Origin of the sequence: Pseudidiomarina indica, assembly GCF_900104245.1 — a bacterium.
In the GTDB taxonomy this organism is placed as follows: Bacteria; Pseudomonadota; Gammaproteobacteria; order Enterobacterales; family Alteromonadaceae; genus Pseudidiomarina; species Pseudidiomarina indica.
The window spans coordinates 1-81,402 of sequence record NZ_FMXN01000011.1 but is presented as its reverse complement, the minus strand read 5'-3'; the positions used below and the strand labels follow the sequence as shown (position 1 = coordinate 81,402).

The following is an 81,402-nucleotide window of genomic DNA, read 5'->3' as shown; positions in this document are numbered from 1 at the left end:
GCCAACAGCGGCTTGAGGTCTTTTTTGGCCTTCAATTTCAGGCCGTGACGCTTGTACTGGCTGCTAATGATGTGCAAAGCCTTGTTGTACGCAAAGCGCACAGCACCGAACTGGCGGTTTAAAAATTCCGCCTGCTCAGGTGTGGGATAAATGCGTACTTTCGTGGCCTTTAACATTTCAGCGCTCATTGATATAATTCATTCATTATAGGCTATTAAGGTCATGTTTCAAGTGAGTGTGCATCATAAAGAATTGCTATCAGATTACCTTAGAAAACGTCACAGCGTCACCAAGCTGGTTGTTCATCTGGTCTTTACCACCAAGTACCGACGAAAACTGTTCGATGGCTTTATGATTGAGCAGCTGCGTGAAGCATTTGAGTCTGCTTGCGAGAAACTGGAATGTAACCTGCTGGAAATGGACGGTGAAGAAGATCATGTTCATCTGTTGATGGCCTACCCACCGAAACTGGCGATCAGCGTTATGGTGAACAACCTGAAATCGGTTTCATCTCGCCGGATACGCAGACTCAATACCCACATACCCCGGCAAAGCAAGAGCGCAGCGCTCTGGTCGCGCTCCTATTTTGCCTGTAGCGCAGGTGGTGCAACGATTGAAACGCTGAAAGAATATGTACAAAGTCAGGCCACACCTGACTAGAAACGCTTCGCGTTCCCCGCTTATATCCCCGCCCGATTGGGCGAGGGTTTACGCGGGTTTTGCTAAATGCCTCTTTAGTGATAACAACGGACGCTTCGGCGTCCGTTGTCGTTGTTGGAATTAACGCTGGAATGGATACACGGAACCTAGTTTCAAGATCTGCGTTAATTCATCGAGAGCAGTCCGTGATTCTGATAACAACTGTGGGTCCTGCAAGTCTGCGATACTGAGCTCATCACGATAGTGTTTATCCACCCACTGGTTGAGTCGTGCAAATAGCTCATCGCTCATCATTACCGCCGGATTGACAGCTGCCAATTCGGTGTCATTCAAGGCAACTCGCAGCCGTAAACATGCGGGACCACCCCCATTGCGCATGCTTTGTTTTACATCGAAATAGTGGACCTGCCGAATGGGAGTATCGCGTGTGACTAACTCGGCCAAATAGGCTGAAACGCGAGGATGCTCCTGACACTCGGTGGGTGCAATGATGGCCATGGTGCCATCCTGTAAGGTAATTAGTTGGGTGTTAAAGAGGTAAGTTTGTACCGCCTCTTCCACAGTGACTTCTGAGCTACTGACTTCAATGAAATGGATTGGATCGTCGCCAAACTTCCGCTGAATTTCCGCGAACTTGCTTTCTTTATCTAAAAACGCATCCTCGTGATAGAAGAACACATTTTGGTTCCCTACCGCAATCACATCATTATGGAATACCCCTTGGTCAATGACTGCCGGGTTTTGCTGAATGAAGACCGTGTTTTCATCACTGAGCCCATGCAACCGCGCGATTGCTTGGGAGGCTTCTAGGGTCTGCCGCGCTGGATAACGTTGCGGTGCAGGGATGTTAGGGTTAAAAGCAGACCGACCATAAGTGAAAATTTCGACCCCAGCATGACCGTAATTCCGGCATAGACGGGTATGGTTAGCTGCGCCTTCATCACCAAAGTGTTCATTATCAGGCAGATGCAGGTGATGCTCGAAATAACGAGAATTATTAAACATGGCCTGTAGAATGCGTCCACTGGTTTGTGGTTCAAGCGAACGATGAAACTTATTGGTGAGGTTCGCGGGGGTAAAGTGAACTTTCCCATCGACGGTATCGGCTCCGGGCGAAACCGTGGCTGCATTGGCGGTCCACATACTGGAAGCCGAACAGACCGCATGATAGATTGCGGGCGCTTGTTGAGCTGCTTGGGTGAGCACTTCTGCGTCAGAACCACTGAAGCCTAAGCGTCGTAACGTGGTGACATCGGGGCGTTCTTGCGGGGCCAATACTCCTTGCACCATGCCCATATCGTGCAACGCTTTCATCTTAGCAAGCCCTTGTTTCGCCGCCGCTTTTGGGTTGGACGTAGATTTGGCATTGCTTAGGGACGCGACATTACCATAGGATAATCCGGCGTAGTTATGAGTGGGCCCAACCAGGCCATCGAAATTCACTTCGTAGTGATGCATGCTCAAATAAACCTCCATTGCAGTTGCAAGCGCTGAATTGTCGGCTATTATACCCGCAACTTGGTTCTGGTGTAAGGGTACAATGCCTTGATTTTATTGGGCTACCGCCATTCCACCCGTAATTTGCATAGAAATGAGCTGAAAATGTATTTTTATGAATTTGGCTTGGGGTGGTTGTGCTCACACGTCAGAACAGATATATCTAAAAAAGAAACCCACTAAATATGGTGTAAAAGAGAATCGCATGGCTAAAGCGCTCGTCATTGTCGAGTCACCGGCAAAAGCAAAGACAATCAATAAATATTTAGGAAACGATTTCATTGTGAAGTCGAGTGTGGGGCACGTGCGTGATTTGCCCACCCGAACCACTGAAGCTGTTAAAGCAAAACCGCCAGCAGAAGTGCGGAAAATGACGCCGGAGCAAAAAGAAGCCTATCGGCAAGAGCGCGAGTATAAAAAACTTATCGCGCGGATGGGAATCGATCCTGAGCATGGGTGGGAAGCTCATTACGAGATTTTGCCAGGCAAAGAGAAAGTGGTGGCCGAATTAAAAAAACTGGCGGCCAAAGCAGATGCTATTTACCTCGCAACGGACTTGGACCGCGAAGGGGAGGCCATTGCGTGGCACTTACGTGAAATCATTGGCGGTGATGACAGTCGCTTCCAACGCGTTGTGTTCAACGAAATTACCGAAAAAGCCATTCAAGAGGCGTTTGCCAATCCTGCTGCCTTGAATATTGACCGCGTGAACGCGCAGCAAACACGCCGCTTCCTTGACCGCGTGGTCGGCTTTATGGTGTCGCCCCTGTTGTGGAAAAAAATCGCCCGTGGGCTGTCTGCAGGCCGCGTGCAATCGGTTGCGGTACGATTGGTGGTCGAGCGGGAACGGGAAATTAAAGCCTTTGTGCCCGAAGAATATTGGGAAATTTTTACGGAACTCCTGATTGGCGATAAAGATTCATTGCGGATGCAAGTACAAAAGTACTTAGGCAACACTTTCAAAGCGCCGGATCAGCAAGCTGCGGAGCGTGCTGTGGCTGCGTTGCAAGCCGCTCAGTATCAGGTGGTGGAGCGTGAAGATAAGCCAACCAGCAGCCGTCCTTCCGCCCCTTTTATTACCTCAACGCTCCAGCAAGCGGCGAGTACGCGATTGGGCTTTGGGGTGAAAAAGACCATGATGCTCGCGCAACGTTTGTATGAAGCGGGGTATATCACTTATATGCGTACTGACTCCACTAACTTGAGTCAGGAAGCGGTGGCAAGCTGCCGCCAGTATATCCAGCAGCACTATGGCAATGATTACTTGCCGGCGAAGCCCAATGTGTATGGGGCTAAGCAAAATGCTCAAGAGGCGCACGAAGCCATTCGTCCGTCCAACGTTGCGGTGAAATCTGAAAGCTTGCGGGATATGGAGCGCGATGCGCAGCGTTTATATGAGTTGATTTGGCGACAGTTCGTTGCCTGTCAAATGACGCCTGCCCAGTATGATGCGACCACGATTACGGTGCAGGCAGGTGACTATGAACTGAAAGCGCGCGGGCGGGTATTACGTTTCGCGGGCTGGACCAAAGTGCAGCCACCAGCAGGCTCGAAAAATAATGATGATACGGTGTTACCGGATGTGAAGCGTGGCGAAATCCTGACGCTGCAGCAGGTTGAGCCGCAACAAAACTTCACCAAGCCGCCGGCACGTTACAGTGAGGCGTCGTTGGTTAAAGAATTAGAAAAACGAGGGATTGGTCGACCGTCTACGTACGCGTCAATTATTTCCACGATTCAAGAACGAGGCTATGTCCGAGTCGAAAACCGTCGTTTTTATGCAGAGAAAATGGGCGAGATTGTGAATGACCGCTTGGTCGATAACTTCCCGCGCTTGTTGAACTACAACTTCACTGCCGAGATGGAACAAGCGCTTGACGATATCGCCGAAGGCAATCGTGATTGGAAAGCCATGCTGGACCGCTTCTATGAAGAGTTTATTGCCAAACTGAAGCAAGCGGAGCAAGCGCCTGAAGCGGGTGGAATGCGGCCGAACCAGATGGTACTGACCGATATTGCTTGCCCTACATGTTCACGTCCGATGGGAATTCGGACAGCATCAACCGGCGTGTTTTTAGGTTGCTCAGGGTACGAGTTGCCCGCCAAAGAACGCTGCACCCAAACCATGAATTTGCTACCTGGTGAAGAAGCAGTGCGCGTGGATAACGATGAAGATGCTGAAATTATGGCGTTGCGGGCTAAAAAACGATGCGACAAATGTGGCACCGCCATGGATAGCTATCTGCTCGATCAAGAGCGGAAACTCCATGTGTGTGGGAATAACCCAAGCTGCGATGGCTACTTGATTGAGCTGGGTGAGTTCCGGATTAAAGGCTACGACGGTCCGGTGCTGGATTGTGACCGTTGCGGCCACGACATGCAGCTTAAAACTGGGCGCTTTGGGAAGTACTTTGACTGTACCAATGCGGAGTGTAAAAACACGCGCAAGTTGTTGAAGAATGGTCAACCAGCGCCACCCAAAGAAGACCCCGTCCATTTACCAGAGTTACCATGCGAGGATTCGGATGCCTATTTTGTGCTTCGTGATGGAGCATCGGGAATTTTCTTATCAGCGAACACCTTCCCGCGCTCACGCGAAACACGAGCCGTGAAAGTGGTGGAGCTACAACGCTTTAAAGATCGCTTACCCGCGAAGTTCCATTATCTTGCGGAAGCGCCAAGCCATGATGCGCAAGGCAATGAAGCGGTGGTTCGTTACAGCCGTAAAAACAAAGAGCAATACGTGATGACGGAAGTTAACGGTAAGGCGACCGGCTGGCAAGCACTGTACAAAAATGGTCAATGGGAAGAGCACGAAACTAAAAAGCGTTAGCAATTTGCTGAGCGGAATATCCGTCTAAACGTTCTTGTTTGCATCCAGTTGTTCAACTAGATTGAATAGGCTCCACAAAGGATTGTGGCAGCATGTAAACAAGGAGGTTACATGGTTTATAAATCAACATGGAATGGATTCCAGCAGTACGTCGTCACAGGCAGCTTAGCGCTGAGCTGCTTGTGGTCGCCGTCAACCTTTGCGGTCTCGGTTTGTCCAGTCTATCAATTCAGTAACCCCAACCATTCAACCGCTCCGCGCATGGCGAGCGTGACCCTTAAACTGCGTGATGATCTCTTGCAACCGCAGTTAGAGCAATTTCTGCAGAAACATTTCTCAGTCACCCGTATTGATTGGCGGGTTTCTTCTCATTTTAAGTGGCCGACGGACTATACCCTCACGGCTCCCAATGCAACGGATGTGTTGGAACAAATTTTAGCTCCTTATTCGTTGGCGGTGACCTTCTTTCCTAATCATGTTGCGGTTGTGAGCTATCGCCAAACTCGACAGGTGCAGTCATGAAACATTGGATGTTAGGAATGGTGAGTGTGGTGTTACTGCATGGTTGCAGTACTTCAGACACCGCCTTGCAACAGGATTTTCAGCAAGCTCAGCAGCGCCTCGCGTTATTGCAAACGCCGCATACTGAAACGGGCGCTGTGCGCTATGACACCGAGTTATATGTGCCACCACTGGCGCCCGCAGTGGCTGACTTACCGAGTTGGAGTGCACAATCGGTACAAGTGACAGCACAAGGGCTGCGGGCGGATAGCTTGCTGCAACAAGTGTTAGCACCGCATGGTGTGCGGGCTAGTTTCTTGCAGCCCGCGTTAGCAGAACAAGCAATCCATCTGAGTTTTACGGGCTCATTGGCGGAGTTATTACAGCAAATTGCGCAACGACAGCGCTGGCACTTGGAGTGGCACAATGATCGGCTATTGGTGTACGAATTTGAAATGGCTGAATTTGATGTTGCTTTTATTGCAGGCAATACGCGTTATTTGATGGGCAGCAGAGAACAAGAACAACAGCAAGCTGGAATGTTTAACGAGCAATTAATGGCGGGGGCCGGAACGCCACAGCGCAGTGATCAATACCTCAGTTTTAGCCATGACCATTTGTCGGTTTGGGACGATTTAGAGCACGCGTTGCAATTGTTACTATCACCGGCGGGACGCTTAACGGTGAATCAAAGCTCGGCATCGGTGTTGGTGCGAGATTATCCTGATCATGTGGCGCAGGTGCGACGCTATTTAGCCCAGCAAAATGAACGCTTAACCCGCCAGGTGGCCATTGATGTTCAAATCTTGGAAGTCACCTTTAATGATAGCCAGCAGTTTGCCATTGATTGGGATGCCGTATTACGGACCGCTGGAGGTGAAGGCATTCTTGGGATTCATTCGGCTCAGTTCACTACTGGAGGTGGCAGCCAACTCATTTGGCAACAGCAGCAAGGTCGCGCACAAGGTTCGCAAGTGTTGCTGGATGCGCTGGCAGAGCAGGGGCTTGTCGAAGTCAGCAATCAACCACGTATTGTCAGTTTAAATAACCAAATTGCGCGGATTGTTTTGGAAGATAACGCGACCTATTTGGCAGCTGCTGGCTCTGCTGCAACTGCCAACGTCGGGCGCGCTGATATGTTGCAGCCGGGCGTGGTAACAACCGGGTTTGAATTATATGTGTTGCCGAGTATTCAAGGCGATGAGGTGATTTTGCAGTTGTCGACTGAGTTGTCCGACTTGGAACGAATTGATGAAGTTCGCTCGGGAACGCAAATGATTCAAACACCTCATACCAACCGTAAAAAGTTTTTTATGAAGGCCCTCGTTGAGCATCAACAAACCCTCTTGCTCAGTGGTTTAAAAAATGAACGTCGGGCACAGTCGCGGCAAACCAGTTGGCTCAGCCTGATGTTAGGTGGGCGCGAGCATACGCAGCAACGTCATAGCGAAACCATCGTGCTATTAACGCCATATATTATTCGGCGAGGAGGCGCTGTATGAGTCACGTCAATATCCATGGCTGGCGATATCACTCCACGCGCCGTCGAGATATTCAGCAGCAGTTGAAAACGGCGCGACAACACGGCTTCCAGCATTATCGAGTGCAGCGTTACGGGCAAAGTTATTGGTTGTATTGTACGGCGGAAGCAAGTGTTGATGTGGTGGCCGAAGCCCGTAGCCAAGTGGATTTACCGGCAGCATTGGTCGTGCATTGGCTGCCACCCTGGCTATACGCTGTGGCTTGGCGTGATGAACAATTATTGGGAGTGCTGCGATTACCCGCGGATCAAGGGGGTGAAGCAAGCTTATGGCAAGTTAGCCAACGTTGGCTCGCCCCCACAGCGAACGCTTGCCAGTTGGTGCTGGTGGGCTCTGACACCGTCACCGCTTTAACGCTACCTGAAACCACTGCACCACCCATTTCTCATCCAGCCATTGATTGGCAAACGCCCACCCGCACCAATCAGACCGTGTCGATTCGGCGCAGTCTTCCTTGGCTACGGCGGTGGCAAGTGAGTGCGGTGAGTATCGCGGGGGTAGTGTTACTCGTGGCTCTGCTGAGTGGAACTCTCTTGAAACAGCCAGTGCCAGAGCCGATTCTTGCGCCCCCACCGCCTCTGACAACGGCCCCCGATGAGATCCTGCCGCAACTTGCTCCAGCGGAAGTGGCACAGCGCGCCGGTTTGTTGCAACAGGTGAGCTACCTTGCCGGTTGGCGAGTACAACGCTGGCAACTCACGCCAACCGTGGAACGGTTATGGGTCATGCCAAGTTATGGGACGCCAGCAGAATTGCTGTTGCAGCTGCCTGACGCGGCGCACTGGCATTGGGAAGAACAAGAACGCATCTTGAGCCGCTCCTTACCTAGGTTGGACGCGGTTGCTGTTGAGACAATATTGGAAGAGCAGAGTTCGTTAGATGAGGCTGGGTTTAAGGTGACGACAACGGCGACTGGGATGGTGCTTGCCAAATCAGAGTTTCAGCCAGGCCAAAACCAGCTGTTACCCGTATTCGCTTGGTTACAGACGCAGCCTCACTTACGCGTGACCCAAGTGACAGCGGAACAACAAGGCTTACATTGGCATCTGAAGGTCGAATTAACTGCCTAATTAAAATGCACAACGGAGGTGCATCCATGATGACAATCATGACGACGTGCTTAGTGATGAGCATGGGGAGTGTGCAGGCAACGGAAGCAACGCTTGCACAACTGCGAACCAGTGAATTGCAAGAACGTTTAGCCCAAACGGAGGCGAAACGCTTGCAGTTGGAATTGCAGATGGCACAAGCACGCCATGCCATGCAACAACTGCGGCCAACGCCTACCTTAACTCAAATTGAGCAAGAGTTGGCGGCAACCGAACTGGTGAGTGTGGTGACGGATGCGACGGGGAGCGTGGTGGTGCTGCGGTATCGGGATGAACTGATTCGCCTCCGTGCCGAGCAGTTGGGTGCCTATGATTTATTCGCTGAGGTGCATCCAGACAAGGTGCGACTGAAGCGGTTAGGGTATTTTCGCGATCTACCGATGACGGAGCTGTGGTAATGATTACTGAATTAAACGATGAGCAGCTCTTAGCGTACCGACTTCATCCGGACATGTTAGCAGCCTGCATTGAGGTTACTGAGCAACTTAACCAAACCGATGGCGCCGTTTTTATCAGTGATGATGGGCGACTCGTGGCAAGTTTGAATGCTTGGCAACAACATTTAATTGAGGTGCAGAATCTAGCGGCGTTAGCGCAACTGCAGGGGGTGCGAATCCAACAATGGTGTAGTGCGAGCGCACGTACCATTCGCAGCCGTTTGCACGACGCCAATGCGCCGAGCTCCACAGGGTATGAATTTGATCCTTATCAACTGGACCATACACAAGCTCAACAAGCCCTGGAAGATTTAGTGCAGCAAGCGTTGCTGTTGCAGGCTTCGGACATTCATCTATTGTTTCAACCACACCATGCTGAGCTGGCATTTCGGGTGCATGGACAGCTAATTGGGCGCTCTAATCGTAATCGAGAAACCATGGCTGGTGCTATTGCCGCGGCCCTTAACACTCGCTCCGATGATTTTCGAGAACTCTTCGATGAGCAACGCTTGTCCAGTGCCAGTATTGCTTTGGCTGTGCCTCATAACGGACGCTTGCAGCGCTTACGGTTGCGAGTACAAAAGTCACCTACGCGCAGTGGGTTTGCGGTGACGATACGGCTGCAATTGGAACAAGAACCGCCGCAGCTAGCCGCATTGGGGTTTCCTCAAGAGGTGTTGGAACAGCTGCAACGGTTATTGGTGAAGCTCAGTGGTTTATTTATTGTTGTGGGGGCGACAGGACAAGGGAAAACAACCACCTTGGCAGCATTGAACAGTCAAATTCCAGCAACGGCCAAAGTGATTTCATTGGAAGATCCGATCGAGATTATTCAGCCAAGAATTGAGCAAAAGCCAGTGATCGCCGACCATCCAGAATTGAATTTTGCCAATATGGTCAAAGTGGCGTTACGCGAAGACCCTGATGTGTTATCGATTAGTGAAATTCGCGATCAGGCGACAGCGCAAGCAGCCTATACCGCGGCGTTAACCGGTCATTTTGTCACCGCCACTGTGCATGCGCATGACACCTTTGGTGCTCTCTATCGGCTGCTTGATCTTGGTCTGACTTCGGGGGCCTTAGCGCAAACCGGAGTGGTTGTAGGAATTTTGGCACAACGGTTAGTTGCTCAAGCGTGCCGGCAGTGCCCCGCTGATGCCTCGCAGTGCACTCATTGCCATGGCAGTGGAGTGAGTGGTCGTCAGTTGGCGGTCGAGCTATTGATGATCGATGAAGAGCTCCGCTGTGCGCTACGTGCTGGAGAGCTCGATAGTTATCGTCAGCGACTCGCCGAACAAGGAAAGTTATCGTTTCACACGGAAACTGTGGAGTTTGCACGATGACCATGACCCGTGCACGACAGCTGGCTTTCTTAGAGGATTTTGCGCTAGGGCTCAGTGACGGATTGAGCCCGCTCCAATGTTGCCATGAGCTTTATGTCAATGCGCAACAGTTGGGGTTAAAACAGGAAATGCAGGTGGCCCAACATTTAATCCAGCAATTAAATCATGGCCGTGCTTTAGGGCCCTCATTACGACCTTGGTTTGCTGCCGATCTGGTCATGCTGATTGCGGTGGGGGAGCATAGTGGCATTTTAGAACAGCTGTTGCAGCGTCATCGACAATTTGAAATAGAACGGCAAGCGGCTTGGCGAGCCTTTTGGAAACCGCTGATTTATCCGTTGGTGATGGTGGCGCTGGCGTTTCTCGCAAGCCTCGCGATTGGTCGTACCGTGATTCCTAAACTGGCACAAGCGTTGCCACCCAGTGATTGGCCAAGTTTAAGTTACTGGCTATGGGTGTTGACGCATAGCTTATGGTTGCCGGTGCTGTTTTTATCCGTCGCAGGGATGTTGGTCTGGGTGTGGGGGCCGCCGGGATTAATTCGGTTAAATTGGGCGTGGTGTGACTGGCTGCTTAAACGTGGAGCCTTTATGGTGCAGCGTAACTTTCATGCGGTGGTCCTGTTACAAACTGTCACGGTGCTATTAGCGGCGGGAACCAACTTAGATCGTGCACTGGCTGCGATTCAACGTGATGGCAGTCGTGAACTTCATGTTCATTTGGCGTTAATGCGGCGGCGGTTAGCCGAAGGAGAGCGGCGTCTTGAGCGGGTTTTTGCGAGTGGATTATTAGCCCCACGGATGTTGTTTCGGCTAGGGAATGGTCGTCGCAATGCAACAGAGCATGGCACCTTACAGCGGGTGGCTGGTTATGCTGCGCAGGATGCGTTGCAAGCATTACTGCGGGTTCGGACAAGCTTACAGGCATTCTGCTATAGCCTGGTGTTTGGACTATTGATGTTAGTGTTCGGTGGAATGGGCAGTATGTTAATGGCAGTCACACAGCAGAGCACAGGTTTCGCATAAACCTGAACTACTGAGCCGTGTGATTCACAATTTAATGATTCAAGGAGATAGAATCATGCAACAAAGCAAAGGATTTACCTTTATTGAAGTTTTAACGGTGTTATCAATCATCGCGTTAGCCACGATTGGCACTCTCGCGTTGCGTGATTGGGCGGTGGGAAACTCGCGCGTGAGTGAAGCGAAGTCGCAGATTGTTACGATTCAGTCGGGTGCGCAAATTTGGCGTCCTCGAACCGGTGATTTAACTGGGATCAGTATGGCGGCCATGTCCAGCATTGCAGCAATTCCTGAAAATTGGGGAGCGGGTACCAAAATTAACCCTTGGGGCGGTGATATGACGATTGCAGTGGATGGCAGCGATCAGTCGGTCTATGTGATTACTGTCACTGGAATTGAGCAAGCCGCTGAGGGGGCTCGTTTGGCACGGGATTTCACCGAGTACGCCTTGAGCTCGAGCTTCTCTGGTCGGACGCTGACGTTGCGATTCCAGGGGTAAACCATGCCCTATCGTCAACGAGGAAGTCTCATTATTGAACTAGTGTTAGGAGTTTTCGTGATTGGCGTGGGGGTGTTAGCACTGTTGGGAGCTTCGCAACGCTGGCTACAATTCAGTGTTGCAGCATCCCCCTCGGAGGTTGAACAGCGCGCTGCAATTGAACGGCAGCGATTGCAGTTACAACTGGTGCGTTATGGCCAGTTTACACGGCAACAGTGAGGATTGGATGCGACAACACGGAATGATTTTAGTGGATGTCATCACCGCTACGGTATTACTTGGTGCGCTGCTGTTGGTGTTGCAGCAAGTACAAACGGTTCAGCAGCAGCAACAAACTCGTCAACAATGGGTGATGGATGCGGAATGGTTACGACACGCAGCTACTCTCTATTGGGCGGAATACGGTGAAGCGCCAACGAGTATGACTACTTTAATGGGGGATGCAGCGACCAATTTGACCCGTCCATGGCAACAGGAATGGCAGTTGCAGCTGGCAGAGCATTGGTTGGAATTGCAAGTGTCACCGCCCACGATTGCTCAAGCACAGTGGTTGGCGAGCCAACTTGCCGGCGCGTTAGTCCGCGATCATACCGTGGTGATTCCTATTTGGAAGCCATTGCTCGCTGAGCTCGATGAGCGTTATTTGCATCGTATAGAGCAGCCTGATTCCCCTTATCTAAACCAAATGGCCACTGATTTGGATATGCAGGAACAACAAGTGAATGATGTGGGGGAACTCAGTGCAGAGACGTTAGAAGCACAGCACTTTAAAGGGAAGACCCTGACCAGTGAGCAGTTGCAAACTTTGGTTTTGACCACAAATGTGCTTTATGCCACCGATGTTGTGACGCCCTATTACAGTTTATCTGAGCTTAAACGAGAGATGGATGAATATCGTCAGTTGTGGCGCCAGTGCGAATTACAGGGTAGATGCTAATCGCTCGTCCGAACGTGGCGCAGTGCTTCTCGAAGCACTATTCATTTTGCCTTTAGTTGTTTGGCTGGCGCTGGCGGCGCTGCAAATTGTATGGTTATTTTGGGCCCAGCAAATGCTTGCTAATACCAGCCATTATGTTCTGCGGGCAGGCCAGCTTCATCATGGCGATGTGAAAGTGATGCAACGGGTGCTTGCGACCGGCATGGCGGGCACTCAATTACAGACGACTGGAAGGGCTGAGGTTTCGCCGGATACGATGCGTCAAGATGTCTGGCAAGCCACCGCGCAGGCATTGCTGCATGGTCAGTTAGCGGCCCGAGTGCAAGTGTTGACACCAACCGCACAACAAGTGCAGCAGTATCGCGAACGGCGCTATGATTTGCGGAGCCAACAATGGGTGACAGAAATTCCTGTCGATCACACTCGGGTGCGGTTGGCTGAAGTGCGCGATTCAGAGGCTTGGTTGGCGGCACGCCAACTGCAGTTAGAAATTTGGTGGTGCTTGCCATTGGAGGTGCCTTGGGTGGGCCGTGTATTGCAGCAAGCTCAGCGCTGGAATGGGCAAGCAGCCCACCAGTTTTGTCAATTACGTGAGGGGCTGATCGGCAAGCCCTTGTGGCCACTACGGGTGCAGCGACAAGGGCCAATGCTGTCAGGTTATCGAGCTAATCATTAGACTGTCTTCAGAGGTGCATGCCAGGTATTACACGCTTGGAGCGTGTTTTGCATGAGCGTTGCTACCGTCATAGGGCCGACACCGCCGGGCACTGGCGTGATATAGGACGCACGCTCAACGGCTACGTCAAATTCAACGTCACCGACTAATTTGCCAGAGGGGAGGCGATTAATTCCAACATCGATCACCACGGCTCCTGGTCGAATCCATTCTCCCGGGATGAAATGTGGACGACCGACCGCCACCACTAATATCTCGGCCCGTTCGACATGGGTGCGCAAGTCGTGAGTGAAACGGTGACAGACCGTGGTGGTTGCACCAGCAAGGAGTAATTCTAGACTCATCGGGCGACCGACAATGTTCGATGCGCCAACCACCACCGCATTCATACCATGCAAATCTAAACCAATGCTTTCGAGTAAGGTAATCACCCCTCGTGGCGTGCAGGGACGTAGGGCAGGGTTACGTTGCGCAAGACGGCCCATGTTGAATGGGTGGAAACCATCCACGTCTTTAAATGGATTAATGCGTTCTAAAATTGTTTGTGCATCAAGGCCTGCGGGCAATGGCAGTTGCACTAAAATTCCATCGACGTCTGGAGCCTTGTTGAGCTCATCAATTAATGCTTCTAGTTCAGCTTGGGTCGTGGTTTCTGGCAAATCATAGGCCATGGAAACAATGCCCACTTCATTACAAGCATTCCGCTTACTGCCAACATACACTGCTGACGCGGGATCGGTCCCCACCATGATGACTGCTAAGCCGGGTGCCCGAGCACCAGCAGCGAGGCGTAGCGCCACACCTTCTTTTACTTCATCACGAACTTGTTGAGCGACTTGTTTGCCATTTATATATTGCGCAGTCATTGCCAGGAGCACCTTTATCCGGTTGGTTAGGGTAAGAACAGGTTAAGGGCTCCTATTTTCGCACGTTTTTTGCTAAGGTTGTAGAGCCTAACTGAAAAGGTTATCTTCTTGTTTTTTAAAATAAGCGAATAAATAACCGTCACTCTGTTGGTATTTTCATCACTCGGGCGTTTTCAACAAAAAAGTGTTTGACGCCTAGCGGTCCAGCAGGTAATATTCGCCCCCGTTGTCAGGCTGCGTCCTGAACGGGATTAAAGAATGTTTTTAGAAGTACGGCGGCGAGTAGCGCAGCTTGGTAGCGCACTTGTTTTGGGTACAAGGGGTCGCTGGTTCGAATCCAGTCTCGCCGACCATTTCTAACATGCGAATTGCGCCCGTAGCTCAGCTGGATAGAGCAACGGCCTTCTAAGCCGTCGGTCGCAGGTTCGAATCCTGCCGGGTGCGCCAGTTCGCCCTGGTAACAACAATGAATTTTTAGTGGTGGCTGTAGCTCAGTTGGTAGAGCCCCGGATTGTGATTCCGGTTGTCGTGGGTTCGAGTCCCATCAGCCACCCCATTTCATGAACACTTCGGTTTATTTCCAAAAAATTGATGTCGGCGAGTAGCGCAGCTTGGTAGCGCACTTGTTTTGGGTACAAGGGGTCGCTGGTTCGAATCCAGTCTCGCCGACCATTCCTCTCTTCACCGCTCGTTGCTTCACATTGATAAGGTTTAGGCTATAATTTAATCACGGTAGCGTAAAACAAATCAAAAGAGCACGCGAAGAATGCCAGGTATGCCATGGGAGCCTTCCCTTCCAACAAGCAAATTAGGCGATGACGCCGATTTTGGCCTGCTGATTTCTGCGATCAGCACGAAGCTTATTAATTCTCCGCTCGCACAATCTCACCACCATATCGAAGAAGCCTTAGCCTTATTAGGGCGCGGTGACCGTAAAGATCGTTGTTATGTATTCCGCTTTAGTGATGATTACCACACCATGAGTAATACCTATGAATGGACCAATGAGGGCATTCAAGGGCATCAGCATGAATTACAAAATATCCCGACCCGACGAATGGCTTATTTTTATGAAACCATTCGCGATCAAGGCTTGTTTGTGGTGAACAACGTGCATGAGCTTGGCAGTGAGGCGGGTGAGTTTCGGTCCGAGTTGGTGCGTGAACAGATCGGTTCCATGATGGCGGTAGGAATGTATTTAGAACAACGCCTCGTCGGTTTTGTCGGCTGTGATTTGGTCAATCGGTATACGGAATGGACGGATTGGGATATCCGTCAGTTGCGATTGGTGGCTGATATGATCGTCAATACCATTGCACGACATGAAGCAGAACAACGCTTGCGTTTGACCGAACAAAAATTGCTGGAAGCGAACGCAAAGTTGGCCCAGCTGGCGCGTGAAGATGGGCTGACTGGGTTGGTTAATCGTCGCGGTCTTGATGAAGCACTCGACTTTGAATTGCGGCGCGCCATTCGCGGTCAACAACAGTTAGCCCTGCTGATGGTGGATGTGGATTTCTTTAAAGGCATCAATGATCACTATGGGCATGTGTATGGCGATGAGGTACTCACGGCTGTCGCTGCCATTTTACAGACTCACTTTAAACGTTCCGGTGAGGTGGTCGCCCGCTTTGGTGGGGATGAGTTTTTGGTTGTGTGCCCGCAAGCAATTCCCTCCGAGTTGGTTGAGCAAGCAGAAAAAGTCAGACTTCAGGTGCAGCAGCTAAAACTGCATGACACCTTATCTGTCAGTGTGAGTATGGGGTTGTATGTCACCATCCCAGCCCCCGGCACTACTCGGGATAGCTTGTTGCGGCAAGTCGACGCAGCTGCTTATCAAGCCAAACAGAATGGACGAAACCGACTGGAAATTGCGCCCCTACATATCAAATAAATGCTGGCTGCTAGCAAGCCCTAACTCAAGCCGCCTCAAAAATACACAATGTTACTCGACGTGGGCAATTGCCTTCGTTATAATGCGTCGTCATTTTTTGAAGGGTCCCGTAACACAGTGGGCTCAGGCCAATAGTGAAGCCGAGGTAACAAAGCAATGCAGGTTTCTGTCGAGACAACCCAAGGATTAGAGCGTCGCGCCACCATCGTCGTGCCAGCGGACGTTATTGATAATGAAGTAAAACGTCTACTCAAAGACGAGTATCGCAACCGTCGAATTAACGGTTTCCGTAAAGGCAAAGTGCCACCGAATGTTTTACAGAAGTTGTTTGGTAAAGAGGCACGTGCACGTGCAGCATCGAACCTGATGCAAAGCAAATACTTCGAAGCCATGATGCAGGAAAAAATCAATCCAGTAGGAATGCCTGCGATTGAGCCAAAAGTGAATGAAGAAGGGAAAGACTTCGAATTCGTTGCGACCTTTGAAGTTTATCCAGAAGTGACGGTGACTGCGTTAGATAAAATCAACGTGGAAAAGCCGGACGTTGCAGTGACAGACAAAGATGTTGATAACATGCTGGTAACACTGCAAAAACAACATTCAACCTGGAAAGAAATTAAGCGTAAATCGAAAAAAGGTGAGCGCATCACAATCGACTTTACCGGTTCAATTGACGGTGAAGAGTTTGATGGCGGAAAAGCCACAGACTTTGCCCTTGAATTAGGCGAAGGCCGAATGATCCCAGGGTTTGAAGACCAAATTATTGGAATGAAAACTGGCGAAGAAAAGACGATTACGGTCACCTTCCCAGAAGATTACCACGCTGAAAATTTGAAAGGTAAAGAAGCGCAGTTTGCGATTGTTGCCAAGAAAGTTGAAGAGCGCGAATTGCCTGAGTTGAACGATGAGTTCGTTGCTTTATTTGGAATCAAAGAAGGCGGCGTTGAGGCATTAAAAGCTGAAGTTCGTAAGAATATGGAACGTGAGCTGAAGAATGCGGTTCAAGGCAAAGTAAAAGAGCAAGTATTGAAAGGCTTAGTGGAAACCAACGAAGTTGAGTTGCCAAAAGCGATGATTGACCAAGAAATCGATGTGTTACGTCGTCAAGCGATGCAACGTTTCGGTGGTAATCAAGGTCAGTTCCCACAATTGCCAGCAGAGTTGTTTGAAGAACAAGCGAAAGAGCGGGTAAAAGTGGGCTTATTGCTAGGCGAAGTCATTCGTGCCAATGAGTTGGTCGTGGATGAGAAAAAAGTTGACGAGATTATTGAAACCACTGCATCAGCGTATGAAGATCCAGCTGAAGTGATCGCTTATTACAAAGGTAATGAGGACATGATGCAGCAAATTCGTAATGTCGCGCTGGAAGAGCAAGCAATTGAGTTCATTCTTAGCCAAGCAAACGTTAAAGCGAAGAAGAGCAGCTTTGACGAGTTGATGAACCCAAAACAGTAAGCCGTAGCATTTCCTGTCAACGGATCGTTGACGGAAGGAGCGACAACTTGGTTTAATGGCTCGTATAGGGTTTATACGAGCCATTTTTATTTTCAGGAGTTGTGACTATGTCGGATAAGGCGCTAGAAACTATGGCCCATTTGGTGCCCATGGTAGTGGAACAAACAGCAAAGGGAGAGCGCTCGTACGATATCTACTCGCGCTTGCTTAAAGAGCGCGTTATTTTCTGCTGCGGACAAGTAGAAGATCATATGGCCAACTTAATTGTGGCCCAATTGCTATTTCTTGAGTCAGAGAACCCAGACAAAGACATTTATCTTTATATCAACTCGCCAGGCGGCTCGGTGACAGCGGGAATGGCGATTTATGATACCATGCGCTTTGTGAAGCCTGACGTCAGTACTGTCTGTATGGGGCAAGCAGCAAGTATGGGAGCTTTTTTACTTGCTGGTGGCGCACAAGGGAAGCGGTTCTGTTTACCCAACGCTCGCGTGATGATTCACCAACCGCTCGGTGGCTTCCAAGGGCAAGCGTCTGATTTCGAGATCCACGCACGCCAAATTTTAGATATCAAAGATAAATTAAACCGTATTTTGGCGGAGAATACGGGCAAAGATTTAAAACAAGTCGCTGCCGACACTGACCGTGACTATTTTATGTCTGCTGAAGAAGCAGTGAGCTACGGCATTGTTGACAGTGTATTGACCCAACGGGGCGGAGAATAGAATGACGGATAAAACTGAAGGTCAGGGAACCAATCCATTATTCTGCACCTTCTGCGGTAAAAGTCAGCATGAAGTTCGCAAGTTAATTGCCGGACCCTCGGTATTTATTTGTGACGAATGCGTCGAGCTGTGTAACGATATTCTGGAAGAAGAAGTTCAAGCAGTCGATACCCAAGTTGAAGCAAAACCTTTGCCAACGCCTCACGAGATTCGCAATCACCTGGATGAATATGTGATTGGGCAAGAGTTCGCTAAAAAAGTGTTAGCAGTGGCGGTTTATAACCACTACAAACGCTTAGCGAACAATGAGCAGAAGCATCCTGATGGCGAAGCAGTGGAACTGGGTAAAAGTAATATTTTGCTGATTGGCCCGACAGGAAGCGGAAAAACTTACTTAGCGGAAACCCTTGCACGATTTCTTGATGTGCCGTTTACCATGGCGGATGCAACCACGTTAACCGAAGCGGGTTATGTGGGGGAAGATGTTGAAAATATCATCCAAAAGCTCTTGCAGAAGTGTGACTACGATGTGGAAAAGGCAGAACGGGGCATTGTCTATATTGATGAAATAGACAAAATCTCACGTAAGTCGGATAACCCATCCATCACCCGTGATGTATCCGGTGAAGGGGTGCAACAGGCATTACTTAAGCTGATTGAAGGAACCATTGCCGCAGTACCACCGCAAGGTGGCCGTAAGCATCCGCAGCAAGAGTTTTTGCAGGTTGATACGTCAAAGATCTTGTTTATTGCCGGCGGCGCGTTTGCAGGCCTCGACAAGGTCATTGAACAACGTATCAGCGTTGGCAGCGGAATTGGCTTTGGTGCCGAGGTGAAAAGCAAAAAGCCACAAGCTGAAGGTGAATTATTGGCAAAAGTTGAGCCAGAAGACTTAGTAAAGTTTGGCTTGATTCCAGAATTCATTGGTCGCTTACCGGTGGTTGCGACATTGACCGAGCTGGACGAAGATGCTTTGGTTCAGATTCTGCGTGAACCTAAAAACGCATTGACCAAGCAGTATGGTGCTTTGTTCAACATGGAAGGCGTGGAGCTGGAGTTCCGGGAAGATGCCTTGCGTGCAATTGCGCGTAAAGCCATGAAGCGGAAAACTGGGGCGCGGGGATTACGTTCAATTGTTGAGAACGTGCTACTCGACACCATGTACGATTTACCCAGCGCGACTAACGTCAGCAAAGTGGTGATTGATGAATCAGTGATTCGTGGCGAATCAGCGCCCATCATGATTTATGCAAATCAGGGCAATGAGAAGCACGCAGCCGGTGAATAAACGCCCCATTTAGGTGTAAAAATATGCAAAAAGGGCCAATTAGGCCCTTTTTTTGTGCAAACCATTGAAGTTTTGCTGGAGCGCCACATATTAAGAGTTAAGATAGACCGACAATGGTCCGAACCGGGTACTTGGAGAAGTTTATGAGTGAAGAGCGAATTGAGCGGTTGAGCATTCCAGTATTGCCATTACGCGATGTGGTCGTGTATCCGCACATGGTCATTCCATTATTTGTTGGGCGCGAGAAATCGATTCGCTGCCTAGAAGCTGCCATGGCACAAGACAAACAGATCTTTTTGACAGCGCAGCAAGACGCATCCATTGATGAACCGAGCCAGGAAGATATTCATACCATTGGCACGGTGGCGAGCATTTTGCAGTTGCTGAAACTACCAGACGGTACGGTTAAAGTCTTGGTTGAAGGCATGCAACGCGCCGAAATTGAGAAGTTCGAAGAGGAAGATGAGTTTTATCGTGCTCAGGTTCATTACCTTGAATCTGAGCGGATGGATGAGAAAGAAGAAGAAGTCATGATTCGCTCTGCCATCAATCAGTTTGAAGGGTACGTCAAACTGAACAAAAAGATTCCTCCAGAAGTACTCACCAGTCTTTCGGGAATTGAAGAGGCGGACCGTTTAGCCGACACCATGGCTGCTCATATGCCGCTCAAGGTGCGTGACAAACAGCGGGTGCTTGAAGTCACCGATGTGCGCGAGCGTCTTGAATTCATCATGGCATTGATGGAAGGCGAAATTGACCTGTTGCAAGTGGAGAAGCGAATTCGCTCACGGGTCAAAAAACAAATGGAAAAGAGCCAGCGTGAGTACTATTTGAATGAGCAAATGAAAGCCATTCAGAAAGAACTGGGCGAAATGGAAGATGGACCGGATGAGTTTGAAGCGCTGCAGCAAAAAATTGTTGATGCGCAAATGCCTGCTGAGGCGGAAAAGAAAACCCGTGCTGAGCTACAAAAATTAAAAATGATGTCACCGATGTCTGCTGAAGCGACGGTGGTACGTGGCTATATTGATTGGATGGTCTCGGTGCCGTGGAAAAAACGCTCCCGCATCAAAAAGGATCTGGCGAATGCTGAGAAAATTCTAGATGCCGACCATTACGGTTTAGAAAAGGTGAAAGAGCGGATCCTTGAGTATTTAGCGGTGCAACAGCGTACCAATAAAGTCCGCGGAGCTATTTTATGTTTAGTGGGTCCGCCCGGTGTGGGGAAAACCTCATTGGGGCAATCCATTGCCAAAGCGACCGGACGTAAATACGTGCGGATGGCATTGGGTGGGGTTCGTGATGAAGCAGAAATTCGCGGACACCGTCGTACCTATATTGGCTCCATGCCTGGCAAGCTGATTCAAAAAATGGCCAAAACAGGAGTTCGTAACCCATTATTCTTGCTAGATGAAATTGATAAAATGGCATCCGATATGCGCGGTGATCCCGCTGCGGCGTTGTTGGAAGTATTGGATCCAGAGCAAAACGTGGCCTTTAACGACCATTATTTAGAAGTCGATTATGACTTATCTGATGTGATGTTCGTGGCAACCTCAAATAGCATGAATATTCCCGGTCCCTTATTGGATCGGATGGAAGTGATTCGCTTGTCTGGGTACACCGAAGACGAGAAGCTAAATATCGCCAAGCGACACCTGCTACCTAAGCAAATTGAACGGAATGGTTTGAATAATAAAGAAATCACTGTGACTGATGATGCGATTATTGGCATTATTCGCTTCTACACACGAGAAGCTGGAGTGCGTAACTTAGAGCGTGAAATTTCGCGTTTGTGTCGCAAAGCAGTCAAACAGATCGTGCTGGATAAGAGCATTAAACACGTTGAAATTAATGGTGATAACTTGGCAGATTTCTTGGGCGTCCAGCGGTTTGACTTTGGTCGCGCAGAAGAAAATAACCAAGTGGGCCAAGTGACGGGCCTCGCATGGACTGAGGTTGGTGGAGACTTGCTTACCATCGAAGCCACAAATGTGGCAGGTAAAGGGAAAATCACTTCAACGGGTTCGTTGGGTGACGTGATGCAAGAATCGATTCAAACGGCACTCACCGTGGTTCGTAGTCGTGCTCAAAAGTTGGGAATTGCAGAAGATTTCCACGAGAAACGCGATTTACATATTCACGTACCTGAAGGCGCGACCCCGAAAGATGGCCCCAGTGCAGGGATCGCGATGGTCACTGCAATGGTCAGTTCGTTAACAGGGGTTCCAGTGCGCGCCGATGTAGCCATGACCGGTGAAATCACTCTTCGGGGTGAAGTGCTTGCGATTGGTGGGTTGAAAGAAAAACTCTTGGCAGCCCATCGTGGCGGCATCAAGAAGGTGTTGATTCCAACCGAGAATGAGCGTGATTTAAAAGAAATCAGTGCGAATGTGATCGGCGATTTGGAAATTATTCCAGTGCAGTGGATTGATGACGTGCTAGCGGTGGCGTTAGAGAAAAACCTGACGGCTGGTTAAAAAAAGAGCTGCTGAATGAAGGAATGCGGGTTTGCAAGGTAAAAAATGCCTGCAACCCGCATTCTTTCGTTAAAAAAATTGCTAAAAAGGGTTCTCAATCCGAAATCTTGTGGTAGCCTAGGGGACAAAGTGATTGTCCAGACTCAAACACATAGTGACTCTGGTTTGCCACTTTAGCGATGGATTATTAAGGAAGTTGTCTGCTAATCTGTCGCTACGGCTTGAACACTTGGTTTAAGCTTGTTATAACCTTCGCTGGCCCATTGATATAAGCAGAATGCAATGGAACCATGCAAATCTGATAATAACAATCTAAGGGGATGATACTGTGAATAAGTCTCAGTTAGTTGATAAAATTGCAGACGGAGCAGAAATTTCAAAAGCTGCGGCTGGACGTGCTCTAGACTCTTTCATCGAAGCAGTGACCGAAGCTCTAAAGAAAGGTGACCAAGTGGCATTGGTTGGTTTTGGAACTTTCAGTGTTCGCGAGCGTGCTGCGCGTACTGGCCGCAACCCACAAACCGGTCAAACCATTCAAATCGCTGCAGCGAAAGTTCCTTCTTTCAAAGCAGGCAAAGCGCTTAAAGACGCGGTAAATTAATGACAGCGGAGCGGTAGTTCAGTTGGTTAGAATACCGGCCTGTCACGCCGGGGGTCGCGGGTTCGAGCCCCGTCCGCTCCGCCAACTCATGTTTAAAAATAACCCGAAGCGAGTCTTCGGGTTATTTTTTTCCTGCAATTGCGGATATAATACCCAACCAACCGTGGGCACAATTGAGGTTTATTGAAATATGTTGGAAAAGATTCGAGAAGGAGCGAATAGCAAGGTTTTTAAAGGAGTGCTGATATTTATCGCCTTATCGTTTGCGCTAACCGGCGTGGGCGGTTATATCACCAGTCAACCTGAACCTGCTATTGCTGAGGTCAATGGCCAAGATATCACTCGCATCGAGTTTGATCGAGCGGTGGATAGTGAGCGCGCTCGCCAACAGCAACAACTCGGTGACTTTTATGCATCGCTAGCCACAGACCCTGCGTTCAATCAACAGTTACGCCAGCGTGTCTTGGATGATTTGATCAACGCAAAACTGATCGAAATGTATGCGAATGATTTGGGGTTACGAGTATCTGACGCACAAGTGATTGATGCAATTCGAAATATCAGTGCTTTCCAAGTCGCGGGGCAATTTGATAATACCACCTACCAGATGACACTTCGTGGGCTCGGTTACACGCCGGATAGTTTTGCTGAAACGATGCGCAGTGATTTAGCTCGTTCGCAGTTGATCCAGTCGTTGATTCGCTCGGAGTTTGCACTGCCCAATGAAGCGGCAGCAATGCAACGATTATTGAATCAAAAACGTTCGGGTGCCTATCGTATTATTGAACTCGATGATTATTTGGCGGCGGTGGAAGTCACCGACGAACAGATCCAACAATGGTATCAACTGAATCAGCAGCGGTTTAACGTTGCCGAGCAAGTGAAGGTTGAGTTTGTCGCCCTCGATGCAGATGCACTAGCCGATAGTATCGAAATTGATGAAACGGCCGTTCAGGAATGGTTCGAACAAAACAAAGAACGTTATGAAACGTCCGATCAATATCGTTTTGCCCACATTCTTATCGATGCTGAGCGTGAAGATGCTGAAGCCCGTGCTCAGGAAGTATTGGCACAATTAACTGATGGTGCTGATTTTGCCGCAGTTGCAGCCGAGTACTCGGATGATATTTTCACATCCGATAATGGCGGTGATCTTGACTTCATCGAGCCAGGCATCATGGACCCAGCATTTGATGACGCTGCCTTTGCGTTGCAAGAAGTAGGGGATATGACTGGCGTGGTTGCCACATCTTTTGGTTACCACATCATTCAATTGACGGATATCGAGCGTGGCCAAGCAGCCAATTACGACGAAGTTCGTGAGGAAATTGTCGCGCAGATGCGTCAAGACCGCCTGCGTCAGGCTTATTATGAGTTACAGCAAAAAGTGTCGACGCTTGCCTTTGATGTGCCAGACACCCTACAACCAGTGGCTGATGAAACCGATGTCTTGGTTCGCACCAGCGATTGGTTTAGCCGCGATAATGCACCGACGGCATTAAATCATCCGGCCGTGTTTGAGCAGTTGTTTAATCGTGACTTTATTGATGAAGGATTAAACAGTGATTTAATCGAAGTCAATGATAAGCAAGCTGTGGTGGTCCGTGTGGTAGACTATCAGCCAGCATATGTTCGTCCATTGGAAGAAGTGCGCGCTGAGGTGTTAAATGAAGTACGGACTGAGCAAGCACAGTTGGCGGCACGAATTGATGCAGAAGCTATTGCTGAACAATTGCGTCAGGGCGAGGCTACAACTCAGGAAATGTTGACGATTGAGAGCATTGAGCGTCGCGATATGACCTTACCTCCTGCCGTGGTGCAAAGCTTGTTTGCACAAGCGGTTCCAGCCGAAAATAGCGTCCAAGTGGCGGTGACTGAATTGGCGCAAGGGGCGATTGCGGTGGTGCAATTAACAGCCGTTGAGCCGGGTGAAGTGGATGAAAGTATTCAAAGTCAGTTGGTTGATCAGCTGTTGATTAGCTATACCAACCAAGGTTACGGTACTTTCTTGCAGGCACTGCGTGACCAAGCGGATATTAAAATTCGCATTAACACCCGCAGTGGTGCGGTCGAAGAATAACGGAAAGCGTATCGTAAAAAGCCGAGTCAATGACTCGGCTTTTTTTATGGGCATCCCTTTTTTATGGGGTTCCTCCACATCCGTTATTGGGGGTAAAGCGGTTGTAAGCTTTGCTGGGTAGCGCGTGACCGGGGTTGCTGTCGTAACGCTGCGGTCAATGCTCGTAAGAGTGCTTTGCCTTCTAACCAAGGGCCAGCTGATTCTCCGTAACGGCATTGTTGAAGGTGTTCTAGCTGACTGGTGAGTGGCTCATACTGGAAATAATCTGCCAGTTCTAACAAGTCATCCATCCGCAACGTTAATGTGTTGCGACCCCATTGGCGCAAGGCATCTTCGCAAGATTTTGCATTGTTGGCCTTGGCTGCTTGTTGAATTTCTTGCAGCGAGGTCCCGCCCAGTAGATTGGGTTCCTGGGTTACGCTGAGCGGCGTTTGTCGCGTCCGGCGCCACAGCCAAACCAAAGCAATAAGTGTGAGCACCCACAACCCGCCAAACAGGAACATCAGCCAAGTGGCAAGGACTGATGTCGGCGTGGCTGACACTCCTTTCGCTCCCACGCCAACATCAAGCTCGTGGGGCAAGCTGTCGGCTGCGGTGTCGATACTCGGCTGAAGGTTTGGTGCAAGGTTAGGTAACGGCATACTGCCAGGCCCCACGTCGATAGTGATGGCATCTGTTTGTGCCAATTGCATTTTCCCTAAGCGCGTATTAAACCAAGGCACCGTGGCGCCTGGCAGAGTTAAGGTACCTTCAGTACGAGGAATCACGGCTAAGGTCTGACTGCGTTGGGCAATGACCTTACCATTGCGCACCGTACTCCCCAGCTCAGGTGCTTCGGGGTAAACCGATACTTGCTCCAAATCATCGAAAAAATTGAACTGGGGTAACTGTTCTGGACGAACCCCTAGAGCAGTTAACCGATAGGTGAGGGTAATGGGTTGGCCGACACTAATGGGAGCTTCCGGCTCTACCTGCTCCACGGTTAAAGTGACCAATTCAGCGGGTAACCAATGCCCCTGCCAATTTGACGGACGTGGTAACACCTCAATTTGCGTAGGGGGAGCTTTGGCGCTGACCGGCTGTGTATTCGCGATGGCAGAAAATAAGGAACGGGCCGCATCACGAGCAATTTGGCCATTAAATACAGGGCCTTCGATGGTGACAGTACCGGACCGTTGTGGGGTAATTAAATAGGTCCGCTGAAACACATGGTAACGTTTTCCATTGATGATTTCATAAGACTCTTCATCGGCTCCAAATTGCACCACATCGGCGTCCGCGGTGGTTGGGGCGGTTAAATTCCCACTATGAAGATTGGCGCTTAAATACAAACGAGAAATTAACTTAAACTGTTGTTGCACATACACTTGTTCGGTGTCGAGAATGGTGCGAATGAATGCTGGCCGTTGTTCAAGTGTGGCCTCGGCAGTTTGCGCATCAATGACTTCGAGTTCAATCGCGTTACTGGCGCTATCGTGAATCTTGATGGCTGGAATGCGGAAGGTTCCTACCGTTTCAGGAGCTTGCAGGTGAACCATAAACGAGGTCGAGCGGGTGGTCACCCCGTTAATGACACTCGTGCGTTTAGACGATGAGGTGCTCAGCACGAGGAAATCTTGTAACTGCTCGTGGATGTTGAGTGTGGCCTCGCTCACATCGTCGTCAACGGTGATCGTGAGAATAAAGGGTTCACCCTGAATGACTGGGTTTTTATCGACGCTGGCAATCACTTCAGGTGACTGTGCGGATATTGCTAGGCTGAACAACGCAATTCCGATCGTTGCGATGAATTTAATCAGTTTCATTACCACGATTTCTCAACTCCTGGCGGTAACGCGCTACGGCGTCTTTGCTGGGCCTCATAACGCATTTTGTTACGTAATAAAATTGCTGGGTCATCGTCAATACGATTTAACCATTGCTGCATTTGTTGCTGTAGCTCCTCACTGGCAGGATCACCGGCCTCATCAAGAGCGGTTTCCATGGGCTGTTCAGCTGTTTGGTGGACATCCTGTTCAGCATCAGCAGCTTCTTGTTCGTTGGCTTCTGCCGGTTCCTCATCTTCTGGAGCGGACGAAGAATCCGAGTTTTCTGTGTCATCACCAGGTTGCTGCTCTGCAGTGTCATCCCCCGATTCCCCTTCACCTGATTGATTCGGGTTGGCTGAATCTGACGGGGCCTGTTGCTCACCGCTTTGTTGCTGTTGCTCTTGCTCTTGTTGCTGCTGTTCAGCGAGTTCCTTCGCTAAGGCTAAATTCTCTTCTGCTTCAAGCCAATGGGGGCGACGGTTCAGAGCAGCTTGATAGGCTAAGACCGCATCGGCATAGCGTTCCAATTGCATCAGACTGTTGCCTTGATTATAGAAACCTTCGGCATTATCAACTTGGCTAAAATCGACAAAGGCTTGTTCGTAGCGGCCTGCTCGATAGTTGGCAGTACCACGCTGCCAGGCATCTTGTGCGATCGCAGCTGCGTGGTCATAAGCCCCCTCCGCAAGGGCTTGATCCGTTTGCTGGTATGGTGTTTGCCATAACTTCTGGTACCAACGTAAGGGTTGTGGCTGCTCCGCCTCTTGCGCATGCACGGCAAGAGGTTGAAGCAAAAAACCGACTGCTATGAGTGGCGCAAGACTAAATAAAACGCCCCGACGAGCAAGCGGAAGTAGCAATAGCAGCGCAATGGGAATCAGCCACGGCCCACGATCTAGCCATTGGTCGCCGCCTTGTAAGTGGGTCTCTGTGCCTTCCTCAACCAGTTGTCGAGCCGCAGCTAAATACTGGAGATCTTGTTGATCAGGGCGAATCAAGCTGTAATGGCCGCCACTGTGTTTGGCGAGTCTGGAAAGGCCATCAGGCTGCAAGGCAGGGATCACGATTTGCCCTGCTTGGTCACGCAGTAATCGACCATCCGGTAATTGAATGGGAGCCCCAGCAGGGGTTCCGACGGCGAGAATATTTAAGCGGTGCCGGGTGTTGTTGATAAACTGACTGATATCAAGTTGATCTCGCCCATCAATACCATCTGTAAACCAATAAATGTCACCTTGCGGGTAGCCCGTATCGGCCAGTAATTTGGCCGCCATTTCCAGCGCTCGCAGCGGATAACTGCCTGGCGTTGGCATAATATCAGGACTCAACGCACGGATGAGGTTGGTCAAATTCTGCCCATCAGGCGTGAGCGGGCTAATGACAAACGCATCACCGGCGTAGGCGATAAGGCCGATATCACCGTCTAAATATTGGGTCGCGAGGTCGGCTGCTTTAAAACGCATTTGGCCGAGCCGATTGGGACTTAAGTCAGTGCTATACATAGACATGGATAAATCCATGACAATCACGGAGCCGGTACGAGCTTGGAACACCGGTTGTGGCAATCGCTCCCACGCGGGGCCGGCTAACGCGATGGCGCTAACTGTTAATGCTAACCCCAGAAAAATGCTCGTTAGCCCATGGGTCGATGGTCGCTGTTCGGTGGTCAACAATACGGGTCGTAAGTGACGCGGAAGAACAGTTTCCCAACTATGTTGGCGTTGACGCGCGCGCCACAGCCACCAAGTGAGTAGCAAAATTGGTAGAATGGTTAGCAACCACCACGGGCGGATAAAATGAAACTCAGCCATGTTGCCTCCAGCTTTTCCAGGCTTGGATAAGGCCTGCAATCAGCATTAAACCCCATGCGATACCGAGGGGCCAAAAGAATAAAGCGGTTTGTGGACGCCGTAACTGGGCATCTCCCTGAACCGGTTCATAGGCATCAAGTTCGACGTAAATCTGTTCTAACTCTTCGGTGCTCCGTGCTCGGAAATAGGCGCCACCGGTTTCATCGGCTAATCGCCGTAAGAGGTTTTCATCAAGATCACGACTTGGATTCACCCGACGTTGGCCAAAAAAACCATCAATAATGACTTCTTCCGCGCCCACGCCAATCGTATAGATTTTAACATCATAATATTTCGCTAATTCAAGCGCTTGGAGAGGGTCGACGTTGCCTGCTGTATTTTGTCCGTCGGTGACTAGAACCAAAATTTTATTGGTTTGCGGACGATCCGCAAAACGCTTCACGGCTAAAGCAATGGCGTCCCCAATTGCGGTACGCTCACCAATTAAGCGTAATACCGTGTCATCCAGCATTTTTTGCACGGTCGAACGGTCAAAGGTCATGGGTGCTTGCACATAGGCGGTATCGGCGAACAGAATTAAGCCGATACGGTCGCCGTCACGCCGCTCAATAAAATCATGCATCACATGCTTCAGCATGGTGAGGCGATCGACCTGTTGCCCGGCAATCGCCATATCTGCAATCTCCATACTGCCTGAAAGGTCAACGGCAATCATCATCTCACGTGCTTCGTGATGAGCAACAATCGGTTCTCCTAACCACTGTGGGCGCATCAAGGCAAGCACCAACAAGCTCCAGATCGTGATGGCGAGTAAGGTCCAGCCCCAACTGCGCGACCCGACGACTGGTGTGTCGTTAAGAACTGCGGGTAACCGCGTGATGGTTAACGGGGTGTGCTGTTGTTGATAATGCCGACGGCGCCACCGATAAAGGAACGGAATGGGCCATAGTAATAAAGGCCACCACCAAGCAAACTCAATCATGGCCAGGCTCCGTCATATTAGGGTGACGCGGTGGCAGAGCCTGTTGTAGCCAGACTAAGGCAAACTCGCGATAAGGCTCGACCCAAGTTTGTTGCTGCGACTGCGGTTGATAGCTGATGGTGGCTAAGTTTTGTAGCAATGGCTGATAGGTTTGCCGTAGGGAGGGTGGCAATTGCTTGGCTAAAAACTCCCACCACACGCCCATGGCAGCGTGCGAGTGATACGCCAAGGCGGCTTGTTTGAGCAACAGGGTAATCTCGGTGACGCGCGTCGGGGCCTGTTGCTGGAGCTGTTGGATGGCAAGACGTCGAGGACGCAAGCGCAGGTAGCGACGAGCCCAGCCGATCATGGCGATCAGGCCTACGGTGATGGCGACCAGACCTAACAGGTACCAACCCGGGGCCAAGGGCCACCAATGTGCCGCTGGCGCCACCACGATATCATGAATGGGAGCTTGCAGGGTCATCGTAATATCTCTCCGGGCCATTGTAATTCAAGGGGCTGCGCGGCACTGAAGTGGCGCAAGTTCCCTCCCAGATTACGCCATTGCTGAATACGTGAATGTAACCACTCACTTTGTGCCGCGGCATAGTGCTCACGCTGTTGGACGTTCGCTGGGTTCATGGTGAGTTGTTGCTCACCATCGGTTAATTTGAGTTGCCCTGTGCCAGTGATGTGGGGCAGTTCTTGTTCCAGCGGATCACTAACAAAAAACGGAACCAATTGGCAATGGCGCTGCAGAGCCAACAAACTGCGCCACAACGCAGGGTCATCGGATTGCCAATCGCTGATCAGATAAATAATACTGCCGGGACGTGCAATGTGCTGCACCCGTGCAAGGGTATCGGCAAAGACATTTTGATGGTGACGCTGGTGTAGCCAATGGTTCACGGCTGCCTGTTGCTGTTCCACTAAATGGTGAATCACTTGCTGTGCGCCGTGCTCACGGTCCTGTGGTTTCACTTCAACATGACTGGCTTGGCTGCCAATCACAGCGCCGATACGATCCCCGCGAGCAACCGCCAACCAAGCAACCACCGCCGCAAGATGGCAGGCCTGCACCGATTTGAAGAGCAATTGGCTGCCAAACTGCATGCTATGACTTAAATCAACCGCGACAAAGACAGGGCGCTCTCGCTCCTCACGAAATAGTTTGGTGTGTGGCGTTCCGGTACGTGCGGTGACGCGCCAGTCGATGGTGCGAACATCATCCCCTGCTTGATAGTGACGGTACTCATCAAACTCCATTCCGCGCCCTTTAAAGCGACTGAGTAGGGCGCCACCCCGACCGGGTGGTGGGTGTAACCGGCGGAATCGTTGAAATGCTGCGACTTTACTACGGTAGTACATGAGCTCATGGCTTTGTACGTGGATACCGTTACTGCGCCAGGTATTCAACCATTGTTCAACTTCAGTGGCCGTTAACATGGAAGCGTCTATTTTCATTTACGGTGAGGGAACCAGTTGGAGCAATTGCGCCAGCACCTGATCGGTGTTGATGCCATCAGCCTCTGCTTGATAACTCAAAATAACGCGATGTCGTAAGACGTTGGCGTACACCGCATGGATGTCATCAGGGGTCACAAAATCACGCTGTTGCAACCATGCGCGTGCTCGAGCACAACGGTCAAGAGCGATGGTGGCACGAGGACTAGCACCGTAGCTCAGCCAGCGGGCCACGTCGGCGCTATAGAACTCCGGCTGACGGGTGGCCACGACCAATTGCACCAAGTAATTTTCCACCGCTTCGTCCATATAAATACTAAGTACTTCGCGGCGGGCTTGGAAAATGTCAGCTTGCCGCAATGGTTGGGGCATTTTTGCTTGTCCCGCCAGTTCTTCACCCCGAGTTAAGCGGAGAATATCGCGCTCAATTTCAGCATTCGGATAATCCAGATTTAAATGCATTAAGAAACGGTCGAGCTGAGCTTCAGGCAGCGGGTAAGTTCCTTCTTGCTCCAGCGGGTTTTGCGTGGCAAGTACCATGAATAACTCAGGCAACGGATAGGTTTTTTGTCCAACCGTAATTTGTCGCTCAGCCATGGCTTCGAGTAGAGCCGATTGCACTTTCGCCGGGGCGCGGTTGATTTCGTCCGCTAAAATAATGTGGTGGAAGAGTGGACCGGGTTGAAAGACAAACTCGCCAGTCTCTGGACGATAGATGTCTGTTCCGGTTAAGTCTGCCGGCAACAAGTCCGGCGTGAATTGGACGCGGTGAAATTCACCTTCAACTCCTTTAGCAAGCGCGTTAACGGCGCGGGTTTTTGCCAACCCTGGGGGGCCTTCTACTAATAAATGGCCATCGGCTAATAGGGCAATAAGGAGGCTTTCAGTGAAAGCAGGTTGCCCTAATACTTGACTATCGAGATACTCGCGTAGTGCTTGAAACTGTTCAGCTGCCATTAGATTCCTCTGCATCATCGTTAAACTTCTTTGATACGTGCGCGCTATGCTGTTCGCACTTTACCGAAAACAACGGTTTAATTCTTGCCCAAGACCCGCTAAAATTTGTAACTAATCATGAGGTCAGACCAGAGTAAGGAATGACCATAACAAAACAACAGAGGATAAATCTATGGCCGCACGTCAGAATTTGACTACTGCTGCAGGCGACCGGATTGCGATTGTGGCTGGTTTGCGCACACCTTTTGCCAAACAGGCGACGTATTTTCATGGTGTCCCTGCCTTGGATATGGGCAAGATGGTGGTGCAAGAGCTCATTAACCGCTATAGCCTAGACCCACGCGAAGTGGAGTTGTTAGTGTATGGCCAAGTGGTCCAAATGCCGAAAGCCCCGAACATTGCTCGGGAAATTGTCTTAGGCACAAACTTACCTGTTTCGACAGACGCATACAGTGTATCACGAGCCTGTGCAACGAGCTTCCAAACTACGGTGAACGTGGTGGAAAGCATGATGGCTGGCAATATCAGTGTCGGTATTGCCGGCGGCGCGGACTCGTCCTCAGTATTACCTATCGGGGTATCGCGACAGCTGGCCCATGCCTTGGTTGATCTTAATCGAGCGAAAACATTAGGCCAACGGTTAGCAATTTTCAAGCGCCTTCGATTAAAAGATCTGTTACCCGTGCCCCCAGCGATTGCTGAATACAGTACCGGTTTAACCATGGGGGATACGGCAGAGCAAATGGCGAAAACTCATGGGATTAGTCGCGCTGACCAAGATGCGCTGGCGCATCGTTCCCATACCCTAGCGCATGCTGCGTGGGAAGCTGGCCATTTAGACGCGGAAGTAATGACTGCCTATGCTGAGCCTTACCGAGATTTTCTCAAGCGCGATAATACGGTTCGTAGCAACTCCGATTTAGCCAGTTATAGCAAACTGCGACCGGTTTTTGATCGCAAGCATGGTACCGTGACAGCGGCCAATAGCACCGCGTTAACGGACGGCGCCAGTGCCATTTTATTAATGACAGAAAGCAAAGCCAAAGCTATGGGATATGACATCTTAGGTTATATCCGTAGTTACGCCTTTGCAGCCATCGATGTGTGGGAAGACATGTTGATGGGGCCTTCATATGCTACGCCACTGGCGCTCGATCGTGCCGGTTTAACGTTGAACGATTTAACTTTAATTGAAATGCATGAAGCCTTTGCGGCGCAAACTTTAGCCAACATGAAAATGTTTGCCAGCAAAAAGTTTGCGCAAGAGAAGCTCGGACGCAGTGAAGCGATTGGTGAAATTGATATGGATAAATTCAACGTCATGGGGGGCTCGCTGGCCTATGGTCATCCGTTTGCAGCGACGGGAACGCGGTTATTGACGCAAACGTTGAATGAATTAAAACGTCGTGGTGGCGGCATTGGCTTGACCACCGCGTGTGCCGCCGGTGGTTTAGGTGCAGCAATGATTGTGGAGACTGAATAATGACCGAACAACACGCTTTTACGCTCGAGTTACGAGATGATCAGATAGCGGTCATCCACATCAATGTCCCAGGTGAATCAATGAACACCTTGAAAGCGACCTTTGCTCATGAAGTGGCGCAGGTATTGCAGCAAATTGAGCAACAACGCGACTTAAAAGGGGTGGTCATCATCAGTGATAAGCCTGGTTCATTCGTGGCTGGTGCAGATATTGGCATGATTGCCGCATGTGAAAACGCCGCAGATGCAGAAAGTTTAGCACGTCAAGGTCAGGCCATGTTTGACCGCATCGAAGCTCTGAAAATCCCAGTGGTTGCGGCCATTGATGGCGCCTGTTTAGGCGGTGGATTGGAATTGGCGTTGGCCTGTCATTACCGGGTGGCGACTGATAATTCGCGCACCGTCATTGGGCTGCCTGAAGTGCAATTAGGGCTGTTGCCTGGCTCAGGGGGAACCCAACGTTTGCCGCGTTTGATTGGCATTCAAAAGGCGTTGCCATTGATTCTGACCGGGAAGCAGTTACGTGCGAAACAAGCCAAAAAATTAGGCATTGTTGATGATGTTGTGCCAGCGACTATTTTGCTGGAAGCAGCGGTGAAACTGGCCCTCACAGGAAAAGCCAAAGTTCGTAAAGCGAAACTGCCGTGGTTCCATCGCTTGTTAGAAGGAACCGCCGTTGGGCGCGGCATTATTTTCTCCAAAGCGCGTGAGCAAGCACAGGCGAAAGCGCTCAATAACTATCCAGCGTTGGATCATATTATTGATACTGTTTCCCATGGCGCTGACAAAGGCTTCCAAGCTGGCTGTGAACGTGAAGCACGGTCGTTTGGTGAATTAGCCATGACACCAGAGTCGAAGCAATTGCGGAATATTTTCTTTGCTACCACCGAAATGAAGAAAGAAACCGGGGCCGGCGAGACAAAACCGCGCACAGTGAAGCAAGTGGGGATTCTTGGCGGTGGGTTAATGGGGGGCGGCATTGCCTATGTCACCGCTAGCAAAGCAGGAATTCCGGCACGAATTAAAGATATTCGTGAAGAGGGCATTGTGCATGCGTTGCGCTATAGCTACGACCTGTTGAATAAAAAGGTTAAGCGGAAGCATATGGCGCGTGCAGAATTGGAAGCCACCATGCTGCATTTGAGTGGCACCCTGGATTACAGTGGTTTCGCAGGAACCGATGTGGTCATTGAAGCTGTCTTTGAAGATTTGGCGTTGAAACAGCAAATGGTTGCCGAAATCGAAGCTGTTACGGGGCCGAATACGATTTTCGCAAGTAATACGTCAAGCTTACCCATCACTCAAATTGCCGCACAGGCGCAGCGACCTGAAAATGTCATTGGCTTACATTACTTTTCGCCGGTCGACAAAATGCCTTTGGCTGAAATCATTACTCATCCCGGCACTACAGATGAAACCATTGCCACCACCGTGGCTTTGGCAAAACGGCAAGGGAAGACCCCGATTGTAGTCAAAGACGGTGCTGGGTTTTATGTGAACCGGATTTTAGCTCCTTACATGAACGAGGCGGCACGGTTGGTGTTAGCGGGGGAGCCGATTGATCGCATTGATCAGGCGCTGGTGCAATTTGGGTTCCCCGTGGGGCCGATCAAGTTAATGGACGAAGTTGGCATCGATGTGGCTGCGAAAGTCGCCCCTATTTTAGCTGCCGAACTTGGTGACCGTTTCCAAGCTCCAGCTGCCTTCGAAAAGCTGATGAAGGACGATCGGCGCGGTAAGAAAAATAAGAAAGGTTTTTATACTTACCAAGGTAAAAAAGCAGGCAAGGCGGTGGATGAAAGTATCTATTCACTCCTCGGGCTGACACCATCCGCGCAGCTGGCAGACAATGAACTGGTGCAGCGGACGGTGCTGCTTATGTTGAACGAAGCCGCCTATTGCCTTGATGAAGGGGTGATTCGCAATGCTCGCGATGGCGACATCGGCGCGATTTTTGGCATTGGTTTCCCGCCCTTCCTTGGGGGCCCATTCCGTTATATGGATGCGTTAGGCCTCGGCACTGTGGTCGAACGTTTACAGCAATACCAAAATTCTTTGGGTGAACGATACACGCCAGCACCATTATTGGTTAAAATGGCAACAAATAACGAGCGCTTTTATTAAGCGCTCGTGATGTTTCAGTGAATCGTTAAACTGGGGGCTTTATGTGGATTGCGCTGTGTTATGTGGTAACTGCGCTGGTGTTATATTGTTCGGCACTTTCCCATGCCATGGGGGCGAAGCGGTGGGGTGTTTTAGGGTTGTGCTTCGGCCCCTTCATTGTACCGCTCTTTTTTATCCATAAGCGGTTACAATGGCTCAAAGCTCAAGGGACCACTAATGTATCAGTGCTGGTGCGTTAAGCTGTTCTAATAAAGCATCACTGCTCAGCGGTTTGGCAAATAAATATCCCTGCGCATATTCACAGTTCAAGCGGCTCAACGTGGCCGCTTGGTCGTGATTCACCACCCCCTCAGCCACTACATTTAAGCCAAGGTTGTGAGCCATGGCAACAATGGACGCAACCATATTCCGATCGCGTTCCGCAGCATTGATATCATCAACAAAGGTTTTATCAATTTTGAGGGTCTGAATCGGGAAGCGTTTCAAGTAGGCTAGGGACGAGTAGCCGGTGCCGAAGTCATCCAATGCTAATTGAATACCATGTTGATTTAACTCGGTCATAATCGTGATGGCGTGCTCTGGATCATCCATCACGACACCTTCGGTAATTTCTAGCTCAAGTGCGTGAGGAGATACTTGCTCTTCCGCTAGAATAGTGAGAATGCGCTGCGTTAAATCAGGTTGTAAAAACTGTTTCGCCGATAAATTTACGGCCACCCGACCTAACTCGTGCCCTTGCTCTAGCCAATGGCGCATATCACGACAGGTTTGGCGCAGTACTTGCTCTCCCATTTCAATAATGAGTCCAGTTTCTTCTGCCAATGGAATAAATTCGATGGGGCTCATCATGCCAACCCCAGGGATTTGTAATCGAGCAAGGGCTTCAACCCCAACATAGTTAAAGTTCGTTAACGAGACTTTGGGTTGATAAACCACGCGCAAATGATTATTCCGCAGGGCCTGGCGGAGTTGATTCTCAACTTGCAACCGACGGACCGCATTGCGGTTCATGGATTCATTAAAAAATTGATAATTGTGACCGCCTTTACTTTTAGCGTGATACATGGCGATGTCAGCGTTTTGCAGCAATTCCTGTGAAGACTGACCATCGTTGGGGTAAACCACCACGCCCATGGAGGCGCCCATGACAATATCATGCTGAAGAATATGGAAAGATTGACTTAGGTGGTCTAACAGCTTGGCCGCTATTTCTGTGATGACATTCACATCGCTGGTATTCTCCAATAGCAGCACGAATTCATCGCCTCCCACCCGGTATAGGGTGTCGTGAATGCGGCCTAATTCCAAAATACGCTCGGCCACTTGGGTGAGTAATTGATCACCAACATCATGCCCTAAGGAGTCATTAATCTTTTTGAAATCATCCAAGTCGAGCAATAGCAGTGCATGTTGCACGCGCTTGCGGACTAAGTTGGCGTGACTCACCTGAAAATACGAGCGGTTCGGTAAGCCGGTGAGCGTATCGGTATTGGCGAGTCGACGTAACTCTCGTTCACTTTGTTTGCGTTCGGTGATATCTGAAAATGTGGCAACGTAGTGAGAGATATGGCCCACATCATCGCGAATCGCGTCAACGGTCAATTCAATTTGATAAAAACTGCCGTCTTTCCGCACATCTTCCACTTCGCCATGCCAAACCCCATATTGCCCCAGCTGACGTTTTATTTGTTCAAGGAACTCGGGGCTATAAACCTCTAATTGCATGGGGCGCCCAATCACATCGCTCCGCGCAAACCCAGTGATGCGGCTGTACGATGCGTTGGTTTCAATGACGTTGAACTCCGCGTCATAAATACAGACACCGTCCGAGATATTGGTGATGGATGCCGCTAACATTTTGAGGCGTTCTTCTGCTTCAACCAAGGGGGTAATATCTTTCAGGGTTCCGGTCATGCGTAATGGACGCTGTTGTGCATCCCGCTCCACCACCTTGCCGCGGTCTAAGATAGAAAGCCAACCGTGCTCCGTTTTCACGCGGTAGGTAACTTCAAAAAACTGGCTATGACCATCCAAATGTTCACGGAGTTTTTGCTGGACAACGGGCAAATCCATCGGATGAATATTGCTGCTATCTGCTGCGGCTTTGACCCGAATACAATCGATAGGAAATGCTTCTAGTTCATGCCAACTATTATGACGATGGATGGTTTCCTGTGGGATATCCCAGTCCCAAAGCTGATCGCCACTGCCCCATAAACTGAGTTTTAAGCGCTCCTCACTTTCACGGAGTTGCTGAATGGCACGGTGACGGGTTCGCAACACAAAGCCACCCGCGGCTAACAATGCAAGCAGCGGCACTGCATAGAAAGCTTTGGCCCATGGGGAGAGCCAGAAAGGCGTTGCGACCTCAACGGCTAGCTGCCGGTGACCTTGCCACGTTTGACCATCGTAGGAGGCCTGTACATTGAATTGATAACGACCATGGTCAAGATTGGTGTAGGTGGCGCGGCGATATTGGCTGTCGGTATATACCCAATTTTGGTCAAAGCCATCCAAGCGATAGCGATATTGCAAGGTCAACGCACGCGGTGCGTAGGGAGCACCAAACTCGATGCTGAGCGGATGATGGGCTCGCTTCAAGTAAAGCGTCTCTGTATTGTATAGCTGTGGGCGGTTACGAGGGTCGAGTTGTTGTGCATCGACCCGTTCGTTGGCGACACGCAAGCTTATCAGCTCGACTTGCCAGTCGTCTTGAGCGATAGCCTGATATGAAAAACAGGAAATGATAACCAATAATAGAAAGCGTTTTGTTGTCAATAACAACAACTTTAGACGTCCCACGCTCATCCCCAAATTGTGACCGTTTGATGTACGGTTCTTGTTATGAATAAGTTGTGTAGCACGTTAAACAATTTATGGCGGAGTGTCAAAGCGAGTTGGCTTGGCACAGAGCACGATGCGATTTTCTTTGGTTTCGATGAGTTGCTGGGTGTGCTGCTTAAACACGTCAAGTGACATTTGCTCAAGCGCCTCAGCGATACGATTTAACCGCGAAAAATCATGATCTTGTTGCGTGATGGCGCTCCATAAGCGCTGGCTGCGTGAGCGTAAACTGGTGTCATTATCGGTTAGTTGACGGATAAGAGATTTTCGAACTTGCTCAAACTCCGTTGGCTGAATATCGTCCAGCACGTCAGCAATATCGAGGAAAAAATCATCGATTGCTTGATGTAAATGATGATGATCGACCCGAGAGGATTGCACATAAAAAAGCAAATGGGGAATTTGCTGCATCGGTAAATAGGTGGTGCCAACTAAATAGCCTAATTGCTGTTCGGTACGCAGTTGAGCGAAAAAACGAGGCTGAATCAGTTGGTTGATTAACATAAACAGCCCTTGTTGGCTGACCTCGGTCTGCCAGGCTTGTAGCACCACAATCACGGCGTGATCCGGATGTTGGGTGGCCACCAATGATTCATGATCTAAATCAGTGAGTAATGACGGCATTAAATCAATGTCAGGAAGCGAACGGTTTAGCTCGAGCCATTGGTCAAGTTGCTGAAAAATAGGGGAGAGTTGATCCAACTGAATATCCCCATGAGCAAACAGTTGTACCTGCGCTGGCTCAAACAAAGCGGTGCTATCTTCGCAAAACTGACGGTAGCTTATTTTCTCTAATTCTGCGGCGAGCTGGATGACCGAATAAGTATGGGGTTGTAACTGAACGTTCAACTGTGAAAATAGAAAGTTCAATGGTTTATGCAGGAGTGCTTGCCGCCAACTGGTGATGAGTCGTTGTTTTAAGTCGTGCCAACGCTGTGAAGAATAGGTCGGTTGCTGCAACACCGTTAAAATCGTTTGTGCCAGCTGTGGCACCGCGTAGGCTGGCCCAGTGATATGTAAGGTCATGCCCTGCTGTTGCGGGTAGAGGTTGAAGTTCAAACCAGCAATTTCAGCGTCATAGCATTCCTCATTGAGTCTATCCAACATTAATTCACACCAGAGCCGGGCCAACGCAAAACTGGTGGAATTGGCGATTACTTGCGGCAACTGCAGGCCAATGTAGAGATGCGCTTTGGGCTGCTTGAATTCAATATCATATAGGTGCCAACAGGTGAGTGCCGGCAGTATTTGATGCCGCACGGGTTGTGCTGCGGGGCAATCAGGGTAGGGCTGAAACTCTAGCGGATGCTGCAAGTACGGATTTGGCAGTGGCAATTTGGCTGAACTGGGTGGTGGCGCTAGGAAACGTTTGAGCTGATCGGGATGCAATGGATGAATCGCATAATCACTGCCATAAATGGGCTCTCGCAGCTCGGTTGGAACATTTTTATGAATGAGCGTGACTCGCATGTTTTCTGGATGCATGCAGTCAAGAAACTGTTCCACTTTGGGGCAATATAAACCGTCCATGCGGTAATCGCCGAAAATGACGTCTTCTGCCAAGTAATGTTGTAGATTGACTGCCAGTTGTGGGGCTAAATCGCTTGCCCGAGGAGGCTCTTGGAAGTTAAACGCATTGATGATGCTAATGCGTCGTTCATGGTAACGCCACTCATCAATTCCTTGTTCGCGGATCAGTTGAATAAAACTAAACACCTCGGTGATGATGTCGTCACAATACTGCATGCCCTGTTCGGTCAACTGCATATTAATATTAAAGTCTTTAAAGTTGCTGCCACTAATGCCGCCCCCAGCAGACAATGAATTAATCCAGTGTTTATCACGTAATACACTGAAGAGGCTATGGGGTCCTTCATAACCGATCAGATGGGCGAGGTAACTGGTGGTCTTGTTGGCATAATCGTCATTAATCCCGGGCAACGCAAACGTCACGATCAGGCGCCGTGCGTCTTTTAACGGTTTCATGTAAATCTGCACCCCGAGCTGCTCGGGCAAGTAAAGCGGTTCATCAACATGCCAAATATCCGCACAGCCACTGCGGATGGGCGAAGCATGGTGTCTGGCCAATGCGGCTAACTCATCTAAAGATTGTGGCCCGAGCAAGACACAGGTCATCCGTCGAGCACAGTACCAGCGTTCAAAAAACTGTCGTAGCTGTTGTCGCAATGTGGCCTCAGGCCGATCGATCAAGGTGGTGAGGTTGCCCACCGAGAAATTGCTAAATGGATGCTTCGGGTTCGCCGTTGCTTTATGCACCTGATACAAACGGCGTAACTCGTCTTGGCGTTTTAATTGAAACTCGGATTCGATGGACTGTAATTCTTTTTCAATCCATTGGGGTGCGAATAGGGGCTCGTAGAAAAAGCGCATGAAGCGATCTAAGGCAGCCGAAAAATGATTGGCATCAACGGTAAAATAATAATTACTGTACTCGGTGCCCGTCCAAGCATTATGACTGCCACCATGAGCGCTAATGAATTTTTGATAGCCATTGGGGTCGGGATACTGTTCGGTGCCTAAGAACAACATGTGCTCGAGCAAATGTGCAAGACCTTGCGCATTATGAGGATCATGGAAATGCCCAGCCGCAATAGAGACCGCGGCGCTGGCCTGCGGTGCTTGGGCTTCATGCACCAGTACGCACCGCATTCCATTATCGAGCTCTATAATTCGATAGTTGCGTTTGTCGGTCGGACTTTTGGTAATCTCGTGGTCGTCAAGAATTACCCGTTCCGCTGTTTTGACTCCTGCTCGGTCAGTCGTCATCACGCTCCTTAAAACGGAAGATGACTCATTAGAACGGTTTATTGCTCTAATGGAATATCGAAGTTTTCTGGTCGGTCAAAGGTTCCTTCGTAGGCTTTCAACCGATCATTTTCAAAGGTTAACTTCACTTTGTTTTGGTAATTATTACTACGACTGCGTCCTGAGTTATAGTCAAACACATAAAACCAGACATCATCGTCAAACACGTTTTCAGCAACGGGTTTTCCAATGACGTAGACCACTTGTTCTTTCGTCATACCAACACGCAGTTGGTCAATATCACGTTGTTCTAAAAAGTTACCTTGGGGCACATCAATTCGATAGACCCAATTTTCAAAGACAGAACACCCGCTTAAGATCACGACACTACTTAAAATGACAAGAGCTTTCATAATACCTGCTGCTAATTTTTGAATCTGTTGCCGATGATAAACAAACCACCTAACCAACCGCAAGTAATTCAGCCGCATTTGCTTTGGTTGCTGCGGTGATTTCATCACCACCGAGCAATCGGGCCAGCTCAATGATACGTTCGTTATTATCGAGATGGGTCATGACGGTTTCAGTATTATCTCCCTCAATCACTTTATCGACACGTAACTGCTGATGCGCTTTGGCGGCTACTTGTGGTAAGTGTGTGACACAAATAACTTGATTTGATTCCCCTAATTGCCGTAATAATTTTCCAACGGTTGCTGCGGTTGCACCACTGACCCCAACATCCACTTCATCAAACATGAGGGTTGGGGTGATCATTTGAGTTGCGGTAATGACTTGGATAGCTAAACTAATTCGTGATAATTCACCGCCTGAAGCAATCTTCGCTAATGCTTGCAAAGGTTGGCCAGGGTTGGTGGTGACCATAAAGCTCACCAGATCGGTGCCCAATCGAGTTGCCGGAGCTTGCCCTTGATGCGTCACCTCAATCACAAATCGACCATGGGGCATGTTCAGCTGTTGCATGCTTGCCGCAATTCGTTGACCTAGCTCAGTGGCTGCTTCCAAGCGACTTTCGGAGAGTGCTTTAGCAGCGCGACGATAGCGTTCGGCGGCTTGTTCAACCTCGGTATCAATGGTGTCTGCGGCTGCCTGATTTTCTTTTAAGGCATGCAGCTCAGTCAGGAGTTGTTGGTGATGCTCGTACAACTGCTGGGGAGCAAGTTGGTGCTTTCGTGCTAACTGCAGAGCTTGTGTCATACGAGCTTCAGTGAGAAGCAACTGTTCATCATCCAGTTCAATGGCATCTTGGTAACGCCGTAGTTCCCGTGCGGCTTCTTCAACTTGTACGCTGGCCTCGCTTAATAACCGAACCGTTTCGGTCAACCCAGGGTCGGTATCTAGCTGTTGTTCTAATCGAGATAACGCACTTTGTAACAGGCTATAAGCGTTGTTATGTTCACCTTCAAAAATAGCATTGAGCGCAAAGGCTGAATCTTCGAGCAGCGCAGCACTATTCGCGAGCCGCTTATGATCATTTTCTAATAGCTCAAATTCTCCTTCAGCAAGAGCAAACTCATTCAGCTCTGCTACTTGGTAGTTCAGCAATTGCAGCCGCGCTTCGGTTTCTGCTTGGTGCTGCTGGAGTTGCTTTTGACGCTGCCGCAATTGATACCAATGCTGGTAAGCTTGGCTGACATCCGCCAGTAGATGCTGGTGGCGGGCATAAGCATCCAGTAGTTGAACTTGGTGCTCGGGGCGGGTTAGCAGTTGATGCTCATGTTGACCGTGGATATTCACCAGTAAGGGGGCTAGCTGTTTCAATTGCGCCGCAGTGACCGGTGTTCCATTAATCCATGCTTTGGAACGACCTTCACGGGTAATGACTCGGCGTAACACACAGGTGTTCGGCTCTTCAGTATCAACGAGCTCTTCGCCGGCTAACCACTGAGCGGCTGGGCTGTTCGGATCGTCACACTGAAACGTCGCTGTGACCTCGGCTTTGTCATTATCAGCGCGGATTAAATCGACATCAGCACGGTTGCCAAGACACAACCCAAGGGCATCCAAGGCAATGGATTTACCTGCGCCCGTTTCCCCGGTAATGGCGGTCATACCCGCACGAAAATCAATATTGAGTTGACGAACGACAGCTAAGTTTCGAATTTGCAAATGAATAAGCATGAGCGACCTCGCATACTGTGTTTGTATACAGTAGTTATACAGTATTTATACAGTAATGCAAGATGGCAATTAAAAAATTAAAACAGGCGGCTGCCCCAACCGAGTTTGTTCCGCAATACACGGTAGTAACTATGATCTTGTGGGTGCACTAAGCACAGTCGCTGCGGGTGTTGCTGAATGACAACTTCGTCGCCTGGTTGTACCGTCATACGGACATGACCATCGCAGCTGATTTGTAAGCTACTGGCATTGGCAGTGGCAGCGCGTAAACAAATGACGCTCGAGCCATCGACCACCACCGGGCGACTGCTCAAAGTGTGAGGAAACATTGGCACCATGGCGATGGCTTCTAAGCCTGGCGTTAAAATCGGGCCACCGCCTGATAGCGAATATGCAGTGGAACCTGTGGGCGTGCTAATAATCAAGCCATCCGAGCGTTGGGAATAGACGAATTCATCATTGACGAACACCTCAAATTCAATCATGTGCGCCACTTTATCGGAGTGGAGGACCACTTCGTTAATAGCGCGCCCAATACTTTGAGAGTTGCCTTGGTGAAAAACCTCGGCTTGCAATAAGAACCGCCGTTCAATTTGATAGTGACCCTGCAAAACGGGTAATAATTGCTCCATCACAAGGTCGGGGTCTAAATCGGTGAGGAACCCCAGGTTGCCCCGATTCACGCCAATCACCGCAATTTGAGCTTCACAAAGAATTCGTGCGGCCCCCAGCATGTTGCCATCACCACCTACGACCACAGCCAGATCCGCCACCTCACCGAGTTCATGCAGATCAACCACGGTTGCTTGTGTCTGGCGAAGCTGTTCAGCCGTTCGAGTTTCAATGAAAACCTGATAACCACGAGCCAGTAATTGGTGTTCAAGATTTTTCAAGGTTGTGCGTGTTGCTTCGTGGTTAACCTTGCCCAGCAAGGCGATACGTTGGAATGCTGGGTGTTGTACTGTCATATATTTTTCCTTTTTTTGGGCTGATGACTTGAATCACCACCAGCCGACCCCATAACTGGCAACAGCATAGTTATATCACAACACATTCGTGTTCATTAGTGAATTTCAACCAAGAGTAAGTGACGATGACCAAAGACAATTCAACCCCGCCAATGGAAGAGCAGCAACCGCAAGCAACTGTGGAGCCACAAGTTGACGCCACCAGCGCAGCAGCAGAACAGCCGGTCATGGATTCGGCGGAGCAGCGTATCGGTGAACTTGAGTTAGCTCTGAGTCAAGCGGAACAACGGGTAGAAGAGGCGAACGATCGGACCATTCGCGCTGTGGCAGAAATGGAAAATGTGCGTCGCCGCGCCGCTCAAGATGTAGAAAAAGCCCACAAATTTGCGTTGGAGAAATTTGCTCATGAGCTGCTCACAACAGTGGATAACTTGGAGCGTGCGTTAGAGGTTGCGCAGCAAGCCGAAGAGATGAATCAAGCCTTTTTGGAAGGAATTGAATTAACTCACAAAAACCTTCTCAGTACGTTGAGTAAGTTTGGTGTTGAGCCGGTCGGTGAAGTGGGCGACGTGTTTAATCCTGAGTTGCATGAAGCAATGGCCATGCAGCCGTCCACAGAACAGGAAAACAATACCTTACTCGCAGTGATGCAGAAAGGGTACACCTTAAGCGGTCGCTTATTGCGCCCAGCAATGGTAATGGTCGTAAAAAATTAGGAATAACCACACAAGGGGTGTTGAAAAGCCAAAAATCCACCCCATATTTGTGTTAACACACAGTTTTTTAGATTCAGATGTTGGAGATGGATCATGGGTAAAATTATTGGAATCGACTTAGGTACAACGAACTCTTGTGTAGCTGTACTTGATGGGGATAAACCACGCGTTATTGAAAATGCGGAAGGGGATCGTACAACTCCTTCAGTTGTCGCATACACCGATGAAGGTGAAGTGTTAGTTGGCGCGCCAGCAAAACGTCAGGCGGTGACTAACGCGGACAAAACACTCTTTGCTATCAAGCGGTTGATTGGTCGCCGCTTCCAAGACGAAGAAGTGCAGCGTGACCTGAGTATCATGCCATTCAAAATTGTTGGCGCTGATAACGGTGATGCGTGGATCCAAATTGGTGATGAGAAAAAAGCACCACCACAGATTTCTGCTGAAGTTTTGAAAAAAATGAAGAAAACTGCGGAAGACTTTTTAGGCGAAAAAGTGACCGAAGCAGTCATCACCGTACCGGCTTATTTTAACGATGCACAGCGTCAAGCAACGAAAGACGCAGGTCGTATTGCTGGTTTAGAAGTCAAGCGGATTATTAACGAGCCGACTGCAGCAGCGTTAGCCTACGGTTTAGACAAGAAGAAAGGCGATAACGTGATTGCGGTTTATGACTTAGGGGGTGGAACCTTCGACATCTCAATTATCGAAATTGATGAAGTTGATGGCGACCATACTTTTGAAGTACTTGCAACGAACGGAGACACCCACTTAGGTGGTGAAGACTTCGATAACCGTTTAATCACGTACTTGGTAGAGCAATTCCAGAAAGACCAAGGCATTGACTTGCGTAAAGATCCGTTGGCAATGCAGCGCTTAAAAGAAGCTGCGGAGAAAGCCAAGATTGAGTTATCGTCGGCTCAGCAAACCGAGGTGAACTTACCTTATATTACCGCGGATGCAACGGGTCCTAAGCACTTAGCCATTAAAGTAACGCGCGCTAAGTTAGAGTCGCTCGTGGAAGACATGATTGCTAAAACACTGGAGCCAGTGAAGCAAGCATTAGCAGATGCTGACCTCTCAGTGAGTGATATCAACGATATCATTCTGGTGGGTGGTCAAACGCGGATGCCGAAAGTGCAGCAAGTAGTGACTGACTTCTTTGGCAAAGAGCCACGTCGTGACGTGAACCCAGATGAAGCAGTTGCTGTTGGTGCAGCGGTTCAAGCAGGGGTCCTGCAAGGGGATGTGAAAGATGTCTTGTTGTTAGACGTGACCCCACTGTCGCTCGGGATTGAAACCATGGGTGGCGTGATGACCAAGTTGATTGAGAAGAACACCACGATTCCAACCAAACAATCGCAAGTGTTCTCAACGGCGGAAGATAACCAGTCAGCGGTAACTGTGCATGTACTGCAAGGTGAGCGTAAACGCGCCGCAGATAACAAGTCACTGGGTCAATTTAACTTAGAAGGCATTCGCCCAGCATCACGTGGCACGCCACAAATTGAAGTGACCTTTGATATTGATGCTGACGGTATTTTACATGTATCTGCGAAAGACAAAGATACCGGGAAAGAGCAGCAAATTACCATCAAAGCTTCGTCTGGCTTAAGTGATGAAGAAGTCGAGAAGATGGTTCGCGATGCCGAAGCTCATGCTGAAGATGACCGTAAGTTTGAAGAGCTGGTGCAAGTGCGTAACCAAGCCGATGCGCTTGTGCATGCAACCCGCAAGCAACTGACGGAAGTTGGTGATGCGTTAGCAGCAGCGGATAAAGAAGCCATTGAAACTGCAGTGAGTGATTTAGAAACTGCGCTCAAAGGCACAGACAAAGACGAGATTGAGGCGAAGCAGCAGGCGTTGATTGAAGCTTCTGGCAAATTAATGGAAGCCGCACAAGCCCAGCAGACAACAACCGACAGTGGTAGCAATGAGCAGCCAGTGGACGGTGACGTGGTTGACGCTGAGTTTGAAGAAGTCAAAGACGGAAAGAAATAATCGCACGCCCACCGGGTGTCTGAACTGAAACACACGGGGGTTGCCACTGCGGTAACCTCCGTGTGCTCGTATCAGGCGTGGAGTTAAGGAACGTGGAATACAACGTATTATGTCGAAAATAGATTTATATGAAGTGTTGGGCGTCAGCAGAGATGCCAGCGAACGCGACATCAAGAAAGCCTATAAAAAATTGGCGATGAAGTATCACCCCGACCGAACCAAGGGTGATAAAGAGCTAGAGCAAAAGTTCAAAGAAGTTCGAGCAGCGTATGAAGTGCTTTCTGATCCACAAAAACGCGCCGCTTATGACCAATATGGTCATGCAGCTTTCGAGCAAGGGCAAGGCGGCTTTGGCGGGGCTGGCGCAGCAGATTTCGCCGATATTTTTGGTGACGTGTTCGGTGACATTTTTGGTGGCGGCCGCCGCGGTCGTGCACAACCTCAACGGGGGGCGGATTTACGCTACAACCTTGAGCTCAGCCTGGAAGAAGCTGTTCGCGGCAAAGAAGTGGAACTGCGGATTCCCAAATTGAGCACCTGTGATGACTGTGATGGCAGTGGTGCAAAATCTGGCAGCAGTGTAGATACCTGTGGTCATTGTCATGGCTCAGGTCATATTCAAATACGGCAAGGCTTTTTCGCAGTCCAGCAAACCTGTCCACATTGTCGTGGACGTGGCAAAGTGGTCAAAGACCCGTGCCGGACGTGCCATGGTGAAGGCCGCGTAGAGCGCACTAAAACACTCTCGGTGAAGATTCCAGCGGGGGTGGATTCAGGCGATCGAATTCGCTTGGCCGGAGAGGGGGAAGCGGGTGAAATGGGGGCTCCTGCAGGTGACCTCTATGTTCAGGTACATGTCCGTGAGCATTCGATTTTCGTCCGTGACGGAGATAACTTATACTGTGAGGTGCCATTAAGCTTTACTCGAGCGGCCCTGGGCGGTGATATTGAAGTCCCGACATTAGATGGTAAAGTGATGTTGAAGGTGCCGGCCGAAACCCAAACAGGGAAGCTCTTCCGCCTCCGTGGCAAAGGGGTGAAGTCGGTGCGCTCAGGTGCTGTTGGTGATTTGATTTGTAAAGTCGTGATTGAAACACCGGTGAACCTTTCTGAGCAACAACGCACCTTACTGCGTGAGCTTGAAGAATCGATGGGAACGGGAGAAGAAGCCGCCCGTTACCGCCCAAAAGAAAAAGGTTTTTTTGACGGGGTGCGCAAGTTCTTCGATGATTTGCGCGGCTAGGAGATGCCATGATAAGCCGATGGAAAATATTACTAATGACTGCTTTGGTGAGTGTGACAGTGGTGACTGCTTGCACTCAATCGCCCACCGGGAGGAAGCAGCTTATGCTATTTTCCAGCGGCCAATTGGCGAGTCTTGGCGACACCAGTTACGCTGAGTTAAAACAGCAGGAAAAAGTCAGTAGTGATGCCAACGTTGTTCGTTATGTCCAGTGCATTACCGATGATTTAATTGCAGTGCTGCCTTCCCCTTGGCGTGACAAGCAGTGGGAAGTGACGGTCTTCGAAAGTGAGCAAGTGAACGCTTTCGCACTACCCGGTGAAAACATTGGTGTGTACACAGGGCTCTTGGCCGTGACTGAAAACGCGCATCAATTAGCGGCGGTGATCGGTCATGAAATTGGGCACGTGATTGCTGACCACGGCAATGAACGGATGTCGAATGAAATGGCCGTGGGATTAGGTTTGCAATTAGGAGCGATTTTGGCTGCTGATCGATTGGATTCGAATACCACCGCGATAGCCATGGCTGCTTTAGGAGTGGGGGCGCAAGTCGGTATTTTACTTCCTTATTCACGCGTGCATGAAAGCGAATCGGATCAGCTTGGCATGGATTATATGGCGGCAGCTGGCTATCAACCCGCTGAGGCAGCTAATCTTTGGCGTAATATGGCAAACTTGGGAGGAAATGGGACGCCAGAGTTTCTTTCCACGCATCCATCCCCACAATCGCGGATTGCCGCAATTGAAGCTTATGCGCCGCGTCTGCAAAGCCTGTACGAACAAGCGCGGGCAGCACGGCGCACTCCTATCTGTTCTCTTTAACTGGTTAATTTCATCAGAATCAGCCCACTCACAATCAACGCCGCTGCGAGAATGCGCAGGGGCGTAATGGGCTCACCAAGCAACCAAATTCCTGCGATAAACGCTCCGACTGCGCCGATACCTGTCCAGATGGTGTAGGCCGCACCTAAGGGAATGGTGCGCATTGCCAGCGCCAATAACCAAAAGCTAATCAACATGGTAATAATGGTGATGATACTCGCGAGGGGACGGGTGAAACCATCGGACTGCTTCATAAAAAATGCCCAGACAACTTCAAATAGTCCGGCGATAAACAACATGATCCAAGCCATTGGATACTCCTTGTGTTGAATCGCCAGGTCGTCCTGGCAGTCTCCCACCTTTGGGCCCATGATTGGATGGGGGAGGCCGTCCTCCTCGTCGTATTTTATCACCATGTTATATGTCAGTCCAAATTGGACTAAGGCATCGCGTACGAAGGCTTTACAATGCATTCTCGGGAAATTTCACGTCGATGATTGATTTGAGGATTTATGCTAAAAGCTTGGTTTGCGATTCCATTTTGGCAGCGAGTGCTAGGTGCATTCGTTTTAGGCGTTGCCGTGGGGGTGATCCACCCCGAAGTAGCAGAAAGCCTGCGCCCGCTGGGGACCTTGTTCATCAATGCGTTACGCATGTTGGTTGCCCCACTCATCTTTTTTGCGATTGTGAGCTCGATGCTGCAGCTCGGCCAGGGTGGGAAAGCTGGCAAAATTGGTGCCCAGACCATCGGCTTATTTTTATTAACAGCGGTGATTGCGAGCATTATTGGGCTCACTGTGGGCCAATTGCTTGAGATTACGCCATCGCCTGATTTGGTGGCGGTGAGCGATTATCAACCGAAAGTTATCCCCAGCGTCACTGAAGTATTCCTGAACTTTATTCCAACCAATCCCATTCAAGCGTTGGCAGAAGGCAATGTGATTCAGATTGTTGTGTTCGCGGCTTTGGTAGGGGTGGCCTTGCAACAGTTAGGGGATACCGCAAAACCCTTGGCTGATGTGATGAAAGCTGGCGCCCAGGTAATGTACCGCATCACTAAAATGGTTTTAGAGTTAACTCCGTTAGGGGTGTTAGGCTTGATGGCTTGGGTTGTGGGCCATTATGGGCTATCAAGTTTAACCCCTCTAGCGGCTTTTATCGGCGCTATCTATTTAGCCTGTTTCCTTCACATTGTGTTTGTTTATGGCGCCATGGTGCGGTTGGCGGGGATGTCCCCGTGGTTTTTCTTTAAGTCCGTTTTTTCCGCGCAACTGGTCGCGTTTACGACCTGTAGCAGCTTTGGGACGATTCCGGCCGCGCATCAAGCCATCACCGAGCGCTTGGGGGTGCAAAAAGAGTACGCCAGTTTTGTGTTGCCGTTGGGGGCGACCATCAATATGGATGGCTGCGGTGGGATTTATCCTGCAATTGCGGCAATCTTTATTGCACAAATCTACGGGATTCCGCTAGACTGGGCGGACTACCTCATCATTACCTTTACTGCGACCCTGGCGTCCGTGGGCACTGCGGGTGTGCCGGGAACGGCAATGGTGATGTTAACGGTAACCTTGAATGCAGTCGGGTTACCGTTGGAAGGTATCGCCTTTATTGCAGCCATTGATCGGGTGATTGATATGGCTCGTACCACCACCAATGTAACGGGTGATATGGCCGTTGCCGTGGTCTTAGGACGGAACAAGCAAGCCGTTGCAGCAGAAACCTAAAGGAAGTAAACACAGTTATGAAGCTTGGTATTATTGGTGCGACAGGGCGAATGGGGCAAGCAATCATTCGGCACGCCCGCTACTTTGATGTGCGAGTGACCGCAGCGCTGGTGAGTCAGCAGTCAGCCCGCTATGGGGAGCCCATTTACCCAAATCTAGCGAATGGCGGAGTTCGCTTTCAATATGCGCACGAAGTGCAGCCAGAACAAGTTGATGTGTTGATCGACTTTTCGCTTCCTCAAGCTTTAGCAGACAATGTAGCCTTAGCCAAACGACTGGGCGTTGCTATTGTGGTGTGTACCACAGGTTTAACGGCGACACAGCAACAATACCTGCAAGACGCTGCGCAGCATATCCCAGTGCTTTATGCGGCCAATACTAGCGTGGGAATTACTTTATTGCGCCATCTAGTGCAACTGGCGGCAGCGGTGTTGCCTGATACAGACATTGAAGTGATTGAAGCCCATCACAGTGCCAAACGCGATGGTCCCTCTGGCACCGCTATTGCATTAGGCGAAAGCGCGGCAGCAGGCCGCGGTCATACGCTGTCTGAGATCAGCGCTGGCGTGCGTGCAGAGGGTGTCCGTAAGTCGGGGTCGATTGGCTTTTCGGTGATTCGTGCCGCTGATATCATTGGTGAGCATACGGTGATGTTGGCGCATGCAGGGGAGCGCTTGGAGTTAACTCACCGCGTCAGCAATCGGCGTGTGTTTGCCCAAGGGGCACTACAAGCTGCGTTGTGGTTACAAGGGCAGCCTGCTGGACTCTATGGGATGGCGGATATGCTCCAGTTAGAAACCCAGTTGCAACAACTGGCACAAGGAATGAAACCGCTGTAATAATCTCCCGAAAGAATGAATTTTTGGTTTACGAAACGCCTGCTTTTCTGTAGAATACCGCCAATTTGCCAGTTACATTTCGGGCAAGCTGAAACGCGCACTCCACTGGTATTCAGAGCCGGCTAACAGGTGGTCAACAAACTCTGGAAATCCGACGCTGGTGCAAGGTAATCAACGGGGAACTCATTTTTGATTCACCCGTTTTTTTATGTACGGAGGTTCACCTTGGGAATTCTAGCGAGCCACTCAGCAAGCAAAGCCATTTTGGTTCTTGCGGATGGGACTGTTTTTTATGGCACGGCCATTGGGGCCGGCGGAACCGCAGTCGGCGAAGTTGTTTTTAACACCGCCATGACCGGTTATCAAGAAATGTTGACAGACCCCTCCTATGCAGAACAACTCATTACTTTCACTTATCCCCACATCGGCAACTACGGCACCAATCCAGAAGATGATGAATCCAATCGCGTTTGGGCGAAAGGCATTATCATTCGTGAGTTATCCTTAAAAGCAAGTAACTTCCGTCGCGAACAATCTTTAGGTGACTATTTGCGGCAACGAGATGTGGTGGGGATTGCCGATATCGATACCCGTAAGTTGACCCGCATTTTGCGTGAAAAAGGTGCAATGGGCGGGTGCATTATGGCGGGCGATATTGATGTGGCACAAGCACTCAAGCTGGCCCAAGAGTTTGCTGGCCTTGATGGTGTTGATTTAGCTAAAGAAGTAACCGTGCGCACCCCCATTGAGTGGACTAGCACCTGTTGGCAACTCGGCCAAGGCTTTGGCGAATTAACCGACCCGAAGTTCCATGTGGTTGCTTATGACTTTGGCTGCAAGTGGAATATTTTACGCATGCTGGCAGAGCGGGGCTGTAAAGTGACCGTAGTACCGGCACAAACGCCTGCTGCCGACGTGTTGGCCTTGCAACCTGACGGTGTGTTTTTATCCAACGGCCCGGGTGACCCTGCCGCCTGTGATTATGCGATTTCAGCCATTCAAGAAATATTAGCTGCTCAGATTCCGGTATTTGGTATCTGTTTAGGCCATCAATTGTTAGCCCTCGCCAGTGGCGCGAAAACCATGCGGATGAAGCGTGGTCATCATGGTGCAAACCACCCAGTGCAAGATTTAGCCACTGGTCGGGTGATGATTACCAGCCAAAACCATGGCTTCGCCGTGGATGAAGCAAGCTTGCCAGCCAACGTTAAGGCGACGCATAAATCATTATTTGATGGCACCTTGCAGGGGATTGAGCGGACCGATGTGAAAGCCTTTGGTTTTCAAGGGCACCCTGAAGCGAGCCCAGGCCCGAATGATGCCGCACCATTATTTGACCACTTTATTGAATTGATGAGCCAATAATTATGCCAAAACGTACCGATATAAAAAGTATTCTCATTTTAGGTGCGGGTCCGATTGTTATCGGCCAAGCCTGTGAGTTCGACTATTCCGGCGCACAAGCCTGTAAGGCACTGCGTGAAGAAGGTTACCGGGTGATTTTGGTAAACTCCAACCCTGCCACCATTATGACGGACCCAGAAATGGCCGACGTCACCTATATCGAGCCCATCCATTGGGAAGTGGTGGCAAAAATTATTGAGGTTGAGCGTCCCGATGCCGTCCTCCCTACCATGGGCGGGCAAACTGCGCTGAACTGTGCGTTGGAATTGGACCGTCAAGGTGTGTTAGCCAAATATGGCGTAGAAATGATTGGTGCCAATGCGGATGCTATCGATAAGGCAGAGGACCGCAGTCGCTTTGATAAAGCGATGAAAGCAATTGGTTTAGAAACCCCGAACGCAAAAATTGCACATAACCTAGCGGAAGCCTATGCGATTCAAGAAGAGTTTGGCTTTCCACTGATTATTCGCCCAAGTTTTACCATGGGTGGAACCGGGGGCGGAATTGCCTATAACCGTGAAGAATTTGAAGAAATCTGTCGTCGTGGTCTTGATTTGTCGCCCACCAAAGAGCTGCTCATTGACCAGTCATTAATCGGCTGGAAAGAGTATGAAATGGAAGTGGTGCGTGACCGCAATGATAACTGCATTATTGTTTGTACCATCGAAAACTTTGATCCGATGGGCATTCATACGGGTGACTCGATTACCGTTGCACCTGCGCAAACCTTGACTGACCGTGAATATCAATTGATGCGTGATGCAGCAATGGCGGTATTGCGTGAAATTGGCGTGGAAACCGGTGGTTCGAACGTACAGTTTGGGGTGTGCCCAGATACGGGTCGTATGGTGATCATAGAGATGAACCCTCGGGTGTCTCGTTCATCAGCACTCGCGTCGAAAGCGACGGGCTTCCCGATTGCAAAAATTGCAGCGAAATTGGCGGTGGGTTATACCCTGGATGAACTGGCTAACGAGATCACCGGAGGCGCAACACCGGCCTCTTTTGAACCTGCGCTGGATTACGTGGTAACGAAAATTCCACGGTTCAACTTTGAAAAATTCCCCGGTTGTAATGATCGCTTAACCACCCAGATGAAATCGGTGGGTGAAGTGATGGCAATTGGCCGAAATCAGCAAGAGTCATTGCAAAAGGCCTTGCGTGGTTTGGAAATTGGGGTGTCAGGCTTCGATCCTATGGTCGACCTCGATGATCCTGAAGCTCGTGGCAAAGTCATTCGTGAATTGAAAGAGCCAGGTGCAGAACGAATTTTCTATATTGCGGATGCATTTCGCTTAGGTATGACGGTTCGAGAAGTATTCGAATTAACTCGAATCGATGAGTGGTATTTGATTCAAATTGAAGAAATTGTCACTTTAGAAGAAGAAATTCAGCAATTGGGAATGGCAGGTTTAGATGGCCGCACCATGCGCCTGTTAAAGCGTAAAGGGTTCGCTGATAAGCGGATTGCCGATTTATTGGATGTGGCTGAAGCCGAAGTCCGTCGTCGCCGTCATGAGTTAGGAATTCACCCTGTCTACAAACGGGTGGATACGTGCGCGGCAGAGTTCCATTCAGATACCGCATACATGTACTCAACGTACGATGAAGAGTGTGAAGCAGCACCGAGTGATCGAGAAAAAATTATGGTCATTGGTGGCGGTCCCAACCGAATTGGGCAAGGGATCGAGTTTGACTACTGCTGTGTTCATGCCTCGCTAGCGCTGCGTGAAGATGGTTATGAAACCATCATGGTGAACTGTAACCCAGAAACAGTTTCGACCGACTACGATACCTCTGATCGCTTATACTTTGAGCCGATTACGCTGGAAGATGTGTTAGAGATTGTTCGGGTAGAACGTCCGAAAGGCGTGATTGTTCAGTATGGTGGACAAACCCCGTTGAAACTGGCGCGTGAACTGGAAGCGAATGGGGTGCCGATTATCGGCACATCACCTGACGCCATCGACCGCGCGGAAGACCGCGAACGGTTCCAGAGTGCGGTGCGTCGTTTGGGCTTACAGCAACCAGAAAACGCAACCGTCACGAAAGTTGATGAAGCGTTACGTGAAGCTGAGCGTATTGGTTACCCCTTGGTGGTACGGCCGTCTTATGTATTGGGCGGTCGGGCGATGGAAATCGTGTACGACGAAGTGGATTTAACCCGCTATTTGACCGATGCTGTTAAAGTATCAAACTCAGCCCCCGTTCTGTTGGATCGCTTCTTAGATAATGCGATTGAAGTGGATGTGGATGCGGTGTGTGATGGCGCGGAAGTCCTTATTGGTGGCATTATGCAGCACATTGAACAAGCAGGCGTCCACTCCGGTGACTCAGCCTGTTCGTTGCCGCCGTACTCACTTAGCCCAGAGATTCAAGACCAATTGCGCGAGCAAATGCGTAAACTGGCGTTTGAATTGGGAGTTAACGGGTTAATGAACGCCCAATTTGCCTTACAGGGTGACAATATTTTCCTGATTGAGGTGAACCCACGAGCTGCGCGTACTGTTCCGTTCGTCTCGAAAGCGACTGGGGTGCCACTAGCAAAAATTGCAGCACGTGTTATGGTAGGCCAATCACTTGCGCAACAAGGTTACACTGAAGAGGTGATACCACCTTATTACTCAGTGAAAGAAGTCGTTATTCCATTTGCAAAATTCCAAGGAGTGGATCCTATCCGTGGACCAGAAATGCGTTCTACGGGGGAAGTTATGGGCGTTGGGGAAACCTTCGAAGAAGCCTATGCAAAAGCGAACTTAGGCGCCGGAGAAGCACTTGCGAAAGCAGGTAAAGCACTCTTGTCAGTGCGTGATAGTGACAAAGAGCGTTTGCCTGAATTAGCGCGAGGCTTGGTCGAATTAGGTTTCACTTTGGAAGCGACCCGTGGTACGGCCACCTTGCTGAACGATGCCGGGTTTGCCTGTTCTGTGGTAAATAAATTGCAAGAAGGGCGTCCTAATATTGTCGACGCGGTAAAAAATGGTGAATACAGCTACATCATTAACACCGTCGAAGGCCGTCAAGCGATTGAAGACTCAGTCTATATCCGTCGTGAGGCCCTCTTGAATAAAGTGACTTACACCACCACGTTAAATGCAGCGTTTGCGACGGTTAAAGCCAATTCAGCGGATGACCGAGCGCGAGTGAATTCACTTCAATCTTTGCATAAAAGGGTTTTAGAGCAATGAACCAGATTCCAATGACAGCTCGCGGTGCTGAGTTACTGCGAGAGGAATTGCAGCGGTTAAAATCAGTGGAGCGTCCACGCATTATCCAAGCGATTGCGGAAGCACGTGAACACGGCGATTTAAAAGAAAATGCAGAATACCATGCAGCGCGTGAGCAACAAGGCTTTTGTGAGGGGCGTATTCAAGAAATTGAAGCAAAGTTGTCCCATGCACAGATCATTGATGTGACGCAAATCCCAAATCACGGCAAAGTGATTTTTGGGGCGACTGTGACGTTGTATAACACAGCGACGGACAAAGAAGTCACCTATCGTATCGTGGGCGATGATGAAGCAGATATTAAATCGAATTTGATTTCGGTTAACTCACCCATTGCGCGTGCCATGATTGGGAAGCAAGTGGATGATGCCGCGGTTGTACAAACGCCTAATGGTGAAGTGGTGTACGAAGTGGTGAAGGTGGAATACCTGTAACTTAACGAACAGGTGTTCCTCTTAAAGAAACAGCGCGACTTGGTCGCGCTGTTTTTGTTCGTGGCTCAGTCGGCTTAACGACGTGGTAGCTGAATTTTCGCGGCAGGGCTGGGGCGATACAAGGTGAGGACTTTACCGACAACTTGTACTTTAGTGGCCTCAGTATGGGCGAGAATAGTGGCATAGATTTGCTCGCGCAATTCACGCTCTTCTTCAGGCACCTTGATTTTAATAAGCTCGTGATGGGTTAACGCCAACTCGATTTCTGCCATGACCCCTTCAGTGAGGCCATTGGCACCGAGCAACACCACTGGTTTCAGAGGGTGCGCTAATCCTTTTAAATACTGTTTTTGTTTATTGCTTAAGGTTACGGCTGTTGCCATGTAATATATATCCCATCAAAACACTTGAAATTTCCTTATTGTAACGCCATCTCCCTATTAGAAGCCAGTTTGGTGAGTAAAACATGACGAAAAAACGATCGGCCAGTAGTAAACGTTGGCTGCAAGAACACTTTAACGATCACTACGTTCAACAGGCACAGCGCAAAGGGCTACGCTCGCGCGCGGTTTTCAAGCTGGAAGAGATTCAGCAGAAAGATCGAATTCTGAAGCAAGGGCAAACTGTGGTTGATCTTGGCGCGGCACCCGGTGGCTGGTCCCAATACGTGGTGGATGCCTTGCACGGCAATTGCCAAGTCATCGCTTGTGATATTTTACCGATGGACCCAATCGCTGGCGTAGATTTCTTACAGGGTGACTTCCGCGAAGAAGCTGTTTTGGATGCATTATTGACCCGGATTGGCGGTAAAAATGTGGATGTGGTGTTGTCAGATATGGCACCAAATATGAGCGGTAATGATAACGTTGATCAGCCGCGAGCCATGTATCTGGTTGAGTTGGCGTTGGATATGTGTCATCAGGTATTGAAACCAAATGGCAGTTTTGTCGTCAAAGTATTCCATGGCGAAGGGTTTGAAGCGTTTTTGAAAAATGTACGCGCCGCATTTACCACAGTAAAAACACGTAAACCAGATTCCTCCCGAGCACGATCGCGGGAAGTCTATTTGGTGGCGACAGGTTACAAAGTGTAGTACTCTAGAACGAGCTACAAATGCAAACAAGAGGTAGTCAGCTTTGAGCGATATGGCAAAAAATCTCATTTTATGGCTGGTCATCGCCGTTGTCCTTATGACTGTATTTAATAACTTCAGTCAAAGTGGCGCAGCGAACCAACAGGTGGCGTACAGTCAGTTTATTAATCAAGTGCATAATGGCGGCGTTCGTTCAGTCGATATTGACGGCCGTGTCATTACTGCCCAATCACGCAGCGGTGAACAATTTACCACTGTGGTGCCAACGCAGCATGATCCTAAGTTGCTGGATGACTTGATTGAAAATAACGTGGTGGTGCGCGGTAAATTACCAGAAGAACCGAGTATCCTCGCCCAGATTTTTATCTCATGGTTCCCGATGCTGCTGTTAATTGGTGTGTGGATATTCTTCATGCGTCAAATGCAGGGCGGTGGTGGCCGTGGGGCTATGTCGTTCGGTAAGAGCAAAGCGCGGTTGATGAGCGAAGACCAAATTAAAACCACCTTCGCGGATGTGGCTGGCTGTGACGAAGCGAAAGAAGAAGTCAGTGAGCTGGTCGAATACTTGCGTGATCCGAGCAAATTCCAGAACCTGGGCGGAAAGATTCCGAAGGGTGTCCTCATGGTAGGTCCACCGGGAACAGGTAAAACCTTATTAGCGAAAGCTATTGCTGGGGAAGCGCGGGTTCCGTTTTTCTCAATTTCAGGTTCAGACTTCGTTGAAATGTTTGTTGGGGTGGGTGCCTCACGCGTTCGTGATATGTTTGAACAAGCGAAAAAGGCAGCGCCATGCATCATCTTTATTGACGAGATTGATGCAGTTGGTCGTCAGCGGGGCGCCGGCTTAGGCGGTGGCCATGACGAGCGTGAGCAAACATTGAACCAGATGTTGGTTGAAATGGATGGGTTTGAAGGCAATGAAGGCATTATCGTGATTGCCGCAACCAACCGTCCCGATGTGTTAGACCCCGCTTTGTTACGCCCAGGTCGCTTTGACCGCCAAGTGGTCGTCGGTTTGCCTGATGTCCGTGGTCGTGAGCAAATTTTGCGAGTCCATATGCGTAAAGTTCCATTAGGGAATGACGTGGATCCGTCAGTGATTGCTCGAGGAACACCGGGCTTCTCAGGAGCGGATTTGGCTAACTTAGTGAACGAAGCTGCGTTGTTTGCCGCGCGTACCAATAAAAAAGTGGTCGCGATGGAAGAGTTTGAGCAAGCAAAAGATAAAATCTTGATGGGCACCGAGCGCCGCTCGTTGGTCATGACCGAAGAAGAAAAAGCGATGACTGCATATCATGAAGCGGGTCACGCAATTGTCGGGCGCCTGGTGCCGGAACATGATCCGGTTTATAAGGTCTCGATTATTCCTCGGGGGCGTGCGTTAGGGGTGACCATGTACTTGCCTGAGCAAGATCGTGTCAGCCATACGAAACAACACTTAGAAAGTATGATTTCAAGCTTGTTCGGTGGTCGTATTGCGGAACAGCTGATCTATGGTAATGATAAGGTCACCACTGGTGCGTCGAATGACATTGAGCGTGCCACTCAAATTGCACGTAAAATGGTGACCCAATGGGGGCTTTCTGACAAAATGGGACCCTTGCTGTATGCGGATGATGAAGGCGAAGTGTTCCTTGGTCGTTCGGTGACTCAGCACAAGCATATGTCGGATGAAACCGCTCGTGCGATCGATCAAGAAATTAAAAGCTTTATTGATCGTAACTATGATCGTGCGAAGCGTATTTTGGAAGAAAACATCGACATTCTGCACTCTATGAAAGATGCTTTGATGAAGTATGAAACCTTGGATGCGGATCAAATTGATGACTTGATGAATCGTCGGGCAGTACGTGAACCGCGTGACTGGCAGCAACGTGATAATCCACCTTCGGATTCAGGTAAACAGCAGCCAAAACAACCGACCCAGCCGGTTTCAACCACTACGCCTGCTGGCGATAGCCCTGCGAGTTAGATAGTTAGCTTCGTGTTAAAAAGCCCCGTTCATCGGGGCTTTTTGTTAGAGTTAAGCGAAATCAGCACAGGTAAGAGCGAATGAAAATAGAGCCTTCAGCTATACAAGTAATGGGCATTCTTAATGTCACCCCGGATTCTTTTTCAGATGGTGGTCGTCACAACCGTATTGACCAAGCGCTTTATCAAGCAGAAAAAATGATTAGCGATGGCGCGGCTTGGCTTGATATCGGGGGCGAATCCACGCGGCCGGGGAGTGATGGCGTGTCGGCGGATGAAGAACTGGCACGAATTGTCCCGGTGATTGAGCGGGTGCAGGCGAACTTTGATATTCCGATTTCGGTGGATACCTGTAAAACAGCAGTGATGGCCGAAGTGCTCAAGTTAAATGAGCAGATGATTAACGACATCAATGCACTACGTGATAAAGGCGCGGTGGAAGTCGTGGCCGCGGCCGGTGCTAAGGTATGTTTGATGCATATGCAGGGTGAACCACGAACCATGCAACATGAACCCAATTATCAGCATGTGGTCACCGACGTTAAAAAATTTTTAGCCGATCGGGTACAAATTTGTGTACAATCGGGAATACAAAAAGATAACATTTACTTGGACCCGGGTTTTGGGTTTGGTAAATCAGTTGAACACAATTATCAGTTACTGCATCACCTGCAAGAATTTCATCAATTGGAATTACCGTTACTGATAGGGATGTCACGAAAATCAATGATTGGCCAAGTTACTGGGCGAGCGGTTACCGAACGACTCGCTGGTAGTTTAGCGGCCGCAACCATAGCGGCTCTGAAAGGAGCACAGATTATTCGTGTGCATGATGTCAAGGAAACGGTTGATGCAATGAAAGTAGTAGCAGCAACCTTGGCGGGAGAATTCGCTTGAGTCAGCGTAAATATTTTGGCACCGATGGGGTGCGTGGACGGGTTGGGGATTATCCGATCACCCCCGACTTTGCAGTGAAGTTAGGTTGGGCAGCAGGAACCGTGCTGTCAGCCAATGGGAATCATCGGGTGTTGATGGGTAAAGACACGCGATTATCGGGATATATGTTGGAATCAGCGTTAGAAGCAGGGCTGTTATCTGCCGGTGTCAGCGTTGAGTTCTTAGGCCCGATGCCAACGCCAGCAGTGGCATATTTAACCCGCAACTTCCGTGCCGCAGCAGGCATTGTGATTAGCGCCTCCCACAACCCGTATTACGATAATGGGATTAAATTCTTCTCCGACGAAGGCAGTAAGTTACCGGATGACGTGGAAGCGGCAATTGAACGGTTACTGGATGAACCGATTCGCTGCGTGCCTTCAGAAGACATGGGGCGGGCGACGCGTATCCATGATGCGCCGGGCCGTTATATCGAGTTTTGTAAAAGCGTGTTTCCTTCCGACTTATCGTTGAAGGGATTAAAAATCGTGGTCGATTGCGCCCATGGGGCGACTTACCACATTGCCCCCGATGTGCTGAAAGAACTTGGTGCGGATATTTGGGAAATCGGCACTGAACCCAATGGCATCAATATTAACGAAAAATGTGGCGCCACCCACTTAGCCACCGTTCGCGAGCAAGTGCTTGCTCACAAAGCCGACCTTGGGTTCGCACTCGATGGCGATGGTGACCGTATTATGATGGTTACCGCCAGCGGACGCATTGTCGATGGTGACGATATCATTTATATCTTGGCGCGTGCAGCTCAGCAAGATGGCTTATTGCAGGGTGGGATTGTCGGCACCCTGATGAGTAACTTTGCGCTGGAGAAGTTCTTTACCGATCGTCGTATTCCGTTTGTCCGTGCAAAAGTTGGTGACCGTTATGTGATGGAAGAACTGGTAAAGCGGGATTGGCGGATTGGTGGAGAAAACTCAGGTCATATTATTAACCGTCAGTTCCATAGTACCGGTGATGGCATCATTGCAGGTTTGCAAGTGCTTACCGCAATGCAGCGCGAAGGGCGCACGCTTGACGAATTATTGGCGCAGTTTGAAAAGTATCCGCAAGCGCTGGTGAACGTCCGTTTCACCGCAGGAACAGATCCACTCGCTGCTGACAACGTCAAATCGGTGGTGAAAGAGGTGGAATCAGCACTAGGTCGCCAAGGCCGAGTGTTGTTACGGAAATCAGGAACTGAACCCCTGATTCGAGTGATGGTTGAAGGCCAAGATGGTGCGGTGGTGCAAAAATTCGCCGAAGAAATTGCGCAAGAAGTCGAAGCGGCTAGTAATTAATCAATCGCGCAGAAAATCCACATTCACAGCTTGTAAGTTGCGGCGAGGTTATGTAATATCTCGCCGCTCTCAATGAAGTCGAGGTGATGATGCAACGCCAACCGTTAGTTATCGCTAACTGGAAAATGAACGGTGACCGTAATTTGGTCACGAACATGGCTAAAGCTCTCCGTGAGAGTGCTGCCGAATTTGCTGCCGTACAGGTAGTCGTTTGCCCTCCCGCCGTATTGCTGGGACATTGGCAAGAAGCAGCGTTTTACGATCAGATTTATTTGGGTGCGCAAGATGTGAATGAACATTCCAGCGGTGCGCACACCGGTGAGCACAGTTGTACGCTATTAGCGGAAGCTGGCGCCAGCTTTGTTCTGCTAGGGCACTCTGAACGCCGCCAGTTTTATGGTGATAGCGAGGCTCGAATTGGCGCAAAGGTTCGCCAAGTTGTTGCGCAAGAAGGCATGACTGCCGTCCTTTGTGTGGGTGAAAGTGCTGCCCAACGGCAACAGCAAGAAACATTTGCAGTGGTCAGTGCGCAGTTAGCTGCAGCATTGAGCGAGTTAACGGAATGTGAGCAGTTAGTCGTCGCTTACGAACCCATTTGGGCGATTGGAACAGGTGAAACCGCCAGTCCCGAGCAAGCACAAGAAGTGCATGCGTTTATTCGTCAGTGGTTGACTGAGAAATTCGGCCCAGCGGGAAGCCTAGTACGAATTTTGTATGGTGGCAGCGTGAAAGCGGAAAACGCCGAAGCTCTGTTTGCGCAAGCAGATATTGATGGTGGTTTGATAGGCGGTGCTAGTTTGGAAGCGGAGCAGTTTGTTAGCATCTGCACAGCGGCTCAAGCCCGGAGTAACTAATTTATGTTAGAAATTTTATTGATTGCCTACTTAATCGTCGCCATTATCTTGATTGGATTCATTATGATTCAGCAAGGTAAAGGAGCCGATATGGGAGCGTCGTTTGGCGCTGGTGCATCAAATACTGTATTCGGCGCAAGCGGATCAGGAAACTTTTTGACCCGCACGACAGCGACCTTAGCAGTGGTATTTTTCATTCTTTGCTTAGTTCTCGGTAACTTGGCAGTAGGCACCGGTGATTCAAGCAGTAAGTTTGAGGCCATCGAAGTGCCGGTTAATCAAGTACCGGACGTGCCAGCAAATAATAGTGACGTCCCAGGCGGCAATTAAGCGTCACGGAACGACACGGTCAGTTTAGCGGATGTGGTGGAATTGGTAGACACGCTATCTTGAGGGGGTAGTGCTTAACGGCGTGCGGGTTCAAGTCCCGCCATCCGCACCAAATTTGCAACCAGTTAGGTTGCGGTAAATAGTTTAAACCCGTATAATAGCAATACGTTTTCGGACGCGGGGTGGAGCAGTCTGGTAGCTCGTCGGGCTCATAACCCGAAGGTCGTAGGTTCAAATCCTGCCCCCGCAACCAATAACAAAAAGGGTCCAGTGTTTTAAAAGCCCCGCAGCAGTCCGGGGCTTTTTACTATGTGGCCTTTGCTGCGGCAAGTTTGGTGGATTGACGCTAAGCTTGAGTGGGCAGTCAATAACACTGGGCGGTTTCGCCCTTTTTTCGTTTTAGGAGTTAGCAAACTTGGCTCGAATGGAAGACCGTTTATATGACATGTTAGAACCAGCTGTTGCAGCACTGGATTTCGACCTATGGGGTGTGGAATTTGTGCGCGCTGGTAAACATTCAACATTGCGTGTTTATATCGATAGTGAACAGGGTGTCACGGTCGACGATTGTGCCGATGTGAGTCATCAGGTTAGCGCAATCTTAGATGTCGAAGATCCGATTAATAGCGAGTACTACCTTGAAGTATCTTCGCCGGGAATGGAACGGCCTTTCTTTAAAGTCGAGCAGTATGCGCTCTATTTAGGTGAAGTTGCGGCTGTGGAATTAACGATGGCGCAGCAAGGTAAACGCAAATTTAAAGGTGTAATTGCCGCGGTTGAGGGTGATTATATAGAATTCAACATTGATGGTGAGGCGTTCAAAGTCGCTCATTCAGCCATCAAAAAAGCTCATTTAGTTCCTCAGTTCAACTAGGGATTGCGTAGGCGAGGCAAGATAATGGCAAAAGAAATCTTATTAGTAGCAGAAGCGGTTTCCAACGAAAAAGATGTATCCAAAGAAAAGATATTTGAAGCGCTGGAGTCTGCACTTGCGCATGCCACCAAGAAAAAATATGACGGTGATATTGATGTTCGCGTCAGCATTGATCGCCAGACTGGTGAGTTCGATACGTTTCGCCGCTGGTTAGTGGTCGATGATAGTGAGCAGCCGTTAGAAAATCCTTATCGCGAAATCAGTCTTGCCGCCGCACAGTATGAAGATTCGAATGTGCAAGCTGGCGATTATGTTGAAGAGCAAATCGAGTCTATCGAGTTTGACCGTATCACAACGCAAACTGCCAAGCAGGTGATAGTGCAGAAAGTACGGGAAGCCGAGCGTGCGAAAGTCGTCGATGAGTACAAAGAGCATGTGGGAACCTTGGTCAGCGGGATTGTAAAACGCGCTAATCGGGAACATGTGATTTTGGACCTAGGCAATAACGCTGAAGCGATTATTTACCGCGAAGATTTATTACCACGGGAATCATTCCGTGCAGGTGATCGGGTGCGTGGACTGTTGTTTGATGTGCGTCCTGAAGCACGAGGTGCCCAGTTGTTTGTGAGCCGGACTCACCCTGATTTCCTGATTGAGTTGTTCCGCATTGAAGTGCCAGAAATTGGCGAAGAACTGATTGAAATCCGTGGTGCAGCTCGTGATCCAGGTTCACGGGCGAAAATTGCAGTAAAAAGCAATGACCGTCGGATTGACCCGGTCGGTGCCTGTGTGGGAATGCGTGGTGCGCGAGTGCAAGCTGTATCCGGTGAGCTGGGTGGCGAGCGCGTGGATATTGTCTTGTGGGATGATAACCCAGCACAGTTTGTGATTAATGCGATGGCTCCTGCCGAAGTGGCATCCATTGTTGTTGACGAAGATGCGCACACCATGGACATTGCTGTTGAAGAAGGGAACCTAGCCCAAGCCATTGGTAAAGCAGGACAAAACGTTCGATTAGCGAGTCAATTAACGGGCTGGCAGCTTAACGTGCTGTCGGTGACGGACTTCAACGAGCGTAACCAAGCGGAAGCACAGAAAGTATTAGACTTATTTACTTCTAAACTCGATATCGATGCAGATTTTGCCACTGTTTTGGTGGATGAAGGCTTCTCGAGTTTGGAAGAAATTGCGTATGTTCCGATGGAGGAACTGTTAGAGATTGATGGCATGGACGAAGACATCGTTGAAGAGCTTCGGTCACGAGCTAAAACAGCTCTGACGACCCAAGCACTGGCCAACGAAGAGTCGTTAGAGAATGCGATGCCAGATGCGTCCCTTCTGAATTTAGAAGGGCTGGAGTTACAACTGGCCAACGCATTAGCGAGTCGTGGTGTCATTTCATTAGAAGATTTAGCCGAGCAGGGCGTCGACGATCTCGTCGATATCGAGGGGCTCACTGCGGAACGAGCAGGTGAGTTGATTATGCAAGCGCGTAATATTTGCTGGTTCGGTAACGAAGAATAGATCAACGGGGGTACTAGAGACTATGGAAGAAGTAACGCTGGATAAACTAGCTCAAGACGTCGGTACGACAGTTGATCGTTTGGTGCAACAGTTTGCGGAAGCAGGCATTAAAAAGCAGCCAGGCGACCGTGTCAATGAACAGGAAAAACAAACACTGTTGGCTCATTTAAATAAAACAACGGGTGGGGCTGCGCCTAGCGAACCTGCCAAAATGACGTTAAAGCGTAAAGAAAAGAGCACGTTAAGTATTGGTGGCGGCCCTGCAGGCCGGACGAAATCCGTGCAAGTTGAAGTACGGAAAAAACGCACTTATGTTAAACGTTCTGTGCTGGAAGAGCAGCAAAAAGCGGAGCAAGAACGTTTGGAACAGGAGCGCTTAGCCGCTGAACTGAAACGTCAGGAAGAAGAAGTGAAAAAAGCAGCTGCAGAGCAAGCCAAAGCGGCCGCAAAAGCAGCAGAAGAGAAAGCCAAGCAAGAAGCTGCTCGCAAAGAGAAAGAGCAAGCGAAGGCGAAAGCTGAAGCTGAAAAGCGTGCGGCAATGAGCCCAGAAGAGCGCAAGCGGGCTGACGAAGCAAAAGTTGAAGCAGAGCGGTTACGCAAAGCTCAAGAAGAAGAAGCACGGAAAAAAGCAGAAGCAGAAGCGGCACGACAAGCAGAAGAAGCACGTCGTTTAGCAGAAGAAAATGAAGCCCGTTGGCAGGAAGAAGAAGCCAAGCGGAAGCGTGCCGAGCAAGAAGAAGTTCACTTCACTACCTCGCAAACTGCGCGTGAAGCAGAAGACGAGCAGGATGAAGGTGAAGAGCGCCGTGCACGACGTAAGCAAAGCAAGCAGCGTCGCCATAAAGATGATGAGCGTGATGATACACCGCGCCGTGAGAAACGTCGTAAAGGTGCAAAACGGTCAACCTTACAGCATGGGTTTAACAAGCCTGCTGCGCCGGTTGAGCGTGAAGTGCGCCTCGGCGAAACGATCACCGTGGGTGAATTAGCGAACCGTATGGCGGTGAAAGCCAGCGAAGTCATCAAAACCATGATGAAAATGGGTGAGATGGTCACCATCAACCAAGTTTTAGACCAAGAGACCGCAACCCTGGTGGTTGAGGAAATGGGTCATAAAGTGGTGTTGGTGAGTGAAAACGCGCTGGAACAAGAAATTTTAGCGGACCGTGATGAAGAGCTGAACCAACAATTAGTGTCGCGTGCACCAGTCGTGACGGTGATGGGTCACGTTGACCACGGTAAAACGTCATTACTTGACCATATTCGGAAAGCGAAGGTGGCGGCCGGTGAAGCAGGTGGGATTACCCAGCATATTGGTGCATACCACGTGAAAACCGATCACGGCATGATTACGTTCCTAGATACCCCAGGACACGCCGCCTTTACCTCAATGCGTGCGCGTGGTGCTGGAGCAACGGACATTGTTATCCTAGTGGTCGCGTCGGACGATGGTGTGATGCCACAAACGATTGAGGCGATTCAACACGCCAAAGCAGCAGGTGTTCCAATTGTGGTTGCAATTACCAAAATGGATAAGCCTGAAGCTGATCCGGACCGCATTAAGAACGAGTTAGCACAACGCGAAGTAATCCCAGAAGAGTGGGGTGGCGATGTGATGTTTGTGCCTGTTTCAGCACGGACCGGTGACGGCATTGAGGACCTCCTTGAAGCAGTGTTGCTCCAAGCTGAAGTGTTAGATTTGAAAGCAGTTGCCAGCGGTATGGCGCGTGGTATCGTGATTGAATCACGACTTGACCGGGGCCGTGGTCCGGTAGCCTCTATCTTAGTCCAAGAAGGCACCTTACGTCGTGGTGATGTGGTGTTGTGTGGGCTTGAGTACGGTAAGATTCGTGCAATGCGTGATGAAACCGGGCGTGAAGTAGAAGAAGCAGGTCCATCGATTCCAGTTGAGATCCTTGGTTTATCCGGGGTTCCACAAGCAGGTGATGAAGCCACAGCGGTAAAAGACGAGCGGAAAGCGCGGGAAGTTGCAAACTACCGTCAAGGCAAATACCGTGAAGTGAAATTGGCGAAACAGCAGAAAGCGAAACTGGAGAACATGTTCGCTAACATGCAAGAAGGCGACGTTAAAGAACTCAATATTGTTCTTAAGTCCGACGTTCAAGGTTCACTCGAAGCCATCTCTGACTCATTAATGAGTTTGGCGACCGATGAAGTGAAAGTGAATATTATCGGAAGTGGCGTGGGTGGAATTACTGAAACCGATGCGTCGCTCGCGAATGCCTCAAACGCAATTATTATCGGCTTTAACGTGCGTGCAGATGCCTCTGCCAAGCGCTTGATTGACCAAGAGTCTGTTGATTTACGTTATTACAGCGTTATTTATGACTTATTGGATGAAGTGAAGGCGGCAATGGGCGGCATGTTAGCGCCTGAGTTTAAGCAACAAATTATCGGTTTGGCTGAAGTTCGAGATGTCTTTAAATCACCAAAACTTGGCGCGATTGCGGGTTGTATGGTGGTTGAAGGTATCGTGAAGCGCTCAGCTCCAATTCGCGTGTTACGTGACAACGTGGTGATCTTTGAAGGTGAGCTAGAGTCATTACGTCGCTTTAAAGATGACGTTCAAGAAGTTCGTCATGGCATGGAATGTGGAATTGGCGTGAAGAACTATAACGACGTTCGCGTCGGTGACCAAATTGAAGTGTTTGAAACAGTTCAAGTAGAACGGAGCCTCTAATGGCCAGAGATTACAGTCGTACGGATCGGGTTGGGCAGCAGTATCAGCGGGAAATTGCGCAGATACTGCAGCGTGAACTGAAAGATCCTCGCATCTCGTTAGTGACGGTTTCTGAAGTCGAAGTATCACGTGATTTGGCGTACACCAAAGTGTATGTCACGTTTTTGAATGATGACGAAGATTACGTGAAAACTGCTTTAAAAGTCCTGAACGAAGCGGCTGGCTTTGTTCGCTCGCTACTCGGTAAACGGGTTCGTGCGCGAATTATTCCTGAACTGCGCTTTGTTCATGATCCGTCGTTGGGTGAAGGCCTCCGGATGTCACGTTTAGTGGCGGAAGCCTTGCGCAAAGACGCGGAGCGAGGAACACCGACAACCGATTCAACAAAGGATCAGCAAGGGGACGAATAAAATGGGACGACGGAAGTCGGGCCGTGATGTGAACGGCGTGATTTTATTAGATAAGCCCCAAGGTCTCACTTCAAACGCCGCGCTTCAGCAAGTGCGGCGTTTTTTTAATGCCAATAAAGCGGGACATACGGGCGCTTTGGACCCATTAGCAACGGGTATTTTGCCGCTGTGTTTTGGCGAAGCCACCAAATTATCTCATTTTTCTTTGGCTGCTGATAAAACGTATCAGGTGGTCGCGCAACTTGGGCAGCGTACCACGACGAGTGATGCGGAAGGCGATATTGTCTGGACCGCCACCGATGCGCAGCTAGCGGTGCTCAACGATGGGTTGATCGATGCGGCTATCGCCCACTTTACTGGGGAACAAGAGCAGTCGCCCTCGATGTATTCAGCTCTGAAATACGAAGGCAAGCCGCTCTATTGGTACGCGCGGCAAGGAATTGATGTGCCGTTAAAAACACGCACAATCACCATTCATTCAATTCAACAGTTGGGTTGGGAAGGGGATCGACTGCACTTGGAAGTGACCTGCTCAAAAGGAACTTATATTCGAACCTTGATTGATGATATGGGACAGTTTTTGGGGTGCGGTGCCTATGTGGCCGAACTTCGACGAACTTGGATAGAAGGCGTTAAAGGTCGTGTTTGGCGGATGGAAGAGTTGGCTGAAATCGCCGCGCAAACAATGCCAGACCAAGAACGTTATGAGGCGCTGGATGCCTTGTTGGAACCAGTGGACAGTGTGATTCGCCAGTTTCCTATAGTGCGGCTGAATGACGAGGATGGGATGCGTTTTCAACGGGGGAATCCAGTCCCTTTACCAGCGGGAACCTTGGCCTCTGATGAGGCGCCCGCACGGGTGTATGCTGCCGAAGGCGAGCGAATGTTAGGGCTCGGCGTTGGGCAAGAAAGTCTGTTAGCACCCAAACGGGTGTTAAATCTATAAATTCATTTTTTTACGAGTGGTTAAGATTGCGCTCAGTAGGATTCGAGCGTATAATTCACCACGATTTGATCAGTGCTGAATTAGTGATTGGCACTGATATTTTTCACCATTAGGAGTAAACTATGTCACTAAGTACGGCAAAAAAAGCGGAAATCGTTAAAGAATACGGCCAAAGCGAAAACGATACTGGTTCACCAGAAGTTCAAGTCGCTTTGTTAACTGCAAACATTAACGAGCTGCAGAGCCACTTCCAAGAACACGCTAAAGATCACCACTCACGTCGTGGTCTATTACGGATGGTTAGCCAACGTCGTAAGTTGTTGGACTACTTAAAGCGTAAAGACAATCAGCGTTATGCAACTCTGATTGAGCGACTCGGTTTACGTCGCTAAGCAAAGTTCGAGTGAAGGGGCCACAGGTGGCCCCTTTTTTGTTTTAATATTGACTGGGCGTTGGCCGTTATAAGTTATTCATGAGCAGTTTGGTTGAAACTTTTCATGAATAACGAGTAACGAAAAACGCATCACTAAGTAAGATGAAAGGAAATGAACACGTGAATCCAATAACCAAGAAATTCCAGTACGGTCAACATACAGTGACGTTAGAAACCGGTGCTATGGCGCGCCAAGCAACCGCCGCAGTATTGGCCAGTATGGATGACACCACAGTATTAGTGACTGTGGTTGCTAAAAAAGATGCTAAAGAAGGTCAAGATTTTTTCCCGTTAACAGTAAACTATCAAGAGCGGACCTATGCCGCTGGTAAAATCCCTGGTGGTTTCTTCAAACGTGAAGGCCGTCCTTCAGAAAACGAAACCTTAACCTCGCGTCTGATTGACCGTCCCATTCGTCCATTATTCCCAGAAGGGTTTAATAACGAAGTTCAAATTATTGCCACCGTCATTTCGGTCAACCCACAAATCAACCCTGATATTGTGTCGTTAATTGGGACCTCGGCAGCATTAGCAATTTCTGGTGTGCCTTTTGCCGGCCCAATCGGTGCTGCGCGCGTTGGGGTGTTGAACGATGAATACGTGCTGAACCCAACCATGGATGAATTGGCGCAGTCCAAGCTAGACCTCGTGGTTGCAGGAACTTCCAGTGCCGTGTTAATGGTCGAGTCAGAAGCACAGTTATTGTCTGAAGATGTCATGCTGGGTGCCGTAGTTTACGGTCATGAGCAAATGCAAACAGTGATCCAAGCCATCAATGAATTTGCTGCAGAAGCGGGCAAAGAGAAGTGGGACTGGGTTGCACCTGCCACCAACGATGCACTGTTGAATCAAATCAAAGCCTTGGCAGAAGCAGGAATTGCTGAAGCCTACGCCATTACCGAAAAAGCAAAGCGCCATGAACAACTGAATGCGTTAAAAGCAGAGGTTGTGGAGAAGTTGGTCGCAGAAGACGAGACCGTCGATGTCAATGAAGTCGGTGAGTTATTCCACCGCTTAGAAGGTGAATTAGTACGTAGCCGCATCATTGCAGGCGAAAAACGAATCGATGGCCGTGAACCAGATATGGTTCGTGCGTTGCATATTGCGACGGGTGTATTACCAAGAACACACGGTTCAGCAGTGTTCACGCGCGGCGAAACGCAAGCGTTAGTAACCGCTACCTTGGGAACTGAGCGCGATGCACAGATGATTGACGACTTAACCGGTAAAGTGGACAGTCGCTTCATGTTGCATTACAACTTCCCTCCGTACTGTGTGGGTGAGACTGGCATGGTTGGCTCACCGAAGCGTCGCGAAATTGGCCATGGCCGTTTGGCGAAGCGCGGTGTTCAAGCGGTAATGCCGAGCCAAGACGAATTCCCGTACACCGTACGAGTGGTGTCTGAAATCACCGAATCCAACGGTTCAAGTTCAATGGCGTCCGTGTGTGGTGCTTCGTTGGCCTTGATGGATGCCGGGGTGCCAATTAAAGCATCGGTTGCTGGTATTGCCATGGGCTTGGTGAAAGAAGGCGACAAATTTGTGGTGTTGTCTGATATTTTAGGTGACGAAGACCACTTGGGTGATATGGACTTTAAAGTAGCGGGAACCGCGGAAGGGGTCACTGCTCTGCAAATGGACATCAAGATTGATGGAATCACCCGTGAAATCATGGAAATCGCATTGGCACAGGCCAAGTCTGCACGGTTGCATATTTTGCAAGTCATGGACGAAGCGATTGCCAGTGCTCGTACCGAACTATCCAGCTATGCGCCTCGTTACACCACGATTAAAATCAACCCAGACAAGATTCGTGATGTGATTGGTAAAGGTGGTGCAGTGATTCGTGAATTGACCGAAAGCACGAACACCAATATCGAAATCAATGATGATGGTACGGTTCGCATTGCTGCGACCGACCAGGAATCAGCCGACGCCGCCATTGCTCGAATTGAGGAATTAACGGCTGAAGTGGAAGTGGGCCGTATTTACCAAGGTAAGGTTGCTCGCATTGTTGACTTTGGTGCCTTCGTAACAATTTTACCAGGCAAAGACGGTTTAGTTCACATTTCTCAAATCGCTGAAGAGCGAGTGAATGATGTGAACGAATATCTGAAAGTGGGTGATGTGGTCCCAGTGAAGGTATTAGAAATTGATCGTCAAGGTCGCATCCGTTTAAGCATGAAAGATGCAGCTGAAAAACCAGCGCAAACAGAAGCACCGGTAGCAGATGAGACGAACACGTCGGCCGACGACGAGTAATTTTCATTCAGCAATCACTGACTAGTCAGCTCAAAGCTGCGTTTGGAGTTTCCAAGCGCAGCTTTTCTTTTTTCTGAACCTTCGTTTTTCTCGTTCATCTAAGTTATTATGAGACTTTCCAGATCGTCTATACAAGGTTGTTAATTATGAAACTCCGGATGGGATTCGTTGCGATTATGTTGGCTTCAGTGATCGGTTGTGCCCAGACCACGTCAACAACGACGGCCACTGCGTTGATGAATTTGGCGGTGGTCAAACCCGACGAACCCGATATGCGTTATCAAGTTGAAATCGCTAAGATCAACGAACTTTTGGCAAATGAAGCAGAACTTTCCATTCCGACTGAAGGGCAAGCGGATTTAAAATACCGCCGTGGTTCACTTTATGATGCGTTGGGGTTGTATGGCTTAGCTCGTTATGATTTTCATCAGGCTTTGGAGCACAACCCTCGATTAGCTTCTGCTTATAATTACTTAGGCATTCATTATACGGCGATACAAGAGTATGGCTATGCCTACGAAATGTTTGATGCGGTGCTAGAACTCGATCCGGAGCATCCCTATGGAGTCTTAAATCGTGCCTTAACGTCTTATTATGACGATCGTATCGATTGGGCAATTAAAGACTTTAATACCGCACTTGAGCAATCACCCAATGATGCGTATCGCGTTATTTGGTTATATTTTGCGGAAGCGGAAAAAGATCCCGCCACAGCACGGTTGAATCTTGCCAAACGCCGCCTTGACTTCGCGAATCAAGAATGGGGCTGGTATTTGGTTGATTTAATTTTAGGGGCGATTGACGATGATCGCTTTATCCAAGAATACGCATTACGCGAATTAAGTGATGATGAAACGCCGGCAGAGCGGATGTGTGAAACCTATTTTTATCTGGGCAAATTACGCCAATTAGACGGTGATTTTGCCACTGCTGAAGTGTATTTTCGAATGGCGTTGAGCACTCATGTGCCGTTTTTCTTAGAATATCGTTATGCCAACTTGGAATTGCATCGTACTGCCTTGGCTCGCGAAGCGAGTGCTCAATCGGAATAGGGCACCGAGTTGAATTGGTTGCTTGCGGTGTGGCTGAGCGTTAGTGCTTTAAGCGGGAGTTCTTCCGTGCTCGCCCCTTGGCCACAATCAGTGAGCAGCCTAGGGCATCAATGTGGGGTCCGCACGGCCACAGCGGTGTATATACCAGTGAGCGACCGCCAAGCAGCCTGGAGTCTCCTCTCAGCTTGGCAAGAGCATCCATTGGCTCACTTTTATGGGTGCTTCGACTTGCACTATTATTTACCCACCGAGCTCCACTGTGCGCCCCAGGGAGTGCGCCAACGGTTGCACTGTCAATGGAATTCACCGCAATCACCCCTATCGTCTGCTGCTCCTCAGCTGTTGTTAGTTGCCAATCAAGATTGGGGCATTGCACATAGTTCGCCTCAACAAATTGTAATGCCCAGCACAGGCTCAGTGGCATTGCTAGGCCACGAAATTGGCCATTGGTTAGGGCTGGTGGATGAGTATGCAATGTCGCCTGAATTGGCCGAGCCATTTTGCCATGGGCATTATCAGCACCCTAGTTTAAATGTGGTGGTCACAACCCAGCAACAAATGACTGCAACTGAATTACAAGCCTTCTGGAAACGCTTACCTTGGCATCGAGCGGTGTCTGAGTGGCAACAATTGGGGGTAGAGCAAGAAGATGGACAGTGGCAGCTAGGCTCTCCTGAGGGCATCATTGGCCTGCATGCGGTGGCCACCTGCGCCACTGTTCCCAATCATTATGCATGGCGGCCAGTGCCAGAAATGACACCGATGCAGTACCACGACATCGGTGTTTGGCCCGATCTGTACCTTCAATTAAGCAAACCTCACTAGAGCGACGTCATAGTTTAGTAATGGGGATATAGATGAATCCACTACTTAAGTTTATGGTTATATGCATATTTCTTATGTCCATGAATTGTTTTGCTGATGAACGTCGAAAATTCAAGTATGTTGGTTGGTTTGATAGGAATTTCAAAACAATTATTGAGCCGCTTTCATCTAGTGAAGATGGCCGATTTGTAATTGGGCGCGATGGAATCAACGAAGCGACGTTTTGCAGTGTTGATGATGATTATGTTTGTATTTTTTCCCAAGCTTACGCGTTCTCATTTCCGAAAGCGAATACTGAATTGCCGCCAAGCTGGAAGCTTCATGGAGTGACTTATAAGGTGGTACGACAAGGAATTTCATTGTCGCTTTGGGGGCGTGAAATAACCGATGCTTATCTGATTGAAACGCCTCGCGACGCAAATTTAGCTGGCCGCCAAAGAGGTAAATCAACATACACGTTATTTTCGCGAGAATTGGGAGTATTAGGATTTAGTTTTGGTCTTTCACCCGAAGGTGAGGCTGATGAAGTTTATTGGTTGATGGGGGCCAAAGGATTTGGCGCACTGCAGGACTAAAAATCAACGATAATCAGCCAGCAGCTATTTAGTGCTTTTGGTCAAACCCGAACCATTTACACCGCAGGCGGTGTTGCGCTTGGCAGCATGCTGCCGCCAACCGAGCAAGGTTTTACCGGGCATCGGCAAATGGATGCCTTGGGCATTGTGCACATGAAAGGGCGCATTTATGACCCCACCCTTGGGCGCTTTTTACAAGCTGACCCCTTTGTGCAAGAACCCAAAAACAGCCAGAACTACAACCGCTACAGCTACGTGCTGAACAATCCCATGAGCTATACCGACCCGAGTGGGTATTTCTTCAGTAAGCTCTGGGAAACAATCAAACCCATTATTGGCGCAGTTGTCGTAGCAGTACTGAGTGTGTATTGCCAAGCATGCGCCACGTATTTCGCCAGCAGTTGGTATGGTGCCGCCACCGCAGGTGCTATAGCCGGAGCAGCAGGTGCTGCTGCTAATGGTGGGAATATCTTCACGGGAGCATTACGAGGGGCGGTGGCTGCCGCTGCGTTTTATGGGGTTGGTCAAGTTTTCGAGCCGGGCTCATTTGGTCATCTTGCTGGACGTGGCCTCGCTGGCGGAGTGATGAGTGACTTGTATGGTGGTAAGTTTGGGCATGGCTTCTGGTCTGCTGGACTGGGTAACGCTTCTAGCGGCCAATACAGTACAAATGCTTCGACACAAGTAATTGTGTCTGCTGTGGTAGGAGGAACGATTAGCAAACTAACTGGTGGGAAATTTGCTAATGGTGCATTCAATGCTGCGTTTGCTAGAATGCTAAAAGAGACTGGAAATTATTATCAAAATCAAGCTACTGCTAAAGCTAATAGATCAAAAGTCTTAGAGCTAAGCTCGATGACTGGGGAAAGTTCTAGTTTATTTGATGGGAAAGTGGAAGTTGCGTGGTGGGGACCATTAGCTGGAGAAGTTTCAGCAGATGATTTGGCCAGCGTTAAAGACAGTTTAGATGATATTTTTGCTACAGACAGTGGAAAAGAAATGCTTGGAAAATTATCAACTAAATCACCATTGAAGATTATTTTGAATAATATTGGTGAAAATTTTGGTCGCTTGAATGGAAACATAATGACAGTGGATCTGAATACCAACTTAAATTTCTATAATTTAGCGAGTGAGGCAATGCCTTTAACACGGTTTTCATTAACTAGAATAATAGCTCATGAAATGGGACATGCAGTGATGGGGCTCGCTGATACTAATAACGCCAACGTTTTATTTACAGATAAAATTATGTCTGAAATCGATGGCACTCAAAGGCAACAATATAGCAATGCTTGTACTTTAAATCCACAAGGGGCGTGTATATGATTAAAGTAATTGGTTTGTTGTTAATAAGTATCTTATCTTTTAGTGTAAATGCTAAGAAATATGTCTATGAATCACTTGGACAGCCAAGCCTAGGTATCGACATAGAAAATGAAGTCTTTATGATAGGTGATGCTGTAGGACAGCTAAAATCATGTGAACTTAAAGAGCTTGAACTGTGTTTACAAATAGGGAAAACGTTTATTGTGATTCCAGATAATCATAAAGCTCCCCTTAAAGTGAAGTTATCTGGGAGTTCGGAGTTGGTTTTTTTACCCATTATGAAGTCAATGTCGGTGCTAGGAAACAACATTGAAGGGTTTGAAGTTAATATTCACAATGTAAAAGATCGAACCCTTGAATCTTCATTGTTTTTTAACTCGGAGTATGGGCTGTTAATGTTTAGTTTTGATGGAAGTATTTATTGGTCTGCTAGCCTTAGAGGATTGGCAAGTAGGGTCAAAGATTAATTATATTTGTTAATATTTAACTGGCCCCCACGTTTACTTTGTAGGCAAGCCCTGGGGGGCGGGTTATTATCAGCAATATTACCAGTCCAAAAATTACAAGGCATCTGATGGTACTGCATTTGACTATAATGACTATCCAGGTAGCACAAATTATGGTGATAACTGGCGAGATCAGGCCCATGTCTGGATGGGAGCTAAACATTACTACAGACTGAAAGGTGCGAACTAAAATGAAACTTCGGTATTATACATTAAAGGTTATATTTTTAGGAATGATATTTGTGAATATCAGTGCTTGCTCTAGTGAGCAAGCACCCTCTTTTGAAAGCGTAAACGCTGATGTGCTTAGTAAAATTACAACTTATGAAGAGGTTGCATCTAAGGTTTTACTTTCAGGCGCTGATCGAATTAGTCGAACAGGTATTTACCCTAAAGGTGTTATCGATGATGAAGAAAATGAATGGTTTTTAGCTAGGTTTGATGAACTGAACTTGAACAATGGTGTTCAAGTGGATAAGGAAGATCAAATTGTAGAGTTTCTATATTGGTCTACAGGGCTAGTAAGTCGTGGGCAATCCCTTGTTGTCTTAAAATCAGGTTTAGAACTTAAAGACTCAGTTTTTTATGGTAACAAAATAAAGAACAATTCGATTGAGTGTAGGGTAATTAAGGAAGGTTGGTACGCCTGTTTGTCATAACGGGTGTGGCAGTATACTCACCGGTGCATTGCGAGGAGCCTTTGCAGCCGCTGCGTTTTATGGCATTGGTCAAGCGTTTGAACCGGGTTCATTCGGTCATATTGCTGGAAGTGGTCTTGCCGGCGGCGTTATGTCTGAAATATTTGGCGGGAATTTTGGGCATGGTTTTTTATCTGCCGGTGTTAATGCTATGGCCAGTGGTACTATCAACGGAATTAAAAAGGTAGGAGGTCGCATTATTGCAAGTGCTGTTGTTGGCGGAACGGTTTCAAAATTAACGGGTGGCAAGTTTGCTAATGGTGCAATTGTCGCCGCATTTTCTCGCGTTGTAGATGAGACACAAAGTCGAGGTTCTAAACTTAGTGACGGTAAAGCCAAAGGTGAGCTAACACTACAGGAAACAGAAGCTCTTGATCGTGACCTAATAGAACTAAATAAAAAGATTAGTTCACTTAAGTCATTTCAACTTAAAGAGGAAGCTTTAAGCTGGTTACATAAAAATGTTCATCCACTTGCAGTTGATCATGATGTTGAAATTGCAGTTAACATTTTTGACGATCTTGGCCAAATTAGATTGGGAAATGTAGTTACCGATTATTATAGGAATGAAATTAGCTCAACAACCCTATTGACTTCTAATATTCGAGGGTGGGAAAAAGGTTGGGTAGCAAACTGGCATTCTCATGCAGACGGACCGAGTGGAGGATTTAGTTATTCTGATCACAAGCTATACCAAAGTTGGGGCGATGTAACACCTAATGTGACCTACCATATGTCTAGAATTAACTTTCATGGTCGCGACGTGTTAGATACATATGAGGGGCAGTACTATGTTAAAGATTATTAGTTACATTTGTTTTTTAGTTATAGGGATAATGATCCCATGTGTTATTAAAGCAAACCCTTTGGCTGAAACGCTTACCCCAATTATAAATTTTGACCACAAGTCTTTACAATTAAATATTGAAAATAGAGTGATTTTGGAAGGGTATTTGTTTATCGATAGAGAGGTATATTTATTTTCGAGTTTGGATTCTCTAAATAAATTCACATCTGTTGATAGAGTTACGATTAAAGCAAATGATGAAATTGAGCTATCAAATTTTAATGGATGTTTTGTTAGCGTTAAAGGTACTTTGAAGTTGTATACGGGTAATGTAAGTCGTTATTTTCTAGAAGATGTTGATTCAGTCGAACGGAGAGGATTATTTTACGATCTTGCTCTTCGGCAACAGCCTGATAAGCCGCCAAAGTGTTTGGTAAAGGCAATTATCGACGTATTGTAAAGCTCTTAATCAGATGATATGAGGCGGCGTCGGCAATGTGAGTATTCGGAGTAAGTTTGGACAATGAGTATAATAAAATTTGGTACTAGTAGATTAATGTGGGGAGTTTTAGTAATAATGTTATTTTCAATCTCGTCCAGTGCTTGCAGTTATAAAACAACAAATCCAGATTTAAGGATTAGCATCTTGTTAGAAGAAGATAAATTTGATTTTTTTCGAGTTTCTCTATTTGAGTTCGCTAACAAGCATGGCTTAAGCGTTAGTGATAGCTCTCGCAGCTATCCAACAGGTAAAAACCCCATATTAATAGAGTTCACAGATACTAATGGAAACCGAGTTATCAAAATTAACAATTTAATGGACGAAAAAAGATTTGTTATTTCCTTTTTTGATTGTAAGGAATGTGACTTAAAACCTTTGCATACGTCTCTCGTGGATCATATTAAGTCATCGTTTCCTTATTCAATTCAAAAAGAAAATTTCTGAAGAGTTTTGAACACTCTCATGGACAGGGTGAGATCGGTGTTTTTAAAGTTCAAATCTTTGTTTAAGGGAATAAAAAAATATTGGCGGGTAATTGCTGCAGCAGTGGTCTCTTATTTTACTTTCGGGGCCGCAAGCGGATGGGCTTCAAGTTGGGCCTTAAGCTCAGGATTAAGTGCAAGCGCTGCTGGGTTTACTGGGGCAGTTGTCGGCGGTGCAGCAGCTGGTTTTGTAAGTGGTGCTATTATGACAGGTTCGCTCAGAGGAGCGATGAGCGGCGCTTTGGCGGGTGCTATTACTGGCGGTATTTTCGAGGGCATTGCACAGTATGGATTTAATACATCCATTGTAGGTGAAGCGGCAGCCGCAATGCAGCTAGAGCAAGCTGGTGTATCACGACAAACCATTATGAAGCTATATAGAAAATCAGCAAATACAAGCTCTTTTAAAGTGCCTAATAGATTCAATGGCGACAAAGAAGGGCTTGAAAAAGCATTATCCAGTTTAAATAAAAAAATTGAAAGCTTAGGTCCTTTCACATTCGAAGCTGATGCAGCTAAGTGGCTACATGAAAATGGGTTGCCAATAGGCGATAAATACCAAGCTGAAATTTATGCAAATATATACAATGACGCTAAAGAGGGTTACTCAATCGGAAAAGTTATTACGAGTTATGATTCGCGTGAAGTAGTTGAGCTATATCGCTCAACCCCATTCACAGTCAATCACGGCAGAACTGCTTTCTGGCATACCCATCCAGCTGGTGATTCTGGCTTTTCAGTTTCCGATTTTGATGTTTTAAAGCGCGGCTCTGGTTATGTTTCATATAGCCCTACTCCGGGTTATACAGGAAGCGGTTTAAAGATTTTCAATGCAACTAAGGCGTGGAAGGAGTTTGGGAATAAATATGGACTGATGCCGCAGTCAATAGGCGATGCTCATACTCGGTGCGTTTTTCAAAACTGTGCGCTCTAGGAGGTAATATGCGGGTACTGATTTTTTTATTTATGCTTCCTATTTATGCTATTGCGGAAACAATGCCATTGTTGACGTCATTTTATGAAATAAGTTTATCTGGGAAACATTTACATAATCAACGAATAGAAGTAGTAGGTTTTTTATCAGCAATTAAGCCCAATGAGGAAACTAGTTTAATATATTTATGCGCAACTGAAGATGCTTGTTTTAGCGTGAGCAAAGATAGGTTGGCTATTCGTTTTACTGACGAAATCATGGGTGAAATATACGCATATGATAAGTGTCATGTTGCATTGACTGGTATATATAAGTTTGAACCAAGTACGAATATATCGCGCAGTTTTGGCGAGCTTGTTGAAGTCACTTACGTTGCGTTGGCTGTTAGTAGAAATGATTATTCGGATTTTAATAACAAATGTGCTGTTTGGAATGATATCTCCCAAGATATCAATATAAGCGAACAGTCAGCTGATAAGTTCAATATCAACATGGATAAACGTTAATTTAAATTAAGAGGGTAAACTGTAAATTACAGACGAATTGTTGCTTTAACCTTGACGGTCTTATTGGCGCACTAAATTCAGGTGAACAAACATTTAGCGATTCAATTTTAGCGGAGTTTGGTGCTGGAGTTCACACTTTGGATGTAGATGCGTCTTATCAAATTGGTTATCCTGGACTACATAAAAATGGTCTGATAATTCTAAATCCAAATGCTTACAACTCTCATTTAGGGGTGGCTCAACTCACTCTTGGTCATGAGTTGATTCACTATAGAGATTGGCTGGGGAGAGGTTCGGCTTGGTCTCAGCAAAGCAACTTAACGGAACATAATGCCTATAGCTGGGAAAAAAGTAACCTGAATAGATTTATTCAGCCAAGCTTATACCGAGATATGTACCAAAATAATCTGAGCAGACATATATATCCAGCGTCAATTACCTTGGCCGGTTTTCCGGCAATTATCTTGGCCGGTTGATACCGAATTTTAGTCGCCCTTACTCAAGGCAGTTTTGCGACGATAACTTTCACCTTCGCAGTGAATAATCGTAGCGTGATGAACCAAGCGATCGATAGCCGCTATGGTCATCGTTGAGTCATCAAAAAGCTCATCCCATTGGTCGAACGATTTATTTGATGTGATGATCATGCTGTGGCGCTCATACCGATGCGCAATCAGCTCAAAAAGCACGCTCGTTTCTTGTTCCGTTTTACGAACGTAGCCAACATCATCGACGATCAATAAACTGTACTTATCAAGCTTTAGAAGCTCGTCCTGTAGTCTTAAGTGTTGCTTCGCCTGCTGTAGTTGCTGAACGATAGCAGATGCCGCAATAAACTTAACTTTGTGGCCTTGTTCGATAAGGCCGTAGCCAATGCTACTGGCGATGTGCGTCTTTCCTAAGCCGCTGGCACCAAAAAGCAGGATGTTGCCACCGAGCTTTAACCAACTTGGTTGATTAATTAATTCGGCAATAAGATGCTTATTAACGCCTTCAACAAGACTAAAATCGAAGTTGCTAAGATTCTTACCCACGGGTAATTTAGCGTCCTTGAGAAGCCGTTGTGTAATCCCCCCGAAAAATCGGAGCAGTTATAAGTAGAAAATTCCGTTAAACTAAAACGAAGGAGTTTTCTATGCGCAAATCACGATACACAGATAGTCAGATCTTAGCGATTCTGAAACAAAACGAGAACGGTATACCGGTTCCAGAGCTTTGCCGTGAACACGGCATGAGCTCAGCTCAATTTTATAAATGGCGCGCCAAGTTTGGCGGCATGGACGCATCGATGATGAAGCGTCTCAAAGAGCTTGAGGACGAAAATAAACGCCTCAAGAAAATGTATGCCGAAGAGCGACTTAAAGCTGAGATCCGCAAGGAAGCTCTTG

72 protein-coding genes and 7 tRNA genes are annotated in these 81,402 nt (G+C 48.7%); 62 read left to right on the top strand and 17 right to left on the bottom strand.

Going from position 1 to position 81,402, the window contains the following annotated elements; translation table 11 throughout:
- Nucleotides 1-188: helix-turn-helix domain-containing protein (locus BLP64_RS09110; protein ID WP_199286060.1), on the bottom strand; the 188-nt coding region annotated here is incomplete at its 3' end.
- 34 nt (nt 189-222) lie between these two features.
- Here BLP64_RS09110 and tnpA point away from each other — a divergent pair.
- Nucleotides 223-660, top strand: coding sequence for an IS200/IS605 family transposase (tnpA, locus tag BLP64_RS09105; RefSeq protein ID WP_176754961.1), 438 nt, complete (start codon nt 223-225; stop codon nt 658-660).
- Between the two features lie 120 nt (nt 661-780).
- Here the strand turns inward: tnpA and astB are convergent, their stop codons facing one another.
- Nucleotides 781-2,118 carry an N-succinylarginine dihydrolase gene (gene astB / locus BLP64_RS09100; RefSeq protein ID WP_092593747.1) on the bottom strand — a complete coding sequence of 446 codons (1,338 nt, stop codon included), beginning with the start codon at nt 2,116-2,118 and terminating at the stop codon, nt 781-783.
- Between the two features lie 244 nt (nt 2,119-2,362).
- Between astB and topA the strand changes: the two genes are divergently transcribed.
- From topA to BLP64_RS09045, 11 genes are all read left to right on the top strand, one after another.
- Entirely contained in the window at nt 2,363-4,990 is a 2,628-nt protein-coding gene (gene topA, locus BLP64_RS09095; protein ID WP_092593746.1) for a type I DNA topoisomerase, read from the top strand.
- 111 nt (nt 4,991-5,101) lie between these two features.
- Nucleotides 5,102-5,512, top strand: coding sequence for a hypothetical protein (locus tag BLP64_RS09090; protein WP_092593745.1), 411 nt, complete (start codon nt 5,102-5,104; stop codon nt 5,510-5,512).
- Nucleotides 5,509-6,993, top strand: coding sequence for a hypothetical protein (locus BLP64_RS09085; protein ID WP_092593744.1), 1,485 nt, complete (start codon nt 5,509-5,511; stop codon nt 6,991-6,993). The genes BLP64_RS09090 and BLP64_RS09085 overlap by 4 nt, the downstream gene beginning before the upstream one ends.
- On the top strand, nt 6,990-8,102 hold the full coding sequence (locus BLP64_RS09080) for a hypothetical protein (RefSeq protein WP_092593743.1): 1,113 nt from the start codon (nt 6,990-6,992) through the stop codon (nt 8,100-8,102). Before BLP64_RS09085 ends, BLP64_RS09080 begins: the two co-directional genes overlap by 4 nt.
- A gap of 26 nt (nt 8,103-8,128) precedes the next feature.
- A complete protein-coding gene (locus tag BLP64_RS09075; protein ID WP_092593742.1) occupies nt 8,129-8,539 on the top strand; it encodes a hypothetical protein in 411 nt (136 codons plus the stop codon).
- On the top strand, nt 8,539-9,921 hold the full coding sequence (locus tag BLP64_RS09070) for a GspE/PulE family protein (protein WP_092593741.1): 1,383 nt from the start codon (nt 8,539-8,541) through the stop codon (nt 9,919-9,921). The genes BLP64_RS09075 and BLP64_RS09070 overlap by 1 nt, the downstream gene beginning before the upstream one ends.
- Nucleotides 9,918-10,946 carry a type II secretion system F family protein gene (locus BLP64_RS09065; RefSeq protein WP_092593740.1) on the top strand — a complete coding sequence of 343 codons (1,029 nt, stop codon included), beginning with the start codon at nt 9,918-9,920 and terminating at the stop codon, nt 10,944-10,946. The genes BLP64_RS09070 and BLP64_RS09065 overlap by 4 nt, the downstream gene beginning before the upstream one ends.
- Nucleotides 10,947-11,001: 55 nt before the next feature.
- Nucleotides 11,002-11,442, top strand: a complete 441-nt coding sequence (locus tag BLP64_RS09060; protein ID WP_233340141.1) for a type II secretion system protein — start codon at nt 11,002-11,004, stop codon at nt 11,440-11,442.
- Between the two features lie 3 nt (nt 11,443-11,445).
- Entirely contained in the window at nt 11,446-11,661 is a 216-nt protein-coding gene (locus tag BLP64_RS09055; protein ID WP_092593739.1) for a hypothetical protein, read from the top strand.
- Nucleotides 11,662-11,668: 7 nt separating this feature from the next.
- Nucleotides 11,669-12,379 carry a hypothetical protein gene (locus tag BLP64_RS09050; RefSeq protein WP_176754960.1) on the top strand — a complete coding sequence of 237 codons (711 nt, stop codon included), beginning with the start codon at nt 11,669-11,671 and terminating at the stop codon, nt 12,377-12,379.
- On the top strand, nt 12,330-13,055 hold the full coding sequence (locus tag BLP64_RS09045) for a TadE/TadG family type IV pilus assembly protein (RefSeq protein ID WP_143001088.1): 726 nt from the start codon (nt 12,330-12,332) through the stop codon (nt 13,053-13,055). Before BLP64_RS09050 ends, BLP64_RS09045 begins: the two co-directional genes overlap by 50 nt.
- Here BLP64_RS09045 and folD read toward each other — a convergent pair.
- Nucleotides 13,052-13,921, bottom strand: coding sequence for a bifunctional methylenetetrahydrofolate dehydrogenase/methenyltetrahydrofolate cyclohydrolase FolD (gene folD, locus BLP64_RS09040; protein WP_092593736.1), 870 nt, complete (start codon nt 13,919-13,921; stop codon nt 13,052-13,054). The two genes, BLP64_RS09045 and folD, sit on opposite strands and share 4 nt — an antisense overlap.
- Before the next feature lie 276 nt (nt 13,922-14,197).
- On the opposite strand from folD, the gene BLP64_RS09035 reads away from it, so the two are divergent.
- From BLP64_RS09035 to ppiD, 12 genes are all read left to right on the top strand, one after another.
- Nucleotides 14,198-14,274 (top strand) — tRNA-Pro (locus BLP64_RS09035).
- Nucleotides 14,275-14,291: 17 nt separating this feature from the next.
- Nucleotides 14,292-14,368, top strand: a tRNA-Arg gene (locus tag BLP64_RS09030).
- Nucleotides 14,369-14,401: 33 nt separating this feature from the next.
- Nucleotides 14,402-14,477: transfer RNA gene (locus BLP64_RS09025), tRNA-His, on the top strand.
- A 39-nt stretch (nt 14,478-14,516) separates the two neighbouring features.
- Nucleotides 14,517-14,593: transfer RNA gene (locus BLP64_RS09020), tRNA-Pro, on the top strand.
- Nucleotides 14,594-14,687: 94 nt separating this feature from the next.
- Nucleotides 14,688-15,815 carry a GGDEF domain-containing protein gene (locus BLP64_RS09015; RefSeq protein ID WP_092593735.1) on the top strand — a complete coding sequence of 376 codons (1,128 nt, stop codon included), beginning with the start codon at nt 14,688-14,690 and terminating at the stop codon, nt 15,813-15,815.
- A gap of 156 nt (nt 15,816-15,971) precedes the next feature.
- Nucleotides 15,972-17,270, top strand: a complete 1,299-nt coding sequence (gene tig, locus BLP64_RS09010) for a trigger factor (protein WP_092593734.1) — start codon at nt 15,972-15,974, stop codon at nt 17,268-17,270.
- Between the two features lie 107 nt (nt 17,271-17,377).
- The gene (gene clpP / locus BLP64_RS09005) at nt 17,378-17,995 is read left to right on the top strand and encodes an ATP-dependent Clp endopeptidase proteolytic subunit ClpP (RefSeq protein ID WP_092593733.1); all 618 of its coding nucleotides are present in this window, start codon (nt 17,378-17,380) and stop codon (nt 17,993-17,995) included.
- Between the two features lies 1 nt (nt 17,996).
- Nucleotides 17,997-19,283, top strand: coding sequence for an ATP-dependent protease ATP-binding subunit ClpX (gene clpX, locus BLP64_RS09000; RefSeq protein ID WP_092593732.1), 1,287 nt, complete (start codon nt 17,997-17,999; stop codon nt 19,281-19,283).
- A gap of 143 nt (nt 19,284-19,426) precedes the next feature.
- On the top strand, nt 19,427-21,763 hold the full coding sequence (gene lon, locus BLP64_RS08995) for an endopeptidase La (protein ID WP_092593731.1): 2,337 nt from the start codon (nt 19,427-19,429) through the stop codon (nt 21,761-21,763).
- Nucleotides 21,764-22,091: 328 nt separating this feature from the next.
- Nucleotides 22,092-22,364 (top strand): nucleoid-associated protein HU-beta, encoded by a 273-nt coding sequence (gene hupB, locus BLP64_RS08990; RefSeq protein WP_092593730.1) that lies wholly within the window; start codon nt 22,092-22,094, stop codon nt 22,362-22,364.
- 7 nt (nt 22,365-22,371) lie between these two features.
- Nucleotides 22,372-22,448 (top strand) — tRNA-Asp (locus tag BLP64_RS08985).
- Nucleotides 22,449-22,554: 106 nt separating this feature from the next.
- Nucleotides 22,555-24,444: a peptidylprolyl isomerase gene (gene ppiD, locus BLP64_RS08980; protein ID WP_092593729.1), complete on the top strand. Its 1,890-nt coding sequence runs from the start codon at nt 22,555-22,557 to the stop codon at nt 24,442-24,444.
- An 83-nt stretch (nt 24,445-24,527) separates the two neighbouring features.
- Here the strand turns inward: ppiD and BLP64_RS08975 are convergent, their stop codons facing one another.
- From BLP64_RS08975 to BLP64_RS08950, 6 genes are read right to left on the bottom strand one after another with little or no spacing between them, the layout of a single operon-like run.
- A complete protein-coding gene (locus BLP64_RS08975) occupies nt 24,528-26,249 on the bottom strand; it encodes a BatD family protein (RefSeq protein WP_092593728.1) in 1,722 nt (573 codons plus the stop codon).
- Nucleotides 26,249-28,063, bottom strand: coding sequence for a VWA domain-containing protein (locus BLP64_RS08970; RefSeq protein ID WP_092593727.1), 1,815 nt, complete (start codon nt 28,061-28,063; stop codon nt 26,249-26,251). The genes BLP64_RS08975 and BLP64_RS08970 overlap by 1 nt, the downstream gene beginning before the upstream one ends.
- On the bottom strand, nt 28,056-29,045 hold the full coding sequence (locus BLP64_RS08965) for a vWA domain-containing protein (RefSeq protein ID WP_092593726.1): 990 nt from the start codon (nt 29,043-29,045) through the stop codon (nt 28,056-28,058). The genes BLP64_RS08970 and BLP64_RS08965 overlap by 8 nt, the downstream gene beginning before the upstream one ends.
- Nucleotides 29,038-29,511 (bottom strand): DUF4381 domain-containing protein, encoded by a 474-nt coding sequence (locus BLP64_RS08960; RefSeq protein ID WP_176754959.1) that lies wholly within the window; start codon nt 29,509-29,511, stop codon nt 29,038-29,040. The genes BLP64_RS08965 and BLP64_RS08960 overlap by 8 nt, the downstream gene beginning before the upstream one ends.
- Nucleotides 29,508-30,473 (bottom strand): DUF58 domain-containing protein, encoded by a 966-nt coding sequence (locus tag BLP64_RS08955; protein ID WP_176754958.1) that lies wholly within the window; start codon nt 30,471-30,473, stop codon nt 29,508-29,510. Before BLP64_RS08955 ends, BLP64_RS08960 begins: the two co-directional genes overlap by 4 nt.
- Nucleotides 30,474-30,491: 18 nt before the next feature.
- Nucleotides 30,492-31,448, bottom strand: coding sequence for an AAA family ATPase (locus tag BLP64_RS08950; protein WP_092593723.1), 957 nt, complete (start codon nt 31,446-31,448; stop codon nt 30,492-30,494).
- A 172-nt stretch (nt 31,449-31,620) separates the two neighbouring features.
- Here BLP64_RS08950 and fadI point away from each other — a divergent pair, with 172 nt between their 5' ends.
- Both fadI and fadJ read left to right on the top strand, forming a co-directional pair.
- Nucleotides 31,621-32,931, top strand: a complete 1,311-nt coding sequence (gene fadI, locus BLP64_RS08945; protein ID WP_092593722.1) for an acetyl-CoA C-acyltransferase FadI — start codon at nt 31,621-31,623, stop codon at nt 32,929-32,931.
- The gene (gene fadJ, locus BLP64_RS08940; RefSeq protein WP_092593721.1) at nt 32,931-35,054 is read left to right on the top strand and encodes a fatty acid oxidation complex subunit alpha FadJ; all 2,124 of its coding nucleotides are present in this window, start codon (nt 32,931-32,933) and stop codon (nt 35,052-35,054) included. The genes fadI and fadJ overlap by 1 nt, the downstream gene beginning before the upstream one ends.
- A gap of 213 nt (nt 35,055-35,267) precedes the next feature.
- On the opposite strand, the gene BLP64_RS08935 is transcribed toward fadJ, so the two are convergent.
- The 5 genes from BLP64_RS08935 to nadK all read right to left on the bottom strand — a co-directional run bounded on the left by BLP64_RS08935 (nt 35,268) and on the right by nadK (nt 43,774).
- Nucleotides 35,268-37,856 (bottom strand): EAL domain-containing protein, encoded by a 2,589-nt coding sequence (locus tag BLP64_RS08935; RefSeq protein ID WP_176754957.1) that lies wholly within the window; start codon nt 37,854-37,856, stop codon nt 35,268-35,270.
- Between the two features lie 72 nt (nt 37,857-37,928).
- The gene (locus tag BLP64_RS08930) at nt 37,929-40,685 is read right to left on the bottom strand and encodes an insulinase family protein (RefSeq protein ID WP_092593719.1); all 2,757 of its coding nucleotides are present in this window, start codon (nt 40,683-40,685) and stop codon (nt 37,929-37,931) included.
- A 38-nt stretch (nt 40,686-40,723) separates the two neighbouring features.
- The gene (locus BLP64_RS08925) at nt 40,724-41,077 is read right to left on the bottom strand and encodes an outer membrane protein assembly factor BamE (RefSeq protein WP_092593749.1); all 354 of its coding nucleotides are present in this window, start codon (nt 41,075-41,077) and stop codon (nt 40,724-40,726) included.
- A gap of 49 nt (nt 41,078-41,126) precedes the next feature.
- On the bottom strand, nt 41,127-42,806 hold the full coding sequence (gene recN, locus BLP64_RS08920) for a DNA repair protein RecN (RefSeq protein ID WP_092593718.1): 1,680 nt from the start codon (nt 42,804-42,806) through the stop codon (nt 41,127-41,129).
- A gap of 77 nt (nt 42,807-42,883) precedes the next feature.
- The gene (gene nadK, locus BLP64_RS08915) at nt 42,884-43,774 is read right to left on the bottom strand and encodes an NAD(+) kinase (protein ID WP_092593717.1); all 891 of its coding nucleotides are present in this window, start codon (nt 43,772-43,774) and stop codon (nt 42,884-42,886) included.
- Nucleotides 43,775-43,899: 125 nt separating this feature from the next.
- On the opposite strand from nadK, the gene grpE reads away from it, so the two are divergent.
- From grpE to BLP64_RS08895, 4 genes are all read left to right on the top strand, one after another.
- Nucleotides 43,900-44,490: a nucleotide exchange factor GrpE gene (gene grpE, locus BLP64_RS08910; protein WP_092593716.1), complete on the top strand. Its 591-nt coding sequence runs from the start codon at nt 43,900-43,902 to the stop codon at nt 44,488-44,490.
- 93 nt (nt 44,491-44,583) lie between these two features.
- The gene (gene dnaK, locus BLP64_RS08905; protein ID WP_092593715.1) at nt 44,584-46,491 is read left to right on the top strand and encodes a molecular chaperone DnaK; all 1,908 of its coding nucleotides are present in this window, start codon (nt 44,584-44,586) and stop codon (nt 46,489-46,491) included.
- Nucleotides 46,492-46,600: 109 nt separating this feature from the next.
- Nucleotides 46,601-47,734 (top strand): molecular chaperone DnaJ, encoded by a 1,134-nt coding sequence (dnaJ, locus tag BLP64_RS08900; RefSeq protein WP_092593714.1) that lies wholly within the window; start codon nt 46,601-46,603, stop codon nt 47,732-47,734.
- Between the two features lie 104 nt (nt 47,735-47,838).
- Nucleotides 47,839-48,558 (top strand): M48 family metallopeptidase, encoded by a 720-nt coding sequence (locus tag BLP64_RS08895; RefSeq protein ID WP_233340140.1) that lies wholly within the window; start codon nt 47,839-47,841, stop codon nt 48,556-48,558.
- Here BLP64_RS08895 and BLP64_RS08890 read toward each other — a convergent pair.
- The gene (locus BLP64_RS08890; RefSeq protein ID WP_092593712.1) at nt 48,555-48,869 is read right to left on the bottom strand and encodes a DMT family transporter; all 315 of its coding nucleotides are present in this window, start codon (nt 48,867-48,869) and stop codon (nt 48,555-48,557) included. The genes BLP64_RS08895 and BLP64_RS08890 overlap by 4 nt on opposite strands.
- 201 nt (nt 48,870-49,070) lie before the next feature.
- Here BLP64_RS08890 and BLP64_RS08885 point away from each other — a divergent pair, with 201 nt between their 5' ends.
- From BLP64_RS08885 to greA, 5 genes are all read left to right on the top strand, one after another.
- Nucleotides 49,071-50,282 carry a dicarboxylate/amino acid:cation symporter gene (locus BLP64_RS08885; protein ID WP_092593711.1) on the top strand — a complete coding sequence of 404 codons (1,212 nt, stop codon included), beginning with the start codon at nt 49,071-49,073 and terminating at the stop codon, nt 50,280-50,282.
- A gap of 17 nt (nt 50,283-50,299) precedes the next feature.
- Nucleotides 50,300-51,121, top strand: coding sequence for a 4-hydroxy-tetrahydrodipicolinate reductase (dapB, locus tag BLP64_RS08880; protein WP_092593710.1), 822 nt, complete (start codon nt 50,300-50,302; stop codon nt 51,119-51,121).
- Between the two features lie 225 nt (nt 51,122-51,346).
- Complete coding sequence (gene carA / locus BLP64_RS08875) at nt 51,347-52,486, top strand: glutamine-hydrolyzing carbamoyl-phosphate synthase small subunit (RefSeq protein ID WP_092593709.1); 1,140 nt, start codon at nt 51,347-51,349, stop codon at nt 52,484-52,486.
- A 2-nt stretch (nt 52,487-52,488) separates the two neighbouring features.
- The gene (carB, locus tag BLP64_RS08870; RefSeq protein WP_092593708.1) at nt 52,489-55,713 is read left to right on the top strand and encodes a carbamoyl-phosphate synthase large subunit; all 3,225 of its coding nucleotides are present in this window, start codon (nt 52,489-52,491) and stop codon (nt 55,711-55,713) included.
- Nucleotides 55,710-56,186 carry a transcription elongation factor GreA gene (gene greA / locus BLP64_RS08865; RefSeq protein WP_092593707.1) on the top strand — a complete coding sequence of 159 codons (477 nt, stop codon included), beginning with the start codon at nt 55,710-55,712 and terminating at the stop codon, nt 56,184-56,186. Before carB ends, greA begins: the two co-directional genes overlap by 4 nt.
- Before the next feature lie 74 nt (nt 56,187-56,260).
- On the opposite strand, the gene yhbY is transcribed toward greA, so the two are convergent.
- The gene (gene yhbY, locus BLP64_RS08860) at nt 56,261-56,569 is read right to left on the bottom strand and encodes a ribosome assembly RNA-binding protein YhbY (RefSeq protein WP_092593706.1); all 309 of its coding nucleotides are present in this window, start codon (nt 56,567-56,569) and stop codon (nt 56,261-56,263) included.
- Nucleotides 56,570-56,652: 83 nt separating this feature from the next.
- Here yhbY and rlmE point away from each other — a divergent pair, with 83 nt between their 5' ends.
- The 26 genes from rlmE to BLP64_RS10755 all read left to right on the top strand — a co-directional run bounded on the left by rlmE (nt 56,653) and on the right by BLP64_RS10755 (nt 80,490).
- Nucleotides 56,653-57,279 (top strand): 23S rRNA (uridine(2552)-2'-O)-methyltransferase RlmE, encoded by a 627-nt coding sequence (gene rlmE / locus BLP64_RS08855; protein WP_092593705.1) that lies wholly within the window; start codon nt 56,653-56,655, stop codon nt 57,277-57,279.
- Nucleotides 57,280-57,322: 43 nt separating this feature from the next.
- Nucleotides 57,323-59,251 carry an ATP-dependent zinc metalloprotease FtsH gene (gene ftsH, locus BLP64_RS08850; RefSeq protein WP_092593704.1) on the top strand — a complete coding sequence of 643 codons (1,929 nt, stop codon included), beginning with the start codon at nt 57,323-57,325 and terminating at the stop codon, nt 59,249-59,251.
- Nucleotides 59,252-59,331: 80 nt separating this feature from the next.
- On the top strand, nt 59,332-60,147 hold the full coding sequence (folP, locus tag BLP64_RS08845; RefSeq protein ID WP_092593703.1) for a dihydropteroate synthase: 816 nt from the start codon (nt 59,332-59,334) through the stop codon (nt 60,145-60,147).
- Entirely contained in the window at nt 60,144-61,484 is a 1,341-nt protein-coding gene (gene glmM, locus BLP64_RS08840; RefSeq protein WP_092593702.1) for a phosphoglucosamine mutase, read from the top strand. Before folP ends, glmM begins: the two co-directional genes overlap by 4 nt.
- 89 nt (nt 61,485-61,573) lie before the next feature.
- Nucleotides 61,574-62,338: a triose-phosphate isomerase gene (gene tpiA, locus BLP64_RS08835; protein ID WP_092593748.1), complete on the top strand. Its 765-nt coding sequence runs from the start codon at nt 61,574-61,576 to the stop codon at nt 62,336-62,338.
- A 3-nt stretch (nt 62,339-62,341) separates the two neighbouring features.
- The gene (gene secG / locus BLP64_RS08830; protein WP_092593701.1) at nt 62,342-62,668 is read left to right on the top strand and encodes a preprotein translocase subunit SecG; all 327 of its coding nucleotides are present in this window, start codon (nt 62,342-62,344) and stop codon (nt 62,666-62,668) included.
- 27 nt (nt 62,669-62,695) lie between these two features.
- Nucleotides 62,696-62,780, top strand: a tRNA-Leu gene (locus BLP64_RS08825).
- Between the two features lie 64 nt (nt 62,781-62,844).
- Nucleotides 62,845-62,921: transfer RNA gene (locus BLP64_RS08820), tRNA-Met, on the top strand.
- Nucleotides 62,922-63,083: 162 nt separating this feature from the next.
- Nucleotides 63,084-63,542: a ribosome maturation factor RimP gene (gene rimP / locus BLP64_RS08815; protein ID WP_092593700.1), complete on the top strand. Its 459-nt coding sequence runs from the start codon at nt 63,084-63,086 to the stop codon at nt 63,540-63,542.
- 24 nt (nt 63,543-63,566) lie between these two features.
- On the top strand, nt 63,567-65,066 hold the full coding sequence (gene nusA, locus BLP64_RS08810; RefSeq protein WP_092593699.1) for a transcription termination factor NusA: 1,500 nt from the start codon (nt 63,567-63,569) through the stop codon (nt 65,064-65,066).
- A 22-nt stretch (nt 65,067-65,088) separates the two neighbouring features.
- Nucleotides 65,089-67,767 (top strand): translation initiation factor IF-2, encoded by a 2,679-nt coding sequence (infB, locus tag BLP64_RS08805; RefSeq protein ID WP_092593698.1) that lies wholly within the window; start codon nt 65,089-65,091, stop codon nt 67,765-67,767.
- A complete protein-coding gene (rbfA, locus tag BLP64_RS08800; RefSeq protein WP_092593697.1) occupies nt 67,767-68,177 on the top strand; it encodes a 30S ribosome-binding factor RbfA in 411 nt (136 codons plus the stop codon). The genes infB and rbfA overlap by 1 nt, the downstream gene beginning before the upstream one ends.
- A gap of 1 nt (nt 68,178) precedes the next feature.
- Nucleotides 68,179-69,123 carry a tRNA pseudouridine(55) synthase TruB gene (gene truB / locus BLP64_RS08795; protein ID WP_092593696.1) on the top strand — a complete coding sequence of 315 codons (945 nt, stop codon included), beginning with the start codon at nt 68,179-68,181 and terminating at the stop codon, nt 69,121-69,123.
- Nucleotides 69,124-69,245: 122 nt separating this feature from the next.
- Nucleotides 69,246-69,515, top strand: coding sequence for a 30S ribosomal protein S15 (gene rpsO / locus BLP64_RS08790; protein ID WP_092593695.1), 270 nt, complete (start codon nt 69,246-69,248; stop codon nt 69,513-69,515).
- 161 nt (nt 69,516-69,676) lie between these two features.
- Nucleotides 69,677-71,818 (top strand): polyribonucleotide nucleotidyltransferase, encoded by a 2,142-nt coding sequence (pnp, locus tag BLP64_RS08785; RefSeq protein ID WP_092593694.1) that lies wholly within the window; start codon nt 69,677-69,679, stop codon nt 71,816-71,818.
- Nucleotides 71,819-71,964: 146 nt separating this feature from the next.
- Nucleotides 71,965-72,870 carry a lipoprotein NlpI gene (gene nlpI / locus BLP64_RS08780; RefSeq protein WP_092593693.1) on the top strand — a complete coding sequence of 302 codons (906 nt, stop codon included), beginning with the start codon at nt 71,965-71,967 and terminating at the stop codon, nt 72,868-72,870.
- Nucleotides 72,871-72,936: 66 nt separating this feature from the next.
- On the top strand, nt 72,937-73,695 hold the full coding sequence (locus BLP64_RS08775) for a hypothetical protein (protein WP_092593692.1): 759 nt from the start codon (nt 72,937-72,939) through the stop codon (nt 73,693-73,695).
- Between the two features lie 32 nt (nt 73,696-73,727).
- Nucleotides 73,728-74,270 carry a hypothetical protein gene (locus BLP64_RS08770; protein WP_143001087.1) on the top strand — a complete coding sequence of 181 codons (543 nt, stop codon included), beginning with the start codon at nt 73,728-73,730 and terminating at the stop codon, nt 74,268-74,270.
- Nucleotides 74,271-74,279: 9 nt separating this feature from the next.
- Nucleotides 74,280-75,599, top strand: coding sequence for an RHS repeat-associated core domain-containing protein (locus BLP64_RS08765; protein WP_092593690.1), 1,320 nt, complete (start codon nt 74,280-74,282; stop codon nt 75,597-75,599).
- Entirely contained in the window at nt 75,596-76,066 is a 471-nt protein-coding gene (locus BLP64_RS08760; RefSeq protein WP_092593689.1) for a hypothetical protein, read from the top strand. Before BLP64_RS08765 ends, BLP64_RS08760 begins: the two co-directional genes overlap by 4 nt.
- Nucleotides 76,067-76,296: 230 nt before the next feature.
- Nucleotides 76,297-76,764 (top strand): hypothetical protein, encoded by a 468-nt coding sequence (locus tag BLP64_RS08755; RefSeq protein ID WP_092593688.1) that lies wholly within the window; start codon nt 76,297-76,299, stop codon nt 76,762-76,764.
- A 28-nt stretch (nt 76,765-76,792) separates the two neighbouring features.
- Nucleotides 76,793-77,611, top strand: coding sequence for a hypothetical protein (locus BLP64_RS08750; RefSeq protein ID WP_092593687.1), 819 nt, complete (start codon nt 76,793-76,795; stop codon nt 77,609-77,611).
- Complete coding sequence (locus BLP64_RS08745; RefSeq protein WP_092593686.1) at nt 77,595-78,050, top strand: hypothetical protein; 456 nt, start codon at nt 77,595-77,597, stop codon at nt 78,048-78,050. The genes BLP64_RS08750 and BLP64_RS08745 overlap by 17 nt, the downstream gene beginning before the upstream one ends.
- 522 nt (nt 78,051-78,572) lie before the next feature.
- Entirely contained in the window at nt 78,573-79,508 is a 936-nt protein-coding gene (locus tag BLP64_RS08735) for a hypothetical protein (RefSeq protein WP_143001086.1), read from the top strand.
- A gap of 8 nt (nt 79,509-79,516) precedes the next feature.
- Nucleotides 79,517-80,014: a hypothetical protein gene (locus BLP64_RS08730; RefSeq protein ID WP_092593683.1), complete on the top strand. Its 498-nt coding sequence runs from the start codon at nt 79,517-79,519 to the stop codon at nt 80,012-80,014.
- A gap of 137 nt (nt 80,015-80,151) precedes the next feature.
- Nucleotides 80,152-80,490, top strand: coding sequence for a hypothetical protein (locus BLP64_RS10755; protein ID WP_143001085.1), 339 nt, complete (start codon nt 80,152-80,154; stop codon nt 80,488-80,490).
- Between the two features lie 9 nt (nt 80,491-80,499).
- Here the strand turns inward: BLP64_RS10755 and istB are convergent, their stop codons facing one another.
- Entirely contained in the window at nt 80,500-81,084 is a 585-nt protein-coding gene (gene istB / locus BLP64_RS08725) for an IS21-like element helper ATPase IstB (RefSeq protein WP_324615352.1), read from the bottom strand.
- A 65-nt stretch (nt 81,085-81,149) separates the two neighbouring features.
- On the opposite strand from istB, the gene BLP64_RS08720 reads away from it, so the two are divergent.
- Nucleotides 81,150-81,402, top strand: a 253-nt coding sequence (locus BLP64_RS08720; RefSeq protein ID WP_143001084.1) for a transposase, incomplete at its 3' end; no start/stop codon positions are given.

Bases quoted from the DNA above. Each gene is read 5' to 3' on its own strand.
- tnpA (WP_176754961.1), top strand. From the start codon at position 223: ATGTTTCAAGTGAGTGTGCATCATAAAGAATTGCTATCAGATTACCTT.
- astB (WP_092593747.1), bottom strand. From the start codon at position 2,118: ATGCATCACTACGAAGTGAATTTCGATGGCCTGGTTGGGCCCACTCAT.
- topA (WP_092593746.1), top strand. From the start codon at position 2,363: ATGGCTAAAGCGCTCGTCATTGTCGAGTCACCGGCAAAAGCAAAGACA.
- BLP64_RS09090 (WP_092593745.1), top strand. From the start codon at position 5,102: ATGGTTTATAAATCAACATGGAATGGATTCCAGCAGTACGTCGTCACA.
- BLP64_RS09085 (WP_092593744.1), top strand. From the start codon at position 5,509: ATGAAACATTGGATGTTAGGAATGGTGAGTGTGGTGTTACTGCATGGT.
- BLP64_RS09080 (WP_092593743.1), top strand. From the start codon at position 6,990: ATGAGTCACGTCAATATCCATGGCTGGCGATATCACTCCACGCGCCGT.
- BLP64_RS09075 (WP_092593742.1), top strand. From the start codon at position 8,129: ATGATGACAATCATGACGACGTGCTTAGTGATGAGCATGGGGAGTGTG.
- BLP64_RS09070 (WP_092593741.1), top strand. From the start codon at position 8,539: ATGATTACTGAATTAAACGATGAGCAGCTCTTAGCGTACCGACTTCAT.
- BLP64_RS09065 (WP_092593740.1), top strand. From the start codon at position 9,918: ATGACCATGACCCGTGCACGACAGCTGGCTTTCTTAGAGGATTTTGCG.
- BLP64_RS09060 (WP_233340141.1), top strand. From the start codon at position 11,002: ATGCAACAAAGCAAAGGATTTACCTTTATTGAAGTTTTAACGGTGTTA.
- BLP64_RS09055 (WP_092593739.1), top strand. From the start codon at position 11,446: ATGCCCTATCGTCAACGAGGAAGTCTCATTATTGAACTAGTGTTAGGA.
- BLP64_RS09050 (WP_176754960.1), top strand. From the start codon at position 11,669: ATGCGACAACACGGAATGATTTTAGTGGATGTCATCACCGCTACGGTA.
- BLP64_RS09045 (WP_143001088.1), top strand. From the start codon at position 12,330: ATGAATATCGTCAGTTGTGGCGCCAGTGCGAATTACAGGGTAGATGCT.
- folD (WP_092593736.1), bottom strand. From the start codon at position 13,921: ATGACTGCGCAATATATAAATGGCAAACAAGTCGCTCAACAAGTTCGT.
- BLP64_RS09015 (WP_092593735.1), top strand. From the start codon at position 14,688: ATGCCAGGTATGCCATGGGAGCCTTCCCTTCCAACAAGCAAATTAGGC.
- tig (WP_092593734.1), top strand. From the start codon at position 15,972: ATGCAGGTTTCTGTCGAGACAACCCAAGGATTAGAGCGTCGCGCCACC.
- clpP (WP_092593733.1), top strand. From the start codon at position 17,378: ATGTCGGATAAGGCGCTAGAAACTATGGCCCATTTGGTGCCCATGGTA.
- clpX (WP_092593732.1), top strand. From the start codon at position 17,997: ATGACGGATAAAACTGAAGGTCAGGGAACCAATCCATTATTCTGCACC.
- lon (WP_092593731.1), top strand. From the start codon at position 19,427: ATGAGTGAAGAGCGAATTGAGCGGTTGAGCATTCCAGTATTGCCATTA.
- ppiD (WP_092593729.1), top strand. From the start codon at position 22,555: ATGTTGGAAAAGATTCGAGAAGGAGCGAATAGCAAGGTTTTTAAAGGA.
- BLP64_RS08975 (WP_092593728.1), bottom strand. From the start codon at position 26,249: ATGAAACTGATTAAATTCATCGCAACGATCGGAATTGCGTTGTTCAGC.
- BLP64_RS08970 (WP_092593727.1), bottom strand. From the start codon at position 28,063: ATGGCTGAGTTTCATTTTATCCGCCCGTGGTGGTTGCTAACCATTCTA.
- BLP64_RS08965 (WP_092593726.1), bottom strand. From the start codon at position 29,045: ATGATTGAGTTTGCTTGGTGGTGGCCTTTATTACTATGGCCCATTCCG.
- BLP64_RS08960 (WP_176754959.1), bottom strand. From the start codon at position 29,511: ATGACCCTGCAAGCTCCCATTCATGATATCGTGGTGGCGCCAGCGGCA.
- BLP64_RS08955 (WP_176754958.1), bottom strand. From the start codon at position 30,473: ATGTTAACGGCCACTGAAGTTGAACAATGGTTGAATACCTGGCGCAGT.
- BLP64_RS08950 (WP_092593723.1), bottom strand. From the start codon at position 31,448: ATGGCAGCTGAACAGTTTCAAGCACTACGCGAGTATCTCGATAGTCAA.
- fadI (WP_092593722.1), top strand. From the start codon at position 31,621: ATGGCCGCACGTCAGAATTTGACTACTGCTGCAGGCGACCGGATTGCG.
- fadJ (WP_092593721.1), top strand. From the start codon at position 32,931: ATGACCGAACAACACGCTTTTACGCTCGAGTTACGAGATGATCAGATA.
- BLP64_RS08930 (WP_092593719.1), bottom strand. From the start codon at position 40,685: ATGACGACTGACCGAGCAGGAGTCAAAACAGCGGAACGGGTAATTCTT.
- BLP64_RS08925 (WP_092593749.1), bottom strand. From the start codon at position 41,077: ATGAAAGCTCTTGTCATTTTAAGTAGTGTCGTGATCTTAAGCGGGTGT.
- recN (WP_092593718.1), bottom strand. From the start codon at position 42,806: ATGCTTATTCATTTGCAAATTCGAAACTTAGCTGTCGTTCGTCAACTC.
- nadK (WP_092593717.1), bottom strand. From the start codon at position 43,774: ATGACAGTACAACACCCAGCATTCCAACGTATCGCCTTGCTGGGCAAG.
- grpE (WP_092593716.1), top strand. From the start codon at position 43,900: ATGACCAAAGACAATTCAACCCCGCCAATGGAAGAGCAGCAACCGCAA.
- dnaK (WP_092593715.1), top strand. From the start codon at position 44,584: ATGGGTAAAATTATTGGAATCGACTTAGGTACAACGAACTCTTGTGTA.
- dnaJ (WP_092593714.1), top strand. From the start codon at position 46,601: ATGTCGAAAATAGATTTATATGAAGTGTTGGGCGTCAGCAGAGATGCC.
- BLP64_RS08895 (WP_233340140.1), top strand. From the start codon at position 47,839: ATGCTATTTTCCAGCGGCCAATTGGCGAGTCTTGGCGACACCAGTTAC.
- BLP64_RS08890 (WP_092593712.1), bottom strand. From the start codon at position 48,869: ATGGCTTGGATCATGTTGTTTATCGCCGGACTATTTGAAGTTGTCTGG.
- BLP64_RS08885 (WP_092593711.1), top strand. From the start codon at position 49,071: ATGCTAAAAGCTTGGTTTGCGATTCCATTTTGGCAGCGAGTGCTAGGT.
- dapB (WP_092593710.1), top strand. From the start codon at position 50,300: ATGAAGCTTGGTATTATTGGTGCGACAGGGCGAATGGGGCAAGCAATC.
- carB (WP_092593708.1), top strand. From the start codon at position 52,489: ATGCCAAAACGTACCGATATAAAAAGTATTCTCATTTTAGGTGCGGGT.
- greA (WP_092593707.1), top strand. From the start codon at position 55,710: ATGAACCAGATTCCAATGACAGCTCGCGGTGCTGAGTTACTGCGAGAG.
- yhbY (WP_092593706.1), bottom strand. From the start codon at position 56,569: ATGGCAACAGCCGTAACCTTAAGCAATAAACAAAAACAGTATTTAAAA.
- rlmE (WP_092593705.1), top strand. From the start codon at position 56,653: ATGACGAAAAAACGATCGGCCAGTAGTAAACGTTGGCTGCAAGAACAC.
- folP (WP_092593703.1), top strand. From the start codon at position 59,332: ATGAAAATAGAGCCTTCAGCTATACAAGTAATGGGCATTCTTAATGTC.
- tpiA (WP_092593748.1), top strand. From the start codon at position 61,574: ATGCAACGCCAACCGTTAGTTATCGCTAACTGGAAAATGAACGGTGAC.
- secG (WP_092593701.1), top strand. From the start codon at position 62,342: ATGTTAGAAATTTTATTGATTGCCTACTTAATCGTCGCCATTATCTTG.
- nusA (WP_092593699.1), top strand. From the start codon at position 63,567: ATGGCAAAAGAAATCTTATTAGTAGCAGAAGCGGTTTCCAACGAAAAA.
- infB (WP_092593698.1), top strand. From the start codon at position 65,089: ATGGAAGAAGTAACGCTGGATAAACTAGCTCAAGACGTCGGTACGACA.
- rbfA (WP_092593697.1), top strand. From the start codon at position 67,767: ATGGCCAGAGATTACAGTCGTACGGATCGGGTTGGGCAGCAGTATCAG.
- truB (WP_092593696.1), top strand. From the start codon at position 68,179: ATGGGACGACGGAAGTCGGGCCGTGATGTGAACGGCGTGATTTTATTA.
- rpsO (WP_092593695.1), top strand. From the start codon at position 69,246: ATGTCACTAAGTACGGCAAAAAAAGCGGAAATCGTTAAAGAATACGGC.
- nlpI (WP_092593693.1), top strand. From the start codon at position 71,965: ATGAAACTCCGGATGGGATTCGTTGCGATTATGTTGGCTTCAGTGATC.
- BLP64_RS08770 (WP_143001087.1), top strand. From the start codon at position 73,728: ATGAATCCACTACTTAAGTTTATGGTTATATGCATATTTCTTATGTCC.
- BLP64_RS08760 (WP_092593689.1), top strand. From the start codon at position 75,596: ATGATTAAAGTAATTGGTTTGTTGTTAATAAGTATCTTATCTTTTAGT.
- BLP64_RS08755 (WP_092593688.1), top strand. From the start codon at position 76,297: ATGAAACTTCGGTATTATACATTAAAGGTTATATTTTTAGGAATGATA.
- BLP64_RS08745 (WP_092593686.1), top strand. From the start codon at position 77,595: ATGTTAAAGATTATTAGTTACATTTGTTTTTTAGTTATAGGGATAATG.
- BLP64_RS08730 (WP_092593683.1), top strand. From the start codon at position 79,517: ATGCGGGTACTGATTTTTTTATTTATGCTTCCTATTTATGCTATTGCG.